Below are 112,219 nucleotides of genomic sequence, written 5' to 3'. Positions count from 1 at the left end.
CCGAGCGCGTTGGGCGATCGGGTCGCCGTGGACGACTTCGCCGACCACGTCTTCGGGGTGGTGCTCGTCAACGACTGGTCGGCCCGGGACATCCAGGCCTGGGAGTACCAGCCGTTGGGTCCGTTCCTCGGCAAGTCGTTCGCCACCTCGGTCTCGGCCTGGGTGACGCCGCTGGACGCGCTCGGCGACGCCTTCGTCCCGGCCCCCGACCAGGACCCGCCGGTCGTCGACTACCTGCGCGACGTGCCGCACCTGGGCCTGGACCTCCGCCTGGCGGTGGAGTGGAACGGCGAGCGGGTCAGCGAACCCCCGTTCGCCACCATGTACTGGACTCCCGCGCAGCAGTTGGCGCACCTCACCGTCAACGGCGCTTCGCTGCGTACCGGCGACCTGTACGCCTCCGGCACCGTCTCCGGCCCGGACCGGGGGCAGGTCGGGTCCTTCCTGGAGCTGAGCTGGGGAGGGGCCGAGCCGGTCAAGGTGGGCCACGAGAGCCGTACCTTCCTGGAAGACGGCGACACGGTGACCATCACGGCCACCGCCCCCGGCCCGGACGGCACCACCATCGCCCTCGGCGAGGTGTCCGGCACGGTCCGTCCGGCCCGGTGAGCTGGCCCGTCAAAAGAGGCTGAGTCGGATTACTTCCTCTCCTCCGTTGCGCTCTGACCACCTGTTCAGAGAGTCGTCTCGTTCACGGGACTCTTGATCGCACAGCGGGTGCGATCAAGAGCCCTGGTTGCGCCGTTGGTCACGCGGATCAAGTCACCCCGCAGGCCGGGCCTCCGCCCGGCCACAGCGGTGGGGCATCCCGACGTACACGGAGGTAACGACGATGCACGATCTTGCCGGCGCGGTCTGGCGTACCAGCAGCCGCTCAAACGACCAGGGGCTCTGCGTGGAAGTGGCGGACAACCTGGTCGATGTCCATGGTCTGGTCGGGGTCCGCGACTCCAAGGACCAGGCCGGTCCCACACTCGCGGTCAGCCCGCCGGGGTGGACAGCGTTCATCGGCGCGATTCGGGCCGGTCGCTTCGAACGCTGACCGGCGCTTCGGCACCGGTCAACGACGGCTGGTGCCGAAGCGACCGCCCAATCGGACAGCGTGGCCTCCGGGTGGCTGAAATTCCGTCCCGGGGGCCCCGTCCGGCCCTCACTCCGCGTACCGTCGGGGACACGGGAGGGTGGCATGTCGACGGTGGCGATTACCGGGATCATCGAGGCGCACGCTGTCGACGTCTGGCGTCTGCTGACCGACCTGCCCGGCCGTGCGGCCCGACTGACCGCAGCCGGCCCGATCGAGGTGCTCACCCCGGGTTCGTTCGGGCCGGGCACCTCCTGGCGTGAGGAGCGCGTCCAGCCGGGCGGCGGCACGCTGACCGAGGAGTTCCTGGTGGTGGAGGCGCTCGCGCCGCAGCGACTGGTGCTCTGTTCCTCCGGTGCCGGCGCGGACTACCGGATCACCTGGAGCCTGCGGCCGGTCCGCCGCCGCCGTCGGGGTTGCACGGCGGTCACCGTCACCCAGGAGGCGGTGCCCACCGCCCCGTACGGCCGGGTGGTGGCGCTGCTGCTCGGCGGGCTGGCGGCACGGGCTGTCGAGGCGGCGCTCTGGCGTGATCTCGCCGATCTGGCCGTCGCGGCCGGTGCCACCGGCTCCGTCGAAGCCGCCTGAGGGTCAGCCCGGTCACCCGTCGCCGTGACCTGAACGGGGTCCGGCGCCCTTCGCTGGGTAGGGTGCCGGGCGGAGGTGCGGCATGAGGTTCCCGAGAGGCCGGCGAGGGCTCGTGATCGCGGTCGCGGCGCTGCTCGCGACGGCGGCTGTCACGGTCATCGTCCACCGGGTCCTCGCACCGGCAGAGGTGAGCACGGTGGCGCGGGCCGACTATCCAGCCCCGGCCAGGCCGGCTGCCGGAGTGATCGGTCGGTTGCCGGTCGCCCCGTTGATCGTCGACGGGAGACTGCGGGTGTACGCCGCACACCGCCAGGTCTACGCCGACCGGCCGGTGGACGGGCGGTACCGGACCAGCCCGTACTGGTCGTACCGGCGGTGGCCGGCGGAGCTGACCGGGGTGGTGGCCAGCGGCAGCACTGTGGTCAGCCGCTGGTCCGACGGGCAACTTGTCGCACTCGACGCCCGAACCGGCGGGGTGCTCTGGCGAACCGACGGCCCGGAGCCCGCCGAGAGTACGGCTGTGGTGCGGCGTACCGCGGCGGCGACCGTCTGGGATGCACGCGGGCTCCAGCTCACCGACCTCCCCGACGGGCGGATCGTGCTGGTGGTGACCGGGGATGCCCAGGCGCGGGGGATCGAGCTGAGCGGCGGTGGGGAGCTGTGGCGGGTCGAGTTGCCCGGCGGGTGCCGCACCGATGTCGGCACGAGCGCCGCCGGGCAGCTGATCGGTCTGGACACCTGCGCCGGGGCGGCCACCGTCGAGTTCCGGGACGCGGCGACGGGTGCGGTGCGGGAGCGTTGGCGACCGCCGAACGGCCCGGACGAGTTGGTGGTGACACCGCTGGGCTGCCGTACCGGCCAGTCGGACTGTCTGGGGCTGCGGACCGCCGGGCCGGGCGACGAGGGCGGTCGGGGTTGGCTGTTGGGTGTCGGCCCACCGGTCGCCGCACCCGCGCTGGACCTGGCCGGCGCCACGCTCGTCGGTGAGCAGTCAGTCGTCGTGCTCGACGGGGTCGCGGTGGGTCGGTCGGCGCGTACGGGCACCGAGCTGTGGCGGTCCGCGGGCCTGGGTGCGGCTCGGGTGCTGGCCGGGCAGCCGGGGCGGGTGCACCTGCTGACCGAGGCGAACGACCTGGTGACGCTGGACCCGGCGACCGGTAGGCAGTTGTCCCGCTTCGCGCTCAATGTCGGCTCGGACGGGACCGGCTGGGCACCCGGGGCGGTGACGGCCGAGGGCGGGTTCGTGGCGGTCGAGCGGCTCCGCAAGCCGGTCGACCCCGACGGCGACGACCGGCGCTACTACTACACGGGGGAGGCGGTGATCCTGGCCGCCACCTGATGGTGGCGTCTTCGACCTCGGAACATCCAACCGTCCATTCCCTTTGTCCTAAAAGGGTATGTTTTTCACGGTTCAGGTTTCCGGTGGAAGGGGTCGGCGCATGGCCAGGACAGCAGCCAACTACCTCGCGGGCGGCGCGCTCGCCGCCGCCGCGAGCCTGGCGTTGGGGGTGTCCCCGGTGCTGGCCGCCGATCCCGCCTCGGCGCGCGGGTTCAGCGCCGCCCGGGCCGAGCCGTCGGCGGACACCGGCGTCACCTTCGAGGTCCTGCCGGCGTCGCCGACGCCGCCCCCGACCCAGCCGCCACCCACGGCCACGCCGACGGACCCACCCCAACCCACACCCAGTCACGGCGGAGAGTTGCCGGTCACCGGGTCGGGCGGGTCGGCGCTGCTACTCGCCGTGCTGGGCGCAGCCCTGATCGTCGTCGGGTGGTTCGCCGCCCGTCGACGACGGCCGAGCTGACGGGCCCCGCCCCGGCGACAGGTAGGTGCTCAGGTCAGCGCCGCCTCGGCGGCGGCCAGGAACGCGTCGTTCTCGGCCGGGGTGCCGATGGTGACCCGCACCCCGTCCCCGGCGAACGGCCGCACGATCACCCCGCGCGCCTCGCACGCCTTGCCGAATGCCACGGCCCGATCGCCCAGCGGCAGCCAGACGAAGTTGGCCTGGCTCGTCGGCACCTCGGGCACGAACTTGCGCAGCGCCTCGGTGACGCGCTCCCGCTCGGCGACGACCAGGGCGCACCGGCGCTCCATCTCCGTCGCCTGGGTCAGCGCGGCGAGCGCCCCGGCCTGGGCCGCCGTGCTGCTGGAGAACGGGGTCGCCACCTTGCGGATGGCGGCGGCCACCACCGGCTGGGCGACCAGCCAGCCCATTCGCAGCCCGGCGAGCCCCCACGCCTTCGACAGCGTGCGCAGCACCGCCACGTTGGGCCGGTCCAGGTAGTCGAGCCCGTCCGGCACCTCCGGGTCGGTGACGAACTCCCGGTACGCCTCGTCGATCACCACCAGCACGTCGTCCGGCACGGCGTCGAGGAACCGGTCCAGTTCGGCCCGGCGCAACGCCGTACCCGTGGGGTTGTTTGGGTTGCAGACGAAGATCACCCGGGTCCGGTCGGTCACCGCCGCGGCCATCGCCGCCAGGTCGTGCCCGTGCCCGGCGTCGTTGGGCACCCGCACGCTCGTCGCGCCGCTGGTCGCCACGATGATCGGGTACGCCTCGAAGGACCGCCACGAGTAGAGCACCTCGTCACCGGGCAGGCAGGTGGCCCGCACCAGGTGCTCGGCGAGCGCCACCGAACCGCAGCCGGTGGCGATCCGGTCGGCGTCCACCCCGTACCGCTGGGCCAGCGCGTCACGCAGGGCGACCACGCCCATGTCCGGGTAGCGGTGCGAGGTGGTGATCGCCTCGGTTACCGCTTCCACCACACCGGGCAGCGGCCCGTACGGCACCTCGTTGCTGGCCAGCTTGATGGCCTCCGGCAGGCCCAACTCCCGGGCCAGGTCGGCGGGGCTGCGCCCCGGCACGTAGCTGGGCAGCGCGTCCAGGTCGGCGCGGGTCAGCCGCAGCGCCGGCTGGTGACGTCCGGAGTCGGTCATGGGGTGTCTCCCGGGGGCTGGTCGCGGTCGTTCGAGGGGGCGGATTCGGTGCGGTAGGGGACTTCGACGACCACCGTCTGCGCGCGCTTGTCGTGCAGCGCCTGGCGCAGGGGGTGGTCGAAGAGGGGGGAGAGTGCATCGACAAGTTGCAGCACCAGGCCGAGCCCGACGCAGTACCAGAGCAGAGTTGGCAGGCCCAGCGTGCTCCACCGGCTCAGCGCCCGACGCACGCCCAGCGGCTCGTCGGCGGCCATCGGAACGGCCCGGATCCGCATCACCCGCTTACCGACGGTCTGCCCGCCGGAGGCCATGGTCGGCACCTCGTACGCCAGCCAGAGCGCGGTGGCGATCAGCAGGATCGCCACCAGCAGAGACCCGGCCTGCTCACCGGGCATCGGCAGGCCGTCCGCGGAGGTGTCGCCCCGCGCCGCGCGCCGGAAGACCTCCTGCCAGTACGGTGCCCACTCCTGCACCCAGCGCCAGACGAACCAGCCGTTGACGACGCCGTTCAGCGCGAAGACGATGCCGAAGTCGATCAGCCGGGCGACGAACCTGCGGCCGTAGCCGGCCAGCCGGAGGCCGTGCGGTCGCGGCTCGGGCGGTCGACCGGGCCAGCCGGGGTGACCCGCCGGAGGCGCCCAGCCGGGAGGGCCGGCCGGAGGCGCCCAGCCGGGCGGACCACCCTGTGGACCCCAGCCGGGCGGACCACCCTGTGGACCCCAGCCGGGAGAGCCGGCCTGTGGTCCCCAGGCCGGGCCGTGTCCCGGTTGCTGGCCGTACCCCGGGGGTGGGCCCTGCTGCGGCGACCAGTTCGGCGCGGGAGGCGCCGAGGCAGGGGTTGTCGACGCTGCAGGCTCGGCCGGGGTGACCGGCGCGGGCGGTGGCTCGGGCGGCGGAGGGCCGTCCGGTGGGGTCGCGTCGACGGGGATGGGCGCACCGAGCCAACCGTCGCCGTCCCAGTAACGCCGGGTCTCGGTGTCGGCGGGGTCGACGTACCAACCAGGTTGAACGCTCACGCCGTCACCAGTCCGCTTCGCTCGCTCACGGGGACACCTTAACGACGACTGTCGCCGCGAACTCGGCATGGCGGTACTGCGGGGCGTACCCCTGGGGGTCTGGTCCGGGCTGCGGCGCGACGCCGCCGGTGGCGGGTTGGGGCCCACCGACCGGCGGCGTCGGGTACGACGGAGGTTGCGTCACGCTCGCAAGTGTTACAGGTTGCCGCGGGCTTCCTGCTCCCGCTCGATCGCCTGGAAGAGCGCCTTGAAGTTGCCCTTGCCGAAGCCCAGCGAGCCGTGCCGCTCGATCAGCTCGAAGAAGACCGTGGGACGGTCCTGGACCGGCTTGGTGAAGATCTGGAGCAGGTAGCCGTCCTCGTCCCGGTCGACCAGGATCTTGCGGGCCTTCAGCTCCTCGATCGGCACCCGTACCTTGCCGATCCGCTCGCGCAGCTCCGGGTCGTCGTAGTACGAGTCCGGGGTGTCCAGGAACTCCAGGCCAGCCGCGCGCATCGCGTCGACGCTGGCGAGGATGTCGTTGGTGGCGACGGCGATGTGCTGCGCGCCCGGGCCCTGGTAGAACTCCAGGTACTCGTCGATCTGGGACTTCTTGCGCGCGATCGCCGGCTCGTTGAGCGGGAACTTCACCTTGCGGGTGCCGTTCGCCACGACCTTGCTCATCAGCGCCGAGTAGTCGGTGGCGATGTCGTCGCCGACGAACTCCGCCATGTTGGAGAAGCCCATCACCCGCTTGTAGAACTCGACCCACTCGTCCATCCGGCCCAGTTCCACGTTGCCGACCACGTGGTCGACGGCCTGGAAGAAGCGCTTCGGCTGGATGCCGGCGTCGATCATCGGCTGCCGGTCCACGATCGGACCCCGGGCCACGAAGCCGGGCAGGAACGGGCCGGTGTAGCGGGACCTGTCGACGAGCGTGTGCCGGGTGTCGCCGTACGCGGCGATGGAAGCCATCCGGACCGTGCCGTGCTCGTCGGTCACCTCGTGCGGCTCGACGACGCTGGCCGCGCCCTGCGCGATGGCGTGCGCGTACGCGGCGTCCACGTTCGGCACCTCCAGCGCGATGTCGCTGATGCCGTCGCTGTGCCGGGCCACGTGCTCGGCGCCGTCGGCGTCCGGGCGCACCGCGCCGGTCAGCACGAACCGGGCCGAGCCGCTGGTCAGCACGTACTGGGCGTGGTCCCGGTAGCCCTGCTCGGGGCCGCGGTACGCCACGCAGGTCATGCCGAAGGCGGTGGAGTAGTAGTGGGCGGCCTGCTTGGCGTTGCCGACCAGGAAGTGCACGTGGTCGAGGCCCCGGACCGGGAACGGGTCGTGGCTGATGTCGTGGTCGACAGCGCCGACGAGCCTGTCGATGTCGACGTCCTCGGTCGACTGGGGTCGGTCGATCGCCTGGGTCATGGTGGGCTCCCTCGCGTACCGGCCGGCCTTGTGGGCCGCCGTGGTCGGTTCTTGTGGCGAGGATCGCTGCCCCGGCATCGGGTGGGCAACTGTTGCCGTAAAGGCTGGTCAGGTTGCGCATTCGGTATGGTCTTCACTCATGAATGGTGAGCAGAATGTACAGCTCGACGCGCTCGACGTGCGCTTGATCGAACTGCTCGCCGAGGAGCCGCGGATCGGGGTGCTGGAGTGCTCCCGGCGGCTCGGCGTGGCCCGGGGCACAGTGCAGGCGAGGCTGGACAAGCTCGTCGAGCGGCGGGTCATCGAGGGTTTCGGCCCCGAGATCGCGCCGGCCGCTATCGGGTTCGGGGTGACCAGCTTCGTCACCCTGGAGATCAGTCAGCGGCATGGGCACGACCCGGTCACCGCTCACCTCGCCGCCATCCCCGAGGTGCTGGAGGCGCACACCATCACCGGCTCCAGCGACCTGCTCTGCCGGATCGTGGCCCGCTCCAACACCGACCTGCAACGGGTCATCGACCAGATCGTCTCGTCCGCGGGCATCACCCGGGCCTCGACGATCATCGCGTTGGCCGAACAGATCCCCTACCGCACGCTTCCGCTGGTGCGCAGCGCTGTCCGGGTCGAGGGAAGGGCGCTGTAACACCTCCGAGCCCAGAAAGCGCGGCGACACGGCGGCGTGGGCGTACGGAAGATCCGTGATCGTGGCTACGGTGTGCGGGTGGCGAAGGGGAGCGTGCGCGGTGGGCTGCTGCTCGGCCTCGCCGTGGTCGTCGCGCTCGCCGCGACAGGCGTGTGGAACCCGTTCCCCGGCCTCTGGGACTGGGTGGACCGCAGCGAACCCATCTCCGAGCCCGACGTGGTCTGGCAGCAACGGGTCGGCGGCACTCCGCGCAGCGTGACCATCGCCGGCGACGCCGTCGTTGTCGAACAGCGCACCCGGGTCGAGGCTCGCAGCCTGGCCACCGGCACCCAGCTCTGGGAGCGTAAGGCGGACTGGGCGGCGGTCGCCGGCGGCGACCGCGACCCGGTCGTGGCGGTGGGCAAGCTCCTGGTCAAGGGGTACGAGCTGCTCGACCCGACGACCGGGGTGACCCGGCGACGTGACGATGACGCGGTGGCCGTCTGGACGTACCGCAACCTGCTCCTCGACGCCCGGTGCACGGACGCCACCGACTGCACCCTGAGCGCCTGGGACCCGCGTGGCACCGCGCCGCTCTGGACGGCCTTCCTGCCCGGGGTGCACAGCGGCCTGCTCGCCGACAACCCGGGCCTGCGCGGCACCCGCCGGCTCAGCGCCACCCGGATCGAGGACGGGGTGGCCGGCGCCGAGGCCGTGCCACCACTGCTCGGCTTCCCGGTCGACGGTCGGGTCCACGTGGTCGACACCGCCACCGGCCGGGTGTTGCAGAACGTCGAGCCCAGCCGGGACGAGCGGCTCTCCGTGGTGGGCGGCCGGCTGTTGCGGATCGCCGCCCGCTCCCAGGACGGCACCTGCTACTTCGCCATCTCCGCCCGGGACTCGTCGACCGGGCAGGAGGCCTGGCAGCGCGCCGGCATCAACCTGCGCACCGCCGACTCCGCCGGCTGCGTGCAACGCGAGGACCCGCAGGGTGCGCGGAACGTGCTGATCGGCGTCGCTCCGGACGGCCGCGAAACGGTGATCGACGGGTACGACGGGCGGCTGCTCTGGGTCGGTGAGTCGGGCACCAAGTTGATCGCGGTGGACGACCGCCTGGCCGTGTCCCGGGCCGCCGACAAGCGCTCGGTGGTCGCCCGTGAGCTGGGCACCGAGAAGGTGCTCTGGACGCGACAGGCCGGCGGCAAGGCCGGGGCCGCGCTCACCCCGTACGCGGCGGTGGTGTCCGACGAGAAGCCGTCCCGGCTGGTGGCACTGGACCCGCGCACCGGCCGGGAGTTGGCCGTCCTGCGCACCTCGGCGAACGCCCTCGCCGTCGGCTCCCAGGGCATGATCATCGGCGAGGGGCGGGAGATCGGGTACGTCCGCTTCGGAGCGTCCGGAAGCTCGCCCACCCGGCCGCCGAGCGACGGCGGGAATCCCGAGCCGGGCGGCACCGGCCCCGGTCGGCCGCACAACGGCGACTGCGGGCCGAAGGGGGAACTCTGCCCCGACCCGGGCGGCGGCAAGGACGGCTGAGCGGGCGGTTCACCCGATGGTCCGGACGGCAGCCGGGCCCGGCACGCCCGGCGGATGAGAGCGGCGTCCCAGGACCCGCCCGGCGGGTGGGAGTGATCGACCGGTCTGCCCTAGGCTTGCCGCTCATGAGCAGTGCCGCCGCATTCTCGTACGCCCCTCTGCTGCCGACCGGCCCGGACCAGACGGACTATCGCCTGGTCACCGACGAGGGCGTGGACGTCGTACACGGCCCGGGAGGCCGCCGGTTCCTCACCGTGGAGCCGGCCGCGCTCACCGCGCTGACCGCCGAGGCGATGCACGACATCGCGCACTTCCTACGCCCCGCGCACCTGGCGCAGCTCCGGGCGATCATCGACGATCCGGCCGCCTCGCCGAACGACAGGTTCGTCGCGCTGGATCTACTGCGCAACGCCAACATCGCCGCCGGCGGTGTCCTGCCCATGTGCCAGGACACCGGCACCGCCATCGTGATGGGCAAACGCGGTAGGCACGTGCTGACCGACGGCGCCGACGCCGAGGCCATCTCCCGGGGCGTCTACCAGGCGTACACCAGGCTCAACCTGCGCTACTCCCAGCTTGCCCCGCTGACCATGTGGGACGAGCGGAACACCGGCAGCAACCTGCCCGCCCAGGTGGACCTGTACGCCGAGGACCCGGACGGGCACCCCGACGCGTACAAGTTCCTGTTCATGGCCAAGGGCGGTGGCTCGGCCAACAAGTCGTACCTCTACCAGGAGACGAAGGCACTGCTCAACCCGGTGCGGATGATGCAGTTCCTGGAGGAGAAGCTGCGGCTGATCGGCACCGCCGCCTGCCCGCCGTACCACCTGGCCATCGTCATCGGTGGTACCTCCGCCGAGTACGCGCTGAAGACCGCGAAGTACGCCAGCGCCAAGTACCTCGACGCGCTGCCGACAGCGGGTTCGATGAGCGCGCACGGCTTCCGCGACCTGGAGCTGGAGGCGGAGGTGCTGGAGCTGACCCGCAACTTCGGCATCGGCGCGCAGTTCGGTGGACGCTACTTCTGCCACGACGTACGTGTGGTGCGGCTGCCCCGGCACGGCGCGTCCTGCCCGGTGGCGATCGCCGTCTCCTGCTCGGCGGACCGCCAGGCCGTCGCCAAGATCACCCCGTCGGGCGTGTGGCTGGAGCGCCTCGAAACCGACCCGGCGCGGTTCCTGCCCGACGTCACCGACGACTCGCTCGACGCCGAGCTGGTCGTCCGGGTCGACCTGAACCGGCCGATGGACGAGATCCGCGCCGAGCTGTCGAAGTACCCGGTGAAGACGCGCCTCTCGCTCTCCGGGCCACTCGTGGTCGCCCGGGACATCGCCCACGCCAAGATCGCCGAGCGGTTGGACGCCGGTGAGCCGATGCCGCAGTACCTGCGTGACCACGCGGTCTACTACGCCGGCCCGGCAAAAACCCCCGAGGGGTACGCGTCCGGCTCCTTCGGCCCGACCACCGCCGGCCGGATGGACGCCTACGTGGAGAAGTTCCAGGCCGCCGGCGGCTCGCAGGTGATGCTCGCCAAGGGCAACCGGTCCGGTCAGGTGACCCGCTCCTGCCAGCAGCACGGCGGCTTCTACCTCGGCTCGATCGGCGGCCCCGCCGCACGCCTCGCCCAGGACTGCATCAAGCACGTCGAGGTCCTCGAATACGCGGAGCTGGGCATGGAGGCGGTCTGGAAGATCGAGGTGGAGGACTTCCCCGCCTTCATCGTGGTCGACGACAAGGGCAACGACTTCTTCGCCGAGGTCACCAAGCCGGTGCTCACCGTCGGCCGCCGCTGACCCCACAGGTACGCGAACGGGCGCCGGGCGAACTCGCCCGGCGCCCGTCCTGTCGCCCGTGCTCTGCCGACATCGGTGCGCCCGCCCCGCTGGGGTGGGACGGGCGCACCGCCCCCGTCGGATGCCGTCACCGACAACCCAGGGTGAGTGTGCTGAGCACCGCTGTCGATCCACTCTCAGATCACTATCGCCTGACCGAGGCGATCTGTTACCACCGGACTACTCTGCTGGCAGTTGCACCAATAACGCGGGAGAGCAGATGCGGTTCGGGATCCTGGGGCCCCTGCGGGTGGGCGGTGGCGAGTCCACTGTCACCGCGGGACGCGACCGGATCGTGCTCGCCATGCTGTTGCTGCGTCCCGGGCGGCTGGTGCCCGTCGAGGATCTGGTCGACGCGCTCTGGGAGGAGACCCCGCCCGTCACCGCCCGGGCCCAGTTGCAGACGTGCGTCTCCCGATTGCGTCGCCGGTTCATCGAGCTGGGGCTCCCGCCGGAGACCATCATCACCGACCCGGTCGGGTACGGCGTCCGTACCGACCCGAGCGGCCTGGACGCCGAGGTCTTCAGCCGTACGGTCGAGGCGGCCCGCGCCGCTTTCGCGGCCGGCCGACCGGCCGAGGCGGGTGAGCGGTTCCGTGCGGCTCTGGCGCTCTGGCGCGGTCCGGCGCTCGGCGGAATCCCCAGCCGCAGCGTCCGCCGCCGTGCCCACGCGCTCGACGAGCAGCGCCTCACCGTCCTGGAGGAGTGCGTCGACGTCGAGCTGCGCCTCGGGCGGGCCGCCGAGCTGATCGAGGAGCTTGCCGAGAGCGTCGACCAGCATCCGCTGCGGGACCGGCTGCGCGGCCAGTTGATGCTCGCCCTGTCCTCGGTCGGTCGGCAGGCCGACGCACTCGCCGTCTACCGCGAGGGCCGGCGGTTCTACGCCGACGAGCTGGGCATCGAGCCCGGCGCCGAGCTGCAGGAGCTGCACCAACGCGTACTCGCCGGCGATCTGGCCGTCGCCGGCTCGGAGGAGCGGTCCTTCACCCCGGTCCGGGCACTGCCGAGGGCGATCGACGACTTCACCGGACGGCAGGAGACGCTCACCCGGCTGGTCAAGGAGATCGAGGAAGACGACGCCCGAATCCAGCTCGTCGACGGCATGGCGGGCAGCGGGAAGACCACGCTGGCCGTGCACGTTGCCACCGCGCTCGCGGACCGTTACCCCGACGCGCACCTCTTCATCGACCTGCACGGGCACAGCGAACGGGAGCCGTTGCCACCCGCCGCAGCCCTGGCCGCGCTGCTCCGTCAGCTCGGTGTTCCGGGGGACCGGATCCCCGCCGACACTGACGAACGCGCCGCCCTTTGGCGGAGCAGACTGTCCGGACGTCGGGCGATCGTGGTGCTCGACAACGCCGCCAGCGCCGCCCAGGTCGCGCCGCTGCTGCCCAGCGGCCGGGACAGCCTCACCCTGGTCACGAGCCGACGCCGGCTCGCCGGGCTGGACGCTGGCAAGCCGTCGTCGCTGGCCGTGCTGGACCCCGAGGAGGCAGTGGAGTTGCTCGGACGGGTGGCGGGTGCCGACCGGGTCGCCGCCGAGCCGGAGGCGGCCGTCGAGGTGACCACGCGGTGCGGGTACCTGCCGCTGGCGATCCGGCTGGCGGGGGCCCGACTCGCCCACCGGCCCCGGTGGCGGGTCCGCGACCTGGCGGACCGGCTCGCCGCCGGACGGGACACCCTGACCGAGCTGTCGGCCGGAGAACGCTCGGTCGGGCAGGCCTTCGCCTTGTCGTACGCACAGCTCGACCCCGACCAGCAGCGGATGTTCCGGCTGCTGGCGCTGCATCCGGGGGGCTTCTTCGACGATCGGGTCGCGGCGGCGGTCGCCGACCTACCGTTGCCGGACGCCCAGGACCTGCTGGACGGTCTCGTCGACGCGCACCTCGTCGACGAGCCGGAAGTCGGTCGTTTTCGCTTCCACGACCTGATGCGCGAGTACGCCCGGCAGCTGGTGGAGAGCGCCGAGACCGCGGCGATGCGGACGGCCGCCACCACCCGCATTCTTGATCACCATCTGCATGTGTCCCACGCAATCGGTAGTCGGATGGAGCCGGCGGCCAGCAGATCCGCCCTGGTGCTGCCGGAAGCTCCCCGAGCCGATCTGGTACGGGCGTCTGCTTCGGATGGCGCGGCCTGGTTCGACGCCAACCGGGCCGCACTCCCGGCGCTGGTGCGGCTGGCCGCCACTGAGGGCAGCTGGAACGTTGCTGGCAGCTGGCCCGTACGTCCTGGTTCTACCTGTTCTCGCACGGTCACCTGGACGAGCTGGTGGACACCCATACCGTCGCACTGGGCGCCGCCGAGCAGTTGGGCGACGCGGGAGCCATCGCCACCGTCCAGAACTACCTCTCCTCGGGCTACTTCCGGCTCGGACGGTTCCCGGAGGCCATCGAGTTGATGGAGGTCGCGCTCCGGCTGCGTCAGCGGCTCGGCGACCGCGGTGGTGAAGCGACCGTCCGCCGGAACCTGACCGTCGCGTACGGAGCAAACTGGCAACTGGCTCCCGCGATGGCCCACTCCGCCGCGGCGCTGGCGCTCGTCTCCGCCGGCGACCAGCCGGTGCAGGTCATCGCGATCCTGAACAACCAGGCGTTGTTGCTGTTGGCATGGGGCCGCTACCCGGAGTCGCGGTTGGTCTCGCGGCGACAGCTGCACCTCGCACGCGAGATCGGGGACATGAACAACCTGTTCAACGCCCTCGGTCACCTGGGCGCGGTGCGGGCCCGACTCGGCGACTACCCGGGTGCCCGCCGGTTCCTACGGCTGGCGTTGCAGTTCAAGCGTCGGGAGGGCAACCGCTTCGGCGAGGGTGAGGTCCTCAACGAGCTGGGCACCATCGAGCGGATTCTGGGCCGGCCGGAGGAGGCCGCGACACTGCACCGTGAGGCGCTCGCCGCGGTGACGAAGTCCGGCGACCGCGTCGCCGCCTGCCTGTCGCGCAACCTGCTGGCCCGTGCGCTCCTCGACCAGGGGGATGTGACCAGCGCGGTGGACCTGCACAGGCGGGTGCTCGCCGATGCCGTCCGAATGGGTGCCCGGCACGAGCAGGCCCGGGCGCTGGACGGTGTGGCCCGCTGCCTGCGGGACACCGACCCGGACGCGGCCCGGTCACACTGGTTCCGAGCGTTGGCGCTGTTCCGGCAGATCGAGTCGCCGGACCAGCACGAGGTGGAACGGCTGCTGACCGAGCTGGGCTGACGGATCATCTGCGAGTCGGCCACGGGCGCGGCAGGATGGTACGCGTGACGACTCCAGAGGCGACCGGTTACCGCATCGAACGCGACTCGATGGGCGAGGTGGAGGTGCCCGCCGAGGCGCTGTGGCGGGCGCAGACCCAGCGTGCCGTGCAGAATTTCCCGATCTCCGGCCGGGGCCTCGAACCGGCCCAGATCAAGGCGCTCGCCCAGATCAAGGGCGCGGCTGCCGAGGTCAACGGTGAGCTGGGCGTGATCGACGCCAACGTGGCCGCCGCCATCGCCGCCGCTGCCGCGCACGTGGCCGACGGCGGCTATGACGACCAGTTCCCGGTGGACGTGTTCCAGACCGGCTCGGGCACGTCGTCGAACATGAACACCAACGAGGTGATCGCTACCCTGGCGAGCCGTGAGCTGGGCTCACCTGTGCACCCGAACGATCACGTCAACGCCTCCCAGTCGAGCAACGACGTCTTCCCGTCCTCGATCCACCTGGCGGCCACCCAGTTCATCGTGGAGGACCTGCTGCCGTCGCTGGCGCACCTGGCATTCGCGCTGGAGGCCAAGGCGGCGGAGTTCGAGACGGTGGTCAAGGCCGGGCGTACCCATCTGATGGACGCCACGCCGGTCACCCTCGGCCAGGAGTTCGGCGGGTACGCCGCCCAGGTCCGCTACGGAATCGAACGGCTGGAGGGCGCGCTGCCCCGACTGGCCGAGCTGCCGCTGGGCGGCACCGCGGTGGGCACCGGGATCAACACCCCGCTCGGCTTCGCCGCCGCCGTGATCGACAAGCTGCGCGAGTCGACCGGGTTGCCGCTGAGCGAGGCGCGTAACCACTTCGAGGCGCAGGGCGCACGGGACGCGCTGGTGGAGACCTCGGGGCAGTTGCGGACCGTGGCGATCGGCCTCTACAAGATCGCCAACGACATCCGCTGGATGGGTTCCGGCCCCCGTGCCGGCCTGCGTGAGCTGCGCATCCCCGACCTCCAGCCCGGCTCGTCGATCATGCCGGGCAAGGTCAACCCGGTGGTCGCCGAGGCGATGCGACAGGTCTGCGCCCAGGTGATCGGCAACGACGCGACCGTCGGGTTCGCCGGCTCGCAGGGCGACTTCGAGCTGAACGTGATGCTCCCCGTCATGGGTCGCAACCTGCTGGAGTCGATCCGGCTGCTCTCCGCGGTGAGCCGACTCTTCGCCGACCGGCTGGTGGCCGGCCTGGTCGCGGACGCCGAGGTCTGTCTGGCGTACGCCGAGGGCTCACCGTCGATCGTCACCCCACTCAACCGCTACCTGGGGTACGACGAGGCCGCGTCGATCGCCAAGGAGGCGCTGGCCAAGCAGACCTCGATCCGCGAGGTGGTGATCTCCCGGGGTCACGTCGACTCCGGCAAGCTCACCGAGACCCAGCTCGACGAGACGCTGGACCTGCTCCGGATGACCCACCCCTGACCCGCGCTGCCCCGCGCTGCCGGGCCGGGCCGCACCCCGCAAGATCGTGCTCGATCCTGGATGTAGTGGCTTCGGCGCGCCCGGACCCCACTGTTTCCACGATCGAGCACGATCTTGCGAGGTGGCCGGGGTGGTCGGGGTGGTCAGGGGTCGGGGCTCGGGGTGGTGGGCGGGGTCGGCGGATGTCTTGGGCTGACGCTTTGGACCTGAACCGTTTGTGGCATCACTTCCGCTTGCGTTGGTGGGCGCGAGCGCTTGTGTTGGTGGGTACGAGACAGTAGGGACTCGGACGGACCCGTGTTCGTTGTCGACGCGTACCCATGGCGGATCCTCGTGGCCGCGCCCCCGCGCTGACACGACCGCCTCGCCCGCGACGGCGCTCGGGTTTCCCGCACAACTTCACGGAAGTTGCTGCCACGGCGCGGCCTGAGGCAGCAGTCTCCCCGGGGTTGCGTGGATCTGGGCGGCTGGAAAACCTGTCGACGGCGTTGTGAGTGGGACGGATGATCCGGCCTATGGGTGATGACGGGGTGGGTGTGCCGGCGGGGACCGAGCGGCTGCGGTTGCGGCGGCTGACCATGGCCGACGTGGACGCGCTGGTCGAGCTGGACAGCGACCCCGAGGTGATGCGTTTCCTCAGCGGTGGTGTCGCTACCCCGCTGGCCACAGTGCGCGACGAGCAGTTGCCGAAGTTGCTGGCGCAGTACGAGCGGTATCCCGGGCTCGGTCGGTGGGCGGCGCACGATCGGGAGTCCGGCGAGTTCCTGGGCTGGTTCGCGTTGGACCCGTCGGAGGACGGCGCCGAGGCCGAGTTGGGTTACCGGCTGCGCCGCCCGACGTGGGGACGGGGGCTGGCCACCGAGGGGTCGCGGGCGTTGGTCAGGTACGCCTTCGACACCGTCGGGGTGCGTCGGGTCTGGGCCGAGACGATGACTGTCAACGAACGCTCCCGGCGGGTGATGGTGAAGGCCGGGCTGCACTACGTGCGGACCGTCCACCTCCAGTGGGACGATCCGATCCCGGGCACCGAGCAGGGTGAGGTGGAGTACGAGGTGCGGGCCGAGGAGTGGGCGACCGTCGGTCAGGAGCGGCCGGCGGCCCGGCGGGCGCGGTAGGCGGTCACCGCGGCGCGGTTGCCGCAGCCGGCCTCGCAGAACCGCCGGGACCGGTTGCGGGACAGGTCGATCACCACGTTGTCGCAGTCCGGGTATTCGCAGATGCGCAGCCGGCTCAATTCCCGCGTACGGACCAGGTCGGCAATCGCCATGGCAGCCTCCACCGCGATCCGGGTGGCCAGCGGCGCGTCGCGGGGCACGGCGTGCAGGTGGTACGGCTCGTCGTCATGCTCGATGAGCTGGGGCAGCGCCTTGTGTTCCAGCAGCAGGCCGTTGACCACCGCGACGATCTCGGGTGGCTCGGCGTACCAGATGCGGCGCAGCTGGGGTCGCAGCTCCCGGACGGCGCGCAGTTCGGCGTCAGTGTGCTCGTGCCGGCCGCTGTAGGAGTAGCGGACGAAGAACGCGTCAAGCGCTGCGATGTCGGGCAGCAACTCGCCGTCCCGACCCGCGGTGTTGACCAGCGCCGCGGCGGCGATCAGCGAACACTCGGTGTCATGAGCGAATAGCAACTTGACTCCTGTCATGGCTTCCGCCTAGCGTCATCAGCACAAGCATAGTTTGCTCATGACACGGTGCCCATTGCGAGGAGCGCGACATGCACTCACGACCTGCTGCCGGCGTCGGGTTGGCGCTGCTCTCCGCAGTCACCTTCGCCACCTCCGGCACCTTCGCGCGATCGCTCATCGAGGCCGGTTGGTCGGCCGAGTCCGCGGTGATCGCCCGCGTCGGCGTGGCCGCCCTGGTGCTGGCGATCCCCGCCCTGCTGTCGCTACGGGGAAAGTGGCACGTGCTGCGCAGCAACGCCGCGGCCATCGGGCTGTTCGGGCTCCTCGGGGTAGCTCTGGCCCAGGTGTGCTTCTTCAATGCCGTGCGGTACCTGCCGGTCGGTGTCGCGCTGCTGCTGGAATACCTGGGCATCATCCTCGTCGTGGTTTGGATGTGGCTGCGGCACGGGCAGCCGCCCCGCCGGCTCACCGTCGCCGGCTCGGTGGCAGCGCTGGCAGGGCTGGCGTTCGTGCTCGACCTCGCCGGCACCGCCGACTTCCACCCGGTGGGCGTGCTCTGGGGACTGGGCGCGGCGTTCGGCCTGGCCGGATACTTCGTGCTCGCCGGTCGGGTCGACCCCCGGCTGCCCTCGGTCGCCATGGCCAGTGGTGGAATGGCCGTCGGCGCCGCCGTGCTGCTCCTCGTCGGGTTGACCGGTCTGCTGCCACTGCGCGCGACCTTCGGCGAGGTCACCTTCGCCGGGCAGCCCACCAGCTGGTTGGTGCCCATCGCCGGGCTCTCGCTGGTGGCCGCTGTCATCGCGTACCTCGCTGGTATCGCCGGCACCCGGATCCTCGGCCCGCGCCTGTCGTCGTTCGTCGGGTTGACCGAGGTGCTCTTCGCGGTGCTGATCGCCTGGATCTTCCTGAACGAGCTGCCCACCGGCTGGCAGTTGTTCGGCGGTGCGCTGATCGTCGCCGGCGTCGCCCTGGTACGCCTCGACGAGCTGCGCGGGTCGCCCCCGAAGGCCGTGCCGGCGCCGACCTTGCCGGCCTCGTCCGAGCCCGAGCTGGCGCTGGACGGTCGGTGAGAGAGTGGCGTCGTGCTGACCACTGTGGTGTTCGACGCTGACGAGACGCTGCTGGACCTGCGCCCAGCGGTCACGGGCGGGCTGGTGGCTGTCCTCGACGAGATGCGGCGACGCACAACGGCGGCGGCCGGGGTGACGCTCGCCGAACTGGAGTCGGACTGGGGCGCGGTCTTCGGCGAGCTGAGGGCCGCCCCGGTGGCGGAGATCCGGCGGGCCGCACTGGCCCGGTCGCTGGCTCGCGCCGCGCTGGTCAGCCACCTGGACGAGATCGCTGACCTCTTCTTCGCCCGCCGGTTCGCTCTCACCCGACCGTTTCCGGACGTACCGCCGGCGCTGGCCGCGCTGCGTGGCCGGTACGCGCTGGGCTTCGCCACCAACGGCAACAGCCGCACCGAACGGTGTGGGCTCGCCGGCGAGTTCGACTTCGAGGTGTACGCGCACGAGAACGGCCTGCCCAAGAAGCCGGCCCCGGAGTTCTACGCCGCGGTGGTCGCGGCGGCCGGGGTGCCCGCCGGGCAGATCGTGTACGTCGGTGACTCGTGGGAGCACGACGTTGTGGCGCCCCAGCGGGCTGGCCTGCGATCGGTGTGGTTGAACCGGCTCGGCCTGCCTCGCCCACTCGGCGGCACGCCCGACGCCGAGGTCTCCAGCATGGCGGATCTGCCGGCCGCCCTGGCGGATCTGGGCGTCGACACGGTCGGTGTGTGAGTCGACGCGGCAGGTGCGTACGTCTGTGCTGTCGGTGTCTGTGCAGCCGGTGCGTCTGTCTGTGGGGCCGGCGTGCGGCTCGAACTGGAGGGATTCACGGCCATAACGGGCGCGTGGCTGGCGCAATCCCGATCGTTGTTGTGTGATGGCTGCCACGTCTCTCAACGAGAGGATCCAATGTGGTGAGCAAGCGCTTCACCGCCCGTACGGTCGCGACCGCGGCAGTGCTGGCACTTACGGCTACGGGGTTGGGTGTGCCGGCCACCGCCGCGCCGAGTAACTCCCGCACCTTCACCGTCGTAGCCGAGGATGGCGTCGCCGCCGACACGGCCGTCGCGGCGATCCGGGCAGCTGGCGGCACGGTGGTGTCCCGGTCCGATGAGGTCGGCATGTTCCAGGTCAGCAGCGACCGGGCCGACTTCGCAGCACGGGCGACCGCCGCGCCGACGCTGATCGGGGCTGCCGAGCAGAAGGCCATCGGCCGCAAGCCGAAGCTGGACCGGGTCGAGCAGGAGCACCTGACGGCCGCTGCCGGTGCTCGTGCCGGTGCTGGTGCTGCCAAGAAGGGTGCCAAGCTCGATCCGCTCGACGACAAGCTGTGGGGCCTGGAGATGATCCGGGCCGACAAGGCCCGCAAGATCGAGCCGGGCGACCGTCGGGTGACAGTCGGTGTACTGGACACCGGCGTCGACGCCAGCAACCCGGACATCGCGCCGAACTTCAACTGGTCGCTGTCGCGCAACTTCGCGCCCGACCTGACCGACGTGGACGGCCCCTGCGAGGTGGCGAGCTGCCTCGACCCGGTGGGCACCGACGACGGCGGGCACGGCACCCACGTGGCCGGCACCATCGGTGCTGCGGCCAACGGCTTCGGCCTCTCCGGCGTTGCCCCGAACGTCTCGCTGGTCGAGCTCAAGGGTGGCCAGGACTCCGGCTACTTCTTCCTCGACCCGGTGGTCAATGCCCTGGTCTACGCCGGCCGGTCCGGGATCGACGTGGTCAACATGTCGTTCTACGTCGACCCGTGGCTCTACAACTGCACCGCCAACCCGGCAGACTCGCCCGAGGACCAGGCCGAGCAGCGGGCCATCATCAAGGCGATGAAGCGGGCGCTGATCTTCGCCCACAACAAGGGCGTCACCCTCGTCGGCGCGCTCGGTAACAACAACGAGGACCTGGGCGCACCGCGCACCGACGTCACGAGCCCCGACTATGGTGCCGACCCGTACCCCCGACCGATCGACAACGAGAGCTGCTGGGACCTGCCCACCGAGGGCCCGCACGTGATCGGTGTCTCGTCGGTCGGCCCGTCCGGCAAGAAGTCGGACTTCTCCAACTACGGCACCGAGCAGATCTCGGTCGCCGCGCCGGGTGGCTGGTTCCGGGACGGCTTCGGCACCGACACCCACCGGACCCCGGGCAACATGATCCTCTCCACGTACCCGCTGAAGGTGCTACAGGAGGAGCCGATCTCGGCGACCATCCCGGACCCACGGGTGGACTCCGACGGCAACATCGACCCCCGGATCGCCAGCGAGGTCTTCAAGCAGTGCAAGGCCAACGGTGAGTGCGGCTACTACACCTACCTCCAGGGCACCTCGATGGCGTCTCCGCACGCCGCCGGCGTCGCCGCGCTGATCGTCAGCCGGTACGGCAAGGCGCAGGGTCGGACCGGCTTCGGGATGTCGCCGGACCAGGTCGAGCAGCACCTCTACCGCACGGCCGCCGAGCACGCGTGCCCGGAGCCGCGCCTCCAGCAGTACCGCAACGAGGGCCGGGACGAGACCTACGACGCTTACTGCGCCGGTGGGGTCAACTTCAACGGCTTCTACGGCTACGGGATCGTCGACGCCTACTCGGCGGTGAAGACCCCGCTCAAGCCGAACGCCCGCCCGTAACGCACATCGCACTGCAGAGGTGGCTGAACCGCCACCACCTCGCCGGGGCCCGGTCGACGCTCGTCGACCGGGCCCTGTGCTCGTCGGACCCTGTGGTCCTGGCCCTGTGCTCGTCGGACCCTGTGGTCCTGGCCCTGTGCTCGTCGGGCTTTGTCGGTCGGGTGACGGCCGTCGTCGTCTGAGCGTGGTGCTTGCCGTCTCAGGCCCGCCATCCGGGGACTCGGTGCCCGATCTCGGTGGTGATCGACTCGGGTTCCTGAAAGGCGCGCTGTCGGTGCCTGACGGATGGCGCGGTTTCCAGGAACTCGAGATGATCCCGGTCATGTGGACGATCCCCGGCGCCATCCACGGCTGACCAGGGCGTCACGCACCTCCCGAAGCACCGCCGGGAACTCACCGTGCAGCCGTCGGCTGGTCACGTGCAGGACCAGCCAACCCGCAGCGACCAGCTGATTCAGCCGACGGCGGTCGCGGTGTAGCTGCTCCGGGTCGGAGTGCCACTTCCCGTCGTACTCGACCGCTACCCGATACTGCGGCCAGGCCAGATCGGGGTGCAGAACAACGCCGCTGGGCAGGCGTACCGGATGTTGAACCGCCGGGCGCGGCAACCCGGCCAGCACCAACCGCACGCGTAGGTGCGACTCCGGCGGAGATTCGGCTCCGCCGTCAGCCAGGTCGAAGACCCAACGCGCCCGTCGCCCGCCGGGCCGGTCGGCGTTGCGCGCGGCCAAGGTGGCCAGCGTGTCCCGATCGGCCAGCCCCTGCCCGAGCAGCGAGTCGACGATGGCGACCGCCCGGACCGGGTCGAGCCAGACCGCCGTCTCCCAGGCGGCCCGTCCGGGATCGGACCGGGGGATCTGGAGGTCCTGCTCGCTGAACCTCGGCGTGCTGGCCGTCGGCCACCCGTCGTACCGGTTGACCGTCGCCATGCCTCCTGCACTGACGGACACTGCGGCCGGCCGGGCCAGCTGCCGTGCCGGGCGTGGTGACACTCCACCGCCAGGTGGGCGCCCTGCTCCCGCAGGTCGCGCTGCATCACGTGGACGTCCGGCGCTCGACGGACGCCCTGCATCGGGCATTCGTCCCATGCCTGCCGGCCGTCCTGCGTCCGGCATGCGTCCGGCATCCGGTGGTCGTCCTGCGTCCGGCATGCGTCCGGCATCCGGTGGTCGGCCCGCGTCCGGCATGCGTCCCGCATCCGGTGGTCGGCCCGCGTCCGGCTGGTGTGCCCGGGCCGGCGGAGCGCCCGCGCTGAGCGGGGTGATGGCGTTGACGTGCACGCTGAGGCCGCGTTGTGGGCCGACCCGCAGCGGTCGGGGCACGAGGACGTGCACATCGTCGGTGAAGCTCGCGGCGTGTTGGACGCCGTGCAGGTAGGCCGCCGACGGGCCGCCGACCACCACGCCGGGCGGTAGCCGGAGGAGGGCGGCACGGCACGCGAGGGCGTGGTCCCGATCCAGCCGCGCGTCGGCGTAGATGTCGTGGCGTAACCGCACCCAGGCGGAGTTGCGCAGCTGATGTTCGGTGAGCAGGCCGTCCCGGACGGCGTCGGAGCCGCGGAAGACCTGCCAGGTCAGGGCATCGGGGCGATGCGGGCGTGGTGGCATGCAGTGCAGCCTGCCGACCACCGATCGACCACCGAAACCCCTGTGGACAACCGCGCCTGCGCGTTCCGCCGGACCTGTGGACAACCACGAATCCACCTGCCGATCGTGCTATGGCGCCAGTCGGATCGACCGACTGATCAGGCATTCGGGCCGCCGACGGGAGGTGACCCACTCGCGTTCCTGAAAGTCGGGCCGTCGCTGGCCGTGGGACACCGCGACTTCCGTGGACCCGAGTTGATCAAGCCGTCGGGGACGGCGAGCGGTGGGGCGTGAGTGGGGTCAGCTGAGGGCGGCGGTGATGGTTCGGGCGGCGGCCAGCACCTGGGGGCCGATCGTGTCGACGTCCAGTGGGGCGAGCGCGACCACGCCGACGCTGGCCTCCAAGCCGGGTACGCCGAGCACCGGCGCGGCCACCCCGTACGCCCCGGCCTGCAACTCTCCACTGCTACTCACCGGCTCCGCCGATCCCGCTCGGCCGGCCAGGATCGCCCGGCCCGCCGCTCCCCGGTCCAGTGGATGTCGTGCCCCGGACCGGTACGCGACGTGGAACGACGTCCAGCTCGGCTCGACCACGGCCAGGGCAACGCCCTCTCCACCTTCGACGACGGTGAGGTGCGCGGTCGCGCCGGCCTGCTCGGCGAGGCGGCGTAGCGCGGGCAGCGCACCCTCGGCGAGCAGCGGCTGGGCCCGGCGAGCCAGGTGCAGCAACCCGGCACCGAGGCGCAGCCGACCGTCTCCGTCGCGGCGCAGCATCCCGTGCCCGGTCAGCGCGCTGACCAGACGGTAGACGGCGGCCCGGCCGATGCCGAGCCGACTCGCGGCCTCGGTGACGGTCAGACCGCCTGGGGCGTCGGCGACCAGGTGCAGCAGCCGCAACCCCCGGTCCAGCGTCTGCGACGTCTCCCCGCCCCGCCCGGCAACCGCGTCGGCCCGCCCCACCCCAGCGTCGGCCCGCCCCACCCCAGCGTCGGCCCGCCCCACCCCAGCGTCGGCCCGCCCCACCCCAGCGTCGGCCCGCCCCACCCCAGCGTCGGCCCGCCCCACCCCAGCGTCGGCCCGCCCCACCCCAGCGTCGGCCCGCCCCACCCCAGCGTCGGCCCGCCCCACCCCAGCGTCGGCCGGCCCGAACGCCGTGTCGCGCCGCCCCGTGCCGGGGTCGGCCGGCCCTGCACCAGCGTCGGCCCGTCCGAAGGGCGGGTCGGCGGGGGCGGTGGGGTTGGCTGGTGTGTCACCGGAGCCACCGGAGCGTGCGGTCGCATCCACGCCTGGCAGCGTACGACCCGGCACCGGCGGACCCGGACAGGCACGGACAGCTACCCTTGTACGGTGACGCTACGCCTGTATGACACCGCCACCCGATCGGTGCGGGACTTCGTCCCGCGGGAAGCCGGCAAGGTGGGGGTCTACCTGTGTGGTCTCACTCTCCAGGCCCCGCCGCACATCGGTCATCTTCGCTCGGGCGTCAACTATGACGTGCTGCGCCGCTGGCTGTTGGCCGCCGGCTACGAGGTCACCTTCATTCGCAATCTGACCGACATCGACGACAAGATCCTGGTCAAGGCGGGTGAGCAGGGTCGACCGTTCTGGTCGATCGCGTACGCCAACGAGTTGCTGCTCGCCGAGTCGTACCGGGCGTTGAACGTGCTGGCGCCCACCTATGAGCCGCGGGCCACGGGGCACATCCCCGAGATGCATGAGCTGATCACGAAGTTGATCGCCGACGGGCACGCGTACCCGGCGAGTGACGGCTCCGGCGACGTCTACTTCGACGTGGCGTCCTGGCCGGCGTACGGGTCGCTGTCGGGTCAGTCTCCGGACGCCATGCAGTCGGCCGGGGACGCCCCGGATCGGGGTAAGCGGGATCCGCGGGACTTCGCGCTGTGGAAGGGCGCCAAACCGGACGAGCCGGCGGATGCCTACTGGCCCTCACCGTGGGGGCTGGGCCGGCCCGGCTGGCACATCGAGTGCTCGGCGATGTGCTGGCGCTACCTCGGGCCCGAGTTCGACATCCACGGCGGCGGCCTGGACCTGACGTTCCCGCACCACGAGAACGAGATCGCCCAGTCCCAGGCGGCCGGGTTGCCGTTCGCCCGTTTCTGGGTGCACCACGGGCTGCTGAGCATCGGCGGGGCCAAGATGGGCAAGTCCGCCGGCAACGCGCTGGGCCTGGCGTACGTGGACTCGCTCGGGGTGCGGCCGGTGGAGCTGCGCTACTACTACGCCGCCGCGCACTACCGCTCGGTGATCGACTACTCGGAGGATTCGCTGCGCGACGCGGCCACCGCGTACCGGCGGATCGAGGGGTTCGTGCAGCGAGCCGCCGAGCGGGTCGGTGCCGGGCAGGTCGGTGAGCTGCCCGCCGGCTTCGCCGCGGCGATGGACGACGACCTCAACACATCCGCCGCGCTGGCAGTGCTGCAACAGCACATTCGGGACGGCAACACCGCGCTCAGCGCTGGCGATGATGTGACCGTCCGCACCACGCTGGCCGTGGCGCGGGCAATGCTGGATATTCTCGGGATCGACCCCCTCGACCCGGCCTGGACCGGCGGCGGCCGATCGGACGATCTTCGTGCCGTGGTGGACTCCCTGATCGCGCTGGCCCTGGAGCAGCGTGCGCAGGCTCGGGGCCGCAAGGACTGGGCCGCCGCGGACGCGGTGCGTGACCAGCTCAAGCTGGCCGGCGTGGTGGTCGAGGACACCCCCCAGGGCCCCCGTTGGACTATTGGAGAGCAGGACTGATGGCCGGCAACTCGCAGCGCCGTGGCCGGCGACTGACGTCGAAGGCAGGCGCCCCCAAGGGCACCGGCGGCAAGAACAAGGACTCCTTGGCCGGGCGGGGTCGCACCCTGCCCGCGGACGAGCGGCCGTGGCACAAGGGCTACTCGGGCACCGAGAAGCTGCCGCAGCGCACCGCCTGGAAGCAGGACAAGGAGCGCCGCGCGGCGGCCGAGGAGGGGCGCGCCCCCAAGATCGGTCAGCCGGGTAGCAAGGACACCACCTGGGGCAGGGGCGGCGGTCGGGGCGTACCTGTCGGTCGGGGTGCCGCCGGCGGACGGGGCGGCAAGCCCACCGGGCGGTCCGGCCCCCGGGTCGCGCCGGGGCGCAAGTCCAACCCGTCCAAGGACGGCCCTGAGTTGCTGGTCGGGCGTAACCCGGTGCTGGAGGCGCTGCGCGCCAACGTGCCGGCGACGGCGCTCTACACGGCCCAGGGCATCGACATGGACGACCGGATCAACGAGATCATCCGGACCGCCGCCGACCGGGGCATCGCCAACCTGGAGATCAGCCGCGCCGAGTTGGACCGGATGACCGGCGGGGTGCTGCACCAGGGTGTCGGCTTGCAGGTGCCGCCCTTCGCGTACCAGCCGTTCGAGGACATGGTCGCCGCTGCCCTGGAGCAGCAGGCTCCGCTGCTGGTCGCGCTGGACGGTGTGACCGACCCGCGCAACCTGGGCGCCGTGATCCGGTCGGCTGCCGCGTTCGGCGCGCAGGGTGTCTTCGTACCCGAGCGTCGTGCCGCGGGGATCACCGCGACCGCCTGGCGGACCAGTGCCGGCGCGGCCGCGCGGGTGCCTGTGGCGCAGGTGACGAACCTGACCCGGTCGCTGAAGGCGTGCCGGGACGCCGGTTTCATGGTCGTCGGGCTGGACGCCGACGGCGACACCGACCTCTACAACCTGGAGGCCGCTGTCGGTCCGCTGGTGGTGGTGGTCGGTTCCGAGGGGCGCGGTCTTTCCCGCCTGGTCGGGGAGACCTGCGACCTGACCGTCAGCATTCCGATGATCTCCGAGGTCGAGTCGCTCAACGCCAGCGTGGCGGCGGCGGTCGCCCTGGCCGAGGTTGCCCGTCGGCGCTCCGTCGAGCTGTAACGCACGTGGACGAAGGCCCCCTCCCGCCGAGCGCGGGAGGGGGCCTTCGTGTCAGATCTGACGGGTCCACGAGACGAAGAGCAGCGCCCCGGCAACCGCCATCAGCAGCACTGTCGGAAGCAACCAGAGCGGTCCGCGCTCGCCGTCCAGGCGTCGGGTCAGCCGCTGGTGCACGGCGGCGATGCCGATCAGGGCGGCCAGCCCGGCGGCGGCCGTACGAGAACGGCGAGCCGTGCCGAGTCACCCCACGGGGCCACTTCCGCGCTGGCTCCACAGGGCGAAAGGCCCGCTCTGGTACGACGAAAGGGGCGGCCCGCCGAAGCGGACCGCCCCTTGTCGGTGCGGCGTTACGTCAGATCCGGCCACCGGTGGCGGCGTGGAAGACGTGGCTGCGACCGGCGACCGGCTTGACGAACACGGTGTCACCCATGTTCGGCATGCTGCGCCGGTCGGTGCGGACGACGAAGCGCTCCGAGTTGCCACCCAGCGCGGCGTGGCCGTAGACGTTGGCGTCCGAGCCGAGGTCCTCGACCAGCTCGACCACGACCGGCATGCCGCCCTCGGTCGGGCTGACCAGCTCGCAGTCCTCCGGGCGGAAGCCCACGGTGACCTTGCCGTCGCCACCCTCGGCGCGGGCCGCCTCGACCTGCTCCCGGGTCAGCGGGATCTGCAGCTCGGCGAACTCGGCGCCCCGCTCGTTCAGCGGAACGGTCTTGATGTTCATGGCGGGAGAGCCCATGAAGCCGGCGACGAACACGTTGGCCGGGGTGTCGTAGAGCGCCCGCGGGGTGTCCACCTGCTGGAGGACACCGTCGAGCAGCACTGCGACCCGGTGACCCATGGTCATGGCCTCGACCTGGTCGTGCGTCACGTAGACCGTGGTGACGCCCAGCTTGGCCTGCAGGGACGCGATCTGGGTACGGGTCTGCACACGGAGCTTCGCGTCGAGGTTCGACAGCGGCTCGTCCATGAGGAAGACCTGCGGCTCGCGGACGATCGCCCGGCCCATCGCGACACGCTGACGCTGACCACCGGAGAGCGCCTTCGGCTTACGGCTGAGGTACTCCTCCAACTGGAGCAGCCCGGCCGCCTCCTTGACCCGCCGGTCGATCTCCGACTTGGAGGTCTTGCGCAGCTTGAGGGCGAACGCCATGTTCTCGTACACCGTCATGTGCGGGTAGAGGGCGTAGTTCTGGAAGACCATCGCGATGTCGCGGGCCTTCGGGGGAAGGTGGGTGACGTCACGCTGGTCGATGTAGATCGAACCGGCGTCCACGTCCTCCAGGCCGGCGAGCATCCGCAGGCTGGTGGACTTACCGCAACCGGAGGGGCCGACCAGCACGAGGAACTCCCCGTCGCCGATCTCGAGGTCCAGCTCGTTGACGGCGGGACGCTCTTGGCCCGGGTAGACCCGGGACGCCTTGGAATAGGTGACCGTAGCCATGGTGAAGCGCTTCCTTTCACCGGCAGGAACGTGCCGGACGATCCGAGTGAAGGAGCAACCGGCACGTGTCCGTGCCGGTCAGCGGACGGCAGCGCGGTCGCGGGGGCGCCCGGATGTCGTCCGTGTCAGTGAACCGTAAACGCGTTTACCCGTGCTGCCAAGGCGAGGAGCCGCCGAACACCGCACACGGCCTACGCATTCCGGTCACTCCGGCACGGTCAGACATCAATCGACGCGGCGTCTAACGAGTGTGCGTCGGGTTGTTGACGATTCCCATGCTCGGGAGGCCTCGCGATCGGGATAACCGGACGTCAGTCGCTATGCTGACCTCGACGCACGCGCCCCTGTAGCTCAGCTGGCCAGAGCACTCGCCTTGTAAGCGAGATGTCGCCGGTTCGATCCCGGCCGGGGGCTCCAATTCCATCAGACCTTTCCAACCGGCCCTGCCGCGACTCCAAGCATTGGCGGAGGGCGCGGCAGTTGAGATACGTCAGCGTTGAACGAACCGACGACGGCATCGCTCCGGATTCCGAGGCTCACGTCGAGCCTGTGGGAAGCACGAGGAAGATCTGACCATCCGCCACCGCGGATGCCCCGAGTGGAGCGGCGCGCCACCCGACCCGACGGCGGAGTGCCCGGCGGTAACCTGGGCCGGGCACGAGCGGAGCGAGACGGGGGCCCGATGAGCCGCGCGGTGGAGGAGTCGAACCGGGCGATGCTGCGCGCCCGGGACGCGATGGACCGGGCGTACGCCGAGCCTCTCGACATCCCCGCGCTGGCCCGGATCGCGCACGTCTCGGAGGCCCACTTCATCCGTACCTTCCGGGCGACCTTCGGTGAGACCCCGCACCGCTACCTGCAACGCCGTCGGGTGGAGCGGGCGATGGCGTTGCTTGTGGAGACCGACCGGGACGTGACGGACATCTGCTACGCCGTCGGCTTCGGCAGCCTGGGCACGTTCAGCCGGACGTTCCGGCAGATCGTCGGGGAGTCGCCCTCGGATTTCCGGCGTCAGCGCGTCGCGCCGGCCAACGTGCCGTCGTGCTTCACCAAAGCCTGGACCCGACCAAGCAGTTTTGGATAAGCGCAGGTCACGGTCTACCTCTAGCGTCATGGGCATGACGATGAACGCGATCAGCCGCTCCCAGATATACGTCCTCGACCAGGACGCCGCGCTTGACTTCTACGTCAACAAGCTCGGCATGGAGGTCAACACCGACCAGGACCTCGGTTTCATGCGGTGGCTCACTGTCAACCTGCCCGGCGACCCGGAGCGCGAGATCCTGTTGGAGAAGCCGGGCCCGCCGGCGCTGGACCCGGCGACCGCCGAGCAGGTCCGGGAACTGCTCACCAAGGGTGCCCTCGGTGGGTACCTCTTCATGACCACCGACGACGCCCGCAAGACGCACGAGGACCTTGTGGCGAAGGGCGTCGAGATCACCGACGAGCCGACCGAGCGCCCGTACGGGATCGACTTCGGCATCCGGGACCCGTTCGGCAACCGGATCCGCATCGGCCAGATGTTCCCCCGGGCGTAGGGGCGGGCGATGAGTCAGGCCGCAGCGTTTCCAGTGGTACGACCGACCGCAGTTGGTCGGGACCGCGTGCTGTTGATCGGTGGGGTGCTCGCCGGCCCGATTTTCGTCGGCTCGGCGATCGTGCAGGCGGCGACCCGGGACGGCTTCGACTTCCGTCGCCATCCGGTCAGCGTGTTGAGCGCCGGCGAGATGGGCTGGATCCAGATCCTCACGTTCCTGGTCACCGGGGTGCTCTGCGTGCTGGCCGCCCAAGCGCTGCGCCGTCTTACCGGCGGGGGCGGTGGATCGGTCTGGCTGCCCCGATTGCTCGCGCTGTACGGCCTGGGCCTGGTCGGGGCCGCGATCTTCAGCGCCGACCCGGCCGACGGGTTCCCGCCCGGTACACCCCGGGGCGCCGGTGAGATCAGTTGGCACGGGGGCCTGCACTTCCTGGTGGCGGCGGTCGCCTTCGTATCGCTGATCGTGGCGACGTTGGTGGCGGCACGGCGGGCCGCACGTCAGGGGGCGCGCGGTCGAGCCGCCTACAGCCTGGTCACCGGGGTGTTCTTCGCGGCGGCCTGGGTGACGCTGATGGTCCGGCCGGCACCGGCCGTGATGGTGGCGTTCGGCCTGGCGGTGACGGCCGGCTGGCTCTGGGTGTCGGTCACCTTCGCGCGGGCGGCGTCCGGCCAGGCCGATTGAGCCGACGACCGCGGGACCGGGAGGTGCGGGTCGAACCCGTACCTCCCGGTGTGTTGAGGTGGGATCCATGGTTACCCGGTTGCTGTACCTGACCCGACACGCCGAGCAGGATCTGTCCGAGCTGAGTGGGCCGGATGCCGGCGAACCGGATACCGGCCTGTCGGAGCGCGGCCGGCGGCAGGCCACCTTGCTGGGGGAACGCCTGCGAGCGCGACGGTTCGCCGCCGTCCATCACGGGCCGCTGCGCCGGGCCGCGCAGACCGCCGAGCTGATCACCAAGTCGCTGCCCGACGTTCCGGTGTACGAGACGGAGCTGGCCGGTGACCACCTCCCACACGACACGGACCCGGCTGGCCTGCCGCCCGCGTACGCCGAGTTCCTGGCGCAGTTCTCGGCGGCCGAGCGGGTCGACGGGCCGCGAGTGACGGCGGAGGCGGTGCGGCGGTTCGCCGGCCCGGTCGGCGAGGGGCCCGCTGGCGGCGAGCCGGTCCGCGAGCTGGTCGTGACGCACAGCTTCCTGATCGCCTGGCTGGTGCGGCATGCCCTCGACGCGCCGGAGTGGCGGTGGCTGGGCTTGAACACGCACAACGCGGGGCTGACCGTCATCCGGTACAGCGCGGCTGGCCCACCGAATCTGGTCGCCGTCAACGACGTGGCCCACCTTCCGCCGGAGCTGCGGGGCACCGGCCTGCCCCCGGACTATCTGACGTAGGTGCTGGTCGCGCGCAGGAGCAGCTTGACCACCGCCTGGGTGGCCGGCGGCGGGGGCCCCTCGGCCGGGCAGTCGGCGTACCCGGTCTCGTTGCTGCCGACGGTGAGGCGGTAGTGCATCACGTCCGCGCAGTTGGTCGCTGTGGTCGGCTGACGCGCCTCGGTGGCAAGGCGGGGGTCGGCGGCCAGTCCCGCCAGGAGGCCCTGATCGGCAGGGGCGAGCCGACCGATGCGCCGACTGCCGGCCCGGTCCGTCACGGTCCACTGGCCGTCCGGCTCGACCACTATGGAGTCACCGCGTCCGGCGAAGCCGCCCGAGCCACGCAACATCACTCGTGGGGCCACACCGCTGGCCCCGGCGCTGACGCTGGGAGCGGTGGTCGGCTGCGAGATGCCGGTGGTCGGCTGCGAGGTGCCGGTGGCCGGTGCGGCCGGGCCGGTAACTGTGGTGGCCGAGGGCTGGTCGGCGGCGGTGGGGGCTCGGTCGACGCTGGTGCAACCGGTCACGAGCGCGGCCAGGAGCGCGACCGTGACGAGGGTCGTCGATGCGGGTCTCATCTTCGTCGGACGCGCGAACCCAACCGCCGGTTCCCCCGTCTGACCGGAAGCGGTCCGCGCCGTTCTGGCAATCTTGGACACTTTCCGTTCCGCGCTAACGGAAAGTGTCCAAGATTGCTTCAGTAGTGCGCCTGCGCCGGGCGTGACCGGTCGTCTTGGTTATGGTCGCCGCACCGGCGCTCGACGCCGGTGGGCAGGTTGGCGGCGTCGCCTCAGGTGACGCGGAAGGAGCGGATGTGTCGGACGCGGAGTTGACAGTCGAGGTGGCCGGGCCGGTCGCCACAGTGGTGATGCACAACCCGGCTCGGCGCAACGCGATGACCGCGGCCATGTGGCGTCAGCTCCCCGAGCTGCTCGACCGATTGGAGCCCGACCCCGACGTACGGGCGCTGGTGCTCACCGGCGCGGGCGACACCTTCTGCGCGGGCGCCGACCTCGGCGACCTGGCCGAGTTGCTGGACGCCGGTGACGCCAGCATCGCGGTGGCCGCCGAGGAACGGCTGGCCGGGTTCGCCAAGCCGACAGTCGCGGCCATCCGGGGCGCCTGCGTCGGCGGTGGGGCTCAGCTCGCAGTCGCCTGCGACCTGCGGATCGCTGCGGACGGCGCCCGTTTCGGCGTACCGCCGGCCCGGCTCGGGCTGGTCTATCCGGCGCCGACGACGCGTCGGCTGGCCCGGCTGGTCGGCCCGTCCGCCGCCAAGCACCTGCTCTTCACCGCCGAGCTGATCGACACCGAGCGAGCCTTGCGGATCGGCCTGGTCGACGAGGTCCTGCCGGCCGACCGGCTCGCCGCGCGGGTGGACGAGCTGACCGCGACGATCGCCCAACGGTCACCGCTGAGCGTCGCCGCCGCGAAGGAGATCGTCGACGATCGGGCCGAGCCCGCGCGGATCGCCTGGTGGCACCGGAAGGTGACGACGACAGGTGAGGCCCGCGAGGGGGTCGCGGCGATCACCGAACGACGTACGCCCCGCTTCGCCTGGCAGCCACCGACCGGCGACTGACCGCAGGCGCTCCTGCGGCGCGATCGCCTCGACCCGACCTGCCGGCGATCGCACCCATTGCGATATCTCGATCCCGGGTACCCGGAACTCCTGCCGGTACGGCAGGCTGTCGTCGTGCAGCGTGATCAGTTGCTTGCGGGCCGCTACCGGCTCCTGGAGCGCCTCGGCAGCGGCGGCATGTCGGCGGTGCACCGGGCGTACGACGAGGTGCTCGAACGGGACGTGGCGGTGAAGGTACTGGTCGCCTCGGACACCAACGCCCGGCAGCGAATCCGGGGCGAGGCCAAGGCCGCGGCCCGGCTGTCGCATCCGCACGTCACAAGCGTCTACGACTACGGCGAGTCGGCGTTGGACGGTGAAGAGGTCCCGTTCGTGGTGATGGAGTTGCTCGGCGGTCACACCCTTGAGCACCGGTTGGCGGCCGGGCCGTTGCCGCCGCGCGCGGGTCTGCGGGTGTGCGCCGAGGTGGCCTCGGCGCTCGCCGCCGCGCACGATCAGGGGTTGGTGCACCGCGACATCAAGCCGGGCAACGTGATGCTCACGCCGACCGGGGCGAAGGTGCTCGACTTCGGCATCGCGGCAGTCGCCGGCGCGCCCGAGGTCGACTTCGAGGGGCGGCTGCTGGGCACGCCGGCTTACCTGGCGCCGGAGCGGTTGCAGGCCGGCGAGGTGCTGCCGGCCAGCGACGTGTACGCCCTCGGCCTGCTGCTGCACCGGGTGCTCACCGGCCGGCTGCCCTGGCCCGCCGAGGCGCAGACCGGGATGCTCCGCGCGCACACGCACGTCGACCCGGACCAGTTGCCCCCGATTGACGACGTACCGCCCGAGGTGCACAGGCTCTACCGCTGGTGCCTGGCCGGCGACCCCGCCGACCGGCCGCCGGCCGCCGACGCGGCTGGCATCCTGCTCGCCGCCGCCAGCGCAGCCGCGCCCGAGGCCGCTGCCGTCGCCGCCGAACCGGCGGCAGACGCCGCAGAGTCACCTACCACCGAGCCCGACACCAAGCCGACCGAGACCAAGCCGCCTGACACCAAGCCGACCGACACCAAGCCGACCGACACCAAGCCGCCCGGCACCGGGTCCACCGGCACCGAGGCCGGCGGCGGGCTGACCGGCACCGCGCCGGCCGGCGATTCGGCGGCGCGGATGTGGCGCGGGCCGTGGCGTCGGGGGCGGGCCATTCTGACGGTCGGCGGTGCCGTGATCGCCGCGGTGGCGCTGGCCGGGTCGCTCGGTGACTTCAGCAATCGTCGACAGGGGCAGAGCGCCGCGCCGACCGGCAGCGGCCCGGGCACCACCACTGTGGGAATGCCGCGCGACGAGGAGCCGACCGACGGGGTCGACACCGGGCGGTCCGGCGTACCGCCGAGCAGGAACAGTGCTCCCGCCTCCCGGACCAGCCCCCCGACCGGTGCAGAAGGCACAGCGGCCCCGGGGCCGACCAGCACCACTGCGGGCCCGTCCCCGACCGGAGCCGCGCCGACTCCCACCCCTGCCGCCGGCGAACCGGTGGACGCCCGTGGCGGGACGGTCACCGCCCGCTGCGTGGGGAAGTCGGTAGAGGTGCTCACTGTGACACTCGTGCCTGGGTTTCGGACCGAGTCGTACGACCCGGGGCCGGCGAAGCAGATCGAGGTCGAGTTGACCTCCGCGGAGTACCGCAGCGCGATCCGGGTGCAGTGCCCCAGCGGCCGGCTGAAGTCGAAGGTCAAGGAGAGCGCCGCCTGACCGGGGGCCGGCGGGTGCCGCGCCCCGGACGTACCCGGGACGCGGCCCCCCGTTCCCGCCGGCCGGTCCGTCACCGTCCGGCCAGCGCCCCCCAGCCCGGGTTCACCGGTTCCCGGCGCAGCGGCATGCCCGCCTCCGCCGGCGTCCGGTCCCCCTTGCGCTGGTTGCAGGCGTAGCAGGCGGCGGTGGTGTTCCGCCAGGTGTTCCGGCCGCCGCGCGAGCGGGGCAGGATGTGGTCGATGGTGGAGGCCGAGCCACCGCAGTACGCGCAGCACCTGTCGTCGCGGCGCAGCACACCGGCGCGCGACCAGGCCGGCCCGGAGTTGAACCTCCACCGGGTCACCACGAAGCGGACCAGCCGTACCACCCGGGGCATCGGGAAGACCCCGATCACCCGGTCCGGCTCGGCCTCGTGAATCTCGGCCACCCGACGGCAGAGCATGCGTACGGCGTGTTGAACGGTGACCCGGTGCAGCGGGCCGAGGTCGGCGTTGATGACGAGGACGGCGTCCACCGGGATCTCCCTCCGTGACGATGACGCCGGACAGCAGAAAGCCGCCCGGTCCGGCTGTCGGACGGGCGGCTCGGCGCGTACGGGTACGCGTCAGTCGGGCCGGCCCGCCCGGGGACCTTCCGCTCGGTAACCGTCACCGGGCAGCGTCGACGGCACGGTGGTGACGTGCGACATCGTCATGAGCTGCTCCCGCGGTGGTGGTTGACCTTGCGCGCTCACGGTAGGTCGACGCGGGAGACGCGGGCAACGTATTTCGATCGGCCGGGCTCCTCGGGACGCCGTTGACGGCGGGTGCGGGGCGCTGCTTTCGCCGACGCCTGGGCGGTGGTCAGTGGCCGGTTCAGCCGCACGGCCATCCGGGCGGTGAGTTCGCTGTCCAGCAGCGGCCGGTTGACCTCGCCGGCGACCGCCAGCGCGGGCCCGGAGACCGAGCGCCAGATCGCGGCCAGCCCGGCGCCGAGGCCCACCAGGGCGACGGTGGCCCGGGTGGTCGGTGAGCCGGCGGCCGCGGCGGCACTCACCCCGACGACCGCGAAGAGCACCAACAGCAGGGGTACGAGCACCGGCCAGAAGATGCCGCGTGCCGCCTGCGCCACCAGCCGCCGGTCCCGGATGATCAGATTCCTGGCGACCACCGCGTAGTCCTCCTCGTCGAGCAGGTCGCGCGGGTGCAGGCCGCCGGTGAGCACGTCGCGCCAGAGGTCACCCTGGCCGCGCAGCGCCCTGCTCAGCGCGGCGGGTGTCGGCTCGGTCGGATCCCCGTGGCCGGAGCGGTCGACAGCGCCCGCCCACGCGGCCAGTGACCGGCGCACCACCGCTGCCGAGTACGGCGGCAGCACGCTGGCCAGCTCGTCCAACCACCTGCTGATCTGCACGTGCCGGCCGCCGAACTGCCGCAGCAACTGTTCGACGTCGCCGGCCCGGACGGTGTCGGCCACTGACCGGCCCAGCCGGTAGGCCAGCCCGACCCGGTGGTTGGCGGCCATCGCCCAGCGCAGCACCTCCACGTTGAGGTCGTCGAGGGCGAGCAGCAGCGGTACCGGGTCGGCGGGGTCGGGCTGGCCCAGGTCGGGGAGCAGGGCTCGGGCGGCCGACGTGTCGGGCACCGGCCCGGTGTGCCGGGTGAGGTCGGCGATCTGGGCCACTGCGACGTCCACCCCGTCGAGGTACATCCGCATCCGCCGGTGGGCGGACATCTCGGTGAGGTTGGAGAGTTTGGCCGGCGGCACGGCCGGGCGGGCCTCGACGAAGGCGCGCAGCTCCGCCTGCTGCCCGTGGTGGTAGGCGTCCGCCATCCACCAACCCAGGCGGAGCGCGGTGACGATGCAGGCGCGCTCGTCACGGATCAGCGGGTACGCGTCGTCGCGGCCGATCTCGTCGATCGACGAACCGTTCTCCGCGCCGACGCGGTGCAGTGGTGACATCTCCCGCTGCCCTCCCGCCCGGCCGATCGACGGTTGATCATTCGAGCGTACGGCAGCGTCCTGCGGCTTATGTTGCGTTTTGTCGATTTGGCCCGGTGCGACCGGCCAGCAGCCCGCGCGGTCGGATCGAGCGCACCGGCTCGGCCGCGCCGCCCTCGGCGCGCAGGATGTGGTTCGCGGCGATGATCCCGGTCGCGGCCGAGCGTTCCATCAACGCGCTCGGGAAGTCCGTGGCGATGCCGTCGCCGGCCAGGTAGAGGCCGTTCGCGTCGGTGCGTACCCCCGGTCGCCAGGCGTGGCTGCCCGGCGTGAACGCCGGCGCCTGCGCCTCCACCCGGGCCCGCAGCTCGCGGACCCGCAGGTCGCCGGCCTCCGGCCAGAGCGCGACCAGCTCGCGGCGCATCCGCTCGGCCAGCTCCTCGGCCGGCACGCCGGGCTCGCAGGCGTACGCGTGCAGTTCGACGACCGACCCACCGGTCTGTCGCGCCCAGCGCCGCGGCTCGTTCTCCAGCCGGTGGTAGAGCGTCACCGAGTCCAGAGTGGGCTGGCGGGACACGCCGCTGAACACCGCCCGCTCGGCGGCCACGTCCCCGTCGCACCAGTAGCGCGCCACCGCGTACGGCGGGCCGGGGGTGCCGAAGGCAGGCATCCGCGCCGCCAGCTCGGGTGCCTGCTCAACCAGGGCCGGCGAGGCCGCGACCAGCGCGGCGAGCGCCGGCGGGTCGACGGCGAGCACAACGTGACCCGCCGGATGGCTGCCGCCGTCGGTGGTCGTCACCCGCCAGCCCTCGGCGTCGCGGTGCACCCCGGTGGCGGCGCAGTTGGTGAGGACCCGGCCGCCGTGCTTCTCCACGTGCCGGGTCAGCGGCGCCCAGATCGCGGTGGCGTAGTCCTCGTCGGGGCAGTCGAAGGCCAACCCCTCCGGGTTGCCGAGCAGGTAGAAGTGGAACTGGGCGACCATCTCGGCGGCCGACATCTCCGCCTCGTGGTTGAAGAACGAGTGCGAGAAGACCTCGAACAGCATCGCCCGCGCCCGGTCCGGCAGGCGCAGCGACGCCAGCAGCTCGTCGGCGGTGGTGTCGTCCAGGTCGGCGTAGGTGCGCACCGGGTCGTAGCTGAGCAGCGGCAGCGCCGCGTCCCGGTCCATCAGTCGCAGGTCGGCCAGGCGCAGGCTGGGGCTGCGCAACAGCAGTGCGAGCAGGTTCGCCGGAGGCGCGGGCGGCAACCTGCCGAACTCCTCGGTCGGCCACTGCTCGCTGAGAATCGGGTAGCCCGGAATGGGCTTGAGGAAGCCCAGGTCAGGGTCGACCCGGCGGAGGATGGACCGCCAGTTGTAGTACTGCCGGAAGAACGCGTGGAAGCCGTGCTCGTTCTGCTGGCTGCCGTCGGCGAGCGCCTCCGGCCAGGCGCCCAGTCGACCGCCGAGCGTCGGTGCCGCCTCCAGCACCGTGACCGCCACACCCCGTTCGGCCAGCACCACCGCCGCCGACATGCCGGCGATGCCGCCACCCACCACCAGCGCCGTGGTCGGTCGCGGCACGCGGTCGGCGCCACCGCCGCCCGGGTCGACCTGATGCTGCCGTACGCCGATCAGTCGACCTACCACTTGCGACAGCGCCATTGGCCCAGTCTGCCCCACCTCGGCTCAGTCGGCCGGTAGGCAACGGCGGGGGCGGTCGGAGGCGGGCCAGACGTACTCCAGATCCTCCGGCACGTCATCGCCGAACAGCGGGCGGTAGTGCGTCGGGTCCTTGCGCAGCAGCGACGAGCGGTGGCTCAGGTGCAGGTCGTCGCGGCCCAGCCACGGTGGCAGCTCACCGGCCCGGGCCAGCTCGTCCTGGGTCCGTACGACACCGGCCCCGCAGGCGGCGGCGAGGTCGACGGTCATCGTGGTGGCGCAGGTGTCGGCCCGCCCCGGTTCGGTCCAGACCGCGCACATGTCCAGCCCGTAGCGGACGAGCGCCTCCTCGTACCCGGCCCACATCTTCACGGCCGGGTGGTTGCGCCAGCCGTACCCGGGCCGGGTGAGCCCGCGCAGCACCTGGATGGCCTCCACCCGCTGCTTGCCCAGCCGCTTCTGGTCCAGCGTGCGGGCGCTGGCCAGGAAGCCCGGGTACGGGAGGAACGTCTGCATGTCGCTGCTCTACCCGTCGCCGGGGCGGACATACCTGGCCACGGGATGATCCGGACGGGGTCGCCCACCAGGGCCGTGCTGATTACGATCCGGGCATGGCGGAGCCGTGGCGGGACCGGGCGCGACGGGCGGTCGAGTGGAACTGGCGGCTGCGCTCCGTCGGTGATCCACGCCCGCACTATGTGATCTGCGGGAAGGACGCGCTCGCCTACTACGTGGCCCGGGCGCTGCTCGAATCCGAGCTGCCGGCGGGCGGGGCCCGGGTGACAGTCGTGGTGCCGGAGCGTTACCGCAGCAACGGGCCGGACGTGGCCGGGCTGCGCGGGCTCCGGGTGGTCCGCTCGGACCGGCTGGACGTGGCCACCTTCGAGGCCGCCGGGCTGGCCGGCGCGACCGGGCTGGCCCTGCTGCACCAGGACGACGTGGGCAACCTGCACGCCGCGCTCTGCGCCCAGGCCGTCGACCAGCGGGTCCGCCAGGTGCTGCGGATGTTCAACGGCACCCTCGCCGACGGCGTCCGCAAGCTGCTCAAGGCCCCGGTCGAGGTGCTCTCCGACGCCGAGATGGCCGCGCCGGCCTTCGTGGCCGCCGCGCTCAACGAGGTCGACCCCAGTTCCTTCCAACATCGGGACAAGACGCTGCGGGTGGCGCGGCGGGCCGATGTCCGACCGCAGGACGTGGTCTGCGCGCTGGCGCACCTCAGTGAGGCGCAGGGGGTGGAGCTGCTGCCGGCCGAGCAGGCCGGCGCCGACCTGGTGCTCGCCGAGGCGACCGGCCAGCCACCAGGCACCGAGGTCGCCGCCCGCCGGCTGGTCCGGGCCCGGCGTCGGCGTCGTCCGGTCACCGTGGTGATGGGTGCGGTACGCGGCTTCGCCACCCGCAAGATCGGCATCGCGGTGATGCTGGTGCTCGCGCTGATCGCGGTACTGGGGGCGCTCATCTCCCGGGCCGAGGACGTCTCTCCGCTGGAGGCGCTGTACCTGACGCTCGTCACCACGCTCAGCGGCGCCGACCCGGACACCACCAAGGCCGCGGACGCGCAGATCATGCAGGTGGTGCTCAACCTGGCCGGGTTGGCGCTGATCCCGCTGATCACCGCCGTCGTGGTGGACGGCATCGTCAACGCCCGGCTGGCCCTGCACACCGGCCGGTTGCAACCCGCGCGGGTCGGGCACGTCGTGGTGATCGGCCTGGGCAACGTCGGCACGCGGGTGGTGGCGCAACTGCGCGAGTACGACGTCGAGGTGGTGGCCATCGACAAGGACCCGGAGCCGCGCGGTGCCGCCCTGGCCCGCCAACTGGAGGTGCCGCTGATCGTCGGCGACGCCGCGCTGCCGGAGACGCTCGCCGCCGCCTCGGTGGCCGACTGCCAGGCACTGGTGGTGGCGTCCACCGACGACGTGGCCAACCTGGAGGCGGCGCTCGCTGCCCGCGATCTCCGTGCCGACCTGCGGGTGGTGCTCCGGCTCTTCGACGGTGACTTCGCCGAGCGGGTGGAGGAGACCTTCGCGCTCGGGGTGTCCCGGTCGGTCTCCTACCTGGCCGCCCCGGCCTTCATCGGGGCGCTCACCGAACGCGCCGTGATCAGCACCATCCCGGTTGACAGGCACGCGCTGCCGGTCGCCGAGGTGCCGGTCGCCCCCGGCTCCGAGCTGGACGGCCGACCGCTGGACGTGGTCAACCGGGACGGACAGGTCCGGCTGATCGCCCGCACCCCGGCGGGCGGTGCCAAGACGATCTGGTGGAAGGACCTCGACCCCCGGCAGGTGATCTTCGCGGGTGACCGGCTCACCGTGGTCGCGCGCCGACGCGGGTTGGACTGGCTGACACGGCAGTGCGCCCCGCCCGCCCCGGGGAGGATGCCGACCCCGCACGGTCACGTCGGTTCGACACCCCGGCCGGAGCCGGTCCTGCCGGCGGCGGTACCCGACTCACTGCCGACGCCGACAGTTGGGCAGGTGGCTGTTCCGGCCCCCGGCGCGGCACATCCGATGCCGACCCCGTCGTCGCCGGTCGACGGCGCCGTACCGCCGAGCCGCGACGGGGGCACCCGGGTAGATGACTAGGAGTCGTCTGGACGCGGCCGGCTTCCAGATCCTCCACGCCTCCCTCCGTTAGGGTCGGCGAAATCAAGTGTCAAGATGAGTCGATGTCCACGGTGAGCTTCGACGGTCAGAGGCTTCGTGAGGTCCTTGCCGCACTCGCGCCGTGGCAGCGCCTTGCGTTCGCGACCAGTTGTGTCGAGGTTCTGGTGCCGTCGTACGTCACGTTCAGCGAGCTGGAGCAGGTCGGTGACGCCAATCTCGTGCGGGCCAGCGTCGACGCTGTCTGGTCGGCGTTGGAAGGCCACGAACCGGAGGCGACCTATCCCGAGCTGCCGTCGCCGGAGTCGGTGAAGGAGCTGTTGCCCTCGGAGGATGATTGGAACGAGTGGGCACCTCAGGCGGAGGACGCGGTTGCGTCGCTCGTCTATCTACTTGAGCTGCTAGCCAGCGATGACGTCATCTACGCCGTCCATGCTGCGGAGCGGGCATATTCGGCAGTCGATGACTTCGTTGCCCGGGAGCAGGACCTCGGCGTGCTCGACGCTGATGATCGCGAGGCTTTGCTGAAGACGCCCCTGATCCAGGCTGAGCTGCGACGCCAGGCGGATGCACTCAGAATCCTGCAAGACTCGGCGGCCGAACGGTCGGCGGTCTCCGAACTGCGTGCCGCCGCCCAACGACTTCCGGTCGGTGGAGCGTTGTAGCTGGCGGGGATCTCCTGATCAACAAGACCGGCGATCGGCGAGCAGGAACCGGTCGGCACTGAGCGACAATCCATGGCATGCGTTTCCGCATCCTGGGCCCGACCCGGGTGGTGCTGGCCGACGGGCGAGAGGTCCCAGTCGGCGGTCCGCGGCTGCGCGCCCTGCTGGCGCTCCTGCTCCTCGACGCCGGCCGGGTGGTCTCCGCGGAGCGGCTTATCGATGGCCTGTACGGCGAGAATCCGCCCAGAGGCGCGGCCAACGCGCTCCAGTCCCAGGTGTCGCGGCTGCGCCAGGCCCTGCCCGCCGAGCACGACCCGGTCGAGTTCCACCCGGCCGGTTACCGCCTCGCTGTGGATCCCGACGATGTCGACGCGTACCGGTTCGAACGGCTCGCCGAGGCGGGGCGCCGCGCGCTCGTCGGCGGCGACTGGCCCCGGGCGGCGGCCGTGTTGCACGAGGCGCTGGAGCTGTGGCGTGGTCCTGCCCTCGCCGATGCCATCGGCGCAGCCGGCGCGCCCGCGCAGGCGGCCCGGCTGGAGGAGCTGCGGCTGGCCGCCGTCGAGGATCGGGTCGAGACGGATCTGGCGTTGGGCGCACACGGCGCGCTGGTAGCGGAGCTACGGGAGGCGGTCGCCGCGCATCCGTTGCGGGAGCGGTCGCGGGGCCAGCTCATGCGTGCCCTGGCCGCATCGGGTCGGCCGGCGGAGGCGTTGGCCGAGTTCGAGGACGCCCGGCGGACGTTGGCCGAGCAGCTCGGCACTGACCCGTCGGCGGAGCTGGCCGCGATCCACCTGGCGGTGCTGCGGGGCGAGGAACGCGGGTCGACCGAACGGGCGCTGCCGGGTCAACTCACCACGTTCGTCGGGCGGGACGAGGAGCTCAGGCGCGTCGGCGAGTTGCTCGGCGAGCGGCGGCTCGTCACCCTCACCGGCCCCGGGGGAGCCGGCAAGACGCGCCTGGCGATCGAGGCCGCGGGCCGAGTCGACGGCGAGGTCCGTTTCGTCGAGCTGGCCGGGCTGGCCGACGGTTCGGACGTACCGCAGGCGGTGCTGAGCGCGCTCGGCCTGCGCGACGCGGGCCTGCGCGCCCCGGCCGAGGCGGGCTGGCAGACAACGGATCGGCTGGTCGAGGCGCTCGCCGAGCGGCGACTGCTGCTGGTGCTCGACAACTGCGAGCACGTCCTCACCGACGCGGCCCGACTGGCTGCCCGGTTGCTGAGCGCGTGCCCGGCGTTGCGCGTCCTGGCCACGAGTCGCGAGCCGCTCGGGCTGGCCGGTGAGGCGCTGTGCCCGTTGTCCGGGTTGACCCTGCCACCGCCCGGCGCGTCCGCGCGCGATGCCGACGAGTACGCGGCTGTCGGCCTCTTCACCCAGCGGGCCGTCGACGTCGCGCCCGATTTCGCAGTGACGCCGGCCAACGTCGAGATGGTGCTGCGGATCTGCCGCAGCCTCGACGGTCTGCCGTTGGCGATCGAGTTGGCCGCCGCGCGGCTGCGGGCGCTGTCCGTCGCCGAGGTGGCCGCCCGTCTCGACGATCGGTTCCGGCTGCTGTCCACCGGCAGCCGGGCCGTGTCGCCGCGACACCGCACCCTCCGGGCGGTGGTCGAGTGGAGTTGGGATCTGCTCGACGACGCCGAACGGAGAGTGGCCCGACGGCTGACCGTCTTCGCCGGTGGGGCCACTCTGGAGGCGGCCGGGCGGGTCTGCGGCCTGCCCACCGCCGAGTTCGTCGACGCGCTCACCGGGCTGGTCGACAAGTCCTTCGTGGAGATGGCCGGCGGCCGGTACCGGATGCTCGAAACGGTGCGGGCGTTCTGCGCCGAGCGTCTCGCCGATGCCGGCGAGGCCGATCAGTTCCGTCGCGCGCACACCGAGTACTTCCTCGAATTCGCCTGGACCGCCAGCGACCACCTCCGGCAGGCGGAGCAGCTGCACTGGCTGCGACGGCTCGACGCGGAGCGGGACAACCTGCATGCGGCGTTGCGCCGGGCCACGGCCGCCGGTGACGCGTCCGACGCGGCCGGGATGGTCGCTGCCCTGTCGTTCTACTGGTGGTTGCGCGGCATGCGCGGGGAAGGGGCGCGGCTGGCCGCCGACGTCCTCGAACTGCTCGGCACCGAAGCACCGCCGGGGCTGAACGAGGAGTTCGCCCTCTGCGTCTACAACGCCTCGCTCGCCGGCTCCGGCCACCTGCCGTCGGTCGGAACGCAGCGGTCCGTGATCCGTAGCCTCGACCGGCCGCCCCGACAGCCGTTCCTGCTGTACCTGTCGGGGATCTCGACCGGACCGCCGTCCGGAGGCGCGGACAATGTGGACGAGCTGATGGCCGAGCTGCGACGGCTGGTCGGCCCGGACGTGTGGATCAACGCGCTGGGTGCCATGGGCAGCGGCTCGGCGTTGATGTGGAGTGGCCAGTGGGACCGGGCCAGGACCGCGCTGACCACCGCGCTCGACGGCTTCCGGAGCACCGGGGACCGGTGGGGCGCCATGATCACGCTCGGCGCGCTCGGGGAACTGGCCGCCTGGCAGGACGATCCGGACGCGGCGGGTGCCCACATGGATGAGGCCATGGGGTTGGTCGAGGCGCTCGGGTCGGCCGTCGACCAGGCCGACATGCTGCGTACCCGGGGCGAGATAAGGCTGCGTGCCGGTGACCTCGCGGCGGCGGATGACGACTTCGCCGGTGCGTTGCTCCTCGCGCAGCGCAGCGGCGCGCCCGAGTTCGTGGCCAGCGCCCGGCTCGGCCTCGCCCAGGTGGCCCGGGTGCGCGGGGACCTGACCGCCGCGAGGCGGTTCTGCGAGGAGGCGTTGACCGGTGGGCTCACCGGCTGGTACGTGGGCGACGCCGCCCGCGCGGAGATCATTCAGGTCCTGAAGGAGATCACCGAGGCGGAGAGGAAAGGTGCGCCACCGTCAGCGGACGGTGCGTGATCCGTCAGCGCCCGACCGCACCGTGGGGGCATGACGACATTCGAAGTGGTCGCCGAGGGTCTGGGCAAGCGGTACGGCCCGACCCGCGCGCTCGACACGTTTGACCTGACCGTGCCGGCCGGCACGGTCCACGGACTGCTGGGACCGAACGGCGCGGGCAAGACGACGGCCGTACGGATCCTCACCACGCTGCTGCGCTTCGACACGGGAAGGGCCAGCGTGGCCGGGTACGACGTGCTGCGCCAACCGGACGAGGTGCGCGCCCGGATCGGGCTGACCGGGCAGTACGCCGCGGTCGACGAGATCCTCAGCGGCCGGCAGAACCTGGAGCTGTTCGGCCGGCTGTTCCGGCTCGGCCGACGGGAGGCCAGTCGACGCGCCGGTGAGCTGTTGGAACGGTTCGGGCTCGACGAGGCGGCGAGTCGGTCCGCCGGTGAGTACTCGGGTGGGATGCGCCGCCGACTGGACCTCGCGGCCAGCCTGATCCGTACGCCGCGCGTGCTCTTCCTGGACGAGCCGACGACAGGCCTGGACCCGCGCAGTCGCAACCAGGTGTGGGACCTGGTCCGGGGTCTCGTGTCGGACGGGACCACGGTGCTGCTCACCACGCAGTACCTGGAGGAGGCCGATCAGCTCGCCGACCGGATCTCGGTGATCGACGCAGGGCGCGTGGTGGCCGAGGGCTCACCGGACCAGCTGAAGGCGATGACAGGTGGTGACCGGATCGAGGTGGTGGTCCGCGACGCGGCCGAGCTGAGCCGTGCTGCCCGCCTTGTCGTGCCGATCTGCGGCGCGGAGGCCGAACTCGACCCGGAGGTCCGACGGCTCAGCGTGCCGGTGGTCGATCGCGTCGCCGGCCTGGTCGACGTGGTTCGCGCGCTGGACGAGGCCGGGATCGCGGTCGAGGACATCGGCCTGCGGCGCGCGACGTTGGACGAGGCGTTTCTGCACCTGACCGGGCACCGGCCGGACGAGGCCCGGGAGACCGTCGGGGCTGGACGGACGGGGGACGTGGCATGACCACCGCTGTCGCCGACGGCTGGACGATGACCAGGCGGAACATGACCCACGTGATCCGCGCTCCGGAGGAGCTGATCCTCTACTTCTCGCTGCCGATCATGTTCGTGCTGGTCTTCGGGTACGTGTTCGGCAGCGGCATGCAGGTGGCGGGCGGTGGCGACTACCGCGAGTTCCTGCTGCCGGGGGTCTTCGTGATGACGATGCTGTACGGGCTGGGAGCCACCGCGACAGGTGTGGCGCTGGACCTCAGCCGGGGCGTGGTCGACCGCTTCCGATCGATGCCGATGGCACGGTCCGCCCTGATGACCGGTCGCACCGCCGCCGACCTGCTGCGCGCCCTGCTGGAGATGTCCACCCTGTTGGTGTGCGGGCTGCTGGTCGGGTGGCAGTGGCGACAGGGTGTCGGCAAGGCGTTGCTCGCCGTCGGGCTCCTCCTGTTGCTGCGGATCGCGATCACCTGGGTGGGGATCTACCTGGCGTTGCTGGTCCGCAACCCGGACACGGTCGGTGTGATCGTCTTTCCGGCGGCGTTCCCGTTCACCGCGATCTCCAATGTCTTCGTGTCGCCCGAGCTGATGCCGTCGGTCATCGGGACGATCTCGGAGTGGAACCCGCTGTCGGCCACCGTCGCGGCGATCCGCGAACTGTTCGGCAACCCGGGCCTGGGTGGCGACTCCTGGCCGGCAGAGCACGCGATGCTGTTGGCGGTGCTGTGGCCGGTGCTGCTGATCGCGACGTTCGCCCCGCTGGCCGTGCGCCGCTACCAGCGGCTGAGCCGCTGACCGGTCAGCGGCGGGCCCGCAGCGCGTAGAGCGCGGCACCGACCGCGAGCACGCCCAGACCGGCGAGAACGCTGCCCAGCGGCAGGTTGACCACCAGCAGCAGACAACCGAAGAGCCCGAGGCCGGCGAGTACCCGGACCGGCAGCCGCCGGTCCGGGTCCCGGCCCAGCGTGAGCGCCGCCGCGTTGGTGATCGCGTAGTAGACGAGCACCGTGCAGCTGGAGAAGCCGATCGCGTCGCGTACGTCGCCGAGCAGCACCACCACGATCACCACAGCGGCGACCGCCAGCTCGGCCCGGTGCGGCACCTGGCGCACCTGGTGCACGGCGGCCAGCGCGCCGGGCAGGTCACGGCGGCGGGCCATCGCGAGGGTGGTCCGCCCGACCCCGGCGACCAGGGACAGCAGCACCCCGACGACAGCGATGGTGGCACCGGCGCGGACCACCCACGCCAGGCCGGGCAGCCCGGCGGCGGTCACCACGTCGACCAGGGGCGCGGCCGAACCGGCCAGCCGGTCGGCGCCGAGCACGCCGAGCGTGACCACTGCCAGCACCAGGTAGATCACGAGCACCACCCCGAGCGCCAGCGGCACGGCGCGCGGGATGGTCCGCCGTGGGTCGCGGACCTCTTCGCCGAGCGTGGCGATCCGGGCGTACCCGGCGAAGGCGAAGAACAGCAGACCGGCGGCGGTGAGCACGCCCCGCGCCGAACCGCCGGGTTCGCCGAGCCGGTCCAGGCGCACCGGTCCGCCCACCGCACCGACAACCGTGACGAGGACCAGCACCGCGAGCACCAGCGCGACAAGTGCCCTGGTCACTGTGGCGGTCTTGCCGATGCCACGCAGGTTCACAGCGGTCACCGCGAGCACCGCGCCGACGGCGACAAGCCGCGCCTGGCCCGGCCAGAGGTACGCCCCGACGGTCAGCGCCATCGCCGCACAGCTCGCCGTCTTGCCGACCACGAAGCCCCAACCGGCCAGAAAGCCGGCGATCGGCCCGAGGCGCTCCCTGCCGTAGACGTAGGTACCGCCGGACTCCGGGTACCGCGCCGCGAGCCGCGCCGAGCTTGTCGCGTTGCAGAAGGCGACGAAGCCGGCGAGCACCAGCGCGGGCAGCAGGCCGGCGCCGCCGGCCGCCGCCACGGCCGGGCCGAAGACCACGAAGACGCCCGCGCCGAGCATCGAGCCCAACCCGATGACGACCGCATCGGGTACGCCCAGCCGCCGCGCCAGTTGATCCACGGGCCGAAACCCTAGGGGTACGAGGTGAACGGCCGGTCCCACGCGCGTAGCCGGCCGGGGAGCGGCACGCCGTCCCAGGGCACCCGGTGCAGCAGCCGGTCCAGGAAGAGCCCGAGCAGCAGGGCCGCCACGCCGTCGGTGAGCCAGTGGAAGTTTAGGTAGGTCGTGGTGACCAGCAGGATCGCCGGCGGCGCGACCCTGATCAGTCTGCGCACGTTGGGGTGCAGCCGTCCCGCCGTCAGCGCCGTCAGCAGCACGGCCATCACCCCGTACCAGACGATCGCATTCGCCACGTGCCCCGACGGGTAGGAGAGGTCGTACTCGGTGGGCGGCAGGTCGTTGAAGATCCGAACCGACTGGGTAGGCGGCAGATCCGAGCTGGGCGCGGCCCGGTCGGTCAGGACCTTGAGCGGCCCGACCGTCAGGTACAGGAGCACGAACGCCCCCGCCAGCAGCAGGAACGGCCGGACGGTGCGGGCCCGCCAGGCCACGGCCAGGGCCAGGGCCAGGGAGAGGGGCATCAGCAGCCAGCCACCCTGCCCGAGAAGGTTGAACACCCGCGCGGTCCAGTAGATCGGCGCGGGGTGATGGGCGTAGGCCCATTCCCGTACGGCGAGGTCCAGACCGAGCAACGCGCCGTTGGCGAGGGCCAGGGTCAACGCGCCGAATCCGACCAGCAGGAGCGCGTCGAACCACCAGCCGGCCGGGCGGACGGGCCGTAGCCGCAGGTCACGTCGTACCGCTGTGGGTTTGAGCACGCGACCACGCTACCGGCCCGGTGCGAGGCCGGCGTGTGCGGCGCTGTGGGCCCAACCACGATCAGGGGCGGATGCGGGGGAGACCAGTCATGCTTGTGCGCGTGCGGATCACGTCTGCCCTCGTGGACCCGGCGCTGCTCGACCTGCCCTGGTCGACCCCGCTGGAGGAGTGGCCTGCCCAACACCTGGTGGCGCTGCCGCAGGGTATCTCCCGGCACATCGTCCGGTTCGTCCGGTTGGGCGACTACGTGTACGCGTTCAAGGAGACCCGCGAGCGGATCGCCGAGCGGGAGTACGACCTGCTCCGGGCGCTGGAGCGGATCGACTTTCCCTCGGTCGAGGCGGTGGCGGTCGTCGCCGACCGGCAGACCGAGGACGGGGAGCCGCTCGAATCGGTGCTGATCACACGGCACCTGCAGTTCTCGCTGCCGTACCGGGCGCTCTTCTCGCACACCCTTCGGCCGGAGACGATGAGCCGGCTGCTCGACGCGCTCGCCGCCCTGATCGTGCGGATGCACCTGACCGGCTTCTTCTGGGGTGACTGCTCCCTGTCGAACACGCTGTTCCGCCGGGACGCGGGCGCCTTCGCCGCCTACCTGGTGGACGCGGAGACGGGCGCCCTGCACAACACGCTCTCCAACGGTCAGCGCGGCGAGGACCTGGAGATCGCCCGGGTGAACATCTTCGGTGAGGCGCTGGACCTGCAGGCCGCCGGCCTGCTGCACGAGTCCATCGACCCGGAGGTGGTCTGCGAGGAGGTCGTGCAGCGTTACGAGCGGCTCTGGCACGAGATCACCTATGAGCAGGCGATCGAGCGGGAGGCCCGGCACGACATCGAGGGCCGGATCCGCCGCCTCAACGACCTGGGCTTCGACGTCGCCGAGGTGGCCATGTCGTCAATCGACGACGGGCGTTTCCTGGTCCGACCGAAGGTCGTCGACGCCGGCTACCACACCCGGCGGCTGCTGCGGCTGACCGGGTTGGACGCCGAGGAGAACCAGGCACGCAAGCTGCTCAACGACCTGGACGCCTATCGCGCGGAGAGCGACCTGATCGACGAGCAGCAGGCCGCACACCGCTGGCTCACCGAGGTCTTCGAGCCGGTGGTCCGGGCCGTCCCCGCGCACCTGCGCCGCAAGCTCGAGCCGCAGGAGCTGTTCGCCCAGATCATCGAGCACAAGTGGCTGCTCTCCGAGCAGGCCGGCCGGGACGTCGGGATGCGCCACGCCGTCCAGTCGTACCTGTCCGACGTGCTGGTGCACCGCCCGGACGAGCAGGCCATCCTCGGCGTGGACGTCCCCAGCCTGAGCTAGCGGCTGGCCGCCGCGTCACTCCACCCAGGAGCCTCCGCGCAGCACCCGCACCACGTTGAGGTCGTCGTCCAGCACCACCAGGTCGGCGCGGAGACCCACCTGGAGGGACCCGACCCGGTCGCCCAGACCGATGGCCCGCGCCGGGGTGGTGGCCACCATCCGTGCGGCGTCGGCGATCGGGATTCCGGCGTTCACTGCGTGCCGCAGCGCGGCGTCCATGGTCAGCGTGCTGCCGGCGATCGCGCCGTCGCGGGCGAGTCGGGCCACGCCGTCGGCGACGGTGACTGCCTGGCCGCCCAGTTCGTACTCACCGTCGGCCATTCCGGCGGCGGCCATCGCGTCGGTGACCAGCGCGGCGCGGTCCGGGCCGGCGGTCGCCGTGACGAAGGTCAGCATGCCGTCGTGCAGGTGCACACCGTCGGCTACCAGCTCACAGATCACGGTAGGCGCGTCGAGCAGGGCCACCACCGGCCCCGGCTCCCGGTGGTGCACCGGCCGCATCCCGTTGAACAGGTGGGTGCCGACGCTGGCGCCGGCGGCGACCGCGGCGCGGGTCTGCTCGTACGTGGCGTCGGTGTGGCCCACCGCCGCCACCACCCGCTGCGCGGTGAGCAGCTTGATCGCCTCCAGTGCTCCGTCGCGCTCCGGGGCGAGGGTGACCATCCGGACCGCGCCCCGGCCCAGCTCGATCAGCTCGGTCAGCTCGTCGGTCGACGGGTCGCGAAGGTACTCCGGGTTCTGCGCGCCGCAGCGGGCGGCCGACAGGTACGGCCCTTCGAAGTGGACCCCCGCCAACACGCCCTCGTCGACAAGCGGGGCGAACGCCTCGGTGGCCTTACGCATCAGCGGAAAGGGCGCGCTGACCAGGCTGGCCAGCAGCGTGGTGGTGCCGTGCGCGAGGTGGAAGTCGGCCGCCGCGCGGGCCTCGTCGGCGTCCCCGGTGGTGAAGGTGTGCCCGCCACCGCCGTGGGTGTGCATGTCGACGAAGCCGGGCAGGATCCAGTGCCCGTCGCGCACCGAGGGATACTCGGCCACCGCCGTGATCCGATCCCCGTCCCACTCGACGCAGCCCTGTCGGACGACTCCGGTCGGGGTCACCACTCGGCCGTTCACCCGTACGGTCATCGCTTCTCCTGATGGTCACGGACACCCACGGCGTCCAGGGCGAGCAGGGCGGCACCGAGGCAACCGGCCTCGTCGCCGAGGGCTGCCGCGACCAGCTGCGGCTCCCGGTGGAAGGTCATTCGTTCGTGCAGCGCCGCCCGCAGCGGGGTCAGCAGCCGCTCCCCGGCCTGGGCCAGGCCGCCGCCGAGCACGATCGTCGCCACGTCGAACAGCGCCTGCCCGCTGGCGAGGCCATCGGCGAGCGCCTCGACCGCCTCCTGCCAGACCTGGCCGGCGAGCTGTTCGCCGGCCGCGGCCCGTTCGGCCACCTCCGCAGCAGTCACCGGAGCGTCGGCGGTCCCGCCGGCCAGTTCGGCGTAGCGGCGGCCGATCGCGGCGGCCGATGCGATGGCCTCGAGGCAGCCGGGGCGGCCACAGCCGCAGCGCGGACCGTCGGGCCGGACCAGGATGTGGCCGATCTCCCCGGCGGCGCCGTTGGCCCCCACGGCGGCCGTGCCGTCCACGACGTGCGCGGCGGCGATGCCGGTGCCGATCGCCACGAACAGCACGTGCCCGGTGCCCCGCCCGGCGCCGAGCCGGGCCTCGGCGAGACCACCGACACGCACGTCGTGGCCGAGCGCCGTCGGCAGGCCGAGCCGCCTCACCGTCAGGTCCCGCAGGGGTACGTCCCGGAAGCCCACGTTCGCCGACCAGACCGCGACTCCGCGCGCCTCGTCCACGACTCCGGGCACGGCGATGCCCACCGCGATCGGGGTGAGCCCGTCGGCGCGGGCCTTGTCGGCCAGCCCGCCGGCCACGTCCAGGATGGTGCCGACCACCGCGGCTGGGCCGCGTCCGGCATCGGTGGGGTGCCGCTCGGTGCTCACCACGACGCCGTCCGGCCGGACCAGGGCGCACTTCATGCCGGTGCCGCCGACGTCCAGCGCAACGACCACGCGGTCCGCGCCTGCGGCGTTGCCGTCGCTCACGGTGCCAGCTCGGTTCGCGACTGCGGGGCTCGCAAACCCGGCTCACTCCTCGCGCTCACGCCAACACCACGGATCTGGTCAGGTGTCGGGGCGCGTCCGGGTCGAGGCCCCGGCTGGTCGCCAGCGCGACCGCGAAGCGTTGCGCCAGGATCAGGTCGGCCATCGGGTCGACCGGGGTACGGCCGGCGGACCAGCTCCCCAGCACCGTGCGCCAACCGTGCGTGCGGCTGTGCACGAAGGCCGCGCCGGTGGCGGCCACATCCTCGGGCAGCCCGTCGGGTAGCTCGCCGAAGGCCCAGACCAGCCGGCCCGGTGCGGCGACCGAGATGGGCCCGTGCCGGTAGTCCATCGCCGGGTACGCCTCGGCCCAGAAGGTGGCCGCCTCGCGGCACTTCAGCGCCGCTTCCTGGGCCAGCCCGATCGTCCACCCCCGACCGAGGAAGGTGACCTGCTCGATGGTGGCCGGGTCGATCGGCAGCGGGGACCGCACCGCCACCTCGGCGTCGGCGGCGAGTGCTGTCACCGGGTCGCCGAGCTGGGCCCGGAGCAGGGCCAACGCGCTGGTCGCGAAGCGGGTCTGCACCACCGACCGCTCGTCGGCGAAGGGCATGGTCACGGTGGCGGTGGCCAGGTGGACCGCCGGGGACGCGGGGTCACCGACGATCACGGTGGTGGGTGTTTGTCCGCGCAGTGCGGCGAGCAGTTCCAGCACCTCGGTGGTGGTGCCGGAACGGGTGATCGCGACCAGCCGGTCGTAGCGACGGCCGGTGGGGAACTCGGACGCCTGGAACGCGTCGGTCTCACCCTGGCCGGCCTGCTCGCGGCGGGCCGCGTACGCCATTGCCATGAACCACGACGTGCCGCAACCGACGACGGCGACCCGCTCTCCGGGGCGCGGAAGATCACCGCGTACGACCTCGGCCAGCCTGGCCGCCTCCCGCCAGCAGTCGGGTTGGCTCGCGATCTCCGCGTCCACGTACGCCATGGGAACTCCTCGCAGGGCCGACCGATGCGCAATACGGCTCGTTAGACCCGCATTTCGCGCGTTATTCTGCGCGAACGCAGGTGACCATGGCAACCGGCCAGCCGATCGCGCAGGTCAGTCTTTTGCGCCAGCCTAGTTTTGCGCACTAGTGTGCACGCAATCAATCACCGTCCGTGCAGTTGCTGGGAGGGCCCCCGCGGTGGACCGGTACGCCAGATGGAACGCCCTGCTCGAGATGCTGACCGACAACGGCCGGGTCAGCGTCGAGGCGGCAGCCGAGCGGCTGGACGTCTCCCAGGCCACCATCCGGCGTGACTTCGACCAGCTCGCGCAGCAGCAGATGATCACGAGGACCCGGGGTGGCGCGGTCGCCAACGGCGTGTCGTACGACCTGCCGCTGCGCTACAAGACCGCCAAGCACTCGGCCGAGAAGCAGCGGATCGGGGCGGCCGCCGCGGCGCTCGTCACGCCGGGCACCGTGGTCGGTCTGAATGGCGGCACCACCAGCACCGAGGTGGCGAGGGCGCTCGCCGTACGACCGGATCTGAACACCAGCGCCGAGGGTGCCCAGCTCACCGTGGTGACCAACGCGCTGAACATCGCCAACGAGCTGCTGGTCCGATCCCGGATGAAGGTCGTGGTGGCCGGCGGTGTGGTGCGTCCGAAGTCGTTCGAGCTGGTCGGCCCGCTGGGCGGAGCGCTGCTGCGCGAGGTCACCCTCGACGTCGCCCTGCTCGGTGTGGACGCGATCGACCCGCAGCTCGGTGCCGCCGCCCACCACGAGGGGGAGGCGGCGATGAACAACCTGATGGTGGCCCGCGCCAAGCGTGTGGTGATCATCGCGGACTCGTCCAAGCTGGGCGGTCACGCCTTCGCCCGGATCTGCCCGGTCGAGCGGGTGGAGACGCTGGTGACCGACTCCGGTGCCGCGCCGGAGGTGGTGGACGCGTTCCGCGCTGCCGGCGTCCAGGTCATCTGCGCCTGAACGGTCACGCTCCGTCGATGAACTAGTCTGTTCGGCGCGTCGATGCATACCGGGTATTGCGCGCTCTTGCATACCGCGTATGGTGTCGGCTGTCACGCCCACCCATCGGGGGAGGTGCAGCTTGCCAGCTGTCCTGGAGATCGAAGGTCTACGTAAGACGTACAAGAGTCGTCGACGCGGCACCCGCAACGCGCTCGACGGCTTCGACATGCGGGTCGACGCGGGGCAGGTGCACGGCTTCCTGGGTCCCAACGGGTCCGGCAAGACCACCACGCTGCGTACCCTGCTCGGCCTGATCCGACCCGACGGCGGCCGGATGGCGCTGCTCGGGCACGAGGTCCCCGACGCGCTGCCCACGGTCGCCGGCCAGGTCGGCGCGATCGTGGAGAGCCCGCAGTTCTTCCCGCACTTCACGGCACGGGACACGCTGTCCCTGCTCGCGGGGGCGGGCGAGGTGCCGGCCACCCGGGTCGACGAGGTGCTGGAACTCGTCGGGCTGCGCGACCGGGCCGGCGAGCGGGTCAAGACGTACTCGTTGGGCATGAAGCAGCGGCTCGCCGTGGCCTCGGCCCTGCTCAAGAACCCGAAGCTGCTCATCCTCGACGAGCCGGCCAACGGCCTCGACCCGGGCGGCATCCGGGAGATGCGCACGCTGATGCGTACCCTCGCCGAGTCCGGAATGACAGTGGTGCTGTCCAGCCACATCCTCGGTGAGATCCAGCTGATCTGTGACTCGGTCACCATCATCTCGCTGGGCCGCCGGGTCGCGTTCGGCCCGGTCGACGAGGTGCTCGCGCAGCACTCGTCAGGTGCGGTCCGGATCCGGCTGGAGGCGGTCAGCGACCTGCCGGTGGCCACCGAGGCGCTCACCCAGGCGGGGATCCGGGTCACCGGTCACCCGGACCACCTGATGCTGGCCGGCGTCGACAAGCCGGCGTCGGTGACCCGGCTGCTCGCCGAGAAGAACCTCTACGTCAGTGAGTTGGCGCCGATCGCAGTCGATCTGGAGAGCGTCTTCCTCGAACTGACCGCCACCGCGCCGGTACCCGGTCAGCACCGGCAGGTCGACGAGTCCATGAAGGTCGGCGGGACGGGCCAGCCCGGTCCCGCCGGGGGAGGGTGGGGCGCGTGAGCCTCTTTCGGACGGAGCTGCGCCGGCTCAGCAAGCGGCGCTTCACCCGCTACATGACGCTTCTCGGCCTGCTGGTGCTGGCCGCGGTGGTGGTCGGGGTGTTCTTCACCAACCAGAAGATCGGTGCCGGCCAGCTCGCCCAGGCCGAGCGTCAGGCCGACCAGCAGTACCAGGAGCAGGTGCGCTGGAGCGAGCAGGAGCGCGCAGCGTGTGAGCAGGCCAAGACCGCCGGCACGGCTACCGACGGCCGCTACCCGGACGACTGCTCGATGATCACGGCCCCGTCCCGGGACCAGATCGAGGCGAGCTGGTTCCTGCCCTCGACGTTCGACTTCAAGGAGACGTTCGACGAGACGCTGATCCCGTTCGCGGCGATCCTCGCCCTGGTCGGGTTCGTCATCGGCGCGTCCTTCGTCGGTGCCGAGTGGAGCACCGGCGGCATGATGAACCTGCTGCTCTGGCGGCCGAAGCGGCTCACCGTACTGCTCACCAAGCTGGCCGCGCTGCTCACCGGCATCCTGGCGGTGACGCTTCCGGCCGCGGTGCTGTGGTTTGCCGGGTTCTGGGCGGTCGCCAACTTCCGGGGCAGCACCGAGAAGATGACCTCGGGGGTCTGGCAGTCGTTCATGCTGACCGGCGTACGAGGTGTCGTGCTGGTGCTGGTGCTCACCACCATCGGCTTCGCCCTCGCCTCGCTGGGTCGGCACACCGCGATGGCCCTCGGCGGCGTGGTGGCGGTGATGGTGGTCGGCCAGTTCGGCCTGGGCATCCTGCTGTCCATGGCGAGCGTGCGGTTCGCCGAGGCCTGGCTGCTGCCCACGTACGTGCTGGCCTGGATGACGAAGACGGTCACCTTGCAGGACTGGAACTCCTGCAACGCGACCTACTACGGGGAGTGCAAGCCGGCCACGATGGACATCACCTGGCAGCAGTCCTCGATCCTGCTCTCGGTCGGGGTGGTGGTGATCCTCGGGGCGGCGCTCTGGGCGATGCGTCGCCGCGACATCTCCTGACCTGACCGAAGTCGCGGCGCGGTCGGGCCGCCCGTCGGGGTTCCCGGCGGTGCGGACCGGCCGCGCCGCTTGCTGCGTCACTGGTCGTCGCTGGCTAGGCTGGGTGCCATGTCCGCCGACGCCACCCCGGCCACGCCCGAGCCGTCCACCGACGCTCGTCGAGGCGACGTCGCGGGTGCCGTCGGGCCGGCGGTTCCGAGTCCGCGGCCGGTGCCGCCCATCGAGAGCACCGACGATCCCGAACCGGACGACGGGGTCGACGTCGAGCCCAGCGGGCCGGCAGTCGGGCTCACCGAGCGGGAGCGGGCCATCCTCGCCTTCGAGCAGCAGTGGTGGCGGCACGCCGGTGCCAAGGAGCAGGCCGTCCGGGACACCTTCGGAATCTCGTCGACCCGGTACTACCAGCTGCTCAACGGTCTGCTGGACAATCCGGGCGCCCTCGCCGCCGACCCCGTGCTGATCAGCCGCCTCCGCCGCTTGCGCTCGTCCCGCGCCCGCAGCCGCCGCCGCTGACCTCGCCCCGCCCCGCCCCTCCCGGCGCGATCTTGCACTTTCTGTCGTCGTTTCGCGGCTTTTGCGCGTCCTTGTCGGGACACAAACTGCAAGATCGGCGCGCTTGGCGCGCTTGGCGCGGCGGCGCGGCGCTGGCGCGGCCCGCATGGCGGCTGGCCAGGCGGGTAGGCGGGAGCGTTCGGGGTTGCGTGCGGCCCCGGGCCGAGGAAGGGAGCGGGGTATGACGGCAACGAATCAGAGCGGCAGAGGCCAGCAGGCCCGCCAGGAGGCCTCCCGGGTCGGTCAGCAGGCCGCGCAGGCCGGGGGCCAGGTCACCCACACCGCCGCTGAGCAGGGCGGGCAGGTGGCCGCAGAGGCGCGGCGGCAGGCCCGGCAGTTGACCGGTGAGGCCACCGGGCAGCTTCGGGAGCAGGCGCAGACGCAGCAGCGGCGGGCCGCTTCGGGCCTGCGCGACCTGGGTCAGAATCTGAGTTCGATGGCCGAACGGGACGGCGATTCCGGGCTGGCCGGTCAAGTGGTACGTAGGGCGGCCGACGCCGCCCAGCAGGCCGCCGGCTGGCTCGACGAGCGCGAACCCGGCGAGGTGCTCGACGAGGTCCGCACGTACGCGCGGCAACACCCGGCGACGTTCCTCGCCGGCGCGGCGGTGGCCGGGCTGCTGGTCGGGCGGCTCACCCGGGGTCTGACCGCGCCGTCCTCGGGCAACGGTCAGGGTGGCAACGCGTCAGGTGCCCAGTCACCCGCGCAGGGTGCACCGGCGGACACCGGTCAGCAGCCGTACGTGGGGACGGCGCGGGCGCAGAACGTCTCGCCCGCCGGGCAACCCGCGCGGGACCTGCCCGGCGGGGTGGCACCGTGAGCGCCCCGGAGAAGGAGCGGACTCAGGCCTCGGTCGGCGAGCTGATCGGCGATGTGACCCGGGACATGTCCACCCTGGTACGCAAGGAGGTCGAGCTGGCCAAGGCCGAGCTGCGCGAGGAGGTCAGCCAGGCGGGCAAGGCCGGCGGCATGTTCGGCGGCGCCGCGCTGGCCGGGTTCCTGGCGGTGCTCTTCGTGTCGTACGCCATCTGGTGGGGGCTGTCCAACACGATGGACCAGGGGTGGGCGGCACTGATCGTCGCGGTCCTCTGGGCCGCTGCGGCCGGTGGTCTCTTCATCAACGCCCGGACCCAGCTGAAGCGGGCTCGTACGGTCCTGCCCCGGACGAAGCAGACTGCCCGGGAGCTGCCGGACGCCCTGCGGGGCCGGTGAACGAGTCGGGAGGGAACAGGTCATGTCCAGTGATCCGGATCGGATCCGGCGGGAGATCGAGACCACCCGCAACGAGTTGAGCAGTGACGTCGACGCGCTGACCGACAAGGTCAACCCGCGTCGGATCGCCGGTGACCGCGTCGGGCAGGCGCGCGGGGCGTTCACCCGAGCGAAGGAGAAGATGATGGGCAACTCGAACCATCTGGGTCAGGAGGCTGGCCAGCGGATGTCGCACGCGGCCGGCTCGGTACGCGACGAGACCCGTTCACTCGGGCAGCACTCCCGCGAGCAGGCTCAGGGCAATCCGATGGCTGCCGGCCTGGTGGCCTTCGGAGTCGGTCTGCTGGCCGCGTCGTTGATCCCGCCGAGCGGGCGTGAGCGGCAACTCGCCGGACGGGCGCGGAGCATGGTGAGTGAGCACTCCGGTGAGCTGCGCGAGCAGGCGAGCCAGGTGGGTCACCAGATGCAGGACAACCTGCGGGAGCCTGCGCAGCAGGCGGCGCAGTCGGTCCGGTCCAGCGCCCAGCAGGGCGTGTCCGCGGTACGCGACCAGGGCCGTTCGGCCGCCGGTCAGGTGCAGGGAGAGACGCATGCGGCCGTCGACGACCTTCGACAGCGCTGACCCGATCGGTGCGCCGGGGCCGGCGTCGGTGATGCGGGTACGCTCCGCGTCCGCGCCGGCCCCGGGCCGGCCGGTCAACGAGGACGTGGTCTTCCGGTTCGGCCCGTTGGTCGGTGTCCTGGACGGCGCGACGGTGCCGGACGGCTTCGACACCGGTTGCGTGCACGGGCCCGAGTGGTACGTCCGGCACCTGGCCGCCCGGATCGGCGTCGCCGAGGCGGTCCGTCCGGCCGCCCGGCTCACCAGCAACCTGGCCGCGGCCATCCTCGCGGTGCGCGCCGACCACGGTGGGCAGTGCGACCTCGACCACCCGGGCACCCCGTCCAGCACTGTCTGCCTCCTGCGGGACTGCGGCGACCAGGTGGACTACCTGGTGCTCTGCGACAGCCCTCTGGTCCTCGACGTCGGCGGGCGGGTCAGCGTGGTCACCGACAACCGGCTGGACGCGGCGATGACGGAGCTTCGGGAGACAGTGGCCATCGTGCCGGGCGGCGGGGCGGACCCGGTCACCAGGTTCCGGCACGCGGTGAGCGTCCAGCGGGAGCGGATGAACCGCACCCACGGCTACTGGGTGGCGGCCTCCGACCCGGACGCGGCCTTCCACGCGGTGACCGGGAGCGCGCCCCGGCACGGTCCGGGGGCGCTACGGCGGGCGGCGCTGCTGAGTGACGGCGCGTCCAGCGCGGTGGAGCAGTTCGAGCTGACCGACTGGGCCGGTCTGCTGGACCTGCTGAGCGCCGACGGTCCGGGCGCGTTGATCGACCGCGTGCGGGACGCCGAGCGCGACCACGGCGACCGACTGCGCCGGCACAAGTCCACCGACGACGCGTCGGTGGTGTTCTGCGAGTTCGGGGCGGCGGTTTGAGCGTTCGACACCCGGTCGGGTGACAACAGAGCGTGATGTGGAACACCCGGGCCGCCCGACCGGCCGGTACCGCTGTCCGGACCGCCAGTGGATGGCCAATGGGGTGGACTTCGGCCGATGAGGGCGGCAGACTGCGGCACGTGGCGGGTGCGGTCCGGCTGGAGCCGGTGGACGAGCGGAACCTGGAGCCGTTGCTCTCCGTAGCGGCTGCGGAGGCGGAACCCGGCGACGTCATGCCCCCGGTCGAGGCGCCCGCCGGCTGGTCGCTCGCCCGCCGTGAGGCGTTCCGAGAATTCCACCGGGCGAGCTTCGGCGGGCTGGACGGCCCGACCCGTTCGCAGATGTACGCGATCATCGTCGGTGGCGAGGTGCTGGGCATGGTGCGGATGACGCGCTGTGACGAGCCCGGCACTGTGGAGGCCGGGATGTGGCTCGGCCGCTCGGCACGGGGGCAGGGGATCGGCGCGGCCGCCCTGCGGGAGCTGCTGAACGCCGCCGCTGCGGCGGGTATGCGGGCGGTGGTCGCCGAGACGACCCCGGACAACATCGGCGCGGTCTCGGTCTTGCAGAAGTGCGGCGCGAAACTGCGCGAGGACGACGGCAGGGTACGCGCCGAGATCTGCCTCGATTCGACGCCGCCCGCCTTCTGAGGTGCCCGTCGGGGCCGGCGGCGACCGCAGGGGCCGCCGCCGACCGAGCGGATCAGGCCGGGAGCCGGACGATGTCGTAGTCGGTGGTCGGCGTCGACTCCACGTCGAATCGGCCGTTCACCACGTACAACGCCGAGCCGAGCAGGTCGCCGGTGGCCGGCGAACGCAGCAGCGGGCCGGTGATCTCGCGCTGCACCACACCGGCGGTGTATCCGGCGTTCAGCCGGACCACCGCGACGACGTTCGTCAGGTTCCGGATCACGTGCAGGGTGCGACCACGCAGCACCAGCCCGTCGGCCCGGTCCACGGAGTAGCCGCCCAGGTCGAAGACGCGGCTTCCGCCGGTACGCGGGTCGACGCGCACGAGCTGACCGGTCAGCATCTGCGCGACCAGCAGCTCACCGTTCGGCAGCGCCACGATCCCGTTGTTGAACGCGTCCGGCGTCGCGCCCGGACCGGTGAGCGGCAGCACCCGGAACGCGTCGGGGGCCGGCAGTCGACCACCCGGGCCGAGCGGCACCACGTACAGCACCGGCCGGATGGAGTCGGTGAAGTAGATCGCCCGCTTGGTGATCACCAGATCGTTGACCAGGGTGTCCGGCTCGCTGGTGAACTGGTAGTGGGCCAGTCGGGCGCCGGTGCCCGGGTCGTACACGCTGGCCCCGCCGCCGGAGAAGTCGGCGGTCCAGAGCCGGCCGTGCGTGTCGAGCTTGATGCCCGCCTTGGCGGTGCCCGGTGTGCCGGGAATCAGCACCGCGCCGCGCCCGGTACGTAAGTCGCCCCGCCACACGGCACCATCCAGGACGGAGCCCACGTAGACGGTGGTGCCCCGACCGATCGTCAGTCCTTCCGGGGTGAACCCGTTCGGCAGCGCGATCCGGGTGGGGAACGGCTTCGCCGGATGAGCCGTCGCCGGCGCGCCGACCGAGACCAGGGTCGCCGCTGCCACGAGGGGGACGAGGAGGAGAGAGAGCCGCTTGCGCAAGGAACACCACCTGACGTCGCAGTGGATTACTCCACTGAGGAATGTGACGTACTAGGAACGTCCCGGGCGCGGCAAAAGGTTGTGCCGGCCTGATCACTCCCGGTTGGCGGCGTACGCGGCCAGCCCGGCGACCTGGGCCGGGTCCAGCGACGGGCGTACCCGGGCCCGCGCGGTCGACACGTGCTCGGCGGTGACCGTGGCGGCGGCGAGCGACTCCCGCATCGCGGCCAGCGCCGCCTCGCGGACCAGCGCCGCGCAGTCCGCCGCGGAGAAGCCGGTCAGCTCGTCGCCGAGGGCGGACAGGTCCACGTCCGGTGCCAGCGGCACCTGCCGGGACGCCGCTCGCAGGATCTCCGCGCGGGCGGGCCCGTCCGGTGGTGGCACGTAGACCAGCCGTTCCAACCGCCCCGGCCGCAGCAGCGCCGGGTCGATCAGGTCCGGCCGGTTCGTCGCGCCGACGACCACCACGTTGCGCAGCGTCTCCGCCCCGTCCAGTTCGGTGAGCAGGGCGGCGACCACCCGGTCCGTGGTGCCCCCGTCGGTGGCCTGGCCGCGTACCGGGGCCAGCGCGTCCACCTCGTCCAGGAAGATCAGGGTGGGGGCCGCCTCCCGGGCCCGCCGGAACAGCTCACGGACCGCGCGTTCGCTCTCACCCACCCACTTGGAGAGCAGTTCGGCGCCCTTGACCGACAGCACGTTCGCCCGCCCCGACCCGGCCAGCGCCGTGACCAGGTAGGTCTTGCCGCAGCCCGGCGGCCCGTAGAGCAGAACCCCGCGCGGTGGTTGCACGCCGAGCCGGGCGAAGGTGTCCGGGTAGGTCAGCGGCCACAGCACCGACTCGGTGAGCGTCTGCTTGACCTCGTCCAGCCCACCCACGTCGTCCAGGGTCACCGAGGCCAGATCCAGGGTGGACGCCGCCATCGTGGTGGGTCGGACCACCTCCCGGGCGGCGGTGAAGTCCGCCATCGACACCGTCGGCGTCTCGGCGGACTTCTGCCGCAGCGCGGCGCGTACCCCGGCCTCCCGGACCAGTGCGGCCAGGTCCGCCGCGACGAAGCCGGGGGTACGCGCGGCCACGTCGTCCAGCCGGACGTCGTCGGCCAACGGCACCTGCCGGGTCAGCACGGTGAGCTGTTCGCGGCGCAGCGCCTGATCCGGCAGCGGGACGCTGATCCGCAGCGACAGCAGGTCAGGGGCCCGCAGTGCGCTGTCGACCGCCTCCGGCCGGCCGGTGGTGCAGACCACGGCGACGCCGGCGCGGATGCTCTCCGCGAGCACCTGCCGGAACACCGTCGCCACCGGGCCGGGATCGTCAGCGGGAGCGAGCGCCTCGACGTCGGTGACCAGCAACACCGCCGGGCCGGCGGCTCGGGCAGCAGTGGCCGCGGCGCGCAACCGCTCGGCGGCGGCCTGACTGGCCAGCGCGGCCACCTCCGGCGCCCAGAGCTGGTGAACGCGGGCGCCGACCCGGGCGGCCACGGCCCGGACCAGCGCCGACTTTCCGGAGCCTGCGGGGCCGACGAGCAACACGCCCAACGAGATGGTGGTGCCGAGCCGGCCCAGAACCTCCCGGTGGTGGAAGCCGAGGTCCAGCAGCTCGGTCAGCTCCTCGGCCTGGGCCCGCAGCCCGGGCAGCTCGTCCACGTCGGGCGCGTCCTCCGCCGGGACCACGTCCCCGCTCGCGCCCGCCCGGGTCGGCGTGACACCGGCCCGGACCGGCCCGCCGTGGGTGGTCGCGCCGTGCTCCCAGGCGACCGACGTGCCCATGGTGACGAGCGCGCCGGCCGCCGGCTCGACAGCGACCGCGGTGAGTAGCGTGCTGGTCCAGGCGAAACCGACGGTGTTGGCGAGGCTGCGACGCGCCGCCTCGACCAGGCTGCGGACCGAGGCGTCCGGCAGCACGTCCTGCGGCAGCAGCGACACGTCGTCACCGGAGGTGAGCACCTTGCCCAGCAGGGCGAGCCGGAGCATCTCCGGGCTGACCGCCGCGACGACCTCCACCGGCCCGGCCAGGACGACCCGGCCGGCCGGAACCAACGGCGCCGGGCTCACCCGCACCTGACCGCCGTCACGCAGACCCAGGTTGCCCAACGTCAGGTCGTCGGCGTACAGCAGGGCGCTGCTCGCGCCCGGCCCGGCCGCAGCCGCGATCCCGGCCGTCTCCCGGCGGCCGGTGAGGCGGACCGGGTCGCCGGGGCGTAGCCCCAGCGCGGTCAGCGCCTCCGGGTGCAGGCGCACGATGCCCCGTCGGGCGTCCAGCGCCGCCGGCCGCAGGCTCGCCGTCAAGGTCAGGTCGGGTTGCGCCACTGCCCGACCGTAGCCGCCGGCAGCCAGCCCCGCCGGTCAGCGCCGCGGATCGAGCTCGTCCAGGAGCGTCGGGTCGCGTCGGATCAGCTCGGCCAACCGGGCCGCCGGGTCCGGGGTCAACCCGTCCGGGCCGGGCGCCCAGGCGGGCACCGTCCGGCCGGAGAGCGGCCAGGCCGGCGGGGGTTCCAGCGGGGGCGGCGGGGGCACCGGGCCGACCGTGACGGCGGGCCCGTCCCAGGAGACCCGCATCGGGTACGTCCGCCCGGCATGCTCCACCTGCACGGTCACCGCCAGACCGGGGTACGCCCCGACGACCTGGCGGACCGCCTCGGCCACGTCCTCGACCGGCCCCCAACCGGCCACGTCGCTGGCGGTCTCCACCCCGGCGTGCCGGCCCGACCGGGCGTTGCGGGTGCCGCTGTCGAGGCCGGGCGGGCTCGACGGTGCGGTGGTGTCGTCACGGTCGGTGGCCCGACGGCGCGACGCCTCCTCACGTCGGGCCAGCCGGGCCAGCGTCTCGTCCAGGTCGCCCCTCACCAGATCACCTCTTCCCGCCACGGCCGGAGCTGGTCGGCTCAGGCTCTCCTGTCCCGGGTAGCGCGGTCCAGCGCGCGGTCCAGGACGACCAGTAGGGCGTCCCGCACCGAGAGCCGGTCGCGGGCATCGAACTGCACCAGGGGTACATGATCGCCGATGGCCAGCGCCCAGCGGATCTCGCCGAGCTCCAGGGCCAGTCGCCCGTCGAAGGCGTTGACCCCGACGACGAACGGCAGCCCTGCCCGCTCGAAGAAGTCGATGGCCGGGAAGCAGTCGTCCAGCCGTGCGCTGTCCACGACCACGAGCGCGCCGAGCGCTCCCCGGGCCAGGTCGTCCCACATGAAGCCGAACCGGGTCTGCCCCGGCGTGCCGAACAGGTAGAGCTTCAGGCTGCGGTCGATCGTCACGCAGCCGAAATCCATCGCCACAGTGGTGGTGGTCTTGGTGGACCGGGCACCGGGGTCGTCCACGCCGATCCCGGCGCTTGTCATCTCGGCCTCGGTGGTCAGGGGTGCGATCTCGGAGATGGCACCCACGGTGGTGGTCTTGCCCACCCCGAACCCGCCGGCCACCAGGATCTTGACCGGGATCGGCGGTGCGGCCGGCTTACCTGCCGGAGGCGGCACCGACCCCACAGCCGACGAGGGCCGGTACGGCGGCGGTGCGGTCGGGGGTGGGGTCGGGGGTGGGCCGGCCCGCCCGACGATCGGCCCGGTGCCCGGGGACATGCCGTAACGGGCTGCGGCGCTGTTCGCGGCGACCCCGCCGAGCGGGGCGGCCGGCCATTCAGGAGATCGCACGGAGTCCATCAATCACTCGCAGGATGAGATCGGGGTCGACAGCGTCGTCGGTGTCGGTGAGGTGCACGTCCAGGTGCCCGGCGGCGCGCAGGTCGCCGACCAGGACCCGTACCACGCCGAAGTGCAGTCGGGCGCGGGCCGAGATCTCGGCCACCGAGATCGGTTCGGCGCAGAGCGCGATGATCGTCTGAAGTTCCGGTGCCAGCAGGGTGCCTGGTGGGCCGGCCCACCAGCCGCTGTCCGTGCGGAGGGTCACCTGGGTCTCCAGCCCGATCGCCGGGTCGGCGCCCGCCACCCGCCCGGAGGTGAGCACGAACGGACGGGGACCGGCCGGCCGGTCCCCGTCCGGCTGCGGCTCCGGCTCGGGCAGCGCCGGTGTCGCCGTCGCGCCGTCCCCGGTCGGGGATGTCGTGCGCAGGTACGGGCGGATCCGAACCCTGGGTTCCGGATCCGGATCCTCGCCGGCGACGTCGGGGGTCACTGCTGAACGGCGTTCTTCAACTCGACGATCAGTCGCGGGGTCAGGGCGCCACCGGCCCGCCCGGCGAAGAGCGTCATCTCGTACGCGACAGTGCCCAGGTTCGCCGTACGGTCGGCGACCACCCCGAGCACGGAACCGCTGCTGATCGCGCTGATCAGCAGGTAGCCGTCGGCCATGTCGACGATCACCCGGTTCAGGCCGCCGAGCGCGTACCAACTGGCGGCCCCACCGGCGAGGCTTGTCATCCCGGACACGACGGCGGCCAACCGCTCCGCGTTGGACCGATCCTTGATCGCCGACATGGCCATCAGCAGACCGTCCGAGGAGACCGCGATCGCCTCCAGGACCCCGGCGGTGCTGGAGGTGAAGGAGTCCAGCAGCCAGTTGAACGTACGGGCCTCCGGGCTGAGGTCCCCGGTGGCGCCGGGCTGAGTCTGGTCGACATTGTCGTGCAGGAAGGGGCTGGTCACCGTGATGATCCTTCTTCGTTCCGGTGGTCGGGGCTGACTTCGCGGAGAGCGCGGGCGACGCCCGCCTCGAACTCGTTGATGAGATCGCGGACCTCGGCCGGGTCACCGAGGTGCGTGCTGGGCGGTTGGCAGGCCGGGATGGCGGTGAGGTTCGCCCCCGGTACCCGTCGGCTCAACCGGGGCCGCTCCGGTGCGGCATCGGTCGAGCCGCCACCACGCGGCACCGTGGGGCCGGCGCCGCCCGGGGTGCTGGGCAGGTCGACGGTCGAGCCCTGGTCCACCACGGCCGTCCCGGCGCTGGCTGTGCGCGCCGCACCGTCGAGGCCGTTCGGTGCCACCTGTAGCTCGGCACGGCGTACCCCGAGCTGGAAGGCCTCGACCAGCGCGCGGGCCGCGGCGGGGTCCGCGCCGGTGGCGTCCACCGGCCGGGTCGTCGCGGCGGTGGCGTGCAGAGTCGCCCCGGGCACCCGCTGCCGCACCCGTGGGCCGGCCGGCTTGCCCGACGGTTCCGGGCTCTGGGGTTCGGGGACCGCGGGCTTCGGCTGGCCCTGACCGAAAGCGTTCCAGGACGGGCCGGCGTCCAGGCTGCGGGTGGCCCGGCTGAGCAGGTCCGAGTCGAAGCGGGCGGGCGCGGTGACGGCTGCCGCGCGGGGCCGCTCGGGGTCGAGCGTCGCCGTCGTGCGTCGGTCCCGCTCCGGCACCGCGGCGCGGGCCACGGCGGCCCCGGCGCGGTCGGCGCGGCGCAGCACCAGCGACGCCGACGGGATCTCCAGCTGTGCGGTCACCCCACCGCCGCCGGTGGCGGCCAGGGCAACCTGCCAGCCGTGCCGACGGGCCAACCGGCCCACCACGAACAGACCGAGCACCTCGGTCGGGGCAAGGTCGAGCCGTTCCCGGCGGGTGAACCGGGCGTTCTCCTCAGCGAGTCGCTGCTCGCTCATGCCGATGCCGTGGTCCACCACTGTCAGCCGCGCACCGAGGCCGGACGTCTCGGCGGCCACCAGCACCCGGGTGTGCGGCGGGGAGAAGACTGTGGCGTTCTCCATCAGCTCGGCCAGGGCCAGGACGAGGTCACCGACCACCGCCGGCGCGGCCGAGACGCCCGTCGGCACCTGGACTTCCACCCGGGTGTAGTCCTCGATCTCACCGAGCGCCAACCGGACCACGTCGGCCAGCGGCACCGGCGCGGTGTGCGCGTCGGCCCCGGCCGAGCCGGAGAGCACCACGAGGCTGCCGGCGTTGCGCCGCAACCGGCTGGAGATGTGGTCGAGCCGGTACAGGTGCTCCAGGCGGCCGGGGTCGGCCTCCTGCTGCTCCAGCCGGTCGATCAGCGCGATCTGCCGACCCACCAGGTTCTGGGTACGCCGCCCGACGTGGCCGAACATCTGCGCCACGTTGCGCCGGCCGGCGACCTGCCGCTCGACGAGCTGCGCCGCCGTGTTCTGCACCCGGTCGAAGGCCCGCGCCAGGTCGCCGATCTCGTCGTTGGCGCGGATGTCCACGGGTTCCAGCCGGACCGCTTGAGGTCTCTCCGTCTCGTCGTCGGTGACCCGGACCAGCTCCGCCTCGGCGACCCGGGCGACCCGGTCGGCCGAGCGGGTGAGCCGGGTCAGTGGTCGGGCCACAGTCCGCGCCACCGCCACGCTGAGCAGCACCACAAGCGTCAGGATCAACGCCGCCGCGGCACCGACCAGGTACGCGGCGGTCAGCGCGCGCCGCTGCTCGGCCGTCACCTCGGCGAGCACGTCGGCGACCAGCTTCTTCTCGACGAACTGACCGAGCCGGATCATCGTGCGGACGGCCGGGAAGAGCGCCTCCATCGGCACGTCGCGGACCGCCGCGGCCGGATCCCGGGCGCTCCTGGTCAGGAAGTCGGGACTGGTACGCGCGGCCACGGCAGCGTCGTTGAGCTGGGCCACCGTGAGCTGCTCGGGCGTGATCAGGCTGCGGAAGCGCGAGTTGTCGACCATGAGCGCGGCGATGCACGCCACGTACCCGGCGGTGGTGTCCGGTGTGCCGATCGCCTTGACCAGCAGGCTCAGGGTGGCGCAGGCGCCCAGGCCCTCGTCGGCGCGGAGCAGCCCGTCGAGAGCGACCACCTGACGGCCCGGCAACGTGCTGGTGTCCACACCGACCACCAGCCGCAGTGACTCGATGATCCCCTTGTTGACCGGGCCGAACGCGTCCATCACCTGACCCGGGTTGGCGACCCGGGCGAGGACGGCCGTCCGCAGGTCGATGAGTCTGGACACGCCGTCGAGGGCGCGGTCGACCTCGTCGGTGAGCGCGTCGCTCCGCGCCGCCCGGAGGTCGGCCACCCGGTCGTCCACGTCGGCGGACTTGCGGACCAGTTCACTGCGGTCGACCCGGCCGAGCAGGAAGCCGACGGAGAGGATGCGTTCCTGCTGGAGGTCCTGGACCAGGCTGCCGACCCGGCTGGCGAGCCGGACCCGCTCGGCGGTGTCGCCGGCGCGCTGTGCCGTGGCGACCCGGTCGAGCATCACCGGCACGGCCAGGCCGACCATGCTGAGCAGCGGGATCACCACGAGCAGGGCGAGCTTGCCGCGGATCCGGAGCCTACCGAGCAGCATCGAACGCCCCCCACTGTGCGATCTCCGGGTCACGGGCCGCGCCGATCGGTTGCAGCGCGCGCGGCTCGTCGTTCGGCGGTTGCCAGGGGCCGCGGGGCAGCGGGGTGTCGGGGCTCTCCGCGTGGGTCGCGGCCAGGGCGGCCCGATGCCGTGCCCGCCGACGGGCGGCGACCAGCAACGCGGCGAGCCAGCTCAGCAACAGGGCGGCGACGACCCCCGCCCCGGCGGTCAACCAGCGGTCCCGGTTGAGCCGGTCGATGCGCTCGACCAGCAGGGCGTCCAACTCGGTGAGGATGACCGGCTGAAGTTGGCGGGCCGAGCGGTGCGAGTTGAGCGCGGCGGCACTCAACTGGGCCGGGTTGATCACACCGGTGTCCTTGCCCGGCACGGAGTACGCGGCGAGCGCCTCCACCGAACGTTGGTAGGTGTCCAGCGGGGTCAGCACGTTGGCACCGAGGTCGGTGCTCTCCGAACCGTCCACGGCCGAGCGCAGGTTGTCGACGAGGTCGGCGGCGGGTGCCAGGGCGGACACCCGCAGGCCGGTCAGTTCCATCAGGCCGCGCGGTTGCTCGGCGGCCGGCCGGCGGGAGACCAGCGTGCCCAGGTCGGCGAGCCGGCCGGCGGCGACCACCGCCTCGGGGAGTTCCTGGCCGGCGCTGTCCTGGAGGAAGAACGAGTCGGCCACGGGGTCGCGGACCAGCCCGGAGCTCTCCCGGACCTTCCGGTGCAGGTCCAGCAGCAGGTCGGCGACCTCGCCGTACGCGGTGTAGGCGGCTTCGGGGTCGGCGGCGCTCCGGCCGCGCAGCGCCTCCAGCTTGGCCCGTACGCCGGCCCAGCGTTCCTGGCTGAGCAACTCCCCGCCGATGCGGGCGTCGACCGCGGCAGCCTTCTCGACCGCCCCGTTCAACGCCTCCCGTGCGACGGGGCGGCCGTTGACCGCGTTGGACTGGTCCTCCACCAGCGCGTCGGTGACCGCCGCCAGCGCGGTGAGGTACTGAACGCCGAGCCGTTCCCGGGCGGCAAGGTCCCGGTCGTCGGTGGCCTGCCGCCAGTTCGTCGTGACGAGCAGGCCCAACGGTGCCAACAGTGCTCCGATGAGCAGCAGGGGCAGCAGTCGGCCCAGCGTGGACGGCCGTCGACGGGCCCGCGGCGCGGGGACTGTCATGTGTGTCTCCTCCGGCGTGGGGCGCGGATCGGCGCGGCGTCGGACTGGCCGACAAGTCCCGTGCACCGGACCGGAAAACTAATCGAAGCCTCGCCTGGTCAGACCTGACTGGGCGAGTCAGGTTCGCGTCACTTCGAGCCATGTCACCATTTGTCCGCGTTACCGGCACGCTCTGTGTCATCTGTGGGTGTGACATGGAGGGATCGAGGTGGATATCCGCGGAAGATCGGAATTCACGGGATCCGAACTCAACTCACTGTGCCGCGTCGGACGTTGCGCGCTCGCACCCCACTCCGCACCGATCGGGGCAACCGGACGGACGTACGGCGGATCTCAGCCAACGCTCAGGCTGCGGGCCGTACCGTGTGCCGCATGACATCGCCGTCGCCGGCCGCGTGGTTCCGGCGTGCCCTGCCCACCCGCCGCCGTGCGACCGCCGCCGCGGTGGTCGTCGTGCTGTTGGCCGCCGCTGTGACCTGGGCGGTGTGGCCACAGGGACCGGGCGTACGCACCGAGAGCGCGATGCTCACCGTCCGCTCCGGACCGTCCGGCGACCAGCCGGTGAACCTGGACACCACCTTCTACCTGCCGGACGACGCCTCGTCCGGTCGGAAGGTGCCGGCGGTGCTGCTGGCGCACGGGTTCGGCGGCACGAAGGAGTCGGTGCGCTCCGACGCGGAGGAGTTCGCCGGGCGCGGCTACGCGGTGCTCACCTGGACCGCGCGGGGTTTCGGCCGCAGCGGTGGCGAGATCCACCTGGACAACCCGGACTACGAGGTACGCGACGCCGAGCGGCTGCTGGACTGGCTGGCCGCCCGGCCGGAGGTACGCACCGACGCAGCCGGCGACCCGAAGGTCGGTGTGGTCGGCGGCTCGTACGGCGGTGGGTTGGCGTTGCTGCTCGCCGCCCAGGACCGTCGGGTCGACGCGATCGTGCCCATGATCACTTGGAATGACCTGTCCCGCGCGTTCCTGCCGGAGAGCACCGGCGGCGCGCCGACCGAGGGCGTGTTCAAGAAGGGCTGGGCCGGCCTCTTCTTCGGCGGGGGCGGCAACGTGGGCTCCGGCCCGGCCGGGCTCTCCGGTGCGACCGCCGCCCAGCCGCAGGGCGCACCGGCTTCGGCTGGCCCGCCCAGCCCTGGGCCGGGCGCCGGCCCCGGCACCGGCCCCGGTGGTGCCCCGGCGGGTGCCGCCGACCCGTCCTGCGGTCGGTTCGCCGCCGACGTGTGCGCCGCGTACCTCCGGATCGCCACCACCGGCCGGGCCGACCAGGCCGCCGTGGACCTGCTGCGCCGATCCAGCCCGGCGGGCGTGCTGGACCGGATCAAGGCACCCACCCTGCTGGTGCAGGGCGAGGCGGACACGCTCTTTCCGCTCGGCGAGGCGGACGCGAACGCGCGCGGCATCGCCGCCACCGGCACCCCGGTACGCGTCGCCTGGTTCACCGGCGGGCACGACGGTGGCAGTGGACCGCGCTCGGACTCCGACCGGGTGAAGTTCCTGACCGTCCAGTGGCTCGACCACTACGTCAAGGGCGAGGGGGACGCGCCCGGCGACGACTTCACCTGGTCGCGGATCGCCGGCTTCGACGCGCTCGACAGGGGTCTCGTCGCCACCGGTTTCCGCCGCGCCGACTACCCGGGCCTGACCGGCAACGCCCGCCGGGAGGTGGCGGTCGCCGGTCCGGCACAGCCGATCGCGAACCCGCCGAACGGCAACCCGGCCGCCATCTCGTCGATCCCGTTCGCGGGCGGGCTCGCCTCGCTGCTGGACGGCGTGGCCGGCGACGTGCCCGGCCAGCACGCCCAGTTCGAGTCGACCCCGCTGACCGAGGCTGTCGACGTGGCCGGTGCGCCCACCGTCACCCTGCGGGCCGCGTCGCCGACCGGCGAGGCGGTGCTCTTCGTCAAGCTCTACGACGTCGACCCGGACGGCGCGGCCACCCTGCCGAACGGCCTGGTTGCCCCGATCCGGCTCACCGGCCTGCCGCAGCAGGTGCAGGACGCCCGCCCGGTCACGGTGACGCTGCCCGGGATCGTCCGCCGGGTGGAGGCCGGGCACCGGCTGCGACTGGTGGTGGCCACCTCCGACCAGGCGTACACCACGCCCGCCGCGCCGACCGTCTACACGGTGGCCGCGGACGGCGCGGTCAGCCTGCCCACGGTCAGCGGGGAGCCGATCCCCACCGCGGCGACGATCTGGCGCTGGGTGCTCGCCGGCCTGCTCGCCGCCATCGTGATCGGGCTCGTCGTGGTCGTCGCCCTGGTCCGCCGCCGGCACCGCCGCCAGGACCGGTCGGTGCATCCGGAGTACGCGGACACCCCGCTGGCCGTGCGCGCACTGCGCAAGGAGTACGCGGACGGCTTCGTCGCCGTGTCGAACGTGGACTTCGAGGTGCACCCCGGTCAGGTCGTGGGTCTGCTCGGGCCGAACGGCGCCGGCAAGACCACCACCCTGCGGGTGCTGATGGGGCTTACCCAGCCGACCGCCGGGGAGATCTACGTCTTCGGTCGTCGGTTGGTGCCCGGATCGCCGGTGCTGTCCCGGATCGGGGCGCTGGTGGAGGGGCCGGGCTTCCTGCCGCACCTGTCGGGTCTGGACAACCTGAAGGCGTACTGGCGGGCCACCGGGCGGCCGTGGGAGGACGCGCAGTTCGACGCGGCGCTGGAGATCGCCGGGCTGGGTGACTCGGTGCACCGGAGGATCAAGAACTACAGCCACGGGATGCGCCAGCGTCTCGCCATCGCCCAGGCGATGCTGGGCCTCCCCGAACTGCTGGTGTTGGACGAGCCGACCGACGGCCTCGACCCGCCGCAGATCGCCGAGATGCGCCGGGTGCTCCAGCGGTACGCCACGGACGGCCGGGCGGTGCTGGTCTCCAGCCACCTGCTGGCCGAGGTGGAGCAGACGTGCACGCACGCGGTGGTGGTGAACAAGGGCCGGATCGTGGCGTCCGGGCCGGTGGAGGAGATCGTGGGCGAGTCGCCGAGCGTGCTCTTCGACGTCACCGACCCGGTGGCGGCGCGGGCGGTGCTGGACCGGCTGCACGGGGTCCGCGTGTTGCCGGAGAGCGACGGTCAGCTCGTGGTCGACACCAACGGCACGGCCCGCAGCGAGGTGGTGGCGGAGCTGGTACGCGCCGGCATCGGGGTGGATCGGGTGGTGCCTCGGCGGCGCCTGGAGGACGCGTTCCTCGCCCTGGTGGGCGAGAACTCTCGGGGAAGCGGTGACCGGTGATGGTTGTTACTGACGCGGGTGAGGCCCGTGGCTACCGGCCGTCGGCCACCATGCCGTTCGCGGCGGAGTTCCGTCGGCAGGCGTCCCGGCGGCGGACCCAGCTGGCGCTCGGGTTCATGGTGCTGCTGCCGCTGATCATCCTGATCGCGTTCCAGTTCGACTCGGGCGGCGACGACGACAACGGTCGCAACGAGTTCGCCAGCCTGGTCGAGCTGGCCACCTCGGGCGGGCTCAACTTCACCCTGTTCTCGATCTTCGTCTCGGCGTCGTTCCTGCTGGTGGTGGTCGTCGCGCTGTTCTGCGGCGACACGGTGGCCAGCGAGGCGAGCTGGGGCAGCCTGCGGTATCTGCTGGCGATCCCGGTGCCCCGGGCGCGGTTGCTGACGGTGAAGCTGGTGGTCGCGCTCGCGTACTCGGGTCTGGCCCTGCTCCTGTTGGCCGGCACCGCATTGCTGGCCGGCACCCTGCGCTACGGCTGGTCGCCGCTGCGCAGCACCGTCGCCGCCGAGCTGGAACCCACCGAGGGTCTGCTCCGGTTGCTGGCCGTGCTGGGCTACCTGGCGGTCGTCCTGCTGGTGGTGGCCGGTCTGGCGTTCCTGCTGTCGGTGACGACGGACGCCGCGCTGGGCGCGGTCGGTGGTGCGGTCCTGCTCTGGATCCTGTCCAGCATCCTGGACCAGATCACCGCCCTGGGCGCGCTGCGCGACTTCCTGCCCACCCACTTCAGCACCGCCTGGCTGGGTCTGCTCTCGACTCCGGTGCAGACCGACGACGTGGTGCGCGGCTGCATCTCGGCGATCAGCTACGCGACGCTGTTCTGGGGGCTGGCGTTCTGGCGCTTCACCCGCAAGGACATCACGTCGTAGCCTGTCGGCTCACAGTCGGCTGTCGGGCGGGCTCACCGACGACGGCACCGCGCTCGGGGCCGGTGGCGGGGCCGGTCGGGTCGGCACCGGCGTGGACGGGTCGGCCTTCTTCCAGGCGCTGACGCCGATCCGGCCGGTGTTGCCGAGGTCGATCGGCCCGTCCGGGTCCACCTCCTCGGCCGGCTGGCCGGCAGCCGGCGCCACAGTCAGAAACTCGCCGTTGGTGGCGACCACCGTCGGATCGGTGACCAGGTTGCGCCAGAGCACCACGGCGGTGGCCCGCTCCCCGGTGGCGAGGGTGACCTGCCGGGGTGGCTGGTCGAAGCCCGAGGTGATCTCCTTGGCGCCGTTGACCACCCGCAGCATGACGGGCTCGCGTGCTTCGTCGAACACGTGCAGAACCGGGTAACCGTTGAGCTGGTAGGGGCGCTCGCCGCAGTTGACCAACTCCACGCCGAGAGCGCGTAGGCCCATTGCGGCGTCCCCGCCGGTCGCCCGGATCCGAACCCCGGTGGCAGGGCACTCGGCCGTCGGCTCGGTGCTCGCGGTCGGGCCCGCCTCCGGCCTCGGCGTGGGAGGCGGTCCGCTCGGGTCTCCGGACTGGCCGCGATGGTCACCAGGTCGGCAGGCGCCGAGCGCGAGGACCGCCGTTACGGCTGTCAGCGCCGTCACCGCCCTGACCGTCGCGGACGCTGTGCCGGCCCGTCGCCCTGCTGACGTCTCGCGAAAGATCATCCGCCGATCCTCGCGCACGGGGGCGTTCCACCGCTGACCGCCCCCGGCCCTGAGCTGGTGTGGGTGCCCCTGTCGTTCGTTCTCGGTTGCGCGTCCCTCCCGCTCGGGCCTGCTGCCGTCGCTGGCAGCGGGACTTCTCCTGGCGTGCCTTTGGAGCTGAATCGTTTGCGACATCACCAGGCGGATGACCACGGGGCCACGTCCACGGGGCGACGTGCACGGGCCACGTCCTGCCCCACGTCTGGGGCAGGTCGACGGGCCATGGGGAAGGGTGTGGGCGTCCTCGTCATAGCGCTTTCACGAGGGATTTTCCCACCAGCAAAGAACTTATGATTTTCGATGCCTCCATGCCGCACGATGGGCGGGACCTATTCACCATCATCGATGAAGGTGCCATGAACGTCTCTCGGCTCGGCGGGCCGACCCTGTCCCTGTTCCGCATCGTGATCGGCCTGCTGTTCACGTTGCACGGCCTGTCCTCGGTATTCGGGTTGTTCGGCGGCAACCCGATGACTGGCAAGGCGGTACCGCTCGGCACCTGGCCGGGCTGGTGGGCCGCCATGATCCAGTTGGTCTGCGGCGTACTGGTGCTGGTCGGGCTCTTCACCCGACCCGCCGCGCTCCTCGCCTCCGGCTCGATGGCGTACGCCTACTTCGTGGTGCACCAGCCGGACGCTCTGCTGCCGCTGCACAACGGAGGCGAGCGGGCGGCACTCTTCTGCGCGTCCGGTCGAGGGTCGGTCGACGCGCCCTGACGAGCCGCGCACCTTCGCTGATGTCGCAGACGATTCAGCTCCATAGGGAGCGACTGAGGAGTTCCCAGCCGCCGCCGGACGGGAGCGGCCGGACGGGCGGAGGGTGGGTGAGGGCGGGGCGGGCGAGGGGCGGGGCGGGGCGGGCGAAGGGCGGGGCGGGCGAAGGGCGGGGCGGGCGAAGGGCGGGGCGGGTGTCAGGTCGGCGGGCGCTGGCTGAGGACCGCGTCCAGTAGGCCGGGATAGAGCTTGTCCAGCTCGTCCCTCCGGAGCCGGACCAGTCGGCTGGTGCCGGCGGCCCGGGTGCGGGTCAGGCCCGCCTCGCGCAGCACCTTGAGGTGGTGGCTGCGGGTCGCCTTGGAGACGCCGAAGTCGAAGCTGCCGCAGGCGGACTCGCCGCCCTCGGCGAGCGCCCGGACGATCTGTAGCCGCACGTCGTCGGCGAGTGCGGCCAACACGCTGGTGACCGGTACGGCGGTCAGGTCGGGCTCGTGCGGCTCCATGTGACCAGTGTAACCGTTGTTCGACAATAATCGAACAACACCCTATGGTCGGTGTCGTTGGTTCGACGATACTCGAACATTGGAGTTGCCGATGCGATCCCGTGCCACCGCGTATCCACTGGTCGCCGTGCTCGGCTGGGGCGTGATGTTCCCGATCCTGGCCAGCGCGCTCAACCGGGTCGACCCGCTCAACCTGACCACCGCGCGCTACCTGCTGGCCGCCGTCGTCCTGGTCGCCATCCTGCTGATCCGCGAGGGGGCCGGCGCGCTGCGGCACGGTGGCCGGGCGCTGGAGGTGGTGGTGCTGGGAGTGGTCGGCTTCGCGGGCTTCAACCTGCTCACCAACCTGGCGCTCGAACACGCCGCCCCGCAGCAGATCTCGCTCTTCGTGGCCACCACTCCGGTGATCACCCAACTCGTCCGCTGGGCTCGCGACGGCGTACGCCCAAAGCCGCTCCTGCTGGCCCTCTCCCTCGTGGCGCTCCTCGGAGTCGGTCTGGTGATCACGCGCGGGAGCCTGGCCGGCCTCGGCCAGTTCGGCCTCGGCGGGCTCATGATGGTCGGCGCGGTGCTGGGCTGGGGCATCTACACCCACGGTGCCAGCCGGTTCGGCGAGTGGTCCCCGCTGCGCTTCACCACCCTGACCGCGCTTGCCGGCACGGCCGCCATGCTCGTCCTGAGCATCGGCGCCGACGCCGTCGGCTGGCAGCACGCGCCGGGCGCCGACGACCTCGTGGCGGTCGCCCCGCAGTTGGCGTACGCCGTGCTCGTGGGCGCGGTGATCGCGGTCCTGGCCTGGAACACCGGTGTGCAGCGACTCGGTGCCGCCAACGCCGCGCTGTTCATGAACCTGGTCCCGGTGACCACCTTCGCGGTGCAGATCGCCCGCGGCTACCGTCCGGAGCCCGTCGAACTGGTCGGGGCCGCCATAACGATCGCCGCCCTGATCGCCGCGAACCTCGCCGCCCGGCCGCGGACCCCGGCGCTGCCCCGGCCGAGCGCGGTGACGGACCCGATCGCGGTGACCGATCCCGTGGCCGTGAGTGCCCGCTGATCAGTCGCCATGGGCGGCGGCAGGGACACCTCCGCTGGAGCATCCGTGGCAGGATGAACCGCCAGGACCAGCCATTGCCATCGATCGACCGATGCCTGGTGAGGGGGCCGTTGTGACGTCGCTCGAAACCGAGGCCATGCGCAAGGCGGGCCAGGCGATCAGCACGGACGCGAAAGAGTTCGCCGACACGGTGCTGCCCAAGATCGCCTCGCTGACGCTGCCGCGGGATGCCTTTCCGATGTTCGCCTGGAACCTTCCCGACGACTACGAGCGTGTCCGGCAGGGCGTGAACGACGTCGCCGCAGCGCTCCAGAAGACGATGGACTCGATCGGCACCGCGCTGACCACCATCGCCACCCACTACGAGGAGCAGGAGCGGGTGCGGGGCGAGAACTTCACATACCAGGATTGAACGGAGCCGTGATGTCCGACTCCTCCCTCTACTCCGACCGACTCGACGGCGACACCACCGAAAACCTGTGGGTGCTGGTCGGCATCCTCGGCACCGCGCTCGCCGCGGCCGTCTGGCCGACCGTCGGCGGCCCAGCGGTGGTGGTCGGCCTCACCGCACTTGTCGAGGTCAACGTCCGCACCCCGGACCCGTGGGACAAGGGTTCCGAGGCGTGGAACGACATGAGCGATGTGTTCGAGCAGTGCAAAGCGGGGCTGACCCGAGCGCGCGGTGACGTCGACACCTACTGGGCCGATCAGGGCGCAGAGGCGTTCAAGGCGTTCCTGGAAACCCGCATCGAGCCCGCACTCAACGCGATCGCGCAGGCGGCGAGCAACGTACGGAACATGTGCGACGACATGTGGTGGGGTCTGACGACGAACCTGGTCAGCTACATCAGTGTCACCGGCGCGGCGCTGGTGGCAGCCGGTGTGGCCTACCTTTCCGGCCCCTACACACCGGCCGTGCAGTGGGCGATCGTCGGAGCATGGGCCGCGTTCGCCATCACGACGCTCACCGCCGTGCTGACCTTCGTACAGCAGGTGTGGACGGCCGGGCGTGACGTCGGCGACGCCTTCAGCGTTCTGGAGAACATGTTCACCAGCGAGAGTGACCGGATCGACACCACGAGCCTGCAGCTGCCCGAGCAGGTCCGGGTTCGCATCGCCGAGCCGAAGGGGTGGGTGAAGGAGTGAGCGACGTACCAGCCTTCGAGCACGCGGCGCGCGAGGCGGAACGCGCCGCCCTGACCGGCGGGTCGCTGCGAGCGATGACCGATCAGCTCAACGGGGTCCTCGCCCGGATCGCCGAGGCGCAGGAGGCGGTCTACGAGGGCACTGACGAATCGGGCACCGTGGTGGTCAGGGCTACCGGCGCCGGCCGGGTCGAAGACGTCTACCTCAGCCCGCAGGCGGTCCGTGACCTCGACGCACAGGCCCTCGGCGCAGCGTGCGTGACCGCCGTGGGCGACGCGAGGATGCGCGCCGCCCAGGCCCTGACCGCAACGATCGCGGAGGTTTCCGGGCAGCCCGCTCCGGTCGACGTAACCGCACCGGTTCCGCAGACGTACGATCCGGCGTCGGCCGCGGAGGCCCTGCGCGTCGCCGCCCGGAGGGCCAGATGAACCCGGACGCCCTGTCGGCAATCAGTCGTGACATCGCTGCCGCAATGGAGTCGGCGGCGGAGTTCGTCGAGCGGCCGGCGGGCGAGCAGTATCAGGCCGCGGCCGGCGACGGCGCGGTGATCGCAACCGTCGGAGTGGGCGGTCAGCTCCTCGACGTACGAATCACGCCGCAGGCCCGGCGTGCCGTGGACAACCTCACCCTCGGCGAGCACGTACGCGATGCGATCCGAGCCGCCGAGGCTGAGGCCGAGCAGGCCCGCAACGACCTGCTCGGGTCGCTGACCATCGGCGGCCGCTCGGTCGCCGAGATCCTGGCCGATCCAGGGGTGGCGATGCCCGGCGCCGTTCGACCGCGGCGGCAGCGATGACCCCCGCGCAGCGCGCCGTTGTCGTCATGGTGTCCGTCGTGGTCGCGCTCGTCGTCGTGTCGGGCGCGGTCTGGCTGCTCGCCGGCAGCGGGCGGCCCACGGGCGGCGCCATCGCTACCGCCGGCTGGATTCTGGTCGCCGTGCTGGCCCTCTTCGGGGCCGTGGCGTTCTACCTCGGGCGTCGCCGCCGGCGCTGACCAGCAGCGCGCCCTCCGCCCGGATACCGGCGGTCGGCTCACACCGTGGGATCTGCGGTAGCAGCGGCCGACAGCGTTGTCCTAGACTCGACGGCACAACTGAATACCTCATCCAGAGGGGCTGAGGGATACGGCCCGACGACGCCCCGGCAACCACCCCGCGCGCTCACCGCTGAGCGACCCGCGGGGCAGGTGCCAATTCCGTCCCCGCCGCACCGTGCGATGCGGGGAAAGATGAGAGGACTCTCGACATGACGTCGACGCTCGTCACCTCCGGCATCGACACCTCTGCCAGCCCCGCCCGCGCCCTGGTCTGTCGCGCCTGCTCGGCCCGCTACCCGCTCGCCGCCCAGCACGCCTGTTACGAGTGTTTCGGCCCGCTGGAAGTCGACTACGACACCGCCGCCCTGGCCACCGTCACCCGCGAGCAGATCGAGGCCGGCCCGAACAACATCTGGCGGTACGCCGCCCTGCTCCCCGCCGGTCAGGACCCGGCCAGCCGGGTCACCCTCGACCCGGGGCTGACCCCCCTGGTGGCGGCCCCGCACCTCGCCGCCGAGCTGGGCATCACCGCGCCGCTCTGGGTCAAGGACGACAGCGCCAACCCCACCCACTCGTTCAAGGACCGGGTCGTCTCGGTGGCGCTCACCGCCGCCAGGGCGCTCGGCTTCACCCGGTTCGCCTGCGCGTCGACAGGCAACCTGGCCAACTCGGTGGCCGCCCACGCCGCCCGCGCCGGGGTGCCCTCGGTGGTCTTCATCCCCAGCGACCTGGAGCAGGGCAAGGTCATCACCACCGCCGTCTACGGCGGCGAGCTGGTCGCCATCGACGGCTCGTACGACGACGTCAACCGGCTCTGCGGCGAACTGGTGGAGACCGACGAATTCGAGGACACCGCGTTCGTCAACGTGAACGTCCGGCCGTACTACGCGGAGGGCTCCAAGACCCTCGGCTACGAGGTGGCCGAGCAGCTCGGCTGGCGGATCCCCGCGCAGGTGGTCATTCCGATGGCGAGCGGCGAGCTGCTCACCAAGATTGACAAGGCGTTCTCCGAGCTGGTGGAGATCGGCCTGGTCGAGGCGCCCGCCGGCGGCTGGAAGGTCTTCGGCGCGCAGTCCGCCGGCTGCAACCCGATCGCCACCGCCCTGCACGCGGAGACCGACACGATCATCCCGGTCAAGCCGACAGGCATCGCCAAGTCGCTGAACATCGGTGACCCGGCGGCCGGCCTCTACGCCCTGGAGGCGGTCCGCCGTACCGGGGGCTGGATGGAGTACGTCGACGATGACGAGATCCGTGCCGGCATCCGCGATCTGGCCCGTACCACCGGGGTCTTCGCCGAAACCGCCGGTGGGGTGACAGTGGCCGTGCTGCGCAAGCTCGTCGAGTCCGGTCGGCTCGACCCGACGGCCGAGACCGTCGTGTTCAACACCGGCGAGGGGCTGAAGACCATCGACGCGGTGGCCGGCCAGGTCGGGCCGACCCACCACATCAAGCCCTCGCTGCGCGCCGCCCGCGACGCCGGCCTGCTGGGCTGATCCGGTCCGCCCCCGCCCCGCGCCCGTCGGCCGCTCCCTGGCCGGCCGGGCGGGGGATGGGCGGCCACCCGGTCGGGGGACAAGCCGGATCAGCCGGTAACTGGGTTTTCGCTGAGAGTGTGGAAAACCCGCCGCTACGGACTTGACGGCAGGAACCGGACGGCGCAAGATGCTCCGTGCGGGAGGGCATTTCGCCGAAGACTTTTGAAGTTCTTGCGACCCAACGCCGGAGGCGTTGTGCGAGTGTCCCTCCCGACCACGTTCGATCGGGCCAGCGAATAATTCGCTGGCCCGATCGCTTTTCGCGGGTGCACGCTCAACGGCATGAGCATCACGATCGCGTCGTTCGACGGCGCCGACCGGACGTCGGTCGACGAGGCGTACCGGATCGGGTCGGCGGCCAACGACGCCGATCTGCCGGACTTCCCGCCCTTCTGCCGGCGCCGCTTCGACGCGCTGTTCCACACGCCGATGCCCGGCACCGAGTCACTCTGGGCGCTGGCCCGACTGGACGGCGCGCCGGCCGGCTACCTCCAACTGGACCTGCCGCAGCTCGACAACACCGACAACGCCACCGCCGAGCTGGTGGTGCGTCCCGAGCTGCGGCGTCGGGGAGTCGGCCGGGCCCTGCACGAGTACGGGGTACGCCTGCTCCGTGAGCACGGCCGCAAGCGCGTGGTGGCGATGGCCGTCTCCGCGCTGCCCGGCGGGCCGGCCCGAAGCGTGGCGGGCGATGCGTTCGCCGCCGCCGCCGGGGCCCAGCCCGCCCTCGCCGAGGTGCGTCGCCGGCTCGACGTCAACGGGATCGACCGGGTCGCGCTGCGCGCGGCGCTCGCCGAGGCCCGCCCGCGAGCCGAGGGCTACCAGTCGGTCTGCTGGCAGGGGTCGACCCCGCAGGAGTACGTCGCCGACATCGCCTACCTCGACGGCCGGCTGCTGATGGACGCGCCCATGGGCGACGTGCAGTGGGAGCCGGAGCAGGTGGACGCCGACCGCATCCGCGGCAACGAACGGGCTCTGGACGCCCGAGGTCGGCGGCGCTACCACCTCGGGATGCGGCACGAGGCGTCCGGTCGACTTGTCGCCTGGACGCTGCTGGACGTGGGCGCCTCCGCCGACTGGCACGCGTACCAGCAGATCACCATCGTCGACCCGGCCCACCGTGGGCACCGGCTCGGCCTCATCGCCAAGGCGGAGAACCTGCACCACCTGCTCACCCACGAGCCGGCGGTACAGGTGATCGACACCTGGAACGCGGCCAGCAACAGCTACATGGTGGCGATCAACGAACAGCTCGGCTTCCGACCGGTGGACTCATGGACGGACTGGCAGCTCACCCTCTGACAGGTATCGGCGCTACTGCTCGCGGTGGGTCCTCAGGCATGATTGCGGGCATGACGGAGACCCCGCATCCCCTGTACGACAGGCACGCCGACACCCTCAACCGTGCGCTGACCGCGATCACGGAGCGGGGATACTGGTCCGCCTATCCCGAGTCCCCCAGCCCCCGCGTGTACGGCGAGACCGCCGCCGCCGACGGTAAGGCCGCTTTCGAGGCGTACCTCGGTGGTGACTTTCCGCTCGACCAGCCCGGCGCTGGCGCACGGGTCGCCACCGAGACGAGCCCGTTCGGGGTGGAGTTGGCGGTGCGGTACCCGCACGCCGGCACCGGCGAGCTGATCAGCGCAGCCTCCGCCGCGCTGCCGGCGTGGCGCGACGCCGGCCCGCAGGCCCGGGTGGGCGTCTGCCTGGAGATCCTCGACCGGCTGCACAAGCACATCTTCGAGCTGGCCAACGCTGTGCAGTTCACCAGCGGGCAGGCGTTCGTGATGGCCTTCCAGGCCGGTGGCGCGCACGCGCTGGACCGGGCGCTGGAAGCGCTGGCGTACGCGTACGCCGAGATGACCCGGCACCCGGGCACCGCAGGCTGGGAGAAGGCCGCCGGCAAGGGCGACCCGCTGCGGATGACCAAGACGTTCCACGTGGTGCCGCGTGGGGTGGCGCTTGTCATCGGCTGCAACACCTTCCCGACCTGGAACTCGTACCCCGGGCTGTTCGCCTCGCTGGTCACCGGCAACCCGGTGATCGTCAAGCCGCACCCGCGCGCGGTGCTGCCGCTGGCCATCACAGTGAAGTACGCCCGGGAGGTGCTCGCCGAGGCCGGGTTCGACCCGAACCTGATCATGCTGGCGGCCGAGGCGCCCGGTGAGAAGCTCGCGAGCGACCTGGCCCTGCACCGCGCCATCCGGATCGTCGACTTCACCGGCTCCACCGAGTACGGCGACTGGCTGGAGACGCACGCCCGGCAGGCATCGGTCTACACCGAGAAGGCCGGCCTCAACACCGTCGTCATCGACTCCACCGACGACTTCGCCGGCATGTGCCGCAACCTCGGTTTCACGCTGACCCTCTACAGCGGGCAGATGTGCACCACCTCGCAGAACATCCTCATCCCGGCCGGGGGCATCGAGACCGACCAGGGGCACAAGAGCTTCGACGACGTCGCCGGCGGGATCGCCGCGGCGGTCGGCAAGCTCACCGCCGACCCGGCCCGGGGCGTGGAGCTGACCGGCGCCATCGTCAACGACGGGGTGCTGGAACGGCTGGCCGAGGTGACCAAGGTCGGCGAGCCGGTGCTGGAGTCGCGGGCGGTGGCCCACCCGTCGTACGCCGACGCGGTGGTGCGTACCCCGACGATCGTGAAGCTCACCGCGGACGACGCGGAGACGTACGGCCGGGAGTGGTTCGGGCCGATCTCGTTCGCCATCGCGACCGACTCCACCGCGCACAGCCTGGAGCTGCTGCGCCGGACGGTCGGCGAGAAGGGCGCGCTCACCGCCGGGGTCTACTCGACGGACGAGGCCGTGCTGGACTCTGCCGAGGCGGTCGCGGTCGAGGTCGGGGTGCACCTGTCCTGCAACCTCACCGGCGGTGTCTTCGTCAACCAGTCGGCGGCGTTCTCCGACTTCCACGGCAGCGGGGCCAACGCGGCGGCCAACTCGGCGCTGACGGACGGGGCGTACGTGGCCAACCGGTTCCGGATCGTGCAGTCCCGGCGGCACGTCTGAGTTTCGGCCCAGCCCCTGCCTCGGGTGATCAAGAGGTTTGCGTCAGTTGGAGCGCTTCCTCTGACGCAAACCTCTTGATCACCGAACTCGGGGTCAGGCTGGGCGGCGCATCTGCAGCTCGGTGAGGGCTGGGATGGTGGGGTGGGGGACCCGTACGCCGGTGTCCTTGAAGCCCAGGCGCTGGTAGGCGCGGTAGGCGCGGTCGTTGCCGACCACCACCTCCAGCAGCAGCTCCGGTCGGCCACAGGCTCGCGACCACGCGGCCACCCCGTCGATCAGCTCGCCGAGCAGTCCGCTGCCGCGCCAGGTCGGCGTGACGTACACGGCGTAGATCACGGTCAGCCCCGGTTCGTTCGGGGCGGTGGTGCCACCGGCGTGCCCGACCAGCCGGCCGCCCGGGTCGGCGATGAACTGCGCGTTACTCGAACCGGCCGAGGTGTACGCGACTCGGGCGGCGAACTCGTTGTGCGGTCGGGCCGCCGCGTCCGCAAGAGTCTCCAGGAAGGCCAACGGCGCGTCGGCCAGCATCTCCAGGCGCAGCGCGCGCATCCGGGCGGCGTCCTCCGGCCGAACGCGGCGGATCTCCGCGAGCCGCAGGGCCGGCGAGCCCATGTCGGTGGTCATGTCCGCATGCCTACCACAGGGGATGGACGCCGTTTCGTGAGCTGTGCCCGATCGCCGTCACCTCGGGGGGTGCCCTGCGGCCCGCGCTTCAGTCGCAATGACGCGTGCGAATCCGGTGGATCCGGAACCCGGCCGATCAGGGCGGTCGGGACCCCCCGAAGTGTGTCCGATTTGTGGCCGTGCGCGGCCGTCACTCCTCGTGTAGCGTGCGATTTCGGTCACCTATTTCAATGGCGGTCATCGATCGCTGAGTCGGTGGTCCGAGGTGCCCGGCTGTGCCGTGCGCCGGGTCAGGCAACGCCGCGCAGAGTGAGGGAAGTGCACCGTGGCACAGGGCTCCGTTAAGTGGTTCAACGCCGAGAAGGGCTACGGCTTCATTGCCGTCGACGGCGGTCAGGACGTGTTCGTCCACTTCTCCGCGATCGAGATGGACGGTTACAAGGCGCTGGACGACGGTCAGCGGGTCGAGTTCGAGATCGCCCAGGGTCAGAAGGGCCCGCAGGCGGAGCACGTACGCGTCATCGGCTGAGCTTCCTGGCCGATCGGCCCCTGGGTCGGGGCTGCGGCACTGGCGCGCAGCCGGGAAGATCGTGAACCGTTCCAGCCGATGCCGAGGAGCGTTCATGACCGACCAGCCACCCCCGCCCACTCCGTCCTCCGGGTCGGGGGAGCCGGAGCCGTCCGATCCGTCCTCGCCCGCGGGCGGCCCCGGCCACGCTGGCCAGCCGCCTGGCTGGGGGCCGGGCATGCCTCCGGCTGGCCCGACCTCGGGCCACGCCGGTCCGCCGCCGGGTTGGGATCCCGCTCAGGGTGCCTGGGGTGCGGCCCCGCCGCCGCAGGGCTGGGCGTTCCCGCCGACCGGGGGCTACCCGCCCGGGTCGGGTCCCTACGGCGGGCAGCCGTGGTATCCGGGGCCGCCGGTCGGCTGGTACCCGCCGGGTTACGGGTTCGACCCGAACGACGCCCTGGTCACGCCGCCCGGCGCCGGCCTCGGTGGCTGGTTCAACAGGTGCGGGGGAGCGCTGCGCCGGGGCTGGCGGCAGTTGGTGCCGATCATGCTGCTCACCCAGGTGCTGCCGGCGGCGGTGCTCTCGGTGATCTCCCTCGGGCTGGACCCCTCGGCCAAGTGGGCCGCCCAGGCCGAGTCGAATCCGAGCCCCGCGCTGCCTGACAATTTCGCCGCCGAAGTGCTGAACCTCCTGGTCGTGCTGGTCGGCGGCAGCCTGTTGGTCGGTCTGGTGCAGGCCGTCGGCTGGGCCGCCGGCACCTGGGTGATCACCCAGCAGGCGGCCGGTCAGCCGGCCAGCCTGGAGTCGGCGCTGCGTTTCGGCCTGCGTCGGGCGCTCGGGCTGTGGGGCTGGACCCTGCTGATCAGCCTGCTGATCGGCCTCGGCCTCTGCTTCTGCGTGCTGCCGGGCATCTACCTGGCCTTCGCGCTGAGCATGGCCGGCCCGGTCTATCTCTTCGAACGCCGCAACCCGATCGGTCGATCGTTCCGGATGTTCCACGACCGGCTCGGTCTGCTGCTCGGGCGGGTGGCCCTGGTGGCCCTGGCGGTGATCGTCGGCACCCTGATCCCCGGTGGTCTGGAGGGGGTGGGCACCTCCGCGCTCGGAACGGACCCGTTCGCCTCGGCGGGCACTGCGGTCGGGGCGGTGGTGGTGATCGGGATCACCGCCGTGCTGGCCCTGCCCGCCCACCTCGCCCAGTTGATCGGTCTGCTGGTGACATACGCCGAGCAGCGCGCCCATGAGGCGCCGGTGAACACCGCTGGACTGGCCGTCGAACTCGGCTGAGCGGCGGCATCGTGCTTGCACTCGGCAGGGGAGAGTGCTAAACAAGTCATTGGCACTCGCATACCGTGAGTGCCAATGGTCGGGACGGTGGGGCCAGGTTGCACCGGCGTGGAGACGCCGGGGCGGCACATGGCCGGTCGTCGCGGGCTATCCGGCCCGGCCGAAGGACGTCGTCGTCGCCAGGTGGCGACGTCCCAAGGTGCGTACACCAGGCGGCCCATCCGGGGCACACATCTCGGGTGGCCCGTGAGTGTCCAGGAGGACAACGCCGTATGGCCAAGATGATCGCGTTCGACGAAGAGGCGCGCCGCGGCCTCGAGCGGGGCATGAACCAGCTCGCCGACGCCGTAAAGGTGACCCTCGGCCCCAAGGGCCGCAACGTCGTGCTCGAGAAGAAGTGGGGTGCCCCCACCATCACCAACGATGGTGTGAGCATCGCCAAGGAGATCGAGCTCGAGGACCCGTACGAGAAGATCGGCGCTGAGCTGGTCAAGGAGGTCGCCAAGAAGACCGACGACGTTGCCGGTGACGGCACGACGACGGCGACCGTCCTGGCCCAGGCCCTGGTTCGCGAGGGCCTGCGCAACGTGGCCGCTGGCGCCAACCCGATGGCCCTGAAGCGGGGCATCGAGGCTGCGGTCGCGAGCGTCTCGGAGGAGCTGTCCAAGCTCGCCAAGGACGTCGAGACCAAGGAGCAGATCGCCTCCACCGCCTCCATCTCCGCTGGCGACAGCACCGTCGGCGAGATCATCGCCGAGGCGATGGACAAGGTCGGCAAGGAAGGCGTCATCACCGTCGAGGAGAGCAACACCTTCGGGCTGGAGCTTGAGCTCACCGAGGGTATGCGCTTCGACAAGGGCTACATCTCGGCCTACTTCATGACCGACCCGGAGCGTATGGAGGCCGTCTTCGACGACCCGTACATCCTGATCGCCAACAGCAAGATCTCGTCGGTGAAGGACCTGCTCCCGATCCTGGAGAAGGTCATGCAGTCGGGCAAGCCGCTGCTGATCATCGCCGAGGACCTGGAGGGCGAGGCCCTCGCCACCCTGGTGGTCAACAAGGTCCGTGGCACCTTCAAGTCGGTCGCCGTCAAGGCGCCGGGCTTCGGTGACCGCCGCAAGGCCATGCTGACCGACATCGCCATCCTCGCCGGTGGCCAGGTCATCAGCGAGGAGGTCGGCCTCAAGCTCGACGCCGCCAGCCTCGACATGCTGGGCCGCGCCCGCAAGGTCGTGGTGACCAAGGACGAGACCACCATCGTCGACGGTGCCGGTGACGCCGAGCAGATCCAGGGCCGGGTCAACCAGATCCGGGCCGAGATCGACAAGAGCGACTCCGACTACGACCGGGAGAAGCTGCAGGAGCGGCTGGCCAAGCTGGCCGGCGGCGTTGCGGTCATCAAGGTCGGCGCGGCCACCGAGGTCGAGCTCAAGGAGCGCAAGCACCGCATCGAGGACGCCGTTCGCAACGCGAAGGCCGCCGTCGAGGAGGGCATCGTCCCGGGTGGTGGCGTCGCGCTGGTCCAGGCCGGCAAGACCGCCTTCGACAAGCTCGACCTGGTCGGCGACGAGGCGACCGGTGCGAACATCGTCAAGGTCGCGCTGGACGCCCCGCTGCGGCAGATCGCCGTCAACGCCGGCCTCGAGGGCGGCGTCGTGGTGGAGAAGGTCCGTAACCTCGAAGCGGGTCACGGTCTCAACGCCGCCAACGGCGAGTACGTCGACCTGCTGGCCGCGGGCATCATCGACCCGGCCAAGGTGACGCGTTCGGCACTGCAGAACGCCGCTTCCATCGCGGCGCTCTTCCTCACCACCGAGGCTGTTGTCGCGGACAAGCCGGAGAAGACCCCGGCTGCCCCGGCTGGCCCGGGTGGCGGGGACATGGACTTCTGAGTCCAGTTCCGACACCGCACGGGGCGGGCCGCTGACGCGGTCCGCCCCGTTCGTCGTCAGGTCGGTAGTGGGCGCTGGTTGCGCCGTTTCTGTGCCCGGTTGTACGGCGGAAGCAGTTTGATCGGCGCGTCCACCATCTCCTGCGGTTCCTCGGCCACCGACGACTCACCGGCGGTGGTCATCTCGGCCAGTTGCTCGGCGTCGCCGTAGTCGAGTCTGTCGAACGGCAGTTGGCCGGGGAGTTCACCTACCGGTTTCCAGGTGATCGGCGGGCCGTCCTCGGTCTGGTTGTCATCCGTGGTCATGGCTGCCTCCTCTACCGAAACGGTAGGGGGCATCGATGGCCGATGCGGGCGAATGGATCTATGTCCTGTTTGCCCCAGTTACGTCGTCGGTAGGGTTCTCCGGTACAGGAAGAAGACCCGCTCGATCCACGCACCCGCGCTGCCCGAATAGAACGGCACCGGCCCCACCCAGCCGATCTGTGCCCGGTCCAGCCCCGCCGCCCGCTGGTCGCGCAGACAACGCCGCAACAGCACCCCACCGATGCCCGACCCCTCCGCGGCAGGCGCGGTACCCATCGGCCCGAACCAACTCGGCCGGGACGACCCGTACGCGGCGAAGCCGAGCACCTCGCCGTCCCGCTCCGCCAGGTGGCACCCGGCGTCGGCGCGCCCCACCGACCCGGCCAACTCGCCGTCCCACGTCCCGCCGAAGGTGGACCGCGCGAACGCTGTCAGCGCCGGCAGGTCCGCCGGCTCCGCCCGGCGGACGGTGACGCCCTGGCCGGCCAGTCGCTGCTCCGCCGCCTCGGTGGACCGCAACGCCGGCGACCCGTCGTACGACAGGTCAGCGGTCATGTTCCAGGCGGTCCGGTCCTGCTGGTAGCCGAGCGCGAGAGCGGCACAGACCGCCGGCGTGTAGCGGACGTCGATGCCCGGCCACGCGTAGTACGGCGGATTTCCGGCCAGCAGCACCTCGGTCGCCCCGCGCTCGGCGAGCGCCTGCTCGGCCCGCTGGAGCAGCGCCCGGCCGACGCCCCGACGCCGCTGATCCCTGAGGACCGCGACCAGGTCCACGTGCCCGATCTCCGGCTCGCTCGACGACACCGAACAGATCAGCACCCCGACCAGGTCCGCACCCCGGTACGCGCCCAGCCCGACCACCTGCCGGTCGGCCGTGGCCCGGGGCCAGAGCACATCCACGATGGAGGCCGCCTCGGCGGCGTCCTCGGGCAGGTCGAGAGCCTGCTGGCAGAGCTGCACGACGCTGGGGACCAGGTCGACGGCCAGCTCGGTGACGGTGATCTCGGCGTCCATGGTCGCCGACCCTAGATCACCGGCTGCCGAGCCGCACCCCCGACCACGAGGCGCTGACTACTGCTGGGCGGCGCGAACGGCGGCGTACGCGTCGACCTGGCCGGAGCCTGTGACGTTCGACGGATCACCACAGGCGTCGGACGGGCTGTCGGAGCGGTAGGTGGGCGTCGCCGCCGTGGCAGTGTCCCGAAGGATCTGCCGGGTACGGGTCACGTCGCCGACCAGCGCCGGGTTCGCCGACCACATCAGTGCGACAACCCCGGCCACCTGCGGGGTCGCCATCGACGTGCCGTCCAGCGCGGCGTATGTGCCGCCGGGCATGGCCGACACCACTCCCACCCCCGGTGCCAGCACGTCCGGCTTACCCGAGCCGCCCGGCACCGGCCCGCGCGAGGAGAACTCGGCGACCCGCCGCTGGTCGTCCACCGCGCCGACGGTCAGCACGTCCGCGTACGGCGCTGGCGCATCGTCGATCGACGCGCACCACGGGCCGGTGTTTCCGGCCGCGACGACCATGAAGATCCCGGCGGCGTCGAGCGCGGCGGTGGCCGGTCGCAGGACCCGCTGGTCGCAACCCTCGATGGGCGGGCAGCCCCACGAGTTGGTCAGCACCTGCGGGGCGCGCTCCGGACGGCCGTCGGTGAACGGGTCGCCGCCGGCCGGGAAGGGGGCCAGCATGAACTGGAGGCAGTCCAGGTAGTGCCCGGGGCTGCCCAGGTTGCGGTCCAGGTTGACGCAGCCCACCCACTGCGCGTCCGGTGCCACCCCGATGCCGTCCCGCCCGACCGCGCTGCCCACCGTGTGGGTGCCGTGCCCGCCCTGGTCGGTCGGGCTGCGGGTGTCGTCCCACGGGTCGTACCAGGAGTCGTTCCCACCACGGAACCCGGCTCGTAGCGCCGGATGGGTGCCGTCCACGCCCGAGTCGGAGCTGCCGACCACGATGCCCGTGCCGGTGACCCGGAGTTGGGACCACACCCGGTCGGCGCCGATCTGGCGGATGTTCCACTCCGGGCCGGTGGGCTTGGGTGCGGTGCCCCGGCTCTGTCCGGCCGGGGCCGGCAACGGGCGCAGGCGCTGGCTGACCAGCACCCGGGCCACCTCCGGTCGGCGGGCGAGCCAGGCCCGCACCGCCGGGCCGCCGTCCACCTCGACCGCGTTGACCAGGTAGTACGACACCGGGTCGAGGCGCAGCCGGTTCGACACCCGGAGCAGGTCGCGCTGACTCTGCTCGGCGGTCGTCACGAGCCGCCGGTAGACCTCCGCCGCGCGGGCGTCCCGCCCGGCCCGACCCGGTGCGCCGGCCGGAAGGTCGCTCAGGTCGGCCTGCGTGCGCAGCACCACGAACAGCCGCTCGCCGTACAGGCCCGGCTGGCCGGGACCGAGGTCGACCACGCCGAACGCCACGAGCAGCACCACGGCCGCCACCGCGGCGACCCGCCTGTTCGGGGTGCCTGCCGTCGGCCGGGCGAGCAGCACCGCGTACCCGATGGCGACCAGGACCGCGACGGCGAGCCCGACGCCGGCGGCGGCCGCGACCCAGAACGGAACGTCCCGGGTACCGACCAGCAGCAGGGTGATCTCTTCCGGGTCGGTGAAGGCCAGCGGACCGAGGGCGGCCAGGCCCACGAGCCAGCCGGTCGCCGTTCGACCGGCACGCGTGGCCTCGGCCGGGTCGGTGGTGGGCCGCCAGGCCGCCGCCCAGAGCGCGGCCAGCGCGAAACCCACAGGCGGCAGCGTCAGCAGCGCGGGCAACTGCGCACCGGACTGGCCGGCCCCGGCCGCGAGCAGCAGCAGCGTTACCCCGGCGACCAGGCCGCCGACCAGCACCAGCCGAGCTGGCCGGGGCGGTCGCCCAACCGCGAACGGGGACCAGAAGGGGGCATCCAGCAGAGTCGCGGCCAGCACCCCGAGCGCGGCGGCGGCCAGCAGAGCGAGCGCGGTCTCCAGGAGGCCGCCGAGCGCGCCCAACCAGGCCCACGGCAGCAGCAGCGCCAACCCGGCGGCGACCGCGAGCAGCGGCACCGGGCCGAGCCCACGCAACCCCGCCGCTGCCCGGTCGGCTCCGCGTTCCCGTTGTCCCCGGCCGGCGTGGCGTCGCCGTGTCCGGTGGCCTCGGGCCGCGTGGCGCCGCCGTGTTCGGCGGCCTCGGGCCGCGTCGCGTCGCCGTGTTCGGCGGCCTCGGGCCGCGTCGCGTCGGCGTGTTCGGTGGGTGCCGGGCCGTCGACCGAGCCAGCCGGCCCGGGGTACGCCAACCGGCGCGCCGCCCAGCGCACGGCGAGCGCGCCGAGAACCGCCGCGCCGGCCAGCGCCGCGAGGTACGCCTCGTGGTGCACCGGTGGCACGACCCGCAGCAGTGTGAGCACGCCGAGAGCGAGTGCCCCGATCAGCCAGGCCCGCCCGGTGGCCCGGACCGCGGCCGACCGGGGCAGCACGGCCAGCAGCAGGGCGGGCGTGCCGAGCACCACGACGGTGGCCAGGGCGAGCACCGGCCAGAGCCAGCCGAGCCGGTCCCGTCCGAAGCCCAGCAGCACCTGGTCGGTGAGCCAACCACCGGTCTGGGTGCCCACGGTGACCGCGACCGTCCAGCAGCCCACCAGCACGGCCGCGACCACCGGCCACGGGGAGCTGCGGTCGCTGAGTCCGGGGTACGCAGGTTGACCTTGCATCCGAGAACCTTACGACTACGACGAAGGGTTTCCACCCGACCGTCGTGTTCCCTGACATTGAAGAACTGTGCAGATCTTGGACAGTTTCCGTCAGCGCGGAACGGAAACTGTCCAAGATCTCCGATCGCGGGTGCGGTACGGGGTCGGGCGGCGAATGTCGGGACGGCGGCACGACGGTTACCGTGGACCCGTGCGCGACCCCAATATCTCCCGATCCGTCGCCGGTCAGCTCTCACCGGTCCGCCGTGCGTCCGACCTGCGTCGACTGCGTGCCGAGCGCTTCGACGTGTTGGTCATCGGCGGTGGGGTGACAGGTGCCGGTGCCGCCCTCGACGCGGCGTCCCGAGGTTTGAAGGTGGCGCTTGTCGAGGCGCGTGACCTCGCAGCGGGCACCTCCAGTCGGTCCAGCAAACTCATCCACGGTGGCCTGCGCTACCTGGAGCAGTTGGAGTTCCACCTGGTCCACGAGGCGCTCACCGAGCGTGGCCTGCTGGCCACCCGGCTCGCGCCGCACCTGGTACGCCCGGTGCCGATCATGGTGCCGCTGCCGGCCGGGCGGGGCCTGCGGGACCTGCCGGCCCGGGTCTTCCGCCGCTCGTACTACGGCGCCGGGGTGGCCGCCTACGACGTCTTCGCCGGGGTCTTCGGTGGTGGTCGGGGCATGCCCCTGCACCGTCACCTGACCCGGGAGGGCGCCCGGCGGATCTTCCCGAGTCTGCGGGCCGACGCGCTGGCCGGTGCGATCCGCTACTACGACGGGCAGGTCGACGACGCACGGCTGGTGGTCACCCTCGCTCGCACCGCGGCCAGCCTCGGTGCCACGGTGGTGAGCAGTGCCCGTGCCGTGGGGCTGATCCGGCAGGCGCGCGAGGTGACCGGCGTCCGCGTCCGGGACCTGGAGGCCCCGCCCGGTTCCCCGGACGCGGAGTTCGAGGTGCATGCCCGCACCGTCATCGCCGCCACCGGCGTGTGGAGCGACGACATGTCCCGGATGCTCAACGACGTGGGCCTGCGGCCCGGCGTCCGGGTGCGCGCCTCGAAGGGGGTGCACCTCGTGGTGCCCCGCTCGGCGATCACCGGCGAGACGGGGCTCATCCTGCGTACGGCGAGTTCGGTGCTCTTCGTCATCCCGTGGGGCGGGCACTGGATCATCGGCACCACGGACACCGACTGGCGGCTGGACCGCTCCCACCCGGCCGCCTCGGCCCGCGACATCGACTACCTCCTGCAGCAGGTCAACACAGTGCTGGACCGGCCGCTGACCACCGCCGACATCGAGGGGGTGTACGCCGGGCTGCGGCCGCTGCTGGCCGGCGAGGCCGACTCGACCTCGAAGCTCTCCCGTGAGCACGCGGTCTTCGAGCCGATGCTCGGGCTGCTGCTGGTCGCCGGGGGCAAGTACACGACGTACCGGGTGATGGCGTCCGACGTGGTCGACCGCGCCGCGCGTCGGCTCGGCGGCGCCCGCTCGTCGCGCACCGCCGACCTGCCGCTGCTCGGCGCCGACGGGTACCCGGCGATGTGGCGGGACCGGGCCGACCTGGCTCGTCGGCACGGCGTGCCGGTGGGCGTGGTGGAGCACCTGCTGGAGCGGTACGGCACTCTCACCCTGGATCTGCTGGCGCTCGTCGACGCCGACCCACTGCTGGCGTCCCCGCTGGCTGGTGCCCCGGAGTACCTGGCGGCGGAGGTCGCCTACGCGGCGCGGGCCGAGGGCGCGCTGCACCTGGAGGACGTGCTGACCCGCCGGACCCGGATCTCGTTCGAGACGAGCCACCGGGGGCTGGAGTCGGCGGAGCACACCGCCGAGCTGATGGGCGCGGTGCTCGGTTGGGACGCGGCCACCCGGGCGCGCGAGGTCGAGCACTACCGCGCCCGGGTGGAGGCGGAGCGGCAGTCCCAGTTGATGCCTGACGACGCGGCGGCGGACGCGGCCCGGCTCGGCGCCCCGGACGTCCGGGGTTACGCGGCCGACCGGGGCGGCGACGATCAGGCGGAGCTGCGCCCGTCCGCTCGATGACGAATTGCGACGTTACCGATGGGTAACCATCGATACCGGCCCGGATGGTGGTTTCGAACGCTACCTACGGTGGGGTAGGTTTCCGCCCGTGCTACCCCGCGCGCGCCCTCGTCTGCTCGTACCCCTGCTCGCCGTCGTGCTCGTCGGCGCCCTGACCGGGTGCTCGCTCTTCGACCGGGCCGAGCCGAGCACTCCGCAGGCGCAACCGACAGCAGGCGTGGCCGGTGGCGGATCACAACTGGAGATTCCCACCACTGTCGCCGCCGGTCAGGTCAGCCTGCTCCAACGGCTCGGCGAAGACGGGCCGATGCGCACCCTGAGCGTCGAGCGGGACGGCGCGTGGCAGTGCAACGACTGCGCCGGCGACGGCGTGACCTCCCGCGGCACCCTGGCGCCGGAGCTGACCGAACGGCTCCAGGTGCTGCTCACCAACCCGGGGCTGGCCGCCGAGACCGATCAGGCCCGGCGGTACCGGACCACCTGCATCGACGCGCTGACGTCCAGCCTCATCACCTCGACCGGGCTGATCACCTCGCAGGACTGCCCGGGTGAGGAGCTGACGCCGGTCGCCGGCGAGATCCTGCTGCTGCTCACCCAGGCGACCCCGGCCGAGGTCAAGGGCTGACCGCGACCGGTCAGAGCACCTTGCCCGGGTTGAGCAGGCCGGCCGGGTCGAGGGCCGACTTGATCGCCTGATGCACCCGGACGCCGACCGGCCCGATCTCCCGGGCCAGCCAGTCCCGCTTGAGCAGCCCCACCCCGTGCTCGCCGGTGCACGTGCCGCCCAGGTCCAGGCCGAGCCGCATGATCTTGTCGAACGCCCGCCGGCCCCGCTGCACGCTCGCCGGGTCGGCCCGGTCGACCACGATGTTCGGGTGCATGTTGCCGTCCCCGGCGTGCCCCACCACGCCGATCGGCACCTCGCACTCGGCCGCGATCCGGGCCACCCCGTCCAGCAGCGCGGCCAGCGCGCCGCGCGGCACCGCCACATCGTCGATCACCAGACCACCGTTGCCGCCGGGGTCGGCGTCCGCCGCTAACTTCTCCATCGCGGGGTGGGCCAGCCGGCGAGCCTGTAGCAGCGCCGCCGCCTCCACGGCGTCGGTCGCCGCGTAGACCTCGTCGGCGCCGACGGCCTCGCACACCTCGGCCAGCACGGCCAGGTCGTCCGCCGCCCGGGAGCCGGTGTCGGCGGCGGCCAGCAACAGGGCCTGCGCGTCGGTCCGCAACCCCATCGGCTGGTACGCCTCGATCGCCCGCAGGTGGGTCTGGTCCAGCAACTCCAACAGGCTCGGGGTGAGCCCGCGAGCGGCGATCTCGGCCACCGCCGCGCCGGCCGTGGCGGTGGATCCGAAGACCGCCACCAGGGTCAGCGAGTCGGCCGGGGCGGGCCGCAGCGCCACGGTCACCTCGGTGATCACGCCGAGGGTGCCCTCCGAACCGACGAACAGCCGGGTCAGGTCGTAGCCGGCCACCCCCTTGGCGGTACGCCGCCCGGTGCGCAGCACCTCACCGGAGGCGAGCACCACCTCCAGGCCGAGCACGTACTCGGTGGTCACGCCGTACTTCACACAGCACATGCCGCCGGCGTTGGTGGCCACGTTGCCGCCGATCGTCGACGACTCCCAGGAGCCCGGGTCCGGCGGGTACCAGAGGCCCTGTTTGGCCACCGCCCCGGCCAGCGCCGCGTTGACCACCCCCGGTTGGACCACAGCGATCCGGCTCACCGGGTCGATCTCCCGGATCTCGTTCATCGCGACGGTGCTGAGCACCACCGCGCCGTCCACAGCGTTCGCCGCGCCGGCCAGCCCGGTCCGCGCGCCCTGCGGCACCACAGGTACGCCGTGCCGCGCCGCCGCCCGGACCACGGCGACCACCTGCTCGGTGTCGCGCGGGCGGGTGACCACCAGCGGGATGCCGGCGGCGCAGAGGTCGGCCTCGTCCCGCTGGTGCATGCGCAGCAGGTCCGGGTCGGTGAGCACGGCGTCGGCACCGAGCGCGGCGCGCAGGTCGTCGAGGAGCGCGGTGGGGGCCATGCAGCCGAGGCTAGGTCGCCGACCGGCGATCATCAACATGATCGACTGCACGGGCTAGCTTGGGCACCATGCTCTACCTGGACCGGCCGGCCTGGCCGTGGCGCGGTCGGCTCTGGTCACACCTGATCAGTGACGTCTCGTACGCCGAGCTGCACGCCTTCGCCGAGGCACTCGGCGCGCCCCGGCGCGGCTTCGACAGGGACCACTACGACATTCCGGCTGACCGGTTCGCGGCGGCGGTGTGGCTCGGCGCCCAGGTGGTGCCGAGCCGGGAGCTGGTCCGATTGCTCCGCGCCGCCGGTCTGCGTCGCCCGAAGCACCTGGTCAGCCCGCCTCCTCCGGCTCCCCGGTGAGCGCGGCCAGTTCGCGGCGCACGTTGTCCCGGGCGGGTTCCTCCCACCGGCTCGCCAACGGTGGCGACCGGAACAGCGCGGGCAGCGCGAGCAGGCCGGTCAACACGGCGGCCCGCCCAGCCCGGAAGGCCGGCTCCGGCACGTGGGCGTACTCCCGGCGGATCGCCGCCGCGTAACGCTCGTAGCCAGCCGGTGGCGCGGCCAGCACGGCCAGGTCCGCGTCGCAGAGCAGCGCGCCGTCCCGGTCACCCGGTGCCACCGCGTGCCCGGCGGTGAGCAGCACCAGCCGGCGCACCTCGGCCACCGTGGGCGGCGGCACGCCGAGCCCGGTCAGCACGCTATCGGCCAGTGCGGCGCTGTCCCGTTCGTTGGCGTCGCCAGCGGCCCGGGGGTCGTAGACCGCGTCGTGGAACCAGGCCGCCAGCCGGACCACGTCGGCCCGACCGGCCAGGTCGGGGTGCTGGTCCACCACGTCGAGCACCGCCGTCAGGTGGGCCAGCGTGTGATAGTGCCGGTGCGGCTCGCGCCACCTGACGACCAGCTTCTCCCCGGCCCGTGTCGTATCCGGGTCGGGCCTCGCGCCGGCATCCCGGGCCGCCGCCCGCCACCGGTCCAGCAGATCGACCACCGCCCGAGTCTGCCGCATCCGCCCGCGACGCGCGGGAGGGCAGGATTCAGCGGGCGAACCACGGGTAGTCGCGCCCATGGCCGTGGCCCGGGGCAAGCGACAGCCGATGGTGCGACGTACCGCGCTGCGCGAAGGGCTGGTGGACATCGACGGCGCGCGGATCGCCGAGGCCACCGAACAGCTGCGCCATCGCGGGCGAGCCACCCTGCACGACCGGCTGCACCGGGTACGGATGGCCGGCGGGCTCGCCGTGCAGGCCGGGCTGGCTGCCGGGCTCGCGTACCTGATCTCGCACAAGGTGCTCGGCAACCCGCAACCGGTCTTCGCGCCGATCTCCGCGGTCGGCACCCTTGCCGCGTCGGTCGGCCAGCGGTTCCGCCGGACCGTGGAGTTGATCGTCGGGGTGGGGGTCGGCGTGTTCGTCGGCGACCTGCTGATCTACCTGCTCGGCACCGGGGCGTGGCAGCTCGGCCTGGTGGTCACGGTGGCCATCCTGCTCACCATCTTCGCGGGCGCGAGCGTGGCCATCGTCATCCAGGCGGCGGCCACGGCGGTGCTGATCGTGACGCTGAGCCCGTCGACCCAGAACCTGGAGATCCCCCGCTTCGTCGACGCCTTCCTCGGCGGTGGGATCGCGTTGCTGGTCACGGCGGTGCTGCTGCCGCTGAACCCGCTCCGGGTGATCAACCGCGCGGCCCGGCCCGCCCTGGACCTGCTCGCCGCCCAACTCGACGTCACCGCGGACGGGTTGCGCGGCCGGGACCGGGCCAGCATCCAGCGGGCACTGGATCGGCTGCGCGACAACAAGGAGGAACTGGCCACGCTGGCCGAGGCCATCGAGGGCGCGAAGGAGACAGCCACGCTCTCCCCGGCCCGCTGGCACCGCCGCAGCGAGCTGACCCACTACGCGGAGGCGGCCGACCCGATCGACCGGGCGATGCGCAACAGCGGCACGCTGATCCGCCGGGCCGTCACGCTCGTCGAGGACGAGGAACCGGTACCCGATCCGATGCCGGACGCGATCGGCCACCTCGCCGAGTCGGTCCGGCTGCTCAAGCACGAGTTCGCCGCCGGCGAGGAGCCGGAGAAGGCCCGGGAGCGGTCGCTGCGGGCGGTCAGCGAGGCCGGCCGGGCGTACGGCGCCGGGGTCGGCTTCTCCGGCAGCGTGGTGATCGCCCAGATCCGGACGACAGCGAGCGACCTGCTGGTCGCCTCCGGGATCGAGCAGGAGGAGGCGAACAGGTGGATCCGGACCGCCTTCGGGGAGCAGGAGCGCCCGGTCGGTGAGCCCGCCGAGCCCGGCGACACACCGAAGCCACCCACCGCCCCGCCGGTCGGCTGAGCGGGCCATCGCGAGCCGGGCCATCGCGAGCCGGGCCATCGCGAGCCGGGCCACCGCCGGCCGGGGCCTCAGCCCAGCTCGGCCAGCGCCGCGAGCAGCCGGTCCACCTCGGCGGCCGTGCTGCCCAGCCCGATGCTGGCGCGCAGCGCGGTGGGCGGCAGGTCCCGTCGGCCGGTACGCCCCGCCGCCTCGCTGAGCAGACGCCGGGCCAGCGGGTGGGCACAGAACAACCCGTCCCGTACGCCGATGTGGTGCTCGGCGGCCAGCCGCGTCGCCACCTCGGTGGAGTCCCAGCCGGCGACCACGAACGAGACGATGCCGACGCGGGGCGCGTCCGGGCCGAAGGTGCGCAGCTCGACGACGTGCGGCAGGGCGGCGATGCCGTTCCGCAGCCGGGCCAGTAGGGCCTGCTCGTGGGCGGTCAGCGCGGCCCGGTCCGTGTCGTCGAGCGCCGCGCACACCGCCGCGAGCGCGACCGCGCCGAGCAGGTTCGGGGTGCCGCCCTCGTGTCGGGCCGGGCCGGTCGCCCAGGTCACGTCATGGGTGGCAGGCCCGACGTGGCTGGTGGCGCCACCGCCGGCCAGGTACGGCGGGGCAGCGTCCAGCCAGTCCCCCCGGCCGATCAGCACACCCGCGCCGAACGGCGCGTACAGCTTGTGGCCGGACACGGCCAGGTAGTCGACGTCGAGCGCCTGCCTGTCGACCGGGGCGTGCGGGGCGAGTTGCGCGGCGTCGAGCACGATCCGGGCACCGTGCCGGTGGGCCACCCGCGCCAGTTCGGCGACCGGCCACCGCTCACCTGTCACGTTGCTCGCCCCTGTCACCGCCACCAGCACCGGCAGCGCCGGGCTGCTGCCCCGACGCAGCTCGGTGAGGGCGGCGGCGAGATCGCGTACCGCCCCGTCGGGGTCGCTGGGCACCGGCAGCCGCACCGACCCGCGTGGCCAGGGCAGCAGGTTGGCGTGGTGCTCGCCGGCGAAGGTGACCACCGTCGTACCGGCCGGCACGGCCCGCGCCAGCAGGTTGAGCGCGTCAGTCGTGTTGCGGGTGAAGATCACGTGATCGTCGGCGCGAGCGCCGAAGAAGTCACCGATCGTCTGCCGGGCCTGCTCGTACGCGAGAGTGCAGCGCCGCGAGAGCGCTCCTGCTCCGCGATGCACGCTCGCGTACCAGGGCAGCAGCTCGGCCACGGCGTCGGCGGCGGCCCGCGCGCACGGCGCACTGGCCGCGTAGTCCAGGTTGATCTCGCCGGGCACGCCGAGGACGTCGAGCGGCGCGGACGACGCCGACGGCGCGGTGGGCAGGCTGGGCAGCGAGGGGACGAGAGTGACGGACACGCCGGAACCTCCGGGGTCAGGGACCCCGGGTGCGACATCGGGACGGGGTCCGCGCTTGCCCAGCACACCGATCGGGCTGGGCCCGGTCATCACCCGGGGCACCCCACCGCGAACTCGACGAGGGTTGCCGGCCAGCAAGCCGGGGCTTGACGCTGGCGCTCGTGACCTGCCGGCAGCATAGCGGCTACCGATGCGACCGAACCAGCCGGCAACGGATGGCTACGCTGACCGCATGGCCGACACCCCGCCCGGTTCACCGCTGCCTCCGTCGCCCGCTGCCCCGCCCGCGCCGGTCGCCCCGCCCGTGGGCGAGACGCCCCGGATGCCGCTGCGCCGACTGGGCTGGCGGCGGTTCCTGGTGCTGGCCGGGGTGGTGCTGCTCATCGCGGCGTGCGCGGTGTTCATGGTCTTCACGCTCGGCCAGTCGCTCGGTGCGCAGGCCCTGCTGATCGGGGTGGTCGCCGCCATCCTGCCGGTGCCGGTGCTCGTCGCCTGCTTCCTCTGGCTGGACCGGTACGAACCGGAGCCGCTGAAGTATCTGATCTTCTGCTTCGCCTGGGGGGCGTTCGTCTCCACCGCCGCCTCGCTCACCGTGAACGACTTCGCGGCGAACCGTTTCGCTGACTGGGGCCTGCCGTCGGCGCTCACCGGGGTGCTGGTGGCGCCGTTCATCGAAGAGCTGACCAAGGCGCTGGGCCCGATCCTGCTGCTGGTGTTCCGCCGCCGCGAGTGGTCCGGGATCACCGACGGCCTGGTCTACTGCGGGCTCGCCGCTGTCGGCTTCGCGATGGTGGAGAACATCCTCTACCTGGGCGGGTTGGGCTACGCGTCCGGCGCCGACCGCTACGGCCCGGCCACCGGCATCCAGCAGGTCATCGCGATCTTCATCCTGCGGATCCTGCTGTTCGGGTTCGCCCATCCCCTTTTCACCTCGATGACCGGTGTCGGGCTGGGTATCGCCTCCCGGACCGCCGACCGGCGCATCCGGGTGCTCGCCCCGATCGCCGGCCTGCTGCTGGCGATGATGTTGCACGGCACGTGGAACCTGTTGCCCACGCTGACCCAGGCCACCGGCGAGGCCATGATCATGCTGTACGGCTTCCTGGGCCTCATGGTGCCCGTCTTCTTCGGCACCGTGGGGCTGGCGCTGTGGCTGCGCGCCTGGGAGGGGAGGCTCACCGAGCGGGCCCTGCCCGACTACGTACGCGCCGGCTGGCTCAGCCCGCCCGAGGTGGCTGCCCTGAGCAGTCTCGGCAGGCGGCACGCCGCCCGCAGTTGGGCGCGGCGGGTGGCCGGCGACGCCGGGGTGCGGGCGATGCGGGGTTACCAGTCCGCCGCCACCCGGCTGGCCCTGCTGCGGGACGGGACGCTGCGCGGCCTGGACCGCAAGCCCGCCGACCAGGAGCGGACCGCCCGCGAGGAGCGGGAGCTGCTGGACGCGATCAGCGCGTACCGGACGTTCTTCGTCGGTCGGGACCCGCAGGCCCCGGCGGGGGTCTGGGACGGCAGCCGCTACCACCTGCGCTTCCCGGACGGTACGCAGCGCGCGGTGGACGCTCCGGACGAGCCGGTGGTGCCGATCCCGGTGGTGCTGGCTCCCGCCCCGGCTCCGGTGGGGTACGCCCCGCCCGGCTGGCCCGGCCCGCGGTCGGCGCCGCCCTGGCCGCCGACGCATCCCTGACGCTGCCGGCTGCCGGTCACCGACCGGCCGTGCTGCCGGTCACCGACCGGCGGTTCAGCTCAGGCCACCGACCGGCGGTTCAGCTCAGGCCAGCAGCGAGGTGAGGAAGTCGCCGAGGCCCTGGAACATCGCGATCAGCGCGGCCCCGATCGCCCGGAACATGTTCGCGGCGCCGTCCGGCCGAAAGGCCATGAAGTAGATCAGGAACGCGACACTGCCCCAGGTCAACAGCTTCTTCACGAATACCGGCATCGTCCCTCCCCAGGGCCACGGTCGCCGGATGGCTTCCCGTCGTGCGGCCGGGCAAACGGTGCGCGACAGGGCCTGGTGGCCGGGGGAGGCGCGTCAGAGGTAGAGGCCGGTCGGGTCGTTCTCGATCCGTTCGGCGGCCACGGCGTGCACGTCCCGCTCCCGCAGCAGCACGTAACCGCGGCCGTGCAGCTCGACCTCGGAGCGGTCGTCCGGGTCGAAGAGCACCCGGTCGCCGGAGACGATGGCGCGGACGTTCGGCCCGACCCCGACCGCGGTGGCCCAGGCGAGGCGCTTGCCGACCGCGGCGGTCGCCGGAATGACGATGCCAGCGGTGGAGCGGCGTTCGCCCTCGCTGCCCTCCATCCGCACCAGCACGCGGTCGTGCAGCAGGCGGATCGGCAGGCCGGCGTCGAGATCGTTGTCGGCGGTCACGCCGCAGACGCTACCGTGTGGCCGAGGGTGGCCCGCCGGTGGTTACGCCGGAGGTGGTCGGGGCATTGTGTGGCTGAACTGCCCTACGGTGTCGGGAACGGACGTATGCTGTCCGACCTGTCGCCAGTGGCGGGCCGGGTTTCTGCCAGGAGGTGCGCTTGAGCCGCTTCGAGCGGGTACGCGGGCGGCTTCGCCGCGCCTACCAGTCACGACAGGAGTCGGCGCGTGCCGACGAGGGCGTATCGAGTGACGCGCTGAACGACGCGTCGGACGCCGCCCGGGTGGCGTCGCCGGCGGTGCCGGGGCCGACCGCGCCGCAGAGCGCCACCGTCTACGGCGCGGAACGTCAGATGGACCTGCACAGCTCCACTGCCAGTCGGGACGACGCCGACGTTCCACACGGGCTGCGGATCGCCGCCGCGTGGTGTTGGCGACTGATCGTGATCGGCGTGGTGGCCTGGGCCCTGCTGCGGGTCGTCGGCACGGTCAAGATCGTGATCATTCCGCTGGCCATCGCGCTGCTGCTCTCCGCGCTGCTCGCCCCGGCGGTTGGCTGGCTGCTGCGGGCACGGTTCCCCCGGTCGCTGGCGACGGCTGTGGTGCTGGTCGGCGGCCTGGCCGCGGTGATCGGCACGCTGACGCTCGTGGTCAACGAGTTCATTCGCGGCGTACCTGAGCTGAGCGAGAAGTCGTCGGAGGGCGTCCGGCAGATCCAGAACTGGCTGAAGACGGGCCCGCTGCACCTCTCCGACACCCAACTCGACCGCTACATCGACGAAGCCCAGGCCTGGATCAACAACAACACCTCAAGGTTCACGAGCGGCGCGTTGAGCACCGCCGCGACGCTGGCCGAGGTGCTGACCGGCACGCTGCTGGTCCTCTTCGCGACGTTCTTCTTCCTGCGCGACGGCAACCGGATCTGGCGCTTCCTGGTCCGGCTGCTGCCGGTCGCCGCCCGGTGGAAGGTCGACGACGCGGGCCGCGCCTCCTGGCAGACGCTTGTCGCCTACGTCCGCGCGACGGTGCTCGTCGCCTTCATCGACGCGGTCGGCATCGGCATCTTCCTTGTCGTCTTCGACATCCCGTTCGCCTTCCCGCTGGCCGCGCTTGTCTTCCTCGGCGCGTTCATTCCGATCGTCGGTGCGGCGCTCTCCGGTGGTGTGGCGGTGCTGGTGGCCCTCGTCGACAGCGGCCCGGTCACCGCGTTGATCATCCTCGGCGCGGTTATCGGCGTACAGCAGATCGAGGGGCACGTGCTCCAACCGCTGATCATGGGCCGGGCGGTCGCCCTCCACCCGCTCGCGGTGATCATCGGCATCGCCGCCGGTGTCGTACTCGCCGGCATCACCGGCGCGCTGGTCTCCGTGCCGCTCATCGCGGTGCTGAACACCGCGGTCCGCAGGCTCGCCGCCCGACGGGTCCCGGACACTCCGCCCGACGCCGTGGTCGTCGCCTCCCAGGCCCCCTAGACCAGCTCGTCCCGCCGCGCGCGCGGCCGCGGGTCCTGCCCGTCGGGGGCCGCGCGTCCCGCCGCCCGCAAGATCACGCACGATCCTGGAAAGAGTGGCCTCCCGCCAGCGGGAGACCACTCTTTCCTTGTTGTAGCGCGATCTTGAGGCGGGCGCGGCGCGGCCCGGCCAGGGTCAGGACTTGGCCAGGCGTTCCAGGGCGCCTCGGGCCACCTCGGGGCGGGTCGTGTACCAGAACGGTGGCAGCGAACGGCGCAGGAACGGCCCGTAGCCTCGGGCCGTCTCCAGCCGCGAGTCGAGCACCGCGACCACGCCCCGGTCGCCGGTCGCCCGGATCAGACGGCCCACGCCCTGAGCCAGCCGGACCGCCGCGATCGGCACGCTGACCGCCGCGAAGCCGGAGCCGCCGCCCGCGTCCACGGCCGCCGCGCGGGCAGCCGCCAGCGGTTCGTCCGGGCGGGGGAAGGGCAGCCGGTCGATGACGACGAGCTGACACGCGTCACCCGGCACATCCACCCCCTGCCAGAGCGACATCACGCCAAACAGGCAGCTGGCGCGCTCCTCGCGGAAGCGGCGCACCAGCAGCGGCAGCGCCTCCTCACCCTGGAGCAGCACCGGCAGGTCGGTCCGTGCCCGCAACAGCTCCGCGGCCTGCTGCGCGGCCCGCCGGGAGGAGAAGAGCCCGAGAGTACGACCACCGAGTGCCCCGACCAGCCCGAGCAGCTCCTCTCCGGCAGCCTCGGGCAACCCGGAGACGCTGGGGCGGGGGAGGTGCGCGGCGACGTACAGGATGCCCTGCCGGGCGTAGTCGAACGGCGAACCGACGTCGAGTGACCGCCACCCGGGGCCCTCGGTGGCCGGTACGACGGCGTTCGGGGCGACGTCGCCGGCGAGGCGACGGCCTGGCGCCTCGGCGGCCGGACGGCCCGGGCCGGAGCGGGCGGCCAGCGCGGCCGCGGCCGGGGTCGGCGGGGCGGGCGGTGGCGCGTCCAGCCCCAGGGCGCGGGCGACCGTGTCGAACCGGCCACCCAGCGCCAGGGTCGCCGAGGTGGCGACGACTGTGCGTTCGTCGTACAGGTGGGTGGCGAGGGTGCCGGCCACCGACAGCGGCGCGACGACCAGCGCCCTGCGGCTGCCGCTGTCGTTCTTCTCCACCCAGGCCACGTCGTGGTCGCCCTCCTCCAGCAGCCGCTGCGCGGTGGTGGAGAGCTCGTCCAGGGCGGCCTTGGCCTGCTGCTTGCGGACCGGGTCGGGGTCGTCGGACTTGATGTCGCCGATCGCGTCGAGGGCGGAGCGGGTCGCCGCGTCGAGCAGTGTGCACGCCTCCCGCAGTGGCGTCGGCAACCCCGCTGTGATCCGCCCGGCCGGCGCCTCGGCCAGCCCGACCGCGAGGGCGTCACCGGCGGCGGTGAGCGCCTCGGCGGTCTCCGGGCGCAGCAGCGTACGGGCCCGCCGGGTGGTCCGGTCGATCAGCTCCGGCACCAGCTCCGCCTGGGCCGCGGAGGAGACCCGGTCGGCCAGCTCGTGCGCCTCGTCGACGATGAGCAGCTTGTGCGGCGGCACGATGTGCCGGTCGGCGAGCATGTCGACAGCGAGCAGGCTGTGGTTGGTCACCACGATGTCGGCCTCCCGGGCGCGGGCCCGCGACGCCTCGGCGAAGCACTCCTGCCCGAACGGGCAACGGGTCGCGCCGACGCACTCGCGCGCCGGCATGGACACCAGCCGCCAGGCCTGGTCGTCGACGCCAGGGTCCAGCTCGTCCCGGTCGCCGGTGGCGGTCTTCTCGGCCCAGTCACGCAGCCGCTCGATCTGCTTGCCCAACCGGCCCGCCTCGCCGAGCCACTTCGTCCCGCCGCCGGGACGCGCTGCCGGGGCGTCGAAGAGGGTGTCCTCCGGCTCCTCCTCGGTGGAGTTGTCCAGTCGGGCGAGGCAGAGGTAGTGGTGGCGGCCCTTGAGCACGGCGAAGGTGGGCCGGCGGCCGAGCACCGGCTCGACCGCGTCGGCGAGCCGGGGCAGGTCGTGGTCGACGAGCTGGGACTGCAACGCCAGGGTGGCGGTGGAGACCACCACCGGGCCGTCCACAGTGAGCGCCGGCGCGAGGTAGGCAAGGGACTTGCCGGTGCCGGTGCCCGCCTGCACGAGCAGATGCTCGCCGCCGGCCACGCAATCCTCGATGGCCGTGGTCATCTGTAGCTGGCCGGGGCGTTCCGCGCCGCCGGGCACCGCGCCGACCGCCGCCGCCAGCAGCTCCGTGCCGCTGGGCCGGGCACCCCGCCGCCGGCCCTTGGCACGGGCCGACGGGGTGGCGGAACCGGTGGCGGTGCGGGGCGGAGTCACCGTGCGACGGTACCCGGCGCCGCCGACACCGGCCTCGCCCATCCGCCGCGTGGCGCGATGCCGACCGGGCGGGCCTCCTGGCCGACCCCGTCCGGTTACGGCCGCGCTACGACGTGTTGGGCCGTATCGGTTAGGGTGCGAATCATGCCGAGCGACATGGTCCGCGTGATCTACCGCAAGTACGACGGCAGCGCCCACCGCGACTACCCGGCCCGCCGGCTCACCGAGGATGATCTCGGTGTCTGGCTCGGCGTGCCCGAGGGCACCGAGTCGGTCTACCACGGCCGGCCCTCGGTGGAGAAGATCCCGTTCGTGCTGCTGGTGCCACATCGCGCCTGGTGGACGGCCATGTTCAACCCCCCGCCCCGCACCAGCGAGGTCTACTGCGACATCACGACCCCGGCCCGCTGGGAGTCCGACGACACTGTCCACCTGATCGACCTGGATCTGGACGTCGTCAGGCGTCGGGCCACCGGCCTGGTGGAGTTGCTCGACGAGGACGAGTTCGCCGAGCACCGGGCGCGGTTCGGCTACCCGGAGGACGTGGTGGCCGAGGCCGAGGCCGCCGCCCAACGGCTGCTCGGGGCCCTGGGCGACGGCACCGAGCCGTTCGCCACCGCGTACCGCAAGTGGTTGGCCCTGGTGGTCTGAGGCCGCACGCCCGGTCGGGCCGGCTCACCAGCGGGGTGGCCAACCGTCGTCGGCGTCGAGCGGCGGCAGGTCGGTCAGCTTCTCCGGGTTGAGCTGGTTGTAGATGGCGGTGATCCGGCCCTGGTCCACGGCGAACGCGGTGACCAGGCGGATCGGCCGGCCGTCGGTGTGCGTCGTCTCCAGTTGCAGGCCGAGCGCGCCGTCGACGAGGACGAGCCGGGCCAGCACCCGGTCCGCGTACCGGCCGGTCCGGCCGAACAGCCCGAGCGTGAGGCGCCCCACGGCGTCCGCGCCGAGCACCGGCCGACGGGCCGCGGGGAAGTGCCCGCCCGAGTCGCCGACGAAGACCACGTCCGGCGCGAGCACCTGGACGAGCTGGTCCAGCTCGCCGGACTCGGTGGCGGCGACGAACGCCTTGAGCACCCGGCGCTGCTCGGCCGGGTCCGCGGTGTGCCGAGGTACGTCAGGTGCGGTGACCGCCCGACGGGCCCGGGAGGCGAGCTGCCGGGCGGCCACCTCGGTGGTGCCCAGCACCCCCGCGACCCGGGCGAACGGCAACGCGAACACGTCGTGCAGCACGAGGGCGACCCGTTGCTCCGGCGCGAGCCGCTCCAGCACCACCAGCAGCGCCGTGCCGACCTGGTCGGTGCGGACCGCCCGCTCCGCCGGGTCGGGCGCGTAGCCGTCGACCGGCGACACACCGCCCAACGCGCTCACCACCGGCTCCGGCAGCCACTGCCCCGGGTACGCCTCGCGGCGGACCCGGGCCGAGCGGAGCACGTCCAGGCAGATCCGGGCGCAGGTAGTGGTCAGCCACGCGGACAGGTCGCGGATCTCGGCACGGGCCGCCGGCTCGGCCAACGCCCCGGCGTAGCGCAGCCAGGTCTCCTGCACCGCGTCCTCGGCCTCGCTGCGGCTGCCCAGCATCCGGTGGGCCACCGCGAGCAGTCGGCCCCGCTCGGCCTCGAACTCCGTCGCCAGCTCCCGCACGACCCACCACCCCACTCCCGGTCGGCGTCCCGGCCTACATCCTCCCGCCGAGGGGGCGCGCCGGCAGCCCCGGAACGGCCCGGCGGGCCGCTGCTTTCGGCGGGCGGAGGAGGAGCGGTGTCGGCCAGGGGGCCGGGCTTCGAAGGCGGCTCTCGGCGGGCGGATCGGCGGTGGGTGGGCGATGATCCGTGCATGAGCGCACCCCAGCAAGGGCAGATCGTGGCACCGGACGGCGGCTCCGTACGGGAGCTGCTGCGGGTCACCGCGCCTGTGGATCTCGGCGCGATCGACCCGCGGTCCATGCCCGGCCTGCCGGGGCCCGCCGGCCGCGGTGAGCACCGTAAGGCCTGGGCGCGGGAGCAGGTGGAGCTTGTCGGCGAGGAGTTGGGCCGGCAGCAGGAGATGCTCTTCGCGATGGCCAAGGCCGGGTCGGAGCATCCGGCGCACCGGGTGCTGCTGGTGCTTCAGGCCATGGACTGCGGCGGCAAGGACGGCACGATCAAGCGGGTGGCCGGCGCGATGAACCCGCTGGGCCTGCACATCCGCTCGTTCGGGCCACCGACCCGCCAGGAGCTGCGGCACGACTTCCTCTGGCGGATCCGCCGGGAGCTGCCGCCGCCGGGCTACGTGGGGATGTTCAACCGATCGCACTACGAGGACGTGTTGATCGCCCGGGTCGGTTCGCTGGTGCCGGAGACGACCTGGCGAGCCCGCTATGACCAGATCAACTCGTTCGAGCGGGAGCTGACCGAGGGCGGCGTGACCCTGATCAAGGTGATGCTGCACATCTCGTACGCCGAGCAGGGCAAGCGCCTGCTGGACCGGCTCACCGACCCGCGCAAGCACTGGAAGTACAACCCCTCCGACATCGACTCGCGGGGGCACTGGGACGACTACCAGGCCGCGTACGCCGAGGCCCTGAGCCGGTGCGGCACGGACGCCGCGCCCTGGTTCGTGGTGCCGGCGGACCGCAAGTGGTACCGGGACTGGGCGGTGGCCCACCTGCTGCGTGAGACGTTCGACACGCTCGATCTGGGGTATCCGGCTGCCGATTTCGACGTGGCGCGGGAGCGGAAGCGCCTGTTGGCTGGGGGAGCGGGTGCGGGTGGGGCGGCCGAGATGAACGGCAGGTGAACGAGCGGTGAATGACGCCTGGCCAGGGGTGGGCCGGCGAATTCGCGGTTCTGCCGTTTCCTAGCATTCACCGAGCGGGGCGCTCCTGGGCACCGCCACCCTTCCACCGACGCGACGAGGTCTGTGCTGTGAAGTTTTCCTTCCGCCCCACCGAGGGCGCCTTCTACGAGCTCTTCACCAGGGCCGCGCAGAACCTGGTCCGGGGCACCGCGCTGCTCAACGAGCTGGCCCTGCCCGGCGTGGACGTGCAGTCCGTCAGTGAGCGGCTGACCGAGGTCGAGCACGACAGCGACCAGATCACCCACGAGCTGTACAAGAAGATCAACTCGACCTTCATCACCCCGTTCGACCGGGAGGACATCTACCGGCTCGGCTCGCTGCTGGACGACGTCATGGACCACCTGGAGGCGGTCGGTGACCTGCTCTACCTGTACGGGCTGACCGAGCTTCCGGCGCTGCCCCGTGAGCTGCACGAGATGGTCAACGTGCTCGACCAGCAGGCCAAGCTGACCGCCGACGCGATGCCCCGGCTGAAGTCGATGAAGGATCTTGAGGACTACTGGATCGAGTGCAACCGGCTGGAGAACGAGGGCGACCGGATCAACCGGCAGCTGCTCGTCCGCCTCTTCTCCGGTGAGTACGACGCGTTGACGGTGCTGAAGATGAAGGAGGTCGCCGACGAGCTGGAGGCCGCCTGCGACGCCTTCGAGCACGTGGCCAACACCGTCGAGACCATCGCCGTCAAGGAGTCCTGAGCCGGTGTCCCCTGAACTCATCGCCGTGCTGGCGGTGATCGCGGTGGCCCTGGCGTTCGACTACACCAACGGCTTCCACGACGCCGCCAACGCGATCGCCACAAGCGTCTCCACCCGGGCGCTGACACCCCGGATCGCCCTCGGGCTCGCCGCGGTCGGCAACTTCGTCGGCGCCCACTTCGGCGCCGGCGTGGCCAAGACCGTCGGCGACGGCCTGGTCACTCTGCCCACCGGGGTGAGCAGCCTCGGTGTGGTCTTCGCCGGGGTGCTCGGCGCGATCGCCTGGAACCTCATCACCTGGTACTTCGGTCTGCCCTCGTCGTCCTCGCACGCGCTCTTCGGCGGGCTGGTCGGCGCGACCCTGCTCTCCACCGGCGGCATCGTGCAGTGGGTCAACATCGGCGAGAAGGTGCTGCTGCCGATGGTGCTGTCGCCGATCGTCGGCCTCACCCTCGGTTACCTGCTGATGCTGGCGATCCTCTGGCTGTTCCGGAAGGGGCAGCCGGGCAAGCTCAACCGGGGCTTCCGCTGGGCGCAGACCGCCTCGGCGGCCGCCATGTCGGTCGGCCACGGCATGCAGGACGCCGCCAAGACCATGGGCATCGTGGTGCTGGCGCTCTACACCGGCGGTTTCCAGGAGAGCAAGACGCACATCCCGGGCTGGGTGTTCTGGACCTCGGCGACGATGCTGGCCCTCGGCACGTACGCCGGTGGCTGGCGGATCATCCGCACCCTCGGTCGCAAGATCATCGACCTGGGGCCGCCGGAGGGCTTCGCGGCCGAGACCGTCGCCAGCGCGGTGCTCTACTTCAACGCCCTCGTGCTGAAGGCACCCATCTCCACCACCCACACCATCACCTCAGCGATCATGGGTGTGGGCGCGACCAAGCGCCTCTCCGCCGTCCGCTGGAACGTGGCCGGCAACATCGTGCTCGCCTGGATCATCACGTTCCCGGCCGCCGCACTGATCGCGTGCGTCACGTACCTGCTGGTCCGGCCGCTCTTCGGCTGAGTTACGGCAAGGGCCCCCGGTCACGGTCACGCCGTGGCAGGGGGCCCTTCCCGTGTTCAGACGTAGCGCACGCCGATCTGCTCGCGGACCGTGTCCAGCAGGGCCATCACCTCGAGGGTCGTGGCGTGCGGCACCATCGGGCTCTCGGTCAGCCCGGCGGCCAGGCAGCGCTGCACCTCGATCGCCTCGTACTGGTAGCCGTTGCCGGCCTCCTCGGCGGTGATCGTCTCCGGCTCCGCGCCGGCCCGGTGCAGGGTGACCGAACCCGGCCGGAAGAACGGCTCCGGCAGGTCGATCCGGCCGGTGGTGCCGGTGATCGAGGCGGTCTGCCCGCTCAACCCGACCATGCCGCAGCTCAGTGTCGCCAGCGCTCCGGTGTCGTAACCGAACAGCATGCCGGTGTTCTCGTCAGTGCCCTCCGGGCCGAGCTGCGCCCAGGACCGGACGTGCTGCGGCACCCCGAGCAGCAGGTGAGCCAGACTGATCGGGTAGATCCCCAGGTCGAGCAGGGCACCCCCGCCCAGCGCCGCGTTGCGCATCCGATGCTCCGGCGGGAACGGCCCGGACACCCCGAAGTCGGCCCGGACGCCGGTCACCGTGCCGATCGCCCCGTCCGCGATCAGCTCGACCACGCGCAGGATCATCGGATTCAGGCGCATCCACATGGCCTCCATCAGGAAGACCCCGGCGGCGCGGGCGGTGTCGATCAACTCGGTGCTGGTGGCCAGGTCGAGGGTGAACGGCTTCTCCAACAGCACCGCGCGTCCGGCGGTCAGGCAGGTCATCGCCGCCTCGTAGTGCGCCGAGTGCGGGGTCGCCACGTAGATCGCGTCCACCTCCGGGTCGGCAGCCAGCTCCACCCAGGAGCCGTAGGCGCGCTTCGCGCCGTGCGTGTCGGCGAAACGCCGCGCGCTCTCTGCGGCGCGGGAACCGACCGCGACCAACTCGGCGTCCGGCACCAACCGGAGGTCTTCGGCGAAACGGCTGGCGATGTGGCCGGTGGCCAGGATGCCCCAACGAGTCATGCCGGCACGCTAGCCGAGCCAGGTGAACCGTCCGCTGCCCGGCCGCCGACCAGCTCACCCGGCGGGACCGGCCGGCGCGGTTCTCCGCCGCCGCGCCGTGCCGCACTCCGCCGTGCCGCACTCCGCCGGTCCGCCGGTCCGCCAGCCCCGGCTGGCCGGGGAACTAGGCTCGCGGCATGACGATCGACAGCGACGGTTTCGCCGCCCCGGCCGCCCTGGTCGAGCACGCCCGCCGGTTCCAGGCCGAGGGTGGCACCCCGGCGACGCCGCGGGTCGCGGCCACCGTGCTGCTGCTGCGTCCGACCGACGCCGACTTCGAGGTGTACGTCATCCGCCGGGTCGCCGCGATGACCTTCGGCGGGATGTACGCCTTCCCCGGGGGCGGGGTGGACCGCTCCGACTCGGAGGCGCACCTCGACTGGGCCGGCCCGACACCCGGCGAATGGGCGGACCGGCTCGGCGTGGCCCCGCAGGCCGCGCAGGCGGTGGTCTGCGCCGCCGCGCGGGAGGTCTTCGAGGAGGCTGGCGTACTGCTCGCCGGCCCGAACCGGGAGACCGTGGTGGGCGACGTCAGCGGCGACGACTGGGAGGCGGCCCGGCAGGACCTGGAGGGGCGCCGGCTGGGCTTCGCGGCGCTGCTCGCCGACCGTCAGCTCACCCTTCGCTCCGACCTGCTGCTGCCGTGGAGCCGGTGGATCACTCCCGAGTTCGAGCCGCGCCGCTTCGACACGTACTTCTTCATCGCTCTGTTGCCGGCGGGCCAGCGGACCCGCGACGTCTCCGGCGAGGCCGACCACACCCTGTGGATCCGGCCGGCGGACGCGCTGGCCCGCGCGCGGGCCGGCGAGCTGACCATGCTGCCACCGACCCTCGTCACGCTGGCCCAGGTGGCGGCGGCCGGCGACCTGGCCGGGGTGGCACGGGCGGCGGCCGACCGGGACGCCGCCAGCCCGATCACCCCGCGCCTGGACCTGCCCCCGAACGGCGAACCCCGCTTCGTCCTGGGCTGACCACCGCCCGCGCCCTGCCCGCCCGCGCCCAGCCCGCCCGCGCTGCCCGCGCGCTGTGCCTCTGGGCTGCCTGGACCACGTAGGCGGGCTCCTACCGAAGATCGCGCTCGAACCTGGAAAGAGTGGCCTCAGTTACGCGGTGAGGCCACTACATCCTTGATCGAGCACGATCTTGGGCGGGCGGGCGGGCGGGCGGGCGGCCGGGCCGGGCCGGGCCGCGCCGCCGCCGGACCGGGAACCGCGTCGGGTACGCAGAAGGGCGTCGGCCAGGTCGACCGACGCCCTTCGCGGACCGGGAACCAGCGGCTCAGCCGAAGCGGCCGGTGATGTAGTCCTCGGTCTTCTTCACGCTCGGGTTGCTGAAGATCTTCTGGGTGTTGTCGTACTCGATCAGCCGGCCCGGGTCGCCGGTCTTCTCGATCGAGAAGAAGGCGGTCCGGTCCGACACCCGCGCGGCCTGCTGCATGTTGTGCGTCACGATGATGATCGTGAACTTGTCCTTGAGCTGGAACATCAGGTCCTCGATCGCCAGCGTGGAGATCGGGTCCAGGGCGGAGCACGGCTCGTCCATCAGGACGACCTGCGGCTCGACCGCGATGGTCCGGGCGATGCAGAGCCGCTGCTGCTGACCGCCGGAGAGGCCCGCGCCGGGCTTGGCCAGCCGGTCCTTGACCTCGCCCCACAGGTTCGCGGCGCGCAGGGCCTTCTCGGCCGCGTCCTCCAGGATCGACTTCTTGCGGACCCCGTTGAGCTTCAGCCCGGCCACCACGTTCTCGAAGATGCTCATGGTGGGGAACGGGTTCGGCCGCTGGAAGACCATGCCGATCGTGCGCCGGACCGCTGTGACGTCCACGTCCCGGTCGTAGATGTCCTGGTCGTCAATGGTCAGGCTGCCCTCGACCCGGGCCCCCGGCAGCACCTCGTGCATCCGGTTGATCGACCGCAGGAACGTCGACTTGCCGCAACCGGACGGCCCGATGAGGGCGGTGACCGTCTTCGGCTCGACCGTCAGGTTGATGTTCTCGATCGCCTTGAAGCCGCCGTAGTACGCGGTGACGTTCGAGGCGGAGACGCGCTTGGCCATGGTGGTACCTCCGGGGTTCATCGGCTGAGCCTGTTGCGACGGGCCAGCAACTTCGCCGCGATCGTCAGGA

The 112,219-nt window shown here is 72.2% G+C and carries 105 protein-coding genes, 1 tRNA gene, 3 pseudogenes and 2 riboswitches (2 of these 111 running past the window's edge); of the genes and pseudogenes, 65 read left to right on the top strand and 44 right to left on the bottom strand.

From position 1 onward, the window contains the following. From fahA to ACQP0U_RS30680, 5 genes are all read left to right on the top strand, one after another. Window positions 1-609, top strand: partial view of a fumarylacetoacetase gene (gene fahA / locus ACQP0U_RS30700; protein ID WP_433313882.1) — the 3' portion only. Its footprint begins 588 nt before the window's first position; 609 of the gene's 1,197 nt are visible here — the last part of the coding sequence; its start codon lies off the left edge, out of view; the stop codon is at window positions 607-609. A 223-nt stretch (window positions 610-832) separates the two neighbouring features. After that, window positions 833-1,042 carry a DUF397 domain-containing protein gene (locus tag ACQP0U_RS30695; RefSeq protein ID WP_030327888.1) on the top strand — a complete coding sequence of 70 codons (210 nt, stop codon included), beginning with the start codon at window positions 833-835 and terminating at the stop codon, window positions 1,040-1,042. Window positions 1,043-1,186: 144 nt separating this feature from the next. Then, on the top strand, window positions 1,187-1,669 hold the full coding sequence (locus ACQP0U_RS30690; protein WP_396713551.1) for an SRPBCC family protein: 483 nt from the start codon (window positions 1,187-1,189) through the stop codon (window positions 1,667-1,669). An 82-nt stretch (window positions 1,670-1,751) separates the two neighbouring features. Further along, the gene (locus tag ACQP0U_RS30685; protein WP_433313880.1) at window positions 1,752-3,008 is read left to right on the top strand and encodes a PQQ-binding-like beta-propeller repeat protein; all 1,257 of its coding nucleotides are present in this window, start codon (window positions 1,752-1,754) and stop codon (window positions 3,006-3,008) included. A gap of 100 nt (window positions 3,009-3,108) precedes the next feature. Next, window positions 3,109-3,471 (top strand): LPXTG cell wall anchor domain-containing protein, encoded by a 363-nt coding sequence (locus ACQP0U_RS30680; RefSeq protein WP_433313877.1) that lies wholly within the window; start codon window positions 3,109-3,111, stop codon window positions 3,469-3,471. 29 nt (window positions 3,472-3,500) lie between these two features. Here ACQP0U_RS30680 and hisC read toward each other — a convergent pair whose 3' ends face one another. Genes hisC through hppD form a run of 4 tightly spaced genes read right to left on the bottom strand, consistent with a single transcriptional unit; the run spans window position 3,501 to window position 7,021 of the window. Next, the gene (gene hisC / locus ACQP0U_RS30675; RefSeq protein ID WP_433313875.1) at window positions 3,501-4,604 is read right to left on the bottom strand and encodes a histidinol-phosphate transaminase; all 1,104 of its coding nucleotides are present in this window, start codon (window positions 4,602-4,604) and stop codon (window positions 3,501-3,503) included. After that, the gene (locus tag ACQP0U_RS30670) at window positions 4,601-5,620 is read right to left on the bottom strand and encodes an RDD family protein (protein ID WP_433313872.1); all 1,020 of its coding nucleotides are present in this window, start codon (window positions 5,618-5,620) and stop codon (window positions 4,601-4,603) included. The genes hisC and ACQP0U_RS30670 overlap by 4 nt, the downstream gene beginning before the upstream one ends. 25 nt (window positions 5,621-5,645) lie before the next feature. Beyond that, window positions 5,646-5,804, bottom strand: a complete 159-nt coding sequence (locus tag ACQP0U_RS30665) for a hypothetical protein (protein WP_433313869.1) — start codon at window positions 5,802-5,804, stop codon at window positions 5,646-5,648. Window positions 5,805-5,815: 11 nt separating this feature from the next. Continuing rightward, window positions 5,816-7,021 carry a 4-hydroxyphenylpyruvate dioxygenase gene (hppD, locus tag ACQP0U_RS30660; protein WP_433313866.1) on the bottom strand — a complete coding sequence of 402 codons (1,206 nt, stop codon included), beginning with the start codon at window positions 7,019-7,021 and terminating at the stop codon, window positions 5,816-5,818. A 139-nt stretch (window positions 7,022-7,160) separates the two neighbouring features. Between hppD and ACQP0U_RS30655 the strand changes: the two genes are divergently transcribed. The 6 genes and pseudogenes from ACQP0U_RS30655 to ACQP0U_RS30630 all read left to right on the top strand — a co-directional run bounded on the left by ACQP0U_RS30655 (window position 7,161) and on the right by ACQP0U_RS30630 (window position 16,772). After that, window positions 7,161-7,664: an Lrp/AsnC family transcriptional regulator gene (locus ACQP0U_RS30655; RefSeq protein ID WP_433313863.1), complete on the top strand. Its 504-nt coding sequence runs from the start codon at window positions 7,161-7,163 to the stop codon at window positions 7,662-7,664. 72 nt (window positions 7,665-7,736) lie between these two features. Continuing rightward, on the top strand, window positions 7,737-9,179 hold the full coding sequence (locus ACQP0U_RS30650) for a PQQ-binding-like beta-propeller repeat protein (protein WP_433321289.1): 1,443 nt from the start codon (window positions 7,737-7,739) through the stop codon (window positions 9,177-9,179). A gap of 125 nt (window positions 9,180-9,304) precedes the next feature. Continuing rightward, window positions 9,305-10,972 (top strand): fumarate hydratase, encoded by a 1,668-nt coding sequence (locus ACQP0U_RS30645; protein ID WP_433313861.1) that lies wholly within the window; start codon window positions 9,305-9,307, stop codon window positions 10,970-10,972. 259 nt (window positions 10,973-11,231) lie between these two features. After that, a pseudogene (locus ACQP0U_RS30640) lies at window positions 11,232-14,212 on the top strand (BTAD domain-containing putative transcriptional regulator). Between the two features lie 35 nt (window positions 14,213-14,247). Beyond that, complete coding sequence (locus tag ACQP0U_RS30635) at window positions 14,248-15,657, top strand: class II fumarate hydratase (RefSeq protein ID WP_433313858.1); 1,410 nt, start codon at window positions 14,248-14,250, stop codon at window positions 15,655-15,657. Between the two features lie 515 nt (window positions 15,658-16,172). Then, window positions 16,173-16,772, top strand: a complete 600-nt coding sequence (locus tag ACQP0U_RS30630; protein ID WP_433313855.1) for a GNAT family N-acetyltransferase — start codon at window positions 16,173-16,175, stop codon at window positions 16,770-16,772. On the opposite strand, the gene ACQP0U_RS30625 is transcribed toward ACQP0U_RS30630, so the two are convergent. Then, complete coding sequence (locus ACQP0U_RS30625; protein WP_433313852.1) at window positions 16,739-17,299, bottom strand: CGNR zinc finger domain-containing protein; 561 nt, start codon at window positions 17,297-17,299, stop codon at window positions 16,739-16,741. The genes ACQP0U_RS30630 and ACQP0U_RS30625 overlap by 34 nt on opposite strands. A gap of 71 nt (window positions 17,300-17,370) precedes the next feature. On the opposite strand from ACQP0U_RS30625, the gene ACQP0U_RS30620 reads away from it, so the two are divergent. From ACQP0U_RS30620 to ACQP0U_RS30610, 3 genes are all read left to right on the top strand, one after another. After that, window positions 17,371-18,351, top strand: a complete 981-nt coding sequence (locus tag ACQP0U_RS30620; RefSeq protein WP_433313849.1) for an EamA family transporter — start codon at window positions 17,371-17,373, stop codon at window positions 18,349-18,351. A gap of 12 nt (window positions 18,352-18,363) precedes the next feature. Then, a complete protein-coding gene (locus ACQP0U_RS30615; protein WP_433313846.1) occupies window positions 18,364-19,059 on the top strand; it encodes an HAD family hydrolase in 696 nt (231 codons plus the stop codon). Between the two features lie 182 nt (window positions 19,060-19,241). Then, window positions 19,242-20,957 carry a S8 family serine peptidase gene (locus tag ACQP0U_RS30610; protein ID WP_433313843.1) on the top strand — a complete coding sequence of 572 codons (1,716 nt, stop codon included), beginning with the start codon at window positions 19,242-19,244 and terminating at the stop codon, window positions 20,955-20,957. A 320-nt stretch (window positions 20,958-21,277) separates the two neighbouring features. On the opposite strand, the gene ACQP0U_RS30605 is transcribed toward ACQP0U_RS30610, so the two are convergent. After that, window positions 21,278-21,886 carry an endonuclease domain-containing protein gene (locus tag ACQP0U_RS30605; protein ID WP_433313840.1) on the bottom strand — a complete coding sequence of 203 codons (609 nt, stop codon included), beginning with the start codon at window positions 21,884-21,886 and terminating at the stop codon, window positions 21,278-21,280. 345 nt (window positions 21,887-22,231) lie between these two features. On the opposite strand from ACQP0U_RS30605, the gene ACQP0U_RS30600 reads away from it, so the two are divergent. Then, window positions 22,232-22,372: a hypothetical protein gene (locus ACQP0U_RS30600; protein WP_433313837.1), complete on the top strand. Its 141-nt coding sequence runs from the start codon at window positions 22,232-22,234 to the stop codon at window positions 22,370-22,372. Window positions 22,373-22,843: 471 nt separating this feature from the next. Here ACQP0U_RS30600 and ACQP0U_RS30595 read toward each other — a convergent pair whose 3' ends face one another. Then, window positions 22,844-23,503, bottom strand: a complete 660-nt coding sequence (locus ACQP0U_RS30595; protein ID WP_433321286.1) for an IclR family transcriptional regulator — start codon at window positions 23,501-23,503, stop codon at window positions 22,844-22,846. A 387-nt stretch (window positions 23,504-23,890) separates the two neighbouring features. Between ACQP0U_RS30595 and cysS the strand changes: the two genes are divergently transcribed. Next, the gene (gene cysS, locus ACQP0U_RS30590) at window positions 23,891-25,306 is read left to right on the top strand and encodes a cysteine--tRNA ligase (RefSeq protein ID WP_433313834.1); all 1,416 of its coding nucleotides are present in this window, start codon (window positions 23,891-23,893) and stop codon (window positions 25,304-25,306) included. Further along, entirely contained in the window at window positions 25,306-26,436 is a 1,131-nt protein-coding gene (gene rlmB / locus ACQP0U_RS30585; RefSeq protein ID WP_433313831.1) for a 23S rRNA (guanosine(2251)-2'-O)-methyltransferase RlmB, read from the top strand. The genes cysS and rlmB overlap by 1 nt, the downstream gene beginning before the upstream one ends. Before the next feature lie 51 nt (window positions 26,437-26,487). Here the strand turns inward: rlmB and ACQP0U_RS30580 are convergent, their stop codons facing one another. Further along, complete coding sequence (locus ACQP0U_RS30580) at window positions 26,488-26,610, bottom strand: hypothetical protein (RefSeq protein ID WP_433313828.1); 123 nt, start codon at window positions 26,608-26,610, stop codon at window positions 26,488-26,490. Window positions 26,611-26,788: 178 nt separating this feature from the next. Further along, the gene (locus ACQP0U_RS30575; RefSeq protein ID WP_433313825.1) at window positions 26,789-27,880 is read right to left on the bottom strand and encodes an ABC transporter ATP-binding protein; all 1,092 of its coding nucleotides are present in this window, start codon (window positions 27,878-27,880) and stop codon (window positions 26,789-26,791) included. Window positions 27,881-28,220: 340 nt separating this feature from the next. Between ACQP0U_RS30575 and ACQP0U_RS30570 the strand changes: the two genes are divergently transcribed. The 5 genes from ACQP0U_RS30570 (at window position 28,221) to ACQP0U_RS30550 (ending at window position 30,811) form a co-directional block, all read left to right on the top strand. Continuing rightward, window positions 28,221-28,297 (top strand) — tRNA-Thr (locus ACQP0U_RS30570). 265 nt (window positions 28,298-28,562) lie between these two features. Continuing rightward, window positions 28,563-28,964 carry a helix-turn-helix domain-containing protein gene (locus ACQP0U_RS30565; protein WP_433313822.1) on the top strand — a complete coding sequence of 134 codons (402 nt, stop codon included), beginning with the start codon at window positions 28,563-28,565 and terminating at the stop codon, window positions 28,962-28,964. A 34-nt stretch (window positions 28,965-28,998) separates the two neighbouring features. Then, a complete protein-coding gene (locus ACQP0U_RS30560) occupies window positions 28,999-29,418 on the top strand; it encodes a VOC family protein (protein ID WP_088952055.1) in 420 nt (139 codons plus the stop codon). Between the two features lie 9 nt (window positions 29,419-29,427). Beyond that, on the top strand, window positions 29,428-30,099 hold the full coding sequence (locus ACQP0U_RS30555) for a DUF998 domain-containing protein (RefSeq protein ID WP_433313819.1): 672 nt from the start codon (window positions 29,428-29,430) through the stop codon (window positions 30,097-30,099). Between the two features lie 67 nt (window positions 30,100-30,166). Beyond that, window positions 30,167-30,811 carry a histidine phosphatase family protein gene (locus tag ACQP0U_RS30550; protein ID WP_433313816.1) on the top strand — a complete coding sequence of 215 codons (645 nt, stop codon included), beginning with the start codon at window positions 30,167-30,169 and terminating at the stop codon, window positions 30,809-30,811. Here the strand turns inward: ACQP0U_RS30550 and ACQP0U_RS30545 are convergent. Then, window positions 30,799-31,368: a hypothetical protein gene (locus tag ACQP0U_RS30545; RefSeq protein WP_433313814.1), complete on the bottom strand. Its 570-nt coding sequence runs from the start codon at window positions 31,366-31,368 to the stop codon at window positions 30,799-30,801. The genes ACQP0U_RS30550 and ACQP0U_RS30545 overlap by 13 nt on opposite strands. A gap of 290 nt (window positions 31,369-31,658) precedes the next feature. Between ACQP0U_RS30545 and ACQP0U_RS30540 the strand changes: the two genes are divergently transcribed. Both ACQP0U_RS30540 and ACQP0U_RS30535 read left to right on the top strand, forming a co-directional pair. Beyond that, entirely contained in the window at window positions 31,659-32,372 is a 714-nt protein-coding gene (locus ACQP0U_RS30540) for an enoyl-CoA hydratase/isomerase family protein (RefSeq protein ID WP_433321283.1), read from the top strand. 114 nt (window positions 32,373-32,486) lie between these two features. After that, complete coding sequence (locus ACQP0U_RS30535; RefSeq protein WP_433313811.1) at window positions 32,487-34,100, top strand: protein kinase domain-containing protein; 1,614 nt, start codon at window positions 32,487-32,489, stop codon at window positions 34,098-34,100. A gap of 70 nt (window positions 34,101-34,170) precedes the next feature. Here ACQP0U_RS30535 and ACQP0U_RS30530 read toward each other — a convergent pair whose 3' ends face one another. The 4 genes from ACQP0U_RS30530 to ACQP0U_RS30515 form a co-directional block, all read right to left on the bottom strand. Further along, entirely contained in the window at window positions 34,171-34,614 is a 444-nt protein-coding gene (locus ACQP0U_RS30530; protein ID WP_196920045.1) for an HNH endonuclease, read from the bottom strand. 215 nt (window positions 34,615-34,829) lie between these two features. Further along, window positions 34,830-36,038, bottom strand: a complete 1,209-nt coding sequence (locus tag ACQP0U_RS30525; protein ID WP_433313808.1) for a hypothetical protein — start codon at window positions 36,036-36,038, stop codon at window positions 34,830-34,832. A 67-nt stretch (window positions 36,039-36,105) separates the two neighbouring features. Beyond that, entirely contained in the window at window positions 36,106-37,659 is a 1,554-nt protein-coding gene (locus ACQP0U_RS30520) for an FAD-dependent oxidoreductase (RefSeq protein WP_433313805.1), read from the bottom strand. A gap of 24 nt (window positions 37,660-37,683) precedes the next feature. After that, window positions 37,684-38,172 (bottom strand): MSMEG_6728 family protein, encoded by a 489-nt coding sequence (locus ACQP0U_RS30515; protein ID WP_357183605.1) that lies wholly within the window; start codon window positions 38,170-38,172, stop codon window positions 37,684-37,686. 95 nt (window positions 38,173-38,267) lie between these two features. On the opposite strand from ACQP0U_RS30515, the gene ACQP0U_RS30510 reads away from it, so the two are divergent. The 5 genes from ACQP0U_RS30510 (at window position 38,268) to ACQP0U_RS30490 (ending at window position 45,653) form a co-directional block, all read left to right on the top strand. Next, window positions 38,268-40,238 (top strand): NAD-binding protein, encoded by a 1,971-nt coding sequence (locus ACQP0U_RS30510; RefSeq protein WP_433313802.1) that lies wholly within the window; start codon window positions 38,268-38,270, stop codon window positions 40,236-40,238. Window positions 40,239-40,321: 83 nt separating this feature from the next. Next, the gene (locus ACQP0U_RS30505; protein ID WP_433313800.1) at window positions 40,322-40,921 is read left to right on the top strand and encodes a DUF416 family protein; all 600 of its coding nucleotides are present in this window, start codon (window positions 40,322-40,324) and stop codon (window positions 40,919-40,921) included. Window positions 40,922-40,998: 77 nt separating this feature from the next. After that, window positions 40,999-43,851 (top strand): BTAD domain-containing putative transcriptional regulator, encoded by a 2,853-nt coding sequence (locus ACQP0U_RS30500; protein ID WP_433313797.1) that lies wholly within the window; start codon window positions 40,999-41,001, stop codon window positions 43,849-43,851. A 30-nt stretch (window positions 43,852-43,881) separates the two neighbouring features. Further along, window positions 43,882-44,871, top strand: coding sequence for an ATP-binding cassette domain-containing protein (locus ACQP0U_RS30495; RefSeq protein ID WP_433313795.1), 990 nt, complete (start codon window positions 43,882-43,884; stop codon window positions 44,869-44,871). Then, a complete protein-coding gene (locus ACQP0U_RS30490) occupies window positions 44,868-45,653 on the top strand; it encodes an ABC transporter permease (protein ID WP_433313792.1) in 786 nt (261 codons plus the stop codon). The genes ACQP0U_RS30495 and ACQP0U_RS30490 overlap by 4 nt, the downstream gene beginning before the upstream one ends. A gap of 4 nt (window positions 45,654-45,657) precedes the next feature. Here the strand turns inward: ACQP0U_RS30490 and ACQP0U_RS30485 are convergent, their stop codons facing one another. Further along, a complete protein-coding gene (locus tag ACQP0U_RS30485; protein WP_433313790.1) occupies window positions 45,658-46,893 on the bottom strand; it encodes an APC family permease in 1,236 nt (411 codons plus the stop codon). 11 nt (window positions 46,894-46,904) lie between these two features. Then, entirely contained in the window at window positions 46,905-47,651 is a 747-nt protein-coding gene (locus ACQP0U_RS30480) for a phosphatase PAP2 family protein (protein ID WP_433313787.1), read from the bottom strand. An 89-nt stretch (window positions 47,652-47,740) separates the two neighbouring features. On the opposite strand from ACQP0U_RS30480, the gene ACQP0U_RS30475 reads away from it, so the two are divergent. After that, complete coding sequence (locus tag ACQP0U_RS30475; RefSeq protein WP_433313784.1) at window positions 47,741-48,964, top strand: DUF4032 domain-containing protein; 1,224 nt, start codon at window positions 47,741-47,743, stop codon at window positions 48,962-48,964. 15 nt (window positions 48,965-48,979) lie between these two features. Here the strand turns inward: ACQP0U_RS30475 and nagA are convergent, their stop codons facing one another. The 3 genes from nagA to ACQP0U_RS30460 all read right to left on the bottom strand — a co-directional run bounded on the left by nagA (window position 48,980) and on the right by ACQP0U_RS30460 (window position 52,042). Continuing rightward, entirely contained in the window at window positions 48,980-50,089 is a 1,110-nt protein-coding gene (gene nagA, locus ACQP0U_RS30470) for an N-acetylglucosamine-6-phosphate deacetylase (protein WP_433313781.1), read from the bottom strand. Continuing rightward, window positions 50,086-50,991, bottom strand: a complete 906-nt coding sequence (locus tag ACQP0U_RS30465; protein WP_433321280.1) for an ROK family protein — start codon at window positions 50,989-50,991, stop codon at window positions 50,086-50,088. The genes nagA and ACQP0U_RS30465 overlap by 4 nt, the downstream gene beginning before the upstream one ends. Window positions 50,992-51,112: 121 nt before the next feature. Then, the gene (locus tag ACQP0U_RS30460; RefSeq protein ID WP_433313778.1) at window positions 51,113-52,042 is read right to left on the bottom strand and encodes an SIS domain-containing protein; all 930 of its coding nucleotides are present in this window, start codon (window positions 52,040-52,042) and stop codon (window positions 51,113-51,115) included. A 199-nt stretch (window positions 52,043-52,241) separates the two neighbouring features. Here ACQP0U_RS30460 and ACQP0U_RS30455 point away from each other — a divergent pair, with 199 nt between their 5' ends. From ACQP0U_RS30455 to ACQP0U_RS30415, 9 genes are all read left to right on the top strand, one after another. Further along, window positions 52,242-53,027 carry a DeoR/GlpR family DNA-binding transcription regulator gene (locus ACQP0U_RS30455; RefSeq protein ID WP_091403015.1) on the top strand — a complete coding sequence of 262 codons (786 nt, stop codon included), beginning with the start codon at window positions 52,242-52,244 and terminating at the stop codon, window positions 53,025-53,027. Window positions 53,028-53,235: 208 nt separating this feature from the next. After that, a complete protein-coding gene (locus ACQP0U_RS30450) occupies window positions 53,236-54,159 on the top strand; it encodes an ATP-binding cassette domain-containing protein (RefSeq protein ID WP_433321277.1) in 924 nt (307 codons plus the stop codon). Further along, window positions 54,156-55,172 carry an ABC transporter permease subunit gene (locus ACQP0U_RS30445; RefSeq protein WP_433313774.1) on the top strand — a complete coding sequence of 339 codons (1,017 nt, stop codon included), beginning with the start codon at window positions 54,156-54,158 and terminating at the stop codon, window positions 55,170-55,172. The genes ACQP0U_RS30450 and ACQP0U_RS30445 overlap by 4 nt, the downstream gene beginning before the upstream one ends. A gap of 108 nt (window positions 55,173-55,280) precedes the next feature. After that, the gene (locus ACQP0U_RS30440) at window positions 55,281-55,685 is read left to right on the top strand and encodes a DUF3263 domain-containing protein (RefSeq protein ID WP_433313772.1); all 405 of its coding nucleotides are present in this window, start codon (window positions 55,281-55,283) and stop codon (window positions 55,683-55,685) included. A 220-nt stretch (window positions 55,686-55,905) separates the two neighbouring features. Next, complete coding sequence (locus ACQP0U_RS30435) at window positions 55,906-56,544, top strand: hypothetical protein (RefSeq protein ID WP_433313769.1); 639 nt, start codon at window positions 55,906-55,908, stop codon at window positions 56,542-56,544. Then, window positions 56,541-56,936: a phage holin family protein gene (locus tag ACQP0U_RS30430; protein WP_433313766.1), complete on the top strand. Its 396-nt coding sequence runs from the start codon at window positions 56,541-56,543 to the stop codon at window positions 56,934-56,936. Before ACQP0U_RS30435 ends, ACQP0U_RS30430 begins: the two co-directional genes overlap by 4 nt. 22 nt (window positions 56,937-56,958) lie before the next feature. Next, complete coding sequence (locus tag ACQP0U_RS30425) at window positions 56,959-57,558, top strand: DUF3618 domain-containing protein (RefSeq protein ID WP_433313763.1); 600 nt, start codon at window positions 56,959-56,961, stop codon at window positions 57,556-57,558. Next, a complete protein-coding gene (locus ACQP0U_RS30420) occupies window positions 57,527-58,423 on the top strand; it encodes a hypothetical protein (protein WP_433313760.1) in 897 nt (298 codons plus the stop codon). Before ACQP0U_RS30425 ends, ACQP0U_RS30420 begins: the two co-directional genes overlap by 32 nt. 140 nt (window positions 58,424-58,563) lie before the next feature. Further along, a complete protein-coding gene (locus ACQP0U_RS30415; protein ID WP_433313757.1) occupies window positions 58,564-59,073 on the top strand; it encodes a GNAT family N-acetyltransferase in 510 nt (169 codons plus the stop codon). A gap of 52 nt (window positions 59,074-59,125) precedes the next feature. Here ACQP0U_RS30415 and ACQP0U_RS30410 read toward each other — a convergent pair whose 3' ends face one another. From ACQP0U_RS30410 to ACQP0U_RS30375, 8 genes are all read right to left on the bottom strand, one after another. Further along, window positions 59,126-60,022, bottom strand: a complete 897-nt coding sequence (locus ACQP0U_RS30410) for a superoxide dismutase (RefSeq protein ID WP_433313755.1) — start codon at window positions 60,020-60,022, stop codon at window positions 59,126-59,128. A gap of 129 nt (window positions 60,023-60,151) precedes the next feature. Next, window positions 60,152-62,365, bottom strand: coding sequence for an AAA family ATPase (locus ACQP0U_RS30405; protein WP_433313752.1), 2,214 nt, complete (start codon window positions 62,363-62,365; stop codon window positions 60,152-60,154). A gap of 36 nt (window positions 62,366-62,401) precedes the next feature. Then, window positions 62,402-62,902, bottom strand: a complete 501-nt coding sequence (locus ACQP0U_RS30400) for a hypothetical protein (RefSeq protein ID WP_433313750.1) — start codon at window positions 62,900-62,902, stop codon at window positions 62,402-62,404. 38 nt (window positions 62,903-62,940) lie between these two features. Continuing rightward, the gene (locus ACQP0U_RS30395) at window positions 62,941-63,711 is read right to left on the bottom strand and encodes a GTP-binding protein (protein WP_433313747.1); all 771 of its coding nucleotides are present in this window, start codon (window positions 63,709-63,711) and stop codon (window positions 62,941-62,943) included. After that, complete coding sequence (locus ACQP0U_RS30390) at window positions 63,689-64,183, bottom strand: DUF742 domain-containing protein (protein WP_433313744.1); 495 nt, start codon at window positions 64,181-64,183, stop codon at window positions 63,689-63,691. The genes ACQP0U_RS30395 and ACQP0U_RS30390 overlap by 23 nt, the downstream gene beginning before the upstream one ends. After that, window positions 64,180-64,653: a roadblock/LC7 domain-containing protein gene (locus tag ACQP0U_RS30385; RefSeq protein ID WP_433313742.1), complete on the bottom strand. Its 474-nt coding sequence runs from the start codon at window positions 64,651-64,653 to the stop codon at window positions 64,180-64,182. Before ACQP0U_RS30385 ends, ACQP0U_RS30390 begins: the two co-directional genes overlap by 4 nt. Continuing rightward, window positions 64,650-67,244, bottom strand: coding sequence for a nitrate- and nitrite sensing domain-containing protein (locus ACQP0U_RS30380; protein ID WP_433313739.1), 2,595 nt, complete (start codon window positions 67,242-67,244; stop codon window positions 64,650-64,652). The genes ACQP0U_RS30385 and ACQP0U_RS30380 overlap by 4 nt, the downstream gene beginning before the upstream one ends. Beyond that, on the bottom strand, window positions 67,231-68,409 hold the full coding sequence (locus ACQP0U_RS30375) for a hypothetical protein (RefSeq protein WP_433313736.1): 1,179 nt from the start codon (window positions 68,407-68,409) through the stop codon (window positions 67,231-67,233). Before ACQP0U_RS30375 ends, ACQP0U_RS30380 begins: the two co-directional genes overlap by 14 nt. A gap of 372 nt (window positions 68,410-68,781) precedes the next feature. Between ACQP0U_RS30375 and ACQP0U_RS30370 the strand changes: the two genes are divergently transcribed. After that, window positions 68,782-71,646, top strand: coding sequence for an alpha/beta fold hydrolase (locus ACQP0U_RS30370; RefSeq protein WP_433313733.1), 2,865 nt, complete (start codon window positions 68,782-68,784; stop codon window positions 71,644-71,646). After that, window positions 71,646-72,512 (top strand): ABC transporter permease, encoded by an 867-nt coding sequence (locus tag ACQP0U_RS30365; protein ID WP_433313731.1) that lies wholly within the window; start codon window positions 71,646-71,648, stop codon window positions 72,510-72,512. Before ACQP0U_RS30370 ends, ACQP0U_RS30365 begins: the two co-directional genes overlap by 1 nt. A 9-nt stretch (window positions 72,513-72,521) precedes the next feature. Here ACQP0U_RS30365 and ACQP0U_RS30360 read toward each other — a convergent pair whose 3' ends face one another. After that, complete coding sequence (locus ACQP0U_RS30360) at window positions 72,522-72,986, bottom strand: DUF4232 domain-containing protein (RefSeq protein ID WP_433313728.1); 465 nt, start codon at window positions 72,984-72,986, stop codon at window positions 72,522-72,524. A gap of 656 nt (window positions 72,987-73,642) precedes the next feature. Here ACQP0U_RS30360 and ACQP0U_RS30355 point away from each other — a divergent pair. After that, window positions 73,643-74,002, top strand: a complete 360-nt coding sequence (locus ACQP0U_RS30355) for a DoxX family protein (RefSeq protein WP_433313725.1) — start codon at window positions 73,643-73,645, stop codon at window positions 74,000-74,002. Window positions 74,003-74,196: 194 nt separating this feature from the next. Here ACQP0U_RS30355 and ACQP0U_RS30350 read toward each other — a convergent pair whose 3' ends face one another. After that, on the bottom strand, window positions 74,197-74,502 hold the full coding sequence (locus ACQP0U_RS30350) for an ArsR/SmtB family transcription factor (RefSeq protein ID WP_433313722.1): 306 nt from the start codon (window positions 74,500-74,502) through the stop codon (window positions 74,197-74,199). Window positions 74,503-74,593: 91 nt separating this feature from the next. Here ACQP0U_RS30350 and ACQP0U_RS30345 point away from each other — a divergent pair, with 91 nt between their 5' ends. From ACQP0U_RS30345 to paaN, 9 genes are all read left to right on the top strand, one after another. Further along, window positions 74,594-75,556, top strand: a complete 963-nt coding sequence (locus ACQP0U_RS30345; RefSeq protein ID WP_433313719.1) for a DMT family transporter — start codon at window positions 74,594-74,596, stop codon at window positions 75,554-75,556. 112 nt (window positions 75,557-75,668) lie between these two features. After that, on the top strand, window positions 75,669-75,968 hold the full coding sequence (locus ACQP0U_RS30340) for a hypothetical protein (protein WP_433313716.1): 300 nt from the start codon (window positions 75,669-75,671) through the stop codon (window positions 75,966-75,968). A gap of 11 nt (window positions 75,969-75,979) precedes the next feature. Further along, window positions 75,980-76,702, top strand: coding sequence for a hypothetical protein (locus tag ACQP0U_RS30335; RefSeq protein ID WP_433313713.1), 723 nt, complete (start codon window positions 75,980-75,982; stop codon window positions 76,700-76,702). Continuing rightward, the gene (locus ACQP0U_RS30330) at window positions 76,699-77,130 is read left to right on the top strand and encodes a YbaB/EbfC family nucleoid-associated protein (RefSeq protein ID WP_433313710.1); all 432 of its coding nucleotides are present in this window, start codon (window positions 76,699-76,701) and stop codon (window positions 77,128-77,130) included. Before ACQP0U_RS30335 ends, ACQP0U_RS30330 begins: the two co-directional genes overlap by 4 nt. Continuing rightward, a complete protein-coding gene (locus tag ACQP0U_RS30325) occupies window positions 77,127-77,498 on the top strand; it encodes a YbaB/EbfC family nucleoid-associated protein (RefSeq protein WP_433313707.1) in 372 nt (123 codons plus the stop codon). The genes ACQP0U_RS30330 and ACQP0U_RS30325 overlap by 4 nt, the downstream gene beginning before the upstream one ends. After that, window positions 77,495-77,695 carry a hypothetical protein gene (locus tag ACQP0U_RS30320; protein ID WP_433313704.1) on the top strand — a complete coding sequence of 67 codons (201 nt, stop codon included), beginning with the start codon at window positions 77,495-77,497 and terminating at the stop codon, window positions 77,693-77,695. The genes ACQP0U_RS30325 and ACQP0U_RS30320 overlap by 4 nt, the downstream gene beginning before the upstream one ends. A 105-nt stretch (window positions 77,696-77,800) precedes the next feature. Then, a riboswitch (SAM riboswitch) is annotated at window positions 77,801-77,936 on the top strand. A 10-nt stretch (window positions 77,937-77,946) separates the two neighbouring features. Further along, window positions 77,947-79,233 (top strand): threonine synthase, encoded by a 1,287-nt coding sequence (gene thrC / locus ACQP0U_RS30315; protein WP_196920007.1) that lies wholly within the window; start codon window positions 77,947-77,949, stop codon window positions 79,231-79,233. A gap of 324 nt (window positions 79,234-79,557) precedes the next feature. Next, window positions 79,558-80,577, top strand: coding sequence for a GNAT family N-acetyltransferase (locus ACQP0U_RS30310; RefSeq protein ID WP_433313702.1), 1,020 nt, complete (start codon window positions 79,558-79,560; stop codon window positions 80,575-80,577). A 50-nt stretch (window positions 80,578-80,627) separates the two neighbouring features. Then, window positions 80,628-82,301 (top strand): phenylacetic acid degradation protein PaaN, encoded by a 1,674-nt coding sequence (gene paaN, locus ACQP0U_RS30305; protein WP_433313700.1) that lies wholly within the window; start codon window positions 80,628-80,630, stop codon window positions 82,299-82,301. Window positions 82,302-82,394: 93 nt separating this feature from the next. Here the strand turns inward: paaN and ACQP0U_RS30300 are convergent, their stop codons facing one another. After that, window positions 82,395-82,925 (bottom strand): N-acetyltransferase family protein, encoded by a 531-nt coding sequence (locus tag ACQP0U_RS30300; RefSeq protein ID WP_433313697.1) that lies wholly within the window; start codon window positions 82,923-82,925, stop codon window positions 82,395-82,397. A gap of 325 nt (window positions 82,926-83,250) precedes the next feature. Between ACQP0U_RS30300 and ACQP0U_RS30295 the strand changes: the two genes are divergently transcribed. The 3 genes from ACQP0U_RS30295 (at window position 83,251) to groL (ending at window position 86,616) form a co-directional block, all read left to right on the top strand. Beyond that, on the top strand, window positions 83,251-83,454 hold the full coding sequence (locus ACQP0U_RS30295) for a cold-shock protein (RefSeq protein WP_124815530.1): 204 nt from the start codon (window positions 83,251-83,253) through the stop codon (window positions 83,452-83,454). A 94-nt stretch (window positions 83,455-83,548) separates the two neighbouring features. Further along, window positions 83,549-84,721 (top strand): hypothetical protein, encoded by a 1,173-nt coding sequence (locus ACQP0U_RS30290; RefSeq protein WP_433313694.1) that lies wholly within the window; start codon window positions 83,549-83,551, stop codon window positions 84,719-84,721. 272 nt (window positions 84,722-84,993) lie between these two features. After that, a complete protein-coding gene (gene groL, locus ACQP0U_RS30285) occupies window positions 84,994-86,616 on the top strand; it encodes a chaperonin GroEL (protein WP_030490078.1) in 1,623 nt (540 codons plus the stop codon). A 56-nt stretch (window positions 86,617-86,672) separates the two neighbouring features. Here the strand turns inward: groL and ACQP0U_RS30280 are convergent, their stop codons facing one another. The 3 genes from ACQP0U_RS30280 to ACQP0U_RS30270 form a co-directional block, all read right to left on the bottom strand. After that, on the bottom strand, window positions 86,673-86,921 hold the full coding sequence (locus ACQP0U_RS30280) for a hypothetical protein (RefSeq protein WP_433313691.1): 249 nt from the start codon (window positions 86,919-86,921) through the stop codon (window positions 86,673-86,675). A gap of 78 nt (window positions 86,922-86,999) precedes the next feature. Beyond that, window positions 87,000-87,935, bottom strand: coding sequence for a GNAT family N-acetyltransferase (locus tag ACQP0U_RS30275; protein ID WP_433313688.1), 936 nt, complete (start codon window positions 87,933-87,935; stop codon window positions 87,000-87,002). A 57-nt stretch (window positions 87,936-87,992) separates the two neighbouring features. Further along, entirely contained in the window at window positions 87,993-89,957 is a 1,965-nt protein-coding gene (locus tag ACQP0U_RS30270) for a S8 family serine peptidase (RefSeq protein WP_433313686.1), read from the bottom strand. A gap of 849 nt (window positions 89,958-90,806) precedes the next feature. Here ACQP0U_RS30270 and ACQP0U_RS30265 point away from each other — a divergent pair. Beyond that, window positions 90,807-92,621, top strand: a complete 1,815-nt coding sequence (locus ACQP0U_RS30265; RefSeq protein ID WP_433321274.1) for a glycerol-3-phosphate dehydrogenase/oxidase — start codon at window positions 90,807-90,809, stop codon at window positions 92,619-92,621. A gap of 88 nt (window positions 92,622-92,709) precedes the next feature. Next, window positions 92,710-93,246 carry a hypothetical protein gene (locus tag ACQP0U_RS30260; protein ID WP_433313684.1) on the top strand — a complete coding sequence of 179 codons (537 nt, stop codon included), beginning with the start codon at window positions 92,710-92,712 and terminating at the stop codon, window positions 93,244-93,246. Window positions 93,247-93,256: 10 nt separating this feature from the next. Here ACQP0U_RS30260 and ACQP0U_RS30255 read toward each other — a convergent pair whose 3' ends face one another. Further along, complete coding sequence (locus ACQP0U_RS30255) at window positions 93,257-94,657, bottom strand: FAD-binding oxidoreductase (protein WP_433313681.1); 1,401 nt, start codon at window positions 94,655-94,657, stop codon at window positions 93,257-93,259. Between the two features lie 68 nt (window positions 94,658-94,725). On the opposite strand from ACQP0U_RS30255, the gene ACQP0U_RS30250 reads away from it, so the two are divergent. Beyond that, window positions 94,726-95,010 carry a DUF4031 domain-containing protein gene (locus tag ACQP0U_RS30250; RefSeq protein WP_433313678.1) on the top strand — a complete coding sequence of 95 codons (285 nt, stop codon included), beginning with the start codon at window positions 94,726-94,728 and terminating at the stop codon, window positions 95,008-95,010. On the opposite strand, the gene ACQP0U_RS30245 is transcribed toward ACQP0U_RS30250, so the two are convergent. Next, window positions 94,982-95,638, bottom strand: coding sequence for an HD domain-containing protein (locus ACQP0U_RS30245; protein ID WP_433313676.1), 657 nt, complete (start codon window positions 95,636-95,638; stop codon window positions 94,982-94,984). The two genes, ACQP0U_RS30250 and ACQP0U_RS30245, sit on opposite strands and share 29 nt — an antisense overlap. Window positions 95,639-95,744: 106 nt before the next feature. Here ACQP0U_RS30245 and ACQP0U_RS30240 point away from each other — a divergent pair, with 106 nt between their 5' ends. Beyond that, window positions 95,745-96,980, top strand: coding sequence for an FUSC family protein (locus ACQP0U_RS30240; protein WP_433313673.1), 1,236 nt, complete (start codon window positions 95,745-95,747; stop codon window positions 96,978-96,980). A gap of 68 nt (window positions 96,981-97,048) precedes the next feature. On the opposite strand, the gene ACQP0U_RS30235 is transcribed toward ACQP0U_RS30240, so the two are convergent. Beyond that, window positions 97,049-98,317, bottom strand: coding sequence for an aminotransferase class V-fold PLP-dependent enzyme (locus ACQP0U_RS30235; RefSeq protein ID WP_433313671.1), 1,269 nt, complete (start codon window positions 98,315-98,317; stop codon window positions 97,049-97,051). Window positions 98,318-98,363: 46 nt separating this feature from the next. Then, a riboswitch (SAM riboswitch) is annotated at window positions 98,364-98,484 on the bottom strand. Window positions 98,485-98,507: 23 nt separating this feature from the next. Here ACQP0U_RS30235 and ACQP0U_RS30230 point away from each other — a divergent pair. Continuing rightward, window positions 98,508-99,998, top strand: coding sequence for a PrsW family intramembrane metalloprotease (locus ACQP0U_RS30230; protein ID WP_433313668.1), 1,491 nt, complete (start codon window positions 98,508-98,510; stop codon window positions 99,996-99,998). Between the two features lie 84 nt (window positions 99,999-100,082). On the opposite strand, the gene ACQP0U_RS30225 is transcribed toward ACQP0U_RS30230, so the two are convergent. Both ACQP0U_RS30225 and ACQP0U_RS30220 read right to left on the bottom strand, forming a co-directional pair. Continuing rightward, window positions 100,083-100,250 carry a hypothetical protein gene (locus ACQP0U_RS30225; RefSeq protein WP_433313666.1) on the bottom strand — a complete coding sequence of 56 codons (168 nt, stop codon included), beginning with the start codon at window positions 100,248-100,250 and terminating at the stop codon, window positions 100,083-100,085. Between the two features lie 93 nt (window positions 100,251-100,343). Continuing rightward, on the bottom strand, window positions 100,344-100,682 hold the full coding sequence (locus ACQP0U_RS30220; RefSeq protein WP_145778711.1) for a GroES family chaperonin: 339 nt from the start codon (window positions 100,680-100,682) through the stop codon (window positions 100,344-100,346). A 158-nt stretch (window positions 100,683-100,840) separates the two neighbouring features. Between ACQP0U_RS30220 and ACQP0U_RS30215 the strand changes: the two genes are divergently transcribed. Further along, window positions 100,841-102,151, top strand: coding sequence for an AI-2E family transporter (locus tag ACQP0U_RS30215; RefSeq protein ID WP_433313662.1), 1,311 nt, complete (start codon window positions 100,841-100,843; stop codon window positions 102,149-102,151). A gap of 174 nt (window positions 102,152-102,325) precedes the next feature. On the opposite strand, the pseudogene ACQP0U_RS30210 reads toward ACQP0U_RS30215, so the two are convergent. Further along, a pseudogene (locus ACQP0U_RS30210) lies at window positions 102,326-103,021 on the bottom strand (ATP-dependent DNA helicase); the annotation flags it as partial. Window positions 103,022-103,132: 111 nt separating this feature from the next. Beyond that, window positions 103,133-104,530 (bottom strand): annotated as a pseudogene (locus ACQP0U_RS30205) (ATP-dependent DNA helicase); the annotation flags it as partial. A gap of 102 nt (window positions 104,531-104,632) precedes the next feature. Between ACQP0U_RS30205 and ACQP0U_RS30200 the strand changes: the two are divergent. Then, the gene (locus tag ACQP0U_RS30200; RefSeq protein ID WP_433313659.1) at window positions 104,633-105,139 is read left to right on the top strand and encodes a DUF402 domain-containing protein; all 507 of its coding nucleotides are present in this window, start codon (window positions 104,633-104,635) and stop codon (window positions 105,137-105,139) included. A 24-nt stretch (window positions 105,140-105,163) separates the two neighbouring features. Here the strand turns inward: ACQP0U_RS30200 and sigJ are convergent, their stop codons facing one another. Then, the gene (sigJ, locus tag ACQP0U_RS30195) at window positions 105,164-106,129 is read right to left on the bottom strand and encodes an RNA polymerase sigma factor SigJ (protein ID WP_433313656.1); all 966 of its coding nucleotides are present in this window, start codon (window positions 106,127-106,129) and stop codon (window positions 105,164-105,166) included. 192 nt (window positions 106,130-106,321) lie between these two features. Between sigJ and ACQP0U_RS30190 the strand changes: the two genes are divergently transcribed. The 3 genes from ACQP0U_RS30190 (at window position 106,322) to ACQP0U_RS30180 (ending at window position 109,030) form a co-directional block, all read left to right on the top strand. Then, entirely contained in the window at window positions 106,322-107,263 is a 942-nt protein-coding gene (locus tag ACQP0U_RS30190; RefSeq protein ID WP_433313654.1) for a PPK2 family polyphosphate kinase, read from the top strand. A gap of 128 nt (window positions 107,264-107,391) precedes the next feature. Next, window positions 107,392-108,018: a DUF47 domain-containing protein gene (locus ACQP0U_RS30185; protein WP_030327784.1), complete on the top strand. Its 627-nt coding sequence runs from the start codon at window positions 107,392-107,394 to the stop codon at window positions 108,016-108,018. Window positions 108,019-108,022: 4 nt separating this feature from the next. Then, window positions 108,023-109,030, top strand: a complete 1,008-nt coding sequence (locus ACQP0U_RS30180; RefSeq protein ID WP_433313652.1) for an anion permease — start codon at window positions 108,023-108,025, stop codon at window positions 109,028-109,030. Between the two features lie 56 nt (window positions 109,031-109,086). Here ACQP0U_RS30180 and ACQP0U_RS30175 read toward each other — a convergent pair whose 3' ends face one another. Continuing rightward, complete coding sequence (locus tag ACQP0U_RS30175) at window positions 109,087-110,055, bottom strand: Gfo/Idh/MocA family protein (RefSeq protein ID WP_433313649.1); 969 nt, start codon at window positions 110,053-110,055, stop codon at window positions 109,087-109,089. A 176-nt stretch (window positions 110,056-110,231) separates the two neighbouring features. On the opposite strand from ACQP0U_RS30175, the gene ACQP0U_RS30170 reads away from it, so the two are divergent. Further along, complete coding sequence (locus tag ACQP0U_RS30170) at window positions 110,232-111,065, top strand: NUDIX hydrolase (protein ID WP_433313646.1); 834 nt, start codon at window positions 110,232-110,234, stop codon at window positions 111,063-111,065. A gap of 307 nt (window positions 111,066-111,372) precedes the next feature. Here ACQP0U_RS30170 and pstB read toward each other — a convergent pair whose 3' ends face one another. Continuing rightward, window positions 111,373-112,149, bottom strand: a complete 777-nt coding sequence (gene pstB / locus ACQP0U_RS30165; RefSeq protein ID WP_091402861.1) for a phosphate ABC transporter ATP-binding protein PstB — start codon at window positions 112,147-112,149, stop codon at window positions 111,373-111,375. Window positions 112,150-112,166: 17 nt separating this feature from the next. Further along, window positions 112,167-112,219, bottom strand: partial view of a phosphate ABC transporter permease PstA gene (gene pstA, locus ACQP0U_RS30160; protein WP_433313644.1) — the 3' portion only. 1,036 nt of this gene lie beyond the right edge of the window; 53 of the gene's 1,089 nt are visible here — the last part of the coding sequence; its start codon lies beyond the right edge, outside the window; it ends in the stop codon at window positions 112,167-112,169.

It is taken from the genome of Micromonospora sp. CA-269861 (assembly GCF_050948505.1).
Classification (GTDB): domain Bacteria; phylum Actinomycetota; class Actinomycetes; order Mycobacteriales; family Micromonosporaceae; genus Micromonospora.
The sequence above is the reverse complement of the archived record's forward strand: the minus strand, read 5'-3'. Positions and strand labels throughout refer to the sequence as shown.

Excerpts from the sequence above, each read along its gene's own strand:
- ACQP0U_RS30695 (WP_030327888.1), top strand. The coding sequence starts at position 833 with ATGCACGATCTTGCCGGCGCGGTCTGGCGTACCAGCAGCCGCTCAAAC.
- ACQP0U_RS30690 (WP_396713551.1), top strand. The coding sequence starts at position 1,187 with ATGTCGACGGTGGCGATTACCGGGATCATCGAGGCGCACGCTGTCGAC.
- ACQP0U_RS30685 (WP_433313880.1), top strand. The coding sequence starts at position 1,752 with ATGAGGTTCCCGAGAGGCCGGCGAGGGCTCGTGATCGCGGTCGCGGCG.
- ACQP0U_RS30680 (WP_433313877.1), top strand. The coding sequence starts at position 3,109 with ATGGCCAGGACAGCAGCCAACTACCTCGCGGGCGGCGCGCTCGCCGCC.
- hisC (WP_433313875.1), bottom strand. The coding sequence starts at position 4,604 with ATGACCGACTCCGGACGTCACCAGCCGGCGCTGCGGCTGACCCGCGCC.
- hppD (WP_433313866.1), bottom strand. The coding sequence starts at position 7,021 with ATGACCCAGGCGATCGACCGACCCCAGTCGACCGAGGACGTCGACATC.
- ACQP0U_RS30655 (WP_433313863.1), top strand. The coding sequence starts at position 7,161 with ATGAATGGTGAGCAGAATGTACAGCTCGACGCGCTCGACGTGCGCTTG.
- ACQP0U_RS30645 (WP_433313861.1), top strand. The coding sequence starts at position 9,305 with ATGAGCAGTGCCGCCGCATTCTCGTACGCCCCTCTGCTGCCGACCGGC.
- ACQP0U_RS30635 (WP_433313858.1), top strand. The coding sequence starts at position 14,248 with ATGGTACGCGTGACGACTCCAGAGGCGACCGGTTACCGCATCGAACGC.
- ACQP0U_RS30630 (WP_433313855.1), top strand. The coding sequence starts at position 16,173 with ATGGGTGATGACGGGGTGGGTGTGCCGGCGGGGACCGAGCGGCTGCGG.
- ACQP0U_RS30625 (WP_433313852.1), bottom strand. The coding sequence starts at position 17,299 with ATGACAGGAGTCAAGTTGCTATTCGCTCATGACACCGAGTGTTCGCTG.
- ACQP0U_RS30620 (WP_433313849.1), top strand. The coding sequence starts at position 17,371 with ATGCACTCACGACCTGCTGCCGGCGTCGGGTTGGCGCTGCTCTCCGCA.
- ACQP0U_RS30605 (WP_433313840.1), bottom strand. The coding sequence starts at position 21,886 with ATGGCGACGGTCAACCGGTACGACGGGTGGCCGACGGCCAGCACGCCG.
- rlmB (WP_433313831.1), top strand. The coding sequence starts at position 25,306 with ATGGCCGGCAACTCGCAGCGCCGTGGCCGGCGACTGACGTCGAAGGCA.
- ACQP0U_RS30575 (WP_433313825.1), bottom strand. The coding sequence starts at position 27,880 with ATGGCTACGGTCACCTATTCCAAGGCGTCCCGGGTCTACCCGGGCCAA.
- ACQP0U_RS30565 (WP_433313822.1), top strand. The coding sequence starts at position 28,563 with ATGAGCCGCGCGGTGGAGGAGTCGAACCGGGCGATGCTGCGCGCCCGG.
- ACQP0U_RS30560 (WP_088952055.1), top strand. The coding sequence starts at position 28,999 with ATGACGATGAACGCGATCAGCCGCTCCCAGATATACGTCCTCGACCAG.
- ACQP0U_RS30555 (WP_433313819.1), top strand. The coding sequence starts at position 29,428 with ATGAGTCAGGCCGCAGCGTTTCCAGTGGTACGACCGACCGCAGTTGGT.
- ACQP0U_RS30550 (WP_433313816.1), top strand. The coding sequence starts at position 30,167 with ATGGTTACCCGGTTGCTGTACCTGACCCGACACGCCGAGCAGGATCTG.
- ACQP0U_RS30545 (WP_433313814.1), bottom strand. The coding sequence starts at position 31,368 with ATGAGACCCGCATCGACGACCCTCGTCACGGTCGCGCTCCTGGCCGCG.
- ACQP0U_RS30540 (WP_433321283.1), top strand. The coding sequence starts at position 31,659 with ATGCACAACCCGGCTCGGCGCAACGCGATGACCGCGGCCATGTGGCGT.
- ACQP0U_RS30525 (WP_433313808.1), bottom strand. The coding sequence starts at position 36,038 with ATGTCACCACTGCACCGCGTCGGCGCGGAGAACGGTTCGTCGATCGAC.
- ACQP0U_RS30520 (WP_433313805.1), bottom strand. The coding sequence starts at position 37,659 with ATGGCGCTGTCGCAAGTGGTAGGTCGACTGATCGGCGTACGGCAGCAT.
- ACQP0U_RS30515 (WP_357183605.1), bottom strand. The coding sequence starts at position 38,172 with ATGCAGACGTTCCTCCCGTACCCGGGCTTCCTGGCCAGCGCCCGCACG.
- ACQP0U_RS30510 (WP_433313802.1), top strand. The coding sequence starts at position 38,268 with ATGGCGGAGCCGTGGCGGGACCGGGCGCGACGGGCGGTCGAGTGGAAC.
- ACQP0U_RS30505 (WP_433313800.1), top strand. The coding sequence starts at position 40,322 with ATGTCCACGGTGAGCTTCGACGGTCAGAGGCTTCGTGAGGTCCTTGCC.
- ACQP0U_RS30500 (WP_433313797.1), top strand. The coding sequence starts at position 40,999 with ATGCGTTTCCGCATCCTGGGCCCGACCCGGGTGGTGCTGGCCGACGGG.
- ACQP0U_RS30495 (WP_433313795.1), top strand. The coding sequence starts at position 43,882 with ATGACGACATTCGAAGTGGTCGCCGAGGGTCTGGGCAAGCGGTACGGC.
- ACQP0U_RS30490 (WP_433313792.1), top strand. The coding sequence starts at position 44,868 with ATGACCACCGCTGTCGCCGACGGCTGGACGATGACCAGGCGGAACATG.
- ACQP0U_RS30475 (WP_433313784.1), top strand. The coding sequence starts at position 47,741 with ATGCTTGTGCGCGTGCGGATCACGTCTGCCCTCGTGGACCCGGCGCTG.
- nagA (WP_433313781.1), bottom strand. The coding sequence starts at position 50,089 with ATGACCGTACGGGTGAACGGCCGAGTGGTGACCCCGACCGGAGTCGTC.
- ACQP0U_RS30465 (WP_433321280.1), bottom strand. The coding sequence starts at position 50,991 with ATGAAGTGCGCCCTGGTCCGGCCGGACGGCGTCGTGGTGAGCACCGAG.
- ACQP0U_RS30460 (WP_433313778.1), bottom strand. The coding sequence starts at position 52,042 with ATGGCGTACGTGGACGCGGAGATCGCGAGCCAACCCGACTGCTGGCGG.
- ACQP0U_RS30450 (WP_433321277.1), top strand. The coding sequence starts at position 53,236 with ATGCGGGTCGACGCGGGGCAGGTGCACGGCTTCCTGGGTCCCAACGGG.
- ACQP0U_RS30440 (WP_433313772.1), top strand. The coding sequence starts at position 55,281 with ATGTCCGCCGACGCCACCCCGGCCACGCCCGAGCCGTCCACCGACGCT.
- ACQP0U_RS30435 (WP_433313769.1), top strand. The coding sequence starts at position 55,906 with ATGACGGCAACGAATCAGAGCGGCAGAGGCCAGCAGGCCCGCCAGGAG.
- ACQP0U_RS30425 (WP_433313763.1), top strand. The coding sequence starts at position 56,959 with ATGTCCAGTGATCCGGATCGGATCCGGCGGGAGATCGAGACCACCCGC.
- ACQP0U_RS30420 (WP_433313760.1), top strand. The coding sequence starts at position 57,527 with ATGCGGCCGTCGACGACCTTCGACAGCGCTGACCCGATCGGTGCGCCG.
- ACQP0U_RS30395 (WP_433313747.1), bottom strand. The coding sequence starts at position 63,711 with ATGGACTCCGTGCGATCTCCTGAATGGCCGGCCGCCCCGCTCGGCGGG.
- ACQP0U_RS30380 (WP_433313739.1), bottom strand. The coding sequence starts at position 67,244 with ATGCTGCTCGGTAGGCTCCGGATCCGCGGCAAGCTCGCCCTGCTCGTG.
- ACQP0U_RS30375 (WP_433313736.1), bottom strand. The coding sequence starts at position 68,409 with ATGACAGTCCCCGCGCCGCGGGCCCGTCGACGGCCGTCCACGCTGGGC.
- ACQP0U_RS30370 (WP_433313733.1), top strand. The coding sequence starts at position 68,782 with ATGACATCGCCGTCGCCGGCCGCGTGGTTCCGGCGTGCCCTGCCCACC.
- ACQP0U_RS30365 (WP_433313731.1), top strand. The coding sequence starts at position 71,646 with ATGGTTGTTACTGACGCGGGTGAGGCCCGTGGCTACCGGCCGTCGGCC.
- ACQP0U_RS30360 (WP_433313728.1), bottom strand. The coding sequence starts at position 72,986 with ATGGGCCTACGCGCTCTCGGCGTGGAGTTGGTCAACTGCGGCGAGCGC.
- ACQP0U_RS30355 (WP_433313725.1), top strand. The coding sequence starts at position 73,643 with ATGAACGTCTCTCGGCTCGGCGGGCCGACCCTGTCCCTGTTCCGCATC.
- ACQP0U_RS30350 (WP_433313722.1), bottom strand. The coding sequence starts at position 74,502 with ATGGAGCCGCACGAGCCCGACCTGACCGCCGTACCGGTCACCAGCGTG.
- ACQP0U_RS30345 (WP_433313719.1), top strand. The coding sequence starts at position 74,594 with ATGCGATCCCGTGCCACCGCGTATCCACTGGTCGCCGTGCTCGGCTGG.
- ACQP0U_RS30335 (WP_433313713.1), top strand. The coding sequence starts at position 75,980 with ATGTCCGACTCCTCCCTCTACTCCGACCGACTCGACGGCGACACCACC.
- ACQP0U_RS30325 (WP_433313707.1), top strand. The coding sequence starts at position 77,127 with ATGAACCCGGACGCCCTGTCGGCAATCAGTCGTGACATCGCTGCCGCA.
- ACQP0U_RS30320 (WP_433313704.1), top strand. The coding sequence starts at position 77,495 with ATGACCCCCGCGCAGCGCGCCGTTGTCGTCATGGTGTCCGTCGTGGTC.
- thrC (WP_196920007.1), top strand. The coding sequence starts at position 77,947 with ATGACGTCGACGCTCGTCACCTCCGGCATCGACACCTCTGCCAGCCCC.
- ACQP0U_RS30310 (WP_433313702.1), top strand. The coding sequence starts at position 79,558 with ATGAGCATCACGATCGCGTCGTTCGACGGCGCCGACCGGACGTCGGTC.
- paaN (WP_433313700.1), top strand. The coding sequence starts at position 80,628 with ATGACGGAGACCCCGCATCCCCTGTACGACAGGCACGCCGACACCCTC.
- ACQP0U_RS30300 (WP_433313697.1), bottom strand. The coding sequence starts at position 82,925 with ATGACCACCGACATGGGCTCGCCGGCCCTGCGGCTCGCGGAGATCCGC.
- ACQP0U_RS30290 (WP_433313694.1), top strand. The coding sequence starts at position 83,549 with ATGACCGACCAGCCACCCCCGCCCACTCCGTCCTCCGGGTCGGGGGAG.
- groL (WP_030490078.1), top strand. The coding sequence starts at position 84,994 with ATGGCCAAGATGATCGCGTTCGACGAAGAGGCGCGCCGCGGCCTCGAG.
- ACQP0U_RS30280 (WP_433313691.1), bottom strand. The coding sequence starts at position 86,921 with ATGACCACGGATGACAACCAGACCGAGGACGGCCCGCCGATCACCTGG.
- ACQP0U_RS30275 (WP_433313688.1), bottom strand. The coding sequence starts at position 87,935 with ATGGACGCCGAGATCACCGTCACCGAGCTGGCCGTCGACCTGGTCCCC.
- ACQP0U_RS30255 (WP_433313681.1), bottom strand. The coding sequence starts at position 94,657 with ATGGCCCCCACCGCGCTCCTCGACGACCTGCGCGCCGCGCTCGGTGCC.
- ACQP0U_RS30250 (WP_433313678.1), top strand. The coding sequence starts at position 94,726 with ATGCTCTACCTGGACCGGCCGGCCTGGCCGTGGCGCGGTCGGCTCTGG.
- ACQP0U_RS30240 (WP_433313673.1), top strand. The coding sequence starts at position 95,745 with ATGGTGCGACGTACCGCGCTGCGCGAAGGGCTGGTGGACATCGACGGC.
- ACQP0U_RS30230 (WP_433313668.1), top strand. The coding sequence starts at position 98,508 with ATGCGACCGAACCAGCCGGCAACGGATGGCTACGCTGACCGCATGGCC.
- ACQP0U_RS30225 (WP_433313666.1), bottom strand. The coding sequence starts at position 100,250 with ATGCCGGTATTCGTGAAGAAGCTGTTGACCTGGGGCAGTGTCGCGTTC.
- ACQP0U_RS30200 (WP_433313659.1), top strand. The coding sequence starts at position 104,633 with ATGCCGAGCGACATGGTCCGCGTGATCTACCGCAAGTACGACGGCAGC.
- ACQP0U_RS30190 (WP_433313654.1), top strand. The coding sequence starts at position 106,322 with ATGAGCGCACCCCAGCAAGGGCAGATCGTGGCACCGGACGGCGGCTCC.
- ACQP0U_RS30175 (WP_433313649.1), bottom strand. The coding sequence starts at position 110,055 with ATGACTCGTTGGGGCATCCTGGCCACCGGCCACATCGCCAGCCGTTTC.
- ACQP0U_RS30170 (WP_433313646.1), top strand. The coding sequence starts at position 110,232 with ATGACGATCGACAGCGACGGTTTCGCCGCCCCGGCCGCCCTGGTCGAG.
- pstB (WP_091402861.1), bottom strand. The coding sequence starts at position 112,149 with ATGGCCAAGCGCGTCTCCGCCTCGAACGTCACCGCGTACTACGGCGGC.